The organism is Thalassomonas sp. RHCl1 (assembly GCF_947387555.1).
Lineage (GTDB): Bacteria > Pseudomonadota > Gammaproteobacteria > Enterobacterales > Alteromonadaceae > Thalassomonas.
Map to the genome: position 1 here is coordinate 687572 of NZ_CANDNZ010000001.1, position 115343 is coordinate 802914.

General features: G+C 48.2%; 95 protein-coding genes and 1 other annotated feature (2 of these 96 running past the window's edge). Of the genes, 55 read left to right on the forward strand and 40 right to left on the reverse strand.

The genetic code is table 11. From position 1 onward, the window contains the following. Window positions 1-545, forward strand: partial view of an efflux RND transporter permease subunit gene (locus QL234_RS03155; protein ID WP_281556395.1) — the 3' end only. The gene continues 2590 nt to the left of window position 1, outside the view; the window shows 545 of its 3135 coding nt (coding positions 2591-3135); the start codon falls outside the window, past its left edge; it ends in the stop codon at window positions 543-545. A gap of 130 nt (window positions 546-675) precedes the next feature. Here QL234_RS03155 and QL234_RS03160 read toward each other — a convergent pair whose 3' ends face one another. The 5 genes from QL234_RS03160 to QL234_RS03180 all read right to left on the reverse strand — a co-directional run bounded on the left by QL234_RS03160 (window position 676) and on the right by QL234_RS03180 (window position 3936). Next, entirely contained in the window at window positions 676-999 is a 324-nt protein-coding gene (locus QL234_RS03160; protein WP_281556396.1) for a SymE family type I addiction module toxin, read from the reverse strand. A gap of 460 nt (window positions 1000-1459) precedes the next feature. Then, window positions 1460-2389 carry a hypothetical protein gene (locus tag QL234_RS03165; protein ID WP_281556397.1) on the reverse strand — a complete coding sequence of 310 codons (930 nt, stop codon included), beginning with the start codon at window positions 2387-2389 and terminating at the stop codon, window positions 1460-1462. Window positions 2390-2491: 102 nt separating this feature from the next. Next, entirely contained in the window at window positions 2492-2977 is a 486-nt protein-coding gene (locus QL234_RS03170) for a hypothetical protein (protein ID WP_281556398.1), read from the reverse strand. Window positions 2978-3050: 73 nt separating this feature from the next. Then, complete coding sequence (locus tag QL234_RS03175; protein WP_281556399.1) at window positions 3051-3596, reverse strand: 2OG-Fe(II) oxygenase; 546 nt, start codon at window positions 3594-3596, stop codon at window positions 3051-3053. A gap of 82 nt (window positions 3597-3678) precedes the next feature. After that, entirely contained in the window at window positions 3679-3936 is a 258-nt protein-coding gene (locus QL234_RS03180) for a hypothetical protein (protein WP_281556400.1), read from the reverse strand. Window positions 3937-4182: 246 nt separating this feature from the next. Between QL234_RS03180 and QL234_RS03185 the strand changes: the two genes are divergently transcribed. The 4 genes from QL234_RS03185 to QL234_RS03200 all read left to right on the forward strand — a co-directional run bounded on the left by QL234_RS03185 (window position 4183) and on the right by QL234_RS03200 (window position 7383). Further along, a complete protein-coding gene (locus tag QL234_RS03185) occupies window positions 4183-4491 on the forward strand; it encodes a hypothetical protein (protein WP_281556401.1) in 309 nt (102 codons plus the stop codon). 241 nt (window positions 4492-4732) lie between these two features. Further along, complete coding sequence (locus tag QL234_RS03190) at window positions 4733-6166, forward strand: hypothetical protein (protein WP_281556402.1); 1434 nt, start codon at window positions 4733-4735, stop codon at window positions 6164-6166. A gap of 73 nt (window positions 6167-6239) precedes the next feature. Further along, a complete protein-coding gene (lpoB, locus tag QL234_RS03195) occupies window positions 6240-6842 on the forward strand; it encodes a penicillin-binding protein activator LpoB (protein WP_281556403.1) in 603 nt (200 codons plus the stop codon). 73 nt (window positions 6843-6915) lie between these two features. Continuing rightward, entirely contained in the window at window positions 6916-7383 is a 468-nt protein-coding gene (locus QL234_RS03200; protein ID WP_281556404.1) for a glycine zipper 2TM domain-containing protein, read from the forward strand. A 78-nt stretch (window positions 7384-7461) separates the two neighbouring features. Here QL234_RS03200 and QL234_RS03205 read toward each other — a convergent pair whose 3' ends face one another. Further along, window positions 7462-7980 (reverse strand): hypothetical protein, encoded by a 519-nt coding sequence (locus QL234_RS03205; protein ID WP_281556405.1) that lies wholly within the window; start codon window positions 7978-7980, stop codon window positions 7462-7464. A gap of 264 nt (window positions 7981-8244) precedes the next feature. Between QL234_RS03205 and QL234_RS03210 the strand changes: the two genes are divergently transcribed. Both QL234_RS03210 and QL234_RS03215 read left to right on the forward strand, forming a co-directional pair. After that, entirely contained in the window at window positions 8245-8487 is a 243-nt protein-coding gene (locus QL234_RS03210) for a hypothetical protein (RefSeq protein WP_281556406.1), read from the forward strand. 204 nt (window positions 8488-8691) lie between these two features. Next, a complete protein-coding gene (locus QL234_RS03215; RefSeq protein ID WP_152646821.1) occupies window positions 8692-8907 on the forward strand; it encodes a hypothetical protein in 216 nt (71 codons plus the stop codon). 170 nt (window positions 8908-9077) lie between these two features. On the opposite strand, the gene QL234_RS03220 is transcribed toward QL234_RS03215, so the two are convergent. Both QL234_RS03220 and QL234_RS03225 read right to left on the reverse strand, forming a co-directional pair. After that, window positions 9078-9848 (reverse strand): DUF417 family protein, encoded by a 771-nt coding sequence (locus QL234_RS03220; RefSeq protein ID WP_281556407.1) that lies wholly within the window; start codon window positions 9846-9848, stop codon window positions 9078-9080. A gap of 183 nt (window positions 9849-10031) precedes the next feature. Further along, window positions 10032-10721, reverse strand: coding sequence for a hypothetical protein (locus QL234_RS03225; protein WP_281556408.1), 690 nt, complete (start codon window positions 10719-10721; stop codon window positions 10032-10034). Window positions 10722-11173: 452 nt separating this feature from the next. Here QL234_RS03225 and QL234_RS03230 point away from each other — a divergent pair, with 452 nt between their 5' ends. Then, window positions 11174-12469 carry a hypothetical protein gene (locus QL234_RS03230; RefSeq protein ID WP_281556409.1) on the forward strand — a complete coding sequence of 432 codons (1296 nt, stop codon included), beginning with the start codon at window positions 11174-11176 and terminating at the stop codon, window positions 12467-12469. Window positions 12470-12596: 127 nt separating this feature from the next. Here the strand turns inward: QL234_RS03230 and pheA are convergent, their stop codons facing one another. Both pheA and QL234_RS03240 read right to left on the reverse strand, forming a co-directional pair. Then, window positions 12597-13781 carry a prephenate dehydratase gene (pheA, locus tag QL234_RS03235; protein WP_281556410.1) on the reverse strand — a complete coding sequence of 395 codons (1185 nt, stop codon included), beginning with the start codon at window positions 13779-13781 and terminating at the stop codon, window positions 12597-12599. Window positions 13782-13819: 38 nt separating this feature from the next. Then, window positions 13820-13937, reverse strand: a sequence feature (Phe leader region). 107 nt (window positions 13938-14044) lie between these two features. Further along, window positions 14045-16438, reverse strand: coding sequence for a penicillin acylase family protein (locus tag QL234_RS03240; protein ID WP_281556411.1), 2394 nt, complete (start codon window positions 16436-16438; stop codon window positions 14045-14047). A gap of 207 nt (window positions 16439-16645) precedes the next feature. On the opposite strand from QL234_RS03240, the gene QL234_RS03245 reads away from it, so the two are divergent. The 13 genes from QL234_RS03245 to QL234_RS03305 all read left to right on the forward strand — a co-directional run bounded on the left by QL234_RS03245 (window position 16646) and on the right by QL234_RS03305 (window position 31851). Next, window positions 16646-18703 carry an EAL domain-containing protein gene (locus QL234_RS03245; protein ID WP_281556412.1) on the forward strand — a complete coding sequence of 686 codons (2058 nt, stop codon included), beginning with the start codon at window positions 16646-16648 and terminating at the stop codon, window positions 18701-18703. Between the two features lie 115 nt (window positions 18704-18818). After that, window positions 18819-20036, forward strand: coding sequence for an aminotransferase class V-fold PLP-dependent enzyme (locus QL234_RS03250; protein WP_281556413.1), 1218 nt, complete (start codon window positions 18819-18821; stop codon window positions 20034-20036). 83 nt (window positions 20037-20119) lie between these two features. Beyond that, window positions 20120-20605 (forward strand): Fe-S cluster assembly sulfur transfer protein SufU, encoded by a 486-nt coding sequence (gene sufU / locus QL234_RS03255; protein ID WP_281556414.1) that lies wholly within the window; start codon window positions 20120-20122, stop codon window positions 20603-20605. Then, window positions 20605-21648 (forward strand): XdhC family protein, encoded by a 1044-nt coding sequence (locus tag QL234_RS03260; RefSeq protein WP_281556415.1) that lies wholly within the window; start codon window positions 20605-20607, stop codon window positions 21646-21648. The genes sufU and QL234_RS03260 overlap by 1 nt, the downstream gene beginning before the upstream one ends. A 6-nt stretch (window positions 21649-21654) precedes the next feature. Further along, on the forward strand, window positions 21655-22317 hold the full coding sequence (locus QL234_RS03265) for a nucleotidyltransferase family protein (protein WP_281556416.1): 663 nt from the start codon (window positions 21655-21657) through the stop codon (window positions 22315-22317). A gap of 131 nt (window positions 22318-22448) precedes the next feature. After that, on the forward strand, window positions 22449-23000 hold the full coding sequence (locus QL234_RS03270; protein ID WP_281556417.1) for a DUF2058 domain-containing protein: 552 nt from the start codon (window positions 22449-22451) through the stop codon (window positions 22998-23000). Window positions 23001-23190: 190 nt separating this feature from the next. Then, window positions 23191-25266 (forward strand): multiheme c-type cytochrome, encoded by a 2076-nt coding sequence (locus QL234_RS03275; RefSeq protein WP_281556418.1) that lies wholly within the window; start codon window positions 23191-23193, stop codon window positions 25264-25266. Between the two features lie 161 nt (window positions 25267-25427). Beyond that, complete coding sequence (locus QL234_RS03280; protein WP_281556419.1) at window positions 25428-25790, forward strand: glutaredoxin; 363 nt, start codon at window positions 25428-25430, stop codon at window positions 25788-25790. A gap of 293 nt (window positions 25791-26083) precedes the next feature. Continuing rightward, window positions 26084-27109, forward strand: coding sequence for a protein-methionine-sulfoxide reductase catalytic subunit MsrP (gene msrP / locus QL234_RS03285; RefSeq protein ID WP_281556420.1), 1026 nt, complete (start codon window positions 26084-26086; stop codon window positions 27107-27109). A gap of 62 nt (window positions 27110-27171) precedes the next feature. After that, window positions 27172-27771, forward strand: coding sequence for a protein-methionine-sulfoxide reductase heme-binding subunit MsrQ (gene msrQ / locus QL234_RS03290; protein ID WP_281556421.1), 600 nt, complete (start codon window positions 27172-27174; stop codon window positions 27769-27771). 207 nt (window positions 27772-27978) lie between these two features. Next, window positions 27979-29361, forward strand: a complete 1383-nt coding sequence (locus QL234_RS03295) for an amidohydrolase (protein WP_281556422.1) — start codon at window positions 27979-27981, stop codon at window positions 29359-29361. A gap of 11 nt (window positions 29362-29372) precedes the next feature. Then, entirely contained in the window at window positions 29373-30671 is a 1299-nt protein-coding gene (locus QL234_RS03300; protein ID WP_281556423.1) for an amidohydrolase family protein, read from the forward strand. A 310-nt stretch (window positions 30672-30981) separates the two neighbouring features. Continuing rightward, the gene (locus QL234_RS03305; RefSeq protein WP_281556424.1) at window positions 30982-31851 is read left to right on the forward strand and encodes a D-hexose-6-phosphate mutarotase; all 870 of its coding nucleotides are present in this window, start codon (window positions 30982-30984) and stop codon (window positions 31849-31851) included. Here the strand turns inward: QL234_RS03305 and QL234_RS03310 are convergent. Beyond that, a complete protein-coding gene (locus QL234_RS03310) occupies window positions 31848-33293 on the reverse strand; it encodes a sensor domain-containing diguanylate cyclase (protein WP_281556425.1) in 1446 nt (481 codons plus the stop codon). The genes QL234_RS03305 and QL234_RS03310 overlap by 4 nt on opposite strands. A 151-nt stretch (window positions 33294-33444) precedes the next feature. Further along, window positions 33445-34113 carry a DNA mismatch repair endonuclease MutH gene (mutH, locus tag QL234_RS03315; protein WP_348650700.1) on the reverse strand — a complete coding sequence of 223 codons (669 nt, stop codon included), beginning with the start codon at window positions 34111-34113 and terminating at the stop codon, window positions 33445-33447. Between the two features lie 150 nt (window positions 34114-34263). Between mutH and rppH the strand changes: the two genes are divergently transcribed. The 5 genes from rppH to QL234_RS03340 all read left to right on the forward strand — a co-directional run bounded on the left by rppH (window position 34264) and on the right by QL234_RS03340 (window position 40140). Then, entirely contained in the window at window positions 34264-34770 is a 507-nt protein-coding gene (gene rppH, locus QL234_RS03320; protein ID WP_044835821.1) for an RNA pyrophosphohydrolase, read from the forward strand. A 394-nt stretch (window positions 34771-35164) separates the two neighbouring features. Further along, window positions 35165-37438, forward strand: a complete 2274-nt coding sequence (ptsP, locus tag QL234_RS03325) for a phosphoenolpyruvate--protein phosphotransferase (protein ID WP_281556426.1) — start codon at window positions 35165-35167, stop codon at window positions 37436-37438. Between the two features lie 57 nt (window positions 37439-37495). Beyond that, window positions 37496-38290: a sulfite exporter TauE/SafE family protein gene (locus QL234_RS03330; RefSeq protein ID WP_281556427.1), complete on the forward strand. Its 795-nt coding sequence runs from the start codon at window positions 37496-37498 to the stop codon at window positions 38288-38290. Between the two features lie 180 nt (window positions 38291-38470). Next, window positions 38471-39292, forward strand: coding sequence for a prolipoprotein diacylglyceryl transferase (gene lgt / locus QL234_RS03335; protein WP_281556428.1), 822 nt, complete (start codon window positions 38471-38473; stop codon window positions 39290-39292). Continuing rightward, entirely contained in the window at window positions 39289-40140 is an 852-nt protein-coding gene (locus QL234_RS03340; RefSeq protein ID WP_281556429.1) for a thymidylate synthase, read from the forward strand. Before lgt ends, QL234_RS03340 begins: the two co-directional genes overlap by 4 nt. 81 nt (window positions 40141-40221) lie before the next feature. Here the strand turns inward: QL234_RS03340 and QL234_RS03345 are convergent, their stop codons facing one another. Together QL234_RS03345 and yegQ are read right to left on the reverse strand one after the other, a co-directional pair. Beyond that, window positions 40222-40473: a YfhL family 4Fe-4S dicluster ferredoxin gene (locus tag QL234_RS03345; RefSeq protein ID WP_281556430.1), complete on the reverse strand. Its 252-nt coding sequence runs from the start codon at window positions 40471-40473 to the stop codon at window positions 40222-40224. Window positions 40474-40562: 89 nt separating this feature from the next. Beyond that, entirely contained in the window at window positions 40563-41924 is a 1362-nt protein-coding gene (gene yegQ / locus QL234_RS03350) for a tRNA 5-hydroxyuridine modification protein YegQ (protein ID WP_044835843.1), read from the reverse strand. A gap of 236 nt (window positions 41925-42160) precedes the next feature. Between yegQ and QL234_RS03355 the strand changes: the two genes are divergently transcribed. After that, a complete protein-coding gene (locus QL234_RS03355; protein ID WP_281556431.1) occupies window positions 42161-43003 on the forward strand; it encodes an HDOD domain-containing protein in 843 nt (280 codons plus the stop codon). Between the two features lie 97 nt (window positions 43004-43100). Here the strand turns inward: QL234_RS03355 and rdgC are convergent, their stop codons facing one another. Both rdgC and QL234_RS03365 read right to left on the reverse strand, forming a co-directional pair. Next, complete coding sequence (rdgC, locus tag QL234_RS03360; protein WP_281556432.1) at window positions 43101-44030, reverse strand: recombination-associated protein RdgC; 930 nt, start codon at window positions 44028-44030, stop codon at window positions 43101-43103. A 143-nt stretch (window positions 44031-44173) separates the two neighbouring features. Next, the gene (locus QL234_RS03365) at window positions 44174-45919 is read right to left on the reverse strand and encodes a HAMP domain-containing sensor histidine kinase (RefSeq protein WP_281556433.1); all 1746 of its coding nucleotides are present in this window, start codon (window positions 45917-45919) and stop codon (window positions 44174-44176) included. A gap of 258 nt (window positions 45920-46177) precedes the next feature. On the opposite strand from QL234_RS03365, the gene QL234_RS03370 reads away from it, so the two are divergent. Beyond that, window positions 46178-47098, forward strand: a complete 921-nt coding sequence (locus QL234_RS03370; protein WP_281556434.1) for a porin — start codon at window positions 46178-46180, stop codon at window positions 47096-47098. A gap of 265 nt (window positions 47099-47363) precedes the next feature. After that, window positions 47364-51056, forward strand: coding sequence for a hypothetical protein (locus tag QL234_RS03375; protein ID WP_281556435.1), 3693 nt, complete (start codon window positions 47364-47366; stop codon window positions 51054-51056). Window positions 51057-51234: 178 nt separating this feature from the next. Here the strand turns inward: QL234_RS03375 and QL234_RS03380 are convergent, their stop codons facing one another. Both QL234_RS03380 and QL234_RS03385 read right to left on the reverse strand, forming a co-directional pair. Beyond that, window positions 51235-51447 carry a ribosome alternative rescue factor ArfA gene (locus QL234_RS03380; protein ID WP_281556436.1) on the reverse strand — a complete coding sequence of 71 codons (213 nt, stop codon included), beginning with the start codon at window positions 51445-51447 and terminating at the stop codon, window positions 51235-51237. Window positions 51448-51569: 122 nt separating this feature from the next. After that, window positions 51570-53096, reverse strand: coding sequence for a hypothetical protein (locus QL234_RS03385; protein ID WP_281556437.1), 1527 nt, complete (start codon window positions 53094-53096; stop codon window positions 51570-51572). A 355-nt stretch (window positions 53097-53451) separates the two neighbouring features. Here QL234_RS03385 and QL234_RS03390 point away from each other — a divergent pair, with 355 nt between their 5' ends. Continuing rightward, window positions 53452-54336 (forward strand): hypothetical protein, encoded by an 885-nt coding sequence (locus QL234_RS03390; RefSeq protein WP_281556438.1) that lies wholly within the window; start codon window positions 53452-53454, stop codon window positions 54334-54336. A gap of 104 nt (window positions 54337-54440) precedes the next feature. Here the strand turns inward: QL234_RS03390 and QL234_RS03395 are convergent, their stop codons facing one another. Beyond that, complete coding sequence (locus QL234_RS03395) at window positions 54441-54998, reverse strand: paraquat-inducible protein A (RefSeq protein WP_281556439.1); 558 nt, start codon at window positions 54996-54998, stop codon at window positions 54441-54443. A 206-nt stretch (window positions 54999-55204) separates the two neighbouring features. Between QL234_RS03395 and QL234_RS03400 the strand changes: the two genes are divergently transcribed. The 6 genes from QL234_RS03400 (at window position 55205) to QL234_RS03425 (ending at window position 61462) form a co-directional block, all read left to right on the forward strand. Further along, window positions 55205-55852 (forward strand): DUF2959 domain-containing protein, encoded by a 648-nt coding sequence (locus QL234_RS03400; protein ID WP_281556440.1) that lies wholly within the window; start codon window positions 55205-55207, stop codon window positions 55850-55852. Between the two features lie 246 nt (window positions 55853-56098). Further along, window positions 56099-56257: a hypothetical protein gene (locus QL234_RS03405; protein ID WP_281556441.1), complete on the forward strand. Its 159-nt coding sequence runs from the start codon at window positions 56099-56101 to the stop codon at window positions 56255-56257. A 379-nt stretch (window positions 56258-56636) separates the two neighbouring features. Beyond that, window positions 56637-57353, forward strand: a complete 717-nt coding sequence (locus QL234_RS03410; protein ID WP_281556442.1) for a hypothetical protein — start codon at window positions 56637-56639, stop codon at window positions 57351-57353. Window positions 57354-57452: 99 nt separating this feature from the next. Beyond that, complete coding sequence (locus QL234_RS03415; protein ID WP_281556443.1) at window positions 57453-58226, forward strand: hypothetical protein; 774 nt, start codon at window positions 57453-57455, stop codon at window positions 58224-58226. A gap of 3 nt (window positions 58227-58229) precedes the next feature. Next, entirely contained in the window at window positions 58230-58565 is a 336-nt protein-coding gene (locus QL234_RS03420) for a hypothetical protein (protein ID WP_281556444.1), read from the forward strand. A 161-nt stretch (window positions 58566-58726) separates the two neighbouring features. Continuing rightward, window positions 58727-61462, forward strand: coding sequence for a hypothetical protein (locus tag QL234_RS03425; protein WP_281556445.1), 2736 nt, complete (start codon window positions 58727-58729; stop codon window positions 61460-61462). On the opposite strand, the gene QL234_RS03430 is transcribed toward QL234_RS03425, so the two are convergent. The 4 genes from QL234_RS03430 to yjjX form a co-directional block, all read right to left on the reverse strand. Next, complete coding sequence (locus QL234_RS03430) at window positions 61459-61668, reverse strand: hypothetical protein (protein WP_281556446.1); 210 nt, start codon at window positions 61666-61668, stop codon at window positions 61459-61461. The genes QL234_RS03425 and QL234_RS03430 overlap by 4 nt on opposite strands. A gap of 91 nt (window positions 61669-61759) precedes the next feature. After that, a complete protein-coding gene (locus tag QL234_RS03435; RefSeq protein ID WP_348650701.1) occupies window positions 61760-62851 on the reverse strand; it encodes a TonB-dependent receptor in 1092 nt (363 codons plus the stop codon). 406 nt (window positions 62852-63257) lie between these two features. Beyond that, window positions 63258-63656 carry a Plug domain-containing protein gene (locus QL234_RS03440; protein ID WP_281556447.1) on the reverse strand — a complete coding sequence of 133 codons (399 nt, stop codon included), beginning with the start codon at window positions 63654-63656 and terminating at the stop codon, window positions 63258-63260. A gap of 216 nt (window positions 63657-63872) precedes the next feature. Beyond that, window positions 63873-64424 (reverse strand): inosine/xanthosine triphosphatase, encoded by a 552-nt coding sequence (yjjX, locus tag QL234_RS03445; RefSeq protein WP_281556448.1) that lies wholly within the window; start codon window positions 64422-64424, stop codon window positions 63873-63875. Between the two features lie 326 nt (window positions 64425-64750). Here yjjX and QL234_RS03450 point away from each other — a divergent pair, with 326 nt between their 5' ends. The 5 genes from QL234_RS03450 to QL234_RS03470 all read left to right on the forward strand — a co-directional run bounded on the left by QL234_RS03450 (window position 64751) and on the right by QL234_RS03470 (window position 71965). Beyond that, complete coding sequence (locus QL234_RS03450) at window positions 64751-65992, forward strand: HlyD family efflux transporter periplasmic adaptor subunit (RefSeq protein ID WP_281556449.1); 1242 nt, start codon at window positions 64751-64753, stop codon at window positions 65990-65992. Between the two features lie 53 nt (window positions 65993-66045). Further along, window positions 66046-66780: an ABC transporter ATP-binding protein gene (locus QL234_RS03455; RefSeq protein WP_281556450.1), complete on the forward strand. Its 735-nt coding sequence runs from the start codon at window positions 66046-66048 to the stop codon at window positions 66778-66780. Further along, on the forward strand, window positions 66777-69251 hold the full coding sequence (locus QL234_RS03460; protein WP_281556451.1) for an FtsX-like permease family protein: 2475 nt from the start codon (window positions 66777-66779) through the stop codon (window positions 69249-69251). Before QL234_RS03455 ends, QL234_RS03460 begins: the two co-directional genes overlap by 4 nt. An 88-nt stretch (window positions 69252-69339) precedes the next feature. Next, window positions 69340-70716 carry a sigma-54 dependent transcriptional regulator gene (locus tag QL234_RS03465; RefSeq protein ID WP_281556452.1) on the forward strand — a complete coding sequence of 459 codons (1377 nt, stop codon included), beginning with the start codon at window positions 69340-69342 and terminating at the stop codon, window positions 70714-70716. Then, on the forward strand, window positions 70706-71965 hold the full coding sequence (locus QL234_RS03470) for a HAMP domain-containing sensor histidine kinase (protein WP_281556453.1): 1260 nt from the start codon (window positions 70706-70708) through the stop codon (window positions 71963-71965). Before QL234_RS03465 ends, QL234_RS03470 begins: the two co-directional genes overlap by 11 nt. Before the next feature lie 9 nt (window positions 71966-71974). Here QL234_RS03470 and QL234_RS03475 read toward each other — a convergent pair whose 3' ends face one another. The 4 genes from QL234_RS03475 to QL234_RS03490 form a co-directional block, all read right to left on the reverse strand. Next, complete coding sequence (locus tag QL234_RS03475) at window positions 71975-72865, reverse strand: amidohydrolase family protein (RefSeq protein ID WP_281556454.1); 891 nt, start codon at window positions 72863-72865, stop codon at window positions 71975-71977. Window positions 72866-72915: 50 nt separating this feature from the next. After that, a complete protein-coding gene (locus QL234_RS03480) occupies window positions 72916-73641 on the reverse strand; it encodes an SDR family oxidoreductase (protein ID WP_281556455.1) in 726 nt (241 codons plus the stop codon). Between the two features lie 96 nt (window positions 73642-73737). Then, window positions 73738-75822 (reverse strand): response regulator, encoded by a 2085-nt coding sequence (locus tag QL234_RS03485; RefSeq protein WP_281556456.1) that lies wholly within the window; start codon window positions 75820-75822, stop codon window positions 73738-73740. Between the two features lie 277 nt (window positions 75823-76099). After that, window positions 76100-76720 (reverse strand): DUF952 domain-containing protein, encoded by a 621-nt coding sequence (locus QL234_RS03490; RefSeq protein ID WP_281556457.1) that lies wholly within the window; start codon window positions 76718-76720, stop codon window positions 76100-76102. A 313-nt stretch (window positions 76721-77033) separates the two neighbouring features. On the opposite strand from QL234_RS03490, the gene QL234_RS03495 reads away from it, so the two are divergent. From QL234_RS03495 to QL234_RS03505, 3 genes are all read left to right on the forward strand, one after another. Then, window positions 77034-78458: a sensor domain-containing diguanylate cyclase gene (locus tag QL234_RS03495; protein ID WP_281556458.1), complete on the forward strand. Its 1425-nt coding sequence runs from the start codon at window positions 77034-77036 to the stop codon at window positions 78456-78458. Window positions 78459-78832: 374 nt separating this feature from the next. After that, entirely contained in the window at window positions 78833-80497 is a 1665-nt protein-coding gene (locus QL234_RS03500; protein ID WP_281556459.1) for an ATP-binding protein, read from the forward strand. Window positions 80498-80512: 15 nt separating this feature from the next. Further along, window positions 80513-81184 (forward strand): response regulator, encoded by a 672-nt coding sequence (locus QL234_RS03505; protein WP_281556460.1) that lies wholly within the window; start codon window positions 80513-80515, stop codon window positions 81182-81184. 461 nt (window positions 81185-81645) lie between these two features. On the opposite strand, the gene QL234_RS03510 is transcribed toward QL234_RS03505, so the two are convergent. Further along, the gene (locus QL234_RS03510; RefSeq protein ID WP_281556461.1) at window positions 81646-81945 is read right to left on the reverse strand and encodes an EF-hand domain-containing protein; all 300 of its coding nucleotides are present in this window, start codon (window positions 81943-81945) and stop codon (window positions 81646-81648) included. 409 nt (window positions 81946-82354) lie between these two features. On the opposite strand from QL234_RS03510, the gene phoB reads away from it, so the two are divergent. Both phoB and phoR read left to right on the forward strand, forming a co-directional pair. Further along, on the forward strand, window positions 82355-83050 hold the full coding sequence (gene phoB, locus QL234_RS03515; protein WP_044835796.1) for a phosphate regulon transcriptional regulator PhoB: 696 nt from the start codon (window positions 82355-82357) through the stop codon (window positions 83048-83050). A gap of 4 nt (window positions 83051-83054) precedes the next feature. After that, window positions 83055-84398 carry a phosphate regulon sensor histidine kinase PhoR gene (gene phoR, locus QL234_RS03520; protein ID WP_281556462.1) on the forward strand — a complete coding sequence of 448 codons (1344 nt, stop codon included), beginning with the start codon at window positions 83055-83057 and terminating at the stop codon, window positions 84396-84398. Window positions 84399-84476: 78 nt separating this feature from the next. Here phoR and QL234_RS03525 read toward each other — a convergent pair whose 3' ends face one another. Then, a complete protein-coding gene (locus tag QL234_RS03525) occupies window positions 84477-86414 on the reverse strand; it encodes an alpha/beta fold hydrolase (protein ID WP_281556463.1) in 1938 nt (645 codons plus the stop codon). A gap of 315 nt (window positions 86415-86729) precedes the next feature. Here QL234_RS03525 and QL234_RS03530 point away from each other — a divergent pair, with 315 nt between their 5' ends. Then, window positions 86730-87692 carry a phosphate ABC transporter substrate-binding protein gene (locus QL234_RS03530; RefSeq protein ID WP_044835793.1) on the forward strand — a complete coding sequence of 321 codons (963 nt, stop codon included), beginning with the start codon at window positions 86730-86732 and terminating at the stop codon, window positions 87690-87692. Between the two features lie 130 nt (window positions 87693-87822). On the opposite strand, the gene QL234_RS03535 is transcribed toward QL234_RS03530, so the two are convergent. The 3 genes from QL234_RS03535 to ettA all read right to left on the reverse strand — a co-directional run bounded on the left by QL234_RS03535 (window position 87823) and on the right by ettA (window position 90623). After that, window positions 87823-88320: an ACT domain-containing protein gene (locus QL234_RS03535; protein ID WP_281556464.1), complete on the reverse strand. Its 498-nt coding sequence runs from the start codon at window positions 88318-88320 to the stop codon at window positions 87823-87825. A gap of 113 nt (window positions 88321-88433) precedes the next feature. Continuing rightward, the gene (locus tag QL234_RS03540; RefSeq protein WP_281556465.1) at window positions 88434-88808 is read right to left on the reverse strand and encodes a PilZ domain-containing protein; all 375 of its coding nucleotides are present in this window, start codon (window positions 88806-88808) and stop codon (window positions 88434-88436) included. Window positions 88809-88949: 141 nt separating this feature from the next. After that, window positions 88950-90623: an energy-dependent translational throttle protein EttA gene (gene ettA / locus QL234_RS03545; RefSeq protein ID WP_281556466.1), complete on the reverse strand. Its 1674-nt coding sequence runs from the start codon at window positions 90621-90623 to the stop codon at window positions 88950-88952. A gap of 321 nt (window positions 90624-90944) precedes the next feature. Here ettA and QL234_RS03550 point away from each other — a divergent pair, with 321 nt between their 5' ends. The 3 genes from QL234_RS03550 to QL234_RS03560 all read left to right on the forward strand — a co-directional run bounded on the left by QL234_RS03550 (window position 90945) and on the right by QL234_RS03560 (window position 94512). Further along, entirely contained in the window at window positions 90945-91610 is a 666-nt protein-coding gene (locus QL234_RS03550) for a hypothetical protein (RefSeq protein WP_281556467.1), read from the forward strand. 121 nt (window positions 91611-91731) lie between these two features. After that, window positions 91732-92445 (forward strand): hypothetical protein, encoded by a 714-nt coding sequence (locus tag QL234_RS03555; RefSeq protein ID WP_281556468.1) that lies wholly within the window; start codon window positions 91732-91734, stop codon window positions 92443-92445. Between the two features lie 213 nt (window positions 92446-92658). After that, complete coding sequence (locus tag QL234_RS03560; protein WP_281556469.1) at window positions 92659-94512, forward strand: PKD domain-containing protein; 1854 nt, start codon at window positions 92659-92661, stop codon at window positions 94510-94512. A gap of 216 nt (window positions 94513-94728) precedes the next feature. Here the strand turns inward: QL234_RS03560 and QL234_RS03565 are convergent, their stop codons facing one another. Further along, the gene (locus tag QL234_RS03565; protein ID WP_281556470.1) at window positions 94729-95151 is read right to left on the reverse strand and encodes a CBS domain-containing protein; all 423 of its coding nucleotides are present in this window, start codon (window positions 95149-95151) and stop codon (window positions 94729-94731) included. A gap of 271 nt (window positions 95152-95422) precedes the next feature. Between QL234_RS03565 and QL234_RS03570 the strand changes: the two genes are divergently transcribed. Together QL234_RS03570 and QL234_RS03575 are read left to right on the forward strand one after the other, a co-directional pair. Further along, window positions 95423-96868 carry a coniferyl aldehyde dehydrogenase gene (locus QL234_RS03570; protein ID WP_281556471.1) on the forward strand — a complete coding sequence of 482 codons (1446 nt, stop codon included), beginning with the start codon at window positions 95423-95425 and terminating at the stop codon, window positions 96866-96868. A 61-nt stretch (window positions 96869-96929) separates the two neighbouring features. Beyond that, the gene (locus QL234_RS03575; protein ID WP_281556472.1) at window positions 96930-98576 is read left to right on the forward strand and encodes an AMP-binding protein; all 1647 of its coding nucleotides are present in this window, start codon (window positions 96930-96932) and stop codon (window positions 98574-98576) included. Window positions 98577-98605: 29 nt separating this feature from the next. Here the strand turns inward: QL234_RS03575 and QL234_RS03580 are convergent, their stop codons facing one another. The 7 genes from QL234_RS03580 to QL234_RS03610 all read right to left on the reverse strand — a co-directional run bounded on the left by QL234_RS03580 (window position 98606) and on the right by QL234_RS03610 (window position 110781). Next, window positions 98606-99928 carry a TolC family protein gene (locus QL234_RS03580; protein ID WP_281556473.1) on the reverse strand — a complete coding sequence of 441 codons (1323 nt, stop codon included), beginning with the start codon at window positions 99926-99928 and terminating at the stop codon, window positions 98606-98608. Between the two features lie 14 nt (window positions 99929-99942). Then, window positions 99943-100743 carry an efflux RND transporter periplasmic adaptor subunit gene (locus QL234_RS03585; protein ID WP_281556474.1) on the reverse strand — a complete coding sequence of 267 codons (801 nt, stop codon included), beginning with the start codon at window positions 100741-100743 and terminating at the stop codon, window positions 99943-99945. Beyond that, window positions 100734-102815, reverse strand: coding sequence for an HlyD family efflux transporter periplasmic adaptor subunit (locus QL234_RS03590; RefSeq protein ID WP_281556475.1), 2082 nt, complete (start codon window positions 102813-102815; stop codon window positions 100734-100736). Before QL234_RS03590 ends, QL234_RS03585 begins: the two co-directional genes overlap by 10 nt. A 4-nt stretch (window positions 102816-102819) precedes the next feature. Then, window positions 102820-104790, reverse strand: coding sequence for a GAF domain-containing protein (locus QL234_RS03595; protein ID WP_281556476.1), 1971 nt, complete (start codon window positions 104788-104790; stop codon window positions 102820-102822). Window positions 104791-105078: 288 nt separating this feature from the next. Then, entirely contained in the window at window positions 105079-105222 is a 144-nt protein-coding gene (locus QL234_RS03600; protein WP_281556477.1) for a hypothetical protein, read from the reverse strand. A gap of 168 nt (window positions 105223-105390) precedes the next feature. Next, window positions 105391-109827 carry a T-complex 10 C-terminal domain-containing protein gene (locus tag QL234_RS03605; RefSeq protein WP_281556478.1) on the reverse strand — a complete coding sequence of 1479 codons (4437 nt, stop codon included), beginning with the start codon at window positions 109825-109827 and terminating at the stop codon, window positions 105391-105393. 456 nt (window positions 109828-110283) lie between these two features. Further along, entirely contained in the window at window positions 110284-110781 is a 498-nt protein-coding gene (locus QL234_RS03610) for a hypothetical protein (protein ID WP_281556479.1), read from the reverse strand. A gap of 265 nt (window positions 110782-111046) precedes the next feature. Here QL234_RS03610 and QL234_RS03615 point away from each other — a divergent pair, with 265 nt between their 5' ends. The 3 genes from QL234_RS03615 to pstB form a co-directional block, all read left to right on the forward strand. Continuing rightward, the gene (locus QL234_RS03615) at window positions 111047-113293 is read left to right on the forward strand and encodes an ABC transporter permease subunit (protein ID WP_281556480.1); all 2247 of its coding nucleotides are present in this window, start codon (window positions 111047-111049) and stop codon (window positions 113291-113293) included. Window positions 113294-113320: 27 nt separating this feature from the next. Further along, window positions 113321-114958, forward strand: coding sequence for a phosphate ABC transporter permease PstA (gene pstA, locus QL234_RS03620; protein ID WP_281556481.1), 1638 nt, complete (start codon window positions 113321-113323; stop codon window positions 114956-114958). Window positions 114959-115029: 71 nt separating this feature from the next. Beyond that, window positions 115030-115343: the beginning of a phosphate ABC transporter ATP-binding protein PstB gene (gene pstB, locus QL234_RS03625; protein WP_281556482.1), read on the forward strand. The gene runs 511 nt beyond the window's last position; only the first 314 of its 825 coding nucleotides appear in the window; the start codon lies at window positions 115030-115032; its stop codon lies beyond the right edge, outside the window.

Consider the following 115343-nt stretch of genomic DNA (forward strand, 5'->3'; position numbering starts at 1 on the left):
ACCTGGTGCTTTCGGCTCAGTTTGAAAGCTTTATCCATCCCTTTGTCATCCTGCTCACCGTGCCGCTGGCACTGGTTGGAGCCTTGGCGGGCTTACAGCTGATGAGCATGAGTTTAAACATCTACAGCCAGATAGGTATTGTGATGCTGATTGGCCTGGCGGCGAAAAACGGTATTTTGATTGTCGAGTTCGCCAACCAGTTAAGGGATCGCGGCGAAGCGTTTGAGCAGGCGCTGATCAAAGGGGCGCAGCAGCGCTTGCGCCCTATTATCATGACCACCTTTACGACAGTCACCAGTGCCATTCCTTTGGTATTGGCTTCGGGTCCCGGGGCTGAAAGCCGTATGGTGATAGGTGTGGTGATTTTTGCCGGTGTTTCCCTGGCCAGTATCTTTACCTTGTTTGTGGTGCCCGGCGCCTACTACTGGTTATGCCGCCATACCGGCTCGCCTCAGGCGATAACACAGCAAATCGAAAAGCTGCAGCTTGAGCAGGCAACTGTATCCGACGTGGAAAGTGCCCGAGTGAAAGAAAGTGCTTCTTAGTTTTTCAAATGATAAGGGAGTCGCCACGGCTCCTTTTATGTACCGAGAAAGCTACTGCATCTGTTGTAGAGGCAGTAGCTTAGTGCACTAGGCTTCAAAGCTATTAATCAAACATCTTCTGCTTTGAGGGCTAGCCTTTCGCTTGTCCCTCTTTGTGTCCTTCACTGTTTGGTGTTGAGTCAGTTTGTTTAGAGCTAACTTGCTTGGGGGTGATGAATACCTCCCCCGGATTGACCACTAGCTGTACCTTTTGTCCCACATGAAAACCTGCCCCCCGCAGCCACTTTCCCCGAAGCACAAGGCAGGGTTCAAGGTTTACAGGTTGGTAGTTAATACCGATGCCGCGCACTTTCACTGCCGTTTCGCAAACAGTTTCCAGTACGGTAAGTTGCCGATAAATGGGATATTTTACTTTTGCCAGGCAAAACTCTGACGTATGATGATATTCAGCCATGACGTACTCCGTATAAGTTCGTTGTGGTTAGCGACCTCTGGGTGTGACAGCACTCAGGGGTTGCGACTTAAATTACAACTGGTTTATAACCGTAAATAGATGAGAAATACTGAGATAGACGACCTCCTTTTGGGGTGGGTTGCACCTTTAATTAAAGCTTAAAAGGCTGGTTAAATCGACAGTGAAACAGACTTTTTGGGGAATTTATTTGCGGCAGCTGGAAGTTGGTTTGAAGAACGTTTGCTCTGAGGTTACGGCTGAGTTTCTGGCGCCTTTTAGTCCTAATGTCGGATAGAACCTAACTTACAAAATCAACTTTGGTCATATCTAAATGCTTTTAACGTTTGTCTCTAGAGGAGTTTGTTAGTAGTCCGTCAGGGTCAGGTCTTGAATTGTGCATAAAAGTATTTGCTAATGCAAAAACAAGACCTGACCCCTATGTTTCACTTGTCATGTTTTATCAAATATTTCTAAGGCATTCGGAAATTTGTTCATCAAACTTGTTAAAGCGATTTATATAGCTTGGGTTAGCGTTTTCTGGTGCTACGTTTTCCTTAACAATTTTTTTGTATCTAAAATCACGAATTAATTGGGTTACTTCTTCACGTTTAAAGTAAACTTGTCCATCGACTTCAAAACCTTTAGAGAAAACCTGATCAGAGCAAGTCTTCATTTCTTTAGGCGAACCAATTAACATTCTAGCTATCTGCATACTGTTTTCAGATATAGCTTCTTGAAAATATGATTTTAAGCTTAACTTAGTTTTTATAGTGTTCTTTTCAAATGGTTGTAGCCAAGGAAATGGACTTTCTTCTTCTTTTTTCAAGATAAAAGAGTTTGATACTTCTTTTTTGGTTTTCACATCAATTAACTGGAATTTAAGAAAAATAAAAGCTCCGATATCATCCTTAAATACGTGCTTCCTTAGGCCTATGCCATTTATTTTTACAGGAACTTCATCAAATTGAATAAAGTCTCGGCTTATAACTAAAATGTGAGATAAATCATTGCCTTTTGTTTTTTCAGTCATATTGTTCACAAAGCGCTTTAAATCAAAACCCGATAAGTTTTCGGGATTCCTATATGAACTAGCCAATAATGAACGTTCGACAGGGATGGGGACTATTTCAACCTTATTATTAGCCGATGGTAATTCAGTTTTCATTTCATTAATAATATGATTATCAATATCTAATTCTGGAAAATTAAAAAGTTTATTTTCATTATTAAATACAGTTACACCAACGTAACTATATGAAATATCACTACCAACAAGAGAAACAATTCCAAGTTTTTTAACGCTTTTTAGTTGTTCATCAGTAATTTGGACATTGTAAGTTGCACAACCTGCTAATCCCCATATTAATATCGCTATAATAACCTTATTCATTTTATACCTGAGTTGATTTGAAATTAAAAACATAACGCCTGTGTAATTTGCGTATTGAAGCGCAGCGTAAATGCGTCAAATTGACATTTGTTAGCTGCATTTCTACCAGATTTTCCACCAGGATTTTTTAACCCCCGGGTGGGAAATTACAAGGTATTGTGGCTCACTTTGCTCCCCTGAAGTTGAAATACCTGTAATTTTCACTTTAATCTTAAAAGCTTCTTGCTCTTCACTGCTGCCATCCAACCAGATAAAGGTAAATTCACGCTTATCTTGCACATATTCAGTTGGAGTTACAGGTGTATCAGTGAACAGTTTGTCCTCAAAATTACCTTCCACTATTTCGAAGGTATAGCCCTGAAGTTGCTCAGGTAAACTAGTCAATTTAAGAGTTACTATACCGGCATCTGAAGTCGAAGCGTAATTGCCATCATCAGTACCTCTTCTGATCGATTGAACTATAAAATCTGGCTTTACAGCACTTAATGATTTTTCGGAGGAAAGTTTGAAGTCTTTCAGCATTGGAGCAAAAGATCCCGCAAAGGATAAGCAAGGAATTAAGGTGAATAAGATAAATAGTTTTTTCATTCGGTATCTCAAGTTTTGTACGATTAATGCCGCTATCACCGGACAGCTGGCTGTAGTTGTAATTTATGTAAAGTCAACTCTGGAAGACTATATCAGTCCTAAGTAAATATTTACTACCGGACTCTAATTTGGTGCCTTGATGCCAAAGGTGATGCTCAAATAAGAGTGCTTGACCCGTTACAGCATGAATCTCTATATCATCCTGCCGGAATTTAGTACTCCCGCCCTCATAGCCTTCATTCAAATAAACCAAAAAAGTCATCATCGTAATGTTACCCGAAACTTCCTGTCTGCCATCTTTATGCATATTAAATTTCTGGCCGGGTGTATAACGATAAAATCGAAATCGAGGCGAAAGCCCAATGGCCTTTTTACCATTTATTTCTGGAAGAAGTTCATTAAGAAGTTTATTCCACCAAGTTTTGGCTAGGTCTTCCGAAACCCAGTCTACCCGATCATTATTTCTAATATGGGTGAGATGAGAGCGCCCTTTACCTGTGTTTACATCTGCCGAACGAAAACCTTCGCTTTCTGCGTGCTCAATAAACTTTTGGCATTGCTTTTCCGTAAGGAATGAATCAAGAGTAAATATATTTTTGCTGACAGAGTGTAGATTCATGATTAGGAGTTAACGTTTGGTACGCCAGAAAATCTGGCGCGCAGTGATTAATTTTTTTGAGTGATGTCGCTTATCAGCAGCTTTATTGTTTAGCATTTTTAAAGTTCTTATAAAGACCCGTAGCTCCTTGATAAAAAGAATAGGCACATAAAGGAAATGAAATAATTAATACAGTGGCAAAGACAACAAAACTGTCCTCTACATAAAGAAAACCATTTCTAGAAGGTATATATAGAACCCCATTAAATAGGGCTAATACCAATATGGGGAAAATAATAATTGATCCAATTAATTTCCACCATAACATATATAAAGGTTCAAGCTTTTGATTTGATTTCATATTAACTACTAACAGCTTACTGTCAGAAGCCTTCCGACTAAGTTATCATTGAATGTTTCAATTTTACCTTTCTATTATCCTGCCATCAATTAGTTATAAATTTGTGGTTTTTCAGCTATTGGTTGAAAGACTGTGTTTTCCCGCTTAGCGCACTATTCAGGCTTCGAGGTGATATTGAGACTTAGCTATAACACTGTTAGGCTTCGTTCGAAAGGTTTGACTTTAATAATTAAAAAAGGAAAAAGTATGAGTAGTACTGTTGCAAATGATGAGATAGAAAGCACTGCTAAAACTGAAAATAAACCGAAGCATAATATTATAAATAGAGCGCTTTTAAAAGTTTTAGGCTGGTTTGGTATTACATCAGGAATCGGCTTTATTTGGATCGGTTTGCTTTGGTTTTTCAGCTCGTTTATTGAGTATTTGTTCACCAGAGAAAATGATGTTATGCAACAGACCCTGTCAGCTATGTATTTTGCAGAAAGTCAAATGAGTCTATTAGTTATAGCTTTTGGGGTTTTGATAATGGAAGTGAAAAAATTTCGTTCAAAATAGTTAAGTTTGACAAGTGCAGCCAGCGGACTCGTTATGCTTGCCGCTGCTGCAATCATTAGAAGAAGTTTGCACTAAAACAGATTAATTTTCTAATCCCCATCTTACAATTAATTACATTTTGTAGACATGTCTTGACCCTTTCGCACCTTGTTATTTGGTAATATACGCACCCTGTCTTGCCGGTATTTTCCCTGTTTTAGACGTTTTTCCTTGTGTTGTTGATTTTATTGCCGAGAAGTTAATGGTTAAAAATAAAAAGCAGTTGCTGGTGTGTGTGTTTTTGTTTTTCAGCCTCAGTGCCTGTACCAGTGTCAGATTTAAAGACTTTTTTGTCGGTTATGCCGAGCAAATGAAGCCGGTGCGCCTGTCCCTGTCGCAGGGAGATGTGATGCAGGCAAATAAAGCCCTGGGGGGGCGAAATGCCGTCGATGATATTTTATATCAGTTAGAGCAGGGGCGGTTGAGTTATCTGGCCAATGACTGGCAAAACAGCAAGGCGGCTTTTGATGCCGTTTACCGTCAGGTGGAGTTGGATGCAGGCAAGGCCAAGTACCGGGCCAGCAGAGGTTTACAGCAGCTGGGGGCAGTTGTCGGTAATGACAATGTTATTGCCTATCAGCTGCCTGCTTATGAACAAACCATGATGCACAGCTACCAGGCGATGAATTACCTTTATCAGCATAACCTTGAAGGGGCGCTGGTGGAAATTCGCCGGGCAAACCAGGTGCAGGAAAAAGCCCTGAAACAGCACAGAAAAGAATTATTGGACGCCGAGCAGGCCTTGGCATCCGGCAGTGACGATGACGAAGTAAACCCTGACTGGCACAGGATCAATCAGGCTTATGCGGGCATGGATGCGGTTATCGGCGAAGTGAAAAACGGTTTTCAAAATGCCTATACCTTTTATTTGTCCGGCCTCTTATATGAAGCGGCGGGGCAGGAGAATGATGCCTATATCGATTATAAGCGCGCGCTGGAAATCTCCCCCGACAATGGCTTTCTCCAGCAGGACGTGTTGCGTCTGGCCAGTGCTTTGGGCATGCAGGACGATTTAGTGAGATTCGAGCAAAAATACGGCGCCTGGCAGCAAAAGCATAAAGCATCAGATGGGCAGGTTGTGGTGATATACGAGCAGGGACTGATTAATGAAAAGAAAGAGCTGGCACTGCATTTACCGGTATCGACTTCTGATAATGATCTGCGCTTTTATAACCTGGCCTTGCCGGTATATGAAAAAAGTCCCGGTATCTCCCATGGGCTGCAACTCAAAGTTGATAACCGCACCCTAAACAGTATGGAGCTGGTGCGTTTGCAGGGGCTTGCGGCGAAACAACTGCAGGAGCAGTTGCCCGGTTTAATTATCCGGCAACTGTCGCGATTAATCGCCAAGGAAAAATTCCGCTCTACCCTTGAGCGTAAAGGGGATGATGTCGGTAATATCCTGGCAAATCTTTATAATCTGGTATCGGAAAAAGCCGATACCCGCAGCTGGGTGACCCTGCCGAAAAACAGCCAGTTGGTAAAAGCCCAATTGCCGGCGGGGAAACAACAACTTGAATTGGTGGTTGACGGCAGAAAAACCCAGATAGAGCTTGAGGTCAAAGCCAACCGCACCACCTTAGTGAACCTGACGAAAATAGATAATTTTATGAATTATCAAACGGTGAATTTATAACGGCCAATTTTTGGCAAAACAGAAATATTCGTATTATTCAATTTATATTATGAGATTAAACAAGGTTAAACATATGAAGCATTTATTACCGATAGTATCTTTGTCCCTGGTGGCATTATTGGCCGGCGGCTGTTCTTCGAAAAGTGTTATCAGCTACGGCGATGCCCGGGCGGTTGAAACCACAGACATTAATTTTGGTTCTACCGACCTGCAAAAGGTGGCGGATGAAATGACAGATTCGTTGTTATTATCTCCCGTGGTCGGTACCCTGACCGCCAATAACCGCCCGGTGGTTTTTGTTGAGCGTATTAAAAATAAAACCAGCGAGCATATAGATACCGAGTCCATTACCGACTCTATCTCTACTAAGCTTTTGAGATCGGGTAAATTCCGTTTTGTCGATATGACCCGGGTGGAAGCGGTGCGTAAGCAAATCAATTTCCAGCAAAATGACGGTCTGGTAGATCCGGGTAAAGCCATTCAGTTCGGCCAGCACCTGGGAGCGCAATATATGCTTTACGGCAACCTGTCGAGCATAGTGAAAAATACCGAAGATGCGTCCGATGTGTATTACAAGTTCACTATCCGTTTGATGGACCTCAAAAGCGGCATAGTAGAATGGGCAGATGAAACCGAAATCCGTAAAACCCGTACTGTGGCGACCCTTGGCTGGTAACAGGCGGCTAATAACCGAATATCGGGGCTGAGGTGGTTTTATCCCGGCCCCGGCATATCATCAGGAGGTGACTATGAAAAAGTTTTTACTGTGTTTTACCTTGTTTTTCACCCTGGTTTCCGGCGCACAGGCGCAATACGAGCGCAATAAAGCGGTGCCGGTAGAGAAGGTATTGTTCGGCCAGGTATTGTCGGTCAGGGATATCAGCGAGCAGGAGCTGATAGAAGATAAAAACCACGGCTGGAAAGTGTTTGGCGGCGCCCTTATCGGCGGCGTGCTCGGTAACCAGTTTGGCAGCGGCAGCGGACGTACCGCCGCCACTATCCTGGGGGCCTTGCTTGGCGGCAGTGTTGCCGGTAACAATAACCCCGAATACCACAGCCGCACTTTAGAGCTGGTGGAGCTGATGATCCGTACCGAAGACAACAAGGAATATATGGTGGTGCAGGACTATGACAGCCGCATGGTGTTTTCAACGGGCAATGAAGTACGTATGGTTTACCTGGCCAATGGCCTGGTGCGCATCGATAAACAAATGTAGCTTTCCTCAAAGGCTGGCTGGGTTGTGTTTTCCCAGCTAGCCTGTCACCTTGTAATAACTAGCCGTAATAACCTTTCTTCAGGCGCTCAACCACTTTTTATGTACATCGGGGTTTGAGACTTGTTTTAGCCCCGGGTTTCTCATGTGCGCGGTAAGGATCTCGCTGGCATTGGAGGCCATAGGATCAAAAGGCTGAAACTGGTTGCGGGAGGTATGAATCACCTTGTTGCCAATTTTTTCTTCTAAAGCCCCGCCTTTACCTGTATTTGCTGCCGTATATAACGGGTGTTTTCCCGGTTTTTCCCTGCCGACATTTTCGGGAATTTTATGCTCCTGGGTAATGTGACCAAAGGTGCCGCTGTTGCTGCGGTAATACACGGTAGGTTTTTGCCCTATGGCCGAGGTGGTGCCGATAATATTGTGCGGTTGATATAAGCTGCTTGCCGCTTCCGCCTTTAAGATCGCGGCTTTGCGCTGTGCGGTCAGGTTGTTGGGATCTTTTGCTGCCTTTTTTCTTCCCCACCAGCCGAGTTCGCGTCCCATAATGGTATCGACATCGGCTTTATGAAGATCATAACGGGCTTTCCAGTTGCTCATGATGTGGTTCCTGATGAAGTGAGTCTCTATCAACAGCAACACCAATGCCAGGCTATACTTTCTATTCAATGTTATTGAAAAAAAAGATTATTTTCCTTGAATGTTTTTATTGCGGGTAAAAGTCGACCCGGTAGCTTGTCATTTACCGGTAAACTTTTCCCGGTGCGGGGCCTAAATATCCCGAAGCTTGACCCGGGCTGCCTTTGGTATAAGGCAACAAAGCGGATATACTTTTTTTATCAATAGTCTTGTGGAGGGAGTCGGATGAGCGGTACCAGCATGGTGGTGTTAATTGTATTGATTTCGGTGGGCTTTGGCGTACTTTACGACATGTATAAAAAACACCTGGAATTTAAAGAAAAAACCTTGAACCATAACCAGGATAGCGACAAACAGAATCAGTTGCTGAAGCAGCAGGTTTCAGCCCTGGAAGAGCGGGTGCAGGTGCTTGAAAAAATCGTGACCGATGAAGGTTATAACGTACAAAAAGAGATCAATAAGCTATGATCGCTTAGCATGCCCGGCCCGGATAATCTCTGCTCCTGCTCACCATCAATGAGGTGCCGGCAACAGGGGCGTGGTGCCTTTTCAAAAGATTACAAAACAATACAAAAATAGTATGTTCCCGAAAACAGCCAACTCTTATTATTATCACCAGATGTAAATAATTTTCGACAGTATTTGGGCTAAGTACAGCCCGGGGTGATAAGCGTGCCGAAGAAAGATGATAATTGTTACTGTATCAACCATCCGGATGAGGTCATGATCAAAAATGACGGCTTTTCGGCGATCACCTCCCTGAAAAAAGAAGCGGGAGAAGTTATTTTCGACCCGGGTTCAGGTGTGCCGATCATCACTTATATGTGTTTGAAATGCGGTTATATTGAAAATTATACCGCCCAGTTTGATGAAAGCTGGAACAGCTGAGTCTGTAAGTACGGCAGCGAATATAGCCGGAGCATCTGGCTAAGGGGCGGCTGATCAAGAAATACCTGTGTGCTTAGCATTTATTGGCCGAGTTTAGCAGGACAAGCACCACTTGCCCTGCCAAGTTTTTTTCCTGCATTGACAGGAACCATTCTCGGCTTCGCTTACTGTTAAGCCGTCTTTTTCTCCGGGCTTTGCTGTGTTAAAAGTAAGTAAAACAAGATCAGGTTGGCGATAAACCATAAATCCTTGATCAGGAAATGTCCCGTGCTGGTTAGCACAGTCTCTGCCGATATCGAGGCATCAAAGGAAATTAAAAAAGTTTGTGTCACCACAAAGACCATGCCGGACATAACAATAGCGGGTAAAAGCAGTTTGTAATAATAAATGGCGGCGATAAGTAAAACCACGGCAACCAGGTCATAGATACCTATGATATTGGAAGTGGTTTGCACATCCCACAGCTGATACATCCAGGACATCAAAGGTGAGCTCAGTACCAGGTCTTCTATGCCTTTGGCTTCGATGGCGGTGAATTTCATGCCGCCTATCCATAATAACACTAACATTACCGGCGCTATGCTGATCCATATTGCCTGTTTATGGGGTAATTGCGGCTTGATGAATAATATGGCAATCGAGAGCAGGGCAAAATATTTGATCACCCCCTGGCCCGAGCCTATTACCGGGAAGCCACCCATAGAGGCAATCCATCTGGTTTCAGCAAACAGGGAAACAAGCGGTACCAGGCTGATCGTTACCAACAGATAACCTAATAGCGGCTTTAAAGAGGGGGTCTGTATCGACAGCAATGCCAGGATAGCACTGGCAATAAAAGCTAAAGCCGCCATGGCATTGAAAACAGAGGCGGGCAACAGCTCACTGACTGAATAAAAATCGGTTGCCAGCGCAATGTGTTTATGGGGCCCCATCAGTAACATACTTAACCCCAGAAGGGCGGCAGAAAGGGCGACTAATATTAAGACTAAGTTGTTATATTTTGCTTGCACGGTTAACTCTTGAACACGGAATTTGTTTTGCTAAAAGACCTTGCAGCTGATTTTTTATTTCATTTTTTGTTATTTTTTTATTTTAGCTAAGCCTCAGGTTGTTTGTCCTGCAGGCTAAAGCCCTTTATTTATCCGGTTGGTGACTTGTGCGACCGGCGTGGTAATTTTTCTTCCCAGGTTCACTTTATTGCTTACCGTTCTGGCCAGTTTAGCGCCGGTAGCTAAATTGGGGTGGCCGCTAAGGGTTGCGCCGATTTGTAACGCGGTTGAGGCATGCTCGACCCGTTTTAATTGTCTTTCTCCCGTGGTTTCGTGCGGGTTATCGGGGCGGGTTAATCCCTTGTATAAAGACAGCCCGGCGTGTGCCACCACGGCGGTGGTGCCTAAAGTGCCGCCAATACCGGCAGTCATGCCTATTTGTCCTAATCCGCCGGCGGTTCTCAGCACCCCTTCACCCAAGCCGCCCCAACTGCCCTCTGGCTGCATATGGGTATGTATGCCTTTTACGCCCTGATAGACATCGTGTGCGCCTGAGGCCAGTCCGTAGAGGGGCAGGGCATTTTTGGCAAATTGATATCCTCCGCTGACCATGCTGGTTGCGCCGCTGACGGCGCCGCTGATATTGCCGGAAACCGAAGAGAAGGCGTTATAGGCTCCGCTCCCCGCGGTTGAAAAAGCGCTATAGGCACCACTCCCGGCACTTGAAAATGCGTTATATGCGCCGCTGCTGACACTGGAGAAGGTGCTGGATAAGCTTGTTGATGCTGCACTTGCCGTCGATGAAAATGCATTGTAAATGTTCATATCTGCTCGCCTGAAAAGAATAGATTGCATTGCCGGTTGCTAACCGCCGAGCTTGTTTTTTAGTTAGGGCAAACACGATGCCAGTTCAGCACGATAAAAGTTGAAAATATGAAGGAGCCGTTTTATAAGCTGTCAGTTTCAGCCCTGTCAGGCGGACAGGTTTATTTTTGTTTGTTTCATAGAGCATTTATTAACTTTGCTGCTCCCTTTACCGGCATCTTTTCTTGTTTTTTATTGCTATATCCGGGGAAGTATTTACCCGGTGGCGGGTAAATACTTCCCCGAGTAAGCGGGTTAAAGGTTTGTTGATTGATAGAGGATAATAAGGCTGCTACCGGCCTGTCCCTGAAGTTCATTTTGAGCCTTATATCAGTAACTATGCTTTTGGCATTAAATATGCCTGAACAAATTCGCAACTTAGCGCATAACCTGGGCTTATTTAGGGATATTTTATGTTGGGAAAACGAACGGCGCAGCAAGCCGGGTTATCAGATTTTACCTCAGTCAAAAAGATGCGCGGCCAGCACGGTCAGGCGATTATTACCCGGCCGATGTTTGAGCTGAAACCCACTTCATTTGCCGGTAGCGGATTTGTCACAGCATCGCCTGAGGTACTGGCCAAACGCCGGATTGTTAAAGCGCGGCGTACACAAAAGATGTCCCCGAGTCCCTTTACTCATGTAAGTCAGGGAGGCTCGCAGTCGTTCCCGCTTTTTCAAACACCTCAGCTTTCATTGCCGCAACAAACTCCGCCCGTCGACTACAGCGCTTTTAATTTACGGGACAGTGTGAATGAAACCGGGTTATGGCAAATGAATCAGTCCCGTAAAGAGCAATTGTCGAAACAATTACCGACCTTTCTTGGCACCAGCAGCCCGAAATCTTCAAATATCAGGATCACTGCGGAAACCGGCGACAGTGAAAACTGGGGGGTAAGTGCCGATGAGAATGTGCGCACACAAATTCAGCGGGATAAAAAGTCAAAAATGACGCCGATGGAGGCGGAAATGGCGTACAACCAGCGTAGCCATCAGGGCACGCTTATCTGGAAAACCGGCTCAAGTACCCTGTCCCAATACGGTGACAAAACCGATACCTCTGAAGCTTTGTCCGGCCATACCCCGGGTTATAAATCAAAAAATGTCAAAGGCACCACGGGGGCCAAGACCAAGGAGCATGGTACCCGGGATAAAAGGCGGGAACAAATTGTGACCACTACCTTGAGCGATCCCAAACGTGGCGAGGGAGATATCGCCATGATGGGAAAACTGGCCACGATACAGCTGTTTCAGTCACCCAAGGAAGAGCTTGAAACCGTCAAACCTGAACTGCAAAAGCTGAAGGAGCCGAGGTTTTCGGTGTTTTCTGATATCGGCGATGTTTCCGGCGCCAACAGTGCGAACTTTGACAAGTTGAGTCAGCGCCAGCAGGTGGTGCGGGAAACCGACAAAATGTATAGCGCAAAAAACCTGATGATTGCCGGTTATGGCAACCTGGTACCTGACTCCCATAAACGGCTGCTAAACCAGTCTCAGGGCAAGGTTGATAAGGCGATGGAGTTGCTGCACAAAGAAAGCAGCTTGGATAAAAGCGATATCTTTAACACTGCCACCAGTTCACAAACCACACTGCTTAACCAGGCAAGCCTTAGAGAGATGTCGGAGCAAAACCAGAAAACCCCTAAGCTGCACCGGCCCTTGAGCCCGGTGAGGAAGGTGAATGCGCCGAGTTTTACTTTTGGCGATTAATAACAGGGAGTTTGTCTTTCGGGATTAAATGGCGGCGTTTTACCATGAAACGACCTTAACCATTAGCAGTTATTTCAAGTGATGGACATGAAAAACAGGGGGAGTAGACCCCCCTTGATGCCTGGTTTTAGGCGTCTGAAAGGGCACTGCTTGGCACTTTAGTCGGGCTGATATGTTCAATGGGATAGCAGCCGAGCACCTTGATAAAGTTGGTGATCACGGTTAACTGACTGATGGTATCCTGCAATGCCAGGCTCTTTAAGTTGGCTTCTACATCCAGGTAAAACATTTCCTCCCACGGGCGTCCCTGGATTGGCCGGGATTCGAGCTTGCACATGTTAATGCCGTTATTTTTCAGTACCAGCAAACATTCTACCAGGGCGCCGGGATTTTGCCCCGTGGCTAAGATCAAAGTGGTTTTTGCCGGGATTTGCTCGGCGACATCCACCGGCTTTCGCGATACTAAAATAAAGCGGGTGTGGTTTTCAGCCTGGTTGGCAATGGCTCTTTCCAGGGCATGTAATTTATAGAGCTGGCCGCCTTCTTCGCTGCCGATCACGGCAACGGTTTCATCCTGCAACTCATAAACCCTGGCCATGGCATCAGCGGTGCTTTCACAGTATTCGATGCGGATCCCTTGCTGCTTATCCAGGAAATTGCTGCACTGGCTAAACGGCTGACCGTGGGCATAGATGGTTTTGATCTTATCCAAACTGGTATTGACCGAGGTTAGCAGGCAATGCTCAATCGGGCGGGTAATTTCCCCCACTATGGATAAATTGGTGTGCTGGAGGATATCGTAAACTTCATTGATACTGCCGGAGCTGGTATTTTCTATCGGCAGCATGCCGTAATCGACATGACCGGCTTCAACCAGCTGCATGATCTCACCAAAGCTCTGGCAGCCGGTTTCGATAATTTTCTCTGCCCGGCGGGAGAAATACTTGTGGCTGGCAAGGTAGCTGTATGAACCTTTGTCGCCGAGGAAGGCAACACTGACCGTCGGCACCTGGATATTGGGATTGGCCAGCTGCTGCAGGTAGGCCTGCTGGTTTAATACCGAGTCTTCGATGATGGTCTGGAAAATACTGGTGACATAATGGGCATCGAGGCCGAGGGCTTTGCCTTGGGTGATCAGGCGAACCAGCAACTCCTGCTCCCTTTGCTGATCCCTGACCGGGCGGATTTGCTGGGCTTTGCTCTTGGCAACGCTCAGGGTTAAGGCGCGGCGCTGGGCAAACAATTCGAGCAGCTTTTGATCCAGTACCGTTATTTTTTCTCTTATCTTGTTTAAGTCTAACTCTTCGCTCACACCCGTATCCTCTTTATCCAGTCAGTAAAATATTTTGGCAAAAAAAAACCTCCCGTAGAGGAGGTTTTCATCGTCTTTAGTTCTTCTTCGCGACGTTAACCCCTCCGACCAGGCAGAGTAAAAAAGAAGCTAAAGAGGATGTTGCTGTTGATAGTATTCATACCCTTACTCTATCGGGGCGAGGGCAAGAGTGTCAACAGTTTCCTTAGATCTATTTTTATTCATTTTTGGCCCCGGGCTGCTAACAGCCCCTTATGGTTCGGTTAATAGTTGGATAAGGTTAAAGTGTACTCGGTTTCACCGGGTAAAAACGGCGAGACCTTGCCTTTGACCCAGTCGTCGTGGCCTTTGCCATAATAAGGGCTCCAGGGATGTCCCGACTGGCTGGTGGGCATATGTAGAATCCCCTGATGTTCAAATCCCGGGGCGACCACCATGCGCTCGGAAGCGCCAAAGGTATTGTTTTGCACATGGGGCATGTATTTATCGCCCGCCAGTTCGGTGGCCGGCATATCAAGCAAGTAGCCGATAAAAGGCACGGCCCGGCTCAGGGGATGGCGTATTTGCGCAGTATTTTGTTGGCCCCAGGTGGCATCTTCCAATGCCTGATCTGCTGTCATGTCCTCGACGGTTTTCGCCAGGGCTTGTTCAAACAGGTCTTGCCAGCTTGATGTTGACGGCGGTAAATAGGCTAAAGGTTGCTTGGTGATCAACTGCCATAAAGGTATTTCCAGCTGGTGGCGGATAACATAAGTATCATAAGTGTTGCCGTTATCAACCGTAGCCAGCTGGTTATTAACCCCTTTAAACAGCTGGTTTTTGACATTGAGGCGGAAATTGCGCACCAGGCGGTAGGCGACTGAGTCTGTTGTCGCCTTTAATTCCTTATTATCCAGCAGGGTTTTCACTTGCTGCCATTGATCGTGTTTTGCCAGGGCCGTGGGGGTGAGTACCTTAGTGAGTAAAAAATCTTGCCAGCGCTCAAGGAATTTTGCCCGGTGATCTAAGGCGATATCCAGCAGGTCCTGTTCGTTAAAGCGGCTTTTTTCCCGTAAATTATCCCGTATCTGGCTGGCGCGGGCGCCGAGGGCATAACCGCCGTTGCCAATTTTATCCAGCATCTCTCCGCCGACGACGCGGGAGTTGGCGGTCCACAGGCGGTTGCTTTCAGGGTTTTTTATCTTAGGGTATAAATCCGGCGAGAGATAACCGGACCAGGAGTTTTCTCCTGTGGCCCAGCTGGCGGGTACATCGCCGATATCGCCGAGTTTGACCGGGATCGGCCCCATGATGGTCCAGCCGATATTGCCCGCTTTGTCTGCCACTACCATGTTTTGCGCCGGTATCCCGGAAGTTGCTGCGATGGCAAAGGCCTGGTCGGTATTTTTCGCCTGTTCCAGCTCGGTCAAGTTGAGGTTGACGGCATTGAGATCGTGGGCGACCCAGCGGTAGGCGATCATTTGACCCTGGTAGTTTTCACCGATCACCGGTCCCCAGATGGTATCCCTGACCGAGATTTCCACCGATTGTTGATCTTTTACCGCGATCACCTGCTTATAGGTGGTAAAAGGCAGATAACCGTCCGGCGTCAGGTACTGGCTGTTGTCTTCATTGGTTTCTAACAGAATAACGTCGCTCCAGTCGCCGTAGCTGTTGGTGAACCCCCAGGCAATATCGCCATTGCTGCCGGCGATAATGCTCGGCGCGCCGGGCAGGCTGACCCCGGTTACCTTGACCGCCTGGTTTTCGTGGTTGCGGTATTCGAGGGAGGCGCGATACCAGGTATTGGGCACCCTAAGGTTGAGGTGCATATCATTGGCAAGTATCGCGCTGCCGTTTTCACTGAGTTTGCCCGAAACCGCCCAGTTATTGGAGCCGGGCAGGGCCAGGTCCTGGTAATGTGACGGGCTTGCCTGAGTTTTGCCGCTGTGGCTTGCTGCGCTGTTTGCCTGCCAGCCTTGAACCGGTATTGGCGACTGTGGGTAACGGCTGTTATCTATGGCGGCATCCCAGCGGCTGCCTTTGGGGTTTAAAAACTGATACATGTCATCCCCGAGGGTGTTTTTTATCATGCCCAGGGTCAGCTCGCGCTCGCCGTATTCAAACTGCAAATCGATATACATGCTGAAGATGGTCAGTACTGTGTCTTCTTCCTGCCAAAAGACCGGCTCTTGCTGTAATAGCAGGTATTCGAACGGGGCAGCTTTGAGCAGTTCCAGACCCTGGTTGACACCCCGGGTGTATGCCTTTAGCAAGGCCAGCTGCTGCGGCGGCAGGTGCTTGATGATTTCCCTCGCCCTTTCCCTGAACCTGTGGCGGCGGATCTTTTTATCGTGTTTCAGGGCCGCGGGGCCGAATAAACTGGACAATTCACCGGCGGAATTACGCCGTAATAAATCCATCTGGAAAAAACGCTCCTGGGCATGGACAAAACCTAAGGCGACGGCAACATCATTGCGCTGTTCGCCTTTGATGGTGGCAATACCGTTCCCGTCCCGCTCTATCACTGTGGTACCGGATAAACCGAAGATATCGGCCTTGCCGTCGAGCATCGGCAGGGCACTGTTTATCTGGCTGTATAACCAGGTAAAGGTGGTGGCAAAAACAAAGAAGAGTACCAGGGTGCAGCCCAGCAGGATATTTTTATATTTTTTCATGTCTGGTATCGGCAAATACTTGATTTAGTGATTAAAGCCAGATTACCTTAAAACTTGCCACAGCTACAGGAAATTTTGCTGCGATACCCGGCAGTCAAACCTGGTTTTGGCATAAGATATGCGAGATATAAAATGGATTTACTGGCTGGTAACTGGCAAATCTGTTATCATCTTTCGCTTATTTTTTAGCCTTAGTATTTAATGATAATGTTGCTGTTTATCATCAAAAGTAAGTATTCTTTACTATTCAAATTATTAGCTGCGGTTTTTTTCGCCGGCGCTTTGATTTTTGCCTGGGTAACCTATGGCGAGATCTGGCCCTTGCTGATCCCCTTTTTATTAGTGGGCGGTTTGCTGTTTTCTGCACGCCGGGCAATCAATGTCGAAACCGACAGGTTAATAACAGCTCTGATTGAAAAACTATCATTAAAACCGGCAAAAGAAACGGCTTTTCACTTTTTCCCCCTGCAGCGTATTTATCTTGCCGTTAACAAGATTATTGCCGCCTTGTTGCTGAAAGTAGAGACCCATAACAATACCCTGAATGCCATCAGCGACATAGTGATCCGTACCGATAAAAATGGTTATATCTCAGATGCCAACCAGGCAGGGTTGAAGTTTTTTTCCTGTGATTTTGATGAGCTTAAAAAACATTGTTTTGCCGAGCTGATGTCCAAGAAAGCCGGGGAAGATACCCGGGACGGTTTTAAAGATATTCTGGAAAATATCAGCTCAGACAAGTCGCCGGATCGGGTCTATAAAAATACTTATACGGTGAAACCGGGCAAACAAAGCTTGAGCATAGAGCAGGATGTCAGCGGCATTTTTGACGATAACGGCGAATTAACCGGGACTGTTATCGTGTTAAGGGATGTGACCCGCGCCGAACAGCTGCGCGCCCGGTTACGTTATCAGGCCAATTATGACAGCGTCACTAAGCTGTTTAACCGCTATAAGTTCGAACAAAAACTGATGGATGCCTGGCATGATGCCCAGGAAAACAAACAGCAACATGCCTTGCTGCAGCTTGATATGGACAGGTTTAAGCTGATCAACGACAATGCCGGTCATGCCGCCGGTGATCAGTTACTGCGGGAAGTCGGCCAGTTGCTGAAATCCGCGGTACGCCAAAGTGATATTTGCGCCCGTATCGGCGGCGATGAATTCTCTATCCTGTTACTTGGCACCACTAAAGAAAGTACTTTGACGGTGATGGAAAAACTTAACGCTGCTTTTAAGCAGTTGCCTTTCAGTTACCATGGCCAGGTATTTGAAGTGGGGGCCAGTATCGGCGGCACCCTGATTAACCATACTTCGCCGCCTTTGGTGGAAATCAAACGCCAGGCGGATGCCGCCTGTTTTATGGCTAAAAACAAGGGGATTAACAGGTGCCAGCTCTTTGATGATAACGATGAAAGCCTGGTGATCCATCAGCAGGAGCCGCGCTGGGCGGCGCGCATCCATCAGGCGCTGGAAAATGACGAGTTTGAACTTTTCTTTCAGCCTATCAAGGCGTTAAATTCCCGGGCCAATAATAAGCAGCATCTGGAAATATTATTGCGCCTTAAAAGTGACAACCAATACTTGAGCCCGAGTGTGTTTTTACCTGCGGTAGAGCGTTTTCGCCTGACCGACAAGGTCGATGCCTGGGTGGTCAATAAAGCGTTTTCCTGGTTAAGCCAGCACCCTGAGTTATGGGGGGAAATCGTGATTTCCATTAACCTTTCCGGCGAGTCCGTTACCAATACCGCCTTGATCGATCATATTTTAACCCTGCATCAGGACTTGCCTTTTCCTTCCGGTGCGGTATGTTTTGAAATTACCGAAACCGCCGCCATTGCCAATATGTCCAAGGCGACCACTATGGTGGAGAAGTTACGTTTTGCCGGTTTTGCCATTGCCCTGGATGATTTTGGCAAAGGGTTTTCCACTTTCAGTTATTTAAAAAACCTGCCGGCAAAATATATCAAGATCGACGGCAGTTATGTCCAGGATGTCCTCAATAATCAGTCGGATTTGGCGATAGTCAAGGCGATCAACTCTTTGGCAAAAACCTTGGATATGTATACCATAGCCGAGTTTGTCCAGTGTGAGCAGGCAATGTCCCTGCTTGATGATATCGGGGTCGATTTTGTCCAGGGTTATGGCATCGCCAGGCCCAGGCCTTTGGCACAATATCACACCCTGTCAAACGTTTATGAAGCCGGTGACGGTTTGATCGGCGACAGTTTTAGTGGTGATGGCGCCTCTGCCACTTGCCGCTAAGTATCTTTGTCCGGGTTCGCGGGCCTTTTTTGTTGAGAATAGTTACAATTGTTCCTTTGCTAATGCCGTAATCGGCTGTTAGCGTAAGGTATTCTCTTGCTAAATTACGATATTGATGTACGACCAAAGCCCCTATAAATCTGACTTTGCTGTTTTTTCACACCCGGATAACGCCGAGCTTTGTTATCTGGACAGCGCCGCGACCTGTTTAACCCCCAAAGTGGTGGTCGAGGCCATGTATCAATATCAAAGCTTTTCCCATGCCAACAGTCATAAAGGCCTGTACCGGTTAAGTGCCAGTGCCACCGAACTGGTGGAACAGGCCAGGGCCTCAGTGGCTGAATTTATCGGTGCAGGCGTTGATGAGCTGGTTTTTACTCCCGGCACCACAGAGGCGATTAACCTGGTGGCAAACAGTTTTGTCCGCCCCAGGCTGTCAACGGATAAGAATATCGTTATCAGCTGCGCCGAGCATCACGCCAATTTATTGCCCTGGCAGCGTTTATGCCAGCAAAGCGGCGCAGAGTTGAGGGTGGTTTCACTGACCCCGCAAGGTCTGCTCGATGTTGCTGAGCTTAGCGATTTACTTGATGACAATACCTGTTTTCTCGCGATTTCCCATATCTCCAATGTGCTTGGCGGCCTTAACCCGGTAGAAGAGGTATGCCGCCTGGCCAGGCAAAAATCCATACCTGTGCTGATCGACGGTGCCCAGGCGGTAAGCCATGGTCCGGTGGATGTTAAAGACATAGATTGTGATTTTTACGCCTTTTCCGGCCATAAACTTTATGGTCCTGTCGGCTGTGGTGTCTTGTTTGCCCGGGCGGATTGTATTGAGGTGATGGAGCCGGATACTCTTGGCGGCGGCATAGTCGAGCAGGTCTCTTTGACCGGGACTAGGTTTATCAGCGGGCCGATGAAGTTTGAGCCCGGCTCCCATAATGTTGCCGCCATTTGCGGCCTGGTCGCGGCCATAGATTATATCCGGGGCATAGGCTGGTCAGATCTGGTCGCCTATATGAATGAGCTGAGTACTTACTTACATCGGCAGTTAGGGGACTTGCCCTTTATCAAGCCATTGACACCGGGGACTTCCGGGGCCTGGTTGTGCAGTTTTCAATGCCAGGGGGTACACAGCCATGATGTTGCCGGTATGTTAGACGGTGACGATATTGCCGTGCGCGCCGGTCATCATTGCGCCCAGCCCCTACATCATTATCTGGGGCTTAAGTCCAGCGTCCGGGTCTCACTCGGGCTTTATAACGGACGTGAAGATATAGACCGTTTGGTGGCAAGTTTAAAAAATACTTATCAGCTGCTGGCTGCCGATTAGTGTCGGGCGACAGAGAAACATGATTTTCACCAGTGAAATGTACTTAACAAGGCTATTTAATAAGACTTTTAATAAGGTAAAACGTGGTAACGGATAAAAAAAAGGCCATGCTCTATCAGCAGGCGTTATTACAACATCATAAAAATCCGGTGGGTTTTAATGAGGCCATCAGTTTCAGCCATCAGGCCCGGGGCAGCAATGCCGCCTGTGGCGATGAAATTACGCTGCAGCTTGCCTACGCCGATCATACCATTAAGGCGGTTGCCTTTAACGGCGAGAGCTGCGCCATTTGCCGGGCATCGGCTTCTATTTTATGCCAGCAGTTGCCCGGGGCTACCGCCAAGCAGGCAGGTGAGCACATTAGTGATATCCTGGCAGGGCTGGATGGACAGCAGGCTTTTCCCCAAGAAGCCGAGGCGTTAATGGCCGTCAGCCAGTACCCGGTGCGTAAACAATGCGCCTTATTGCCCTGGACGGCCTTAAAAGAAATCATCCCTCAGCTATTGGCAGATGCTAATGTCGAAAGTCATGCCGAAGAGAATAGCGAAAACCCCCAGGAGAAAAACTGATGCAGGAAAACTGGTTACAACTTGCCGAAACCTTTGATGCGCACAAGCAATATGTCTTAGCCACCATAGTTGCCACCCGGGGCTCTACCTACCGGAAAATGGGCACTATGATGCTGATAGACGGGGACGGGGTGTGTACTGGGCTGCTTAGCGGCGGTTGCCTGGAAGCCGATATCAGTTTACATGCCGGGGAAGTGCTGGCGGAGAAAAAGTCCCGTCTGCTTAATTATGATCTGTTGGCGGATGCCGAGTTATTGTGGGGCTTAGGCCTGGGTTGTGACGGTGAAATCGATATTTTACTCCAGCCGCTGCTGCAGGAAAATGATCACTTGGGTTTTGCCGACTTGCTTGATGATATCAGGCAGCAAAAAACCGGGCATTACTGGATCCGGGTGAATGATAACCTGGCGGCGCAGGGACAGTATATTTCCGGGGACTTGCAGCAGGAGCCGTCACAGGTGCCGGCATTTGTTAACCGGGCGGGCGACGATGAGGCAAAAACCATAGTGATCCCTGTACTTGCCCCGGTTTCGCTGCTGGTGTGCGGCGCCGGGCCCGATGCCGCCCCCGTGGTCAACATGGCGCTGGAGCTGGGCTGGCAGGTCACGGTATGGGATCACCGGGAAAACTACCTTAATCAGGACGCTTTTACCCGGGCGACTGCGACACGCCTGACCCGGCCGGTGAAAACGGCGACAGAAGATTACCTGGCATTTGACGCCGCGGTAGTGATGACCCATAACCTGACATCCGACGGTGAATACCTGGCCCATTTACTGGCGGCCAATACCCCTTATATTGGTTTGCTCGGTCCCGGCGGCAGACGGGATAAATTGCTAAAGCCGCTGGAGCTGACGCCGTCGGATGTCAAAGGTCAGGTCTTTGGTCCCGTGGGCTTAGATCTTGGCGGGCGAAGTCCCCAGGCCATTGCCTTGTCGATCACCGCGCAAATTCAGCAGCAAATGAGTTTACGTTATGCCGGTAAGCACTACCGGGCTTGGACTTATCTTCATAAAGAGCTTGATAAAGAGCAAGGTAAATAAGCAGGTATGGCTCAGGCGAATCATCAAACTGCTGAGAAGACTGGCAAACTGGCGGTTATCGTCTTGGCAGCCGGTGGCTCTACCCGTTTGGGCCAGCCTAAACAGCTGGTGGAGCTGGCGGGAGAATCCCTGATTGTCAGGCAGTGCCGCCGTGCGCTGGCACTGACCGAACAGGTCTTTTGCGTGCTTGGCTGTCAGGCCCCCTTGATGGCGAAACAGCTTAGTGGCTTGCCGGTTTGTCAGGTGAACAATGAAAACTGGCAGCAGGGCATGTCGTCCTCTATTGCCGCCGGGGTAGCGGCTTTGCCCGATGATATTGATGCGGTCATGATACTGCTGGTGGATCAATGGCAGCTGGCACCAATCGAGCTGCAACGGCTACAGCAAAGCTGGCAAAAACACCCTGAAACCATAGTCCTGGCGGGGGCAAGTGCCGGGTCTGATGCAAAAGACTGTGAAGTGAAAGGAAAAAAAGGGCCGCCGGTTATTTTTCCTAAGTGTTACTTTCCGGAATTATTGGCATTAACCGGGGAGCAGGGAGCCAAGCCGCTACTGCAGAAATATCACCAACAGCTTAATGTGTTGGAATTACCCCGGGCCTTTATCGACCTGGATACGCCGCAGCAACTGCAACAGCTGATGGCAAGCCAGGAAAATAACCAGCGTTAAAGGGTTAACCCGGCTGATTGTGGTTTGCTTTATTTCCTGAAAATCCCTTTAAGCAGGTGCTTGAGCCGGTTTACTCCGGCAGTTTTAAACTGCTAAAATATGGCATAATTTATTTATGGACGGGCAGGATTATGGCGTCATTACAAGATCAATTACTCAAAGCAGGACTGACGACTAAGCAGAAAGCGCGTCAGGCAAATACAGACAAACGTAAGAAAAATAAACAAAAACGCAGCGGCGTAAATCATGATGCGAGCTTGCAGGAGCAAGTGCGTCAGGATTTGGAAAAAAGCAAAGCAGAAAAGCTTGCCAAAGATAATGCTTTAAACGAGCAAAAGAAACAGGCGTTGGCGGAAAAAGAGCAGCAGCAACGCATTCTACAGGTATTGGAGCATCACCAGCTTAAAGGTATCGACGGTGAGCATGTTTATAACTATACCTTCGGTACAAAAATCAAAAAACTACCTCTTGATGAAACGACCTATAACGCCCTGGTAAATGGCCGTTTGGCCTTGTGCGGTTTAAATGAAGTCACCTATCTGGTGACCAGTGAAACAGCTGATAAAGTGGCGGCTTTAGATGCTACTGTGGTATTGGTGAAAAATGATCAGGTCGAAGAGGATACCCCACAAGAAGATGATCCTTATGCCGATTACCAGATCCCCGATGATCTTATGTGGTAATTTGGCTAAACTCATCGGCTGTTGCTATTTGCCGGCGCAGCCGAATACAGCTAATACCTGCCGGTGATAACCGTACTTTTAGCGAGCTAAGCTGCTGAAATTGTTGGTTAAGTCATTATTCATTCATTCCTTTGGGGTAATCTTTTCCGGATAAAATTTAAGCAGTAACATCCTTGATTATGCTAGAGGCATGTTATATCTTGATTTAATGAGCGTTGATATTGATGGAAAGCAACAACAGCTGGAAGCTAAACGCCTTCATTGGTTTAGTGGCCTGTTTGTGGTGTTGTCGATTACAGGCTTTGTCAATTGGCTATTTTTCCCCTTACCTCCCTTTCTTGAACAGCTGCTTTCCCTAATCCATACCCTGGCGGGTTTTCTTTTTTCTTTGCTCTTTTGCTTTTATATCCTGAGTCATTTTCGCCGGACAGTAGGTTATCGCCGCCCGGTGATCCTGGCGATAGGACTGCTCTTATCCCTGGTCATATTTTATCTAGTGGTAAGCGGTTACCTACTTGTTTTTTTCGGCGTATTGGAGCGCCTTATCTGGCTGAAAGATTCCCATTTGTGGTTGTCGCTGGTAACGGTATTTTTGCTGTTTGCTCATGTATTGTCTCATTACGTCACTTTCCCCGAGCGAAGAAAGCTGGTGGTGCCGTCGAGGTTTGTCACCCTTAGCCCGGCCATTAACAGTACTATTTTTAAAACTCTTACCCTGACAACGGTAACGGCCCTATTGGTGTTGATGTTGGATAATATTGCTAAACCGCCGGTAGAAGGTGTCTATATCGAAGACTATCAATATAATTACGGCGCCAGCCCTTTTGCCCCCAGCCTGGCGCAAACGAAAAATAATGAATTTATTCGCAAACGGGATATTGCCGGATCTATGGCATGTATCAGCTGTCACCAGGCTTCGGGTGAGCAGTGGCTGGCATCCGCGCACCGCCATGCTGCCGATGATCCTGCCTATGTCAGAAACATTAATCTGCTGCAAAAATCCAGGGGCACCAGCGCCACCCGTTATTGTGAAGGGTGTCATGCCCCGGTGGCGTTATTAACAGGCCAGCTCACCGCAGGTGGCCAGCATGCCGGCATGCCGGGTACCGCCGCCAATTTTGAAGGGGTGGGGTGTATGTCCTGTCATGGCATTCGCTCAATCACCGGCGCCGAAGGGGTTGGCAGCTATTATTTCAGCCCGCGCAGCGATTATTTGTTTGAGCATAGCAGCAATCCTGTGTTGTCCTTTGTTAACGAGCAGTTGATCAAACTCAGGCCGGCGCTGCATAAACAAGAGCTGTTGCCGGGTGTGCAAAAAACCTCCCAATATTGCGGCTCCTGCCATAGCCAGTTTATGGATAAATCCATGAATAATTGGGGCTGGGTCAAAATGCAGGATGAATATCAGGCCTGGGCCGCCAGTAAGTTTAATCGGGGCAAAGAGGCGCGCCTTACCCATCCGGAAAATAAGCAATGCCAGGACTGCCATATGCCGAAGGTTACCGGGCAGGATATGGCCGCTGACAGTGAAGGTAAAATTAATTCCCATTATTTTGTCGGCGCCAATGTTATGCTGGCGCGCCAGTTTGGTAATGAAGAGCTTTATCAGCTGACGGTAGATTTTCTCCAGCAGGATAAGGTTAACCTGACGATAGCGCCGCCTAAAGACAAGCTTTCCCGGCAAAGTTTTTTTTATGCCGGCTCGGAGCAAAGCACAGGAGCAAATTATCCCGTGGCTTTCTACCGGGGGGAGCAGGCTCAAATTACCCTCTTGGTGAGCAACCATGGGGTCGGGCATAATTTCCCCGGCGGAGCGATTGCTTTAAAGGAGGCCTGGATAGACCTTGATATTTATGATGGCGCAGGGCTGCTGGTTTACAGCCGGGGAGATTTGCTCGCCAACGGTGAAATTGAACCTTTGGCCACTGTCTATAAGGAAGTAGCCATAGACAGGTTTGGCAAAGAGGTATGGCGACACGATTTATTTGATATAGTCGGGCGCAGTTACCTCAATGTGATCCCGTCCGGCAGTACCGATATCGTTAAGTTTGAATTTGATATACCGGACTGGGCAACCTCGCCGCTGAGCATTTCGGCAACGTTAAAATTAAGGAAACTCAATCAGAAATATCATGACTGGGTCAATGAGCAGGAAGAAGTTAAAGGCAACCCCATTGTTGATATCGCCCGGGATGCCATCAAGGTGCCGCTGTCTCAGGCGCCAGTGGTGATAGCAAAAGAGAAGCGGCATTTACCAATGCAATAAAAGTGAATGCACCCGGCTTTTTTCTTAGCGCTGTAAATTTGACCTGCCATGTTTGTCATATGGCGTATCAAAATTTCCCAGGTTAACATTTAAACGTTTTTTGCCGCCGTGGAAAAATATGTTAAACTCGCGCCGTTTTTAAGTCGTTAAAAGTGAGTGCTATGTTTATTATTCGTTGGCTTCTGGGCCGGATAATCCTGTTTTTTGATTTTATTTTTACACCCCGCGGTCCGAAAAGAGCTGCCGCCGAGCAGCAGGAAATCAATCAGCGTATTGCCAACATGAGTTTGTACCAATTGCCGGCATGTCCGTTTTGCGTCAAAGTTCGCCGCGCCATGAAGCGTAACGGCCTGCCGGTTGAGCTGCGTAATATTAACCGCAATGAAGACTATAAGCAGGAATTGATCGCCGAAGGCGGTAAGCGTACTGTGCCTTGTCTGCGTATCGTCAATAAGGATGACTCCGTAGATTGGTTATATGAGTCCAAAGAAATTGTCACTTACCTGGAAAAAATTGCCAGCTAGCACCCCAAGTATTGCGAAAAGCTAACAGCGACTTTCACTGGCCTGTTAGCTTTTTCTTTATTTCCCCGTTAGGTTTCCTCTTTTTTAGATTTATCTTTGTTTTCTCCTGTTTTTGTCAGTCAAGGCTATCTTTTGCCCGGGTAATGACGCTATTTGCGGTCATTTGTGATTAATGACGAGTAAAGTTAACAAAAGTATCACAGATGAAATATTATCAATATCAGGCCTATCTATAGCTTTATCAGGACAAGATAAGCAGCGTTAGTGCAGAATTATTTTAGCGGGACGAGAATATGTTGATAAAAATACCGAAAAAGTCAGAGTTATCAGAGAACCAGGTAACACAGGAAAGTGTTTATCTGCAAAGAAGGCAGTTGCTTAAAGGCATGGGCTTTATCGGCGCCGGTACTCTGCTTTCTTCTGCATTGTCATCAAAAGCCCATGGCGGGGTGTTTGATCTTTTTAAGGAAAAAGAAAAGCCGGTATTTACCCGCAAAGACTTAAGTTATTCGGGCCAGGCGGGCGCTGAAAACTTTCCCGAGAAGTTGACTCCCGAAGGCAAGGTGATCAGCCATAATAATTTTTATGAATTTGGCGCACAAAAACATCAGCCGGCAGAGCTTGCCCAGGGCTTTAAGGTTAACCCCTGGCAGTTAAAGATATCGGGGGAAGTTGATAAACCCATCACCCTGGATTATGACCAGTTATTTTCCACTTTTTCCCTGGAAGAGCGTATCTACAGGTTACGCTGTGTAGAAGCCTGGTCCATGGTGATCCCCTGGGTCGGCTTTCCCTTAGCGAAATTGCTGAAAATGGCGCAGCCTAATTCCCGGGCCAAATATGTTGCCTTTGAAACCCTGCATGATCCGGAGCAGATGCCGGGGCAAAGCAGCCGACGTTTGGGGGGCGGCATAGCCTATCCATATGTGGAAGGTTTACGTATAGATGAGGCGATGAATCCGCTTACCCTGATGAGTGTCGGTCTTTACGGCAAAACCCTGCCGCCGCAAAACGGTGCGCCGATTCGTTTGGTGGTGCCCTGGAAATATGGTTTTAAAAGTATTAAATCTATCGTTGGCATCAAATTGCTGGAAAAAGAGCCGCCGACCACCTGGAATTTGCTGGCGCCGCATGAATATGGCTTTTACGCCAATGTGAATCCCGGGGTTGCCCACCCCAGGTGGAGCCAGGCCAGTGAAAGGCGCATCACCACAGGAGGCCTGCTGGCCAGAAATCGTATCGAAACCCTGATGTTTAACGGTTATGGTGAGGAAGTGGCCGACTTGTATAAGGGCATGGACTTGAGGAAGTTTTATTAATGGTAAGCAAGGTAAAAGCCGGGACGGCATTTGATAGCCCTTTTAAGTTAAGGTTAAATAAGGTGTTAACAACAAAAGTCTTTTGGCTCAAGGTGCTGATCCATCTGGGGGCGCTGCTGCCATTGGTGAACCTGTATTATCTGGCGCTGAGCGATCAATTGACGGCGGATCCGGTAGAAGCCGTGATCCACTTTACCGGCATCGGGGCATTAAATTTATTTTTGCTCACCTTGCTGGTTTCCCCGTTGTCGAAATACAGCCGCCAGGCATTTTTAATGAAAACCAGGCGCTTATTGGGCTTGTATACCTTTGCCTATGCCTTGCTGCACCTGCTTAATTTTCTGTTTTTCGAGGTACAGTTTGATCTCGCCCTGTTTGTCGGTGAAATCGTTAAACGTCCCTATATGACCGTAGGTATGGCTGCTTTTGTTATTTTGCTGTTACTGGCATTGACCTCTTTTGACAAGGTTAAACGCCGTATGGGCAAAAGCTGGCAGAAGCTGCACAACTATAGCTATCTTGCGGTTGTGCTGGCGGGGGTACATTTTTACTGGTCGGTGAAATCTGAAATTATTGAACCCGGGGTTTATCTGGCTTTAATACTGGCGCTGTTATTTTTACGTCGTGATAAATTTCGCCGCTGGTTTAAGGGCAAACGCTAGTTCCCTGCTTGAGCGGGAAGTCGCCGGCCTGGTTATTAATCGTGTTTATCTGTGTGCTGAACGCATTCCCGGTGAAGTTTTGTCCTATAGGCTTGTTGTTAATGCTTATTCATAATAATGTATCAGCAGCGCCGCTTTGTCTGGCCTTTTTTAGCAAAACTTTTTAATACTTAAAATAAAGCAAAATAAATTAAAATGGGAAATAACATGCGCAAAATAACCCTGCCTTTGCTGGCGGCTGGTGTGTCTGTGACCTTAACCGCTTGTCTGGATACCCAGCAGCAGGATGCCAGGGTCACCATTAACAAAAATCCATACCCAAGCTCTTACCAACCTTTGGCACAACAGCAAATCTTAATTAAAAATGCCACGGTTTTAACCGGTACCGGTGAGAAACTCGATAATACCGATGTTTTACTGCAAGACGGTAAAATTGCCCAGCTGGGCAAAAGCATCAGTGCATCGGGTGCGATGGAAATTGACGGCGCCGGCAAGTGGCTGACGCCGGGCATTATCGATGTGCATTCACATCTGGGGGTTTATCCCAGTCCTTCGGTAGGTTCGCACCAGGACGGCAATGAAATGACCTCGCCAAATACCTCCGAGGTATGGGCCGAACACAGTGTCTGGCCACAGGATCCGGGTTTTGAAGCGGCGCGTGCCGGCGGTGTGACTACCTTGCAAATTTTGCCCGGCTCCGCCAATTTATTCGGCGGCCGGGGCGTGACCCTGCGCAATGTGCCGAGCGTGACCATGCAGGGCATGAAATTTCCCGATGCCCCTTATGGTTTGAAAATGGCCTGTGGTGAAAATCCGAAACGGGTTTATGGCGAACGTAAAGAGTTGCCTTCTACCCGTATGGGGAACATGGCGGGCTATAGGGCTGCCTGGGCAAAAGCCACCGAATATAAGCGCGCCTGGGATAAATATGAGCGCGACTATGCCGCGGGCAAAAATCCTGTGGCGCCGGAGCGTGATTTAACCCTGGATACCCTGAAAGGGGTGCTTGATGGTGAAATTCTTATTCACAACCATTGTTATAAAGCCGAAGAAATGGCGATGATGATAGACTTGGGTAAAGAATTTAATTACCACTCAGGTACTTTCCACCACGCTATTGAAGCCTATAAAATTGCCCAGCCGCTGGCTGAAAACGGCAACTGTGCCGCCATGTGGCCGGACTGGTGGGGCTTTAAAATGGAAGCCTATGATATGGTTCAGGAAAATGTTGCCATTGTTGATGCAGCCAAAAATTCCTGTGCGATAGTGCATTCCGACTCCGACAGTACCATCCAAAGATTAAACCAGGAAGCCGGTAAAATCTTATACCGGGCCAAAGAAAGCGGTTTTGCCTTAACCGAAGCGGATGCCGTTGGCTGGATCACCTTAAATCCGGCGAAATCTCTGGGCATTAGCGATAAAACAGGCTCGGTAGAAATTGGCAAAAATGCCGATGTGGTGTTGTGGAACGGCAATCCTTTCAGTGTTTATGCCCAGGCAGAGCAGGTTTTTGTTGATGGCGCAAAAGTTTATGATCGTGTTGATGAAAAATATCAGGCGAAAAGCGACTTTTTACTGGGACAGAAATAAGGAAAGCAAACATGAGATTATTAAAAACACCATTAAGCCGTGTCGCCTTATTTCTTAGTGCCGGTATCGGCGCCGCGACTTTGGCGATCGGCTCAGTATCGGCCGCGCCACTGGCGATCACCCATGCCAAGGTACATACCGTGACCGGGCAGGGAGTATTAACAGATGCCACCGTGATCATCGAAGACGGAAAAATTCTTGCTATCAATCCGCAGGCACTGCCGGCAGACCTTGCTGCCGACAGCATCATAGATGCCCGGGGGAAAACACTGACTCCTGGCTTTATCAACAGTTTTAACCAACTGGGCTTGGTAGAAGTTTCTGCCGTCGGGGAAAGCCAGGATAGCCGGGAGAAAAAAGCCGATATCATCTTTGATCCCAGCCTGGCCTTTAATCCCAGATCCAGCCTGATCCCTTATAGCCGTAAAGGCGGCATTACCCGCAACCTGGTGGCTCCTGGCGGCGGTGAGAGTATTTTTAAAGGGCAGGCATTTGCCGTTGATTTGTCGGGGGAATTTGACAGCGTGCTCAAAAGCGGCCTCGGGGTTTATGTTGTCTTAGGGGGGAAATCCAAGGGCTCAAGAGCATTTGATTTGCAAACCTTATGGCACAAGCTTGAAGACAGGCAAAAAGCCCTTGCAAAGCAAGAAGCTAAGAAAGATGATAAATCGAAAAAAGATGATAATGGCGATAAAGAGCCAAAACGTGATGAACTCATCCTTGACGCCTTATTATCTGGTGAGCAACCCCTGTTCGTTAAGGCTGACCGCGCCAGTGATCTGCTGCAGTTAATCAAGTTAAAGCAGGCCTTTAAGCTTGATCTGGTACTGGTCGGCGCCGCCGATGCGGCGCTGGTGGCCAAGCAGTTGGCGGATGCTAAAGTGCCCGTGGTGATTAATGCCTTGCGTAATTTGCCGGAAAGTTTTGATGCCATGCATACTTCCCTGACCAGCCCGGCAAGGTTAGTGGCGGCAGGCGTTAAAGTGGTGTTAAATACTGGCGGCGATACCCATAACCTTTACCAGCTAAGGTTTACCGCCGGTAATGCCGTGGCGAATGGTTTATCACCGGAGCAGGCACTGGCCAGTATTACTGCCAATGCTGCCGATGTTTTCCACCTTGATGCCGGGCGTATTGCCGTAGGGCAGGCGGCAGATCTCGTGCTTTGGAGCGGAGACCCGTTAGAGCTTAGCACCCGGGTAGAAAAAATGTGGATAGCGGGTGAGGAAGTTGACACCAACAGCCGTCAGGATGCGCTAAGAGAGCGTTATCTGAGTAAAAGTACAGCGCCAAAGGCTTATGTGAAATAAGTTTTTGTTCAAGGAGGATTGCGGCGGGTAAAGGCATTTTCCGCCTCAGCTCCTCTTTAGCCTTTTCGTTAGTTCTTTGTTAGCTCTTTGTTGGTAAGGGCAATAATAAGCCACGGATAAACGTGGCTTTTTTTTACTAATTAAGTGCATAATGCCAGAACAGGAATATAATTTGATGTTGTTAGGCATAGCCGTCACGTTAATGCCTGACAACCCCGCTTGCATATTAATGTAGAACTTAGAAAATCATCTTATTTATACTAGCTGTATTGCTTGTTGTAATAGCATTATTTGAAATACGGAGTACAAAATGTCCAGCTCTATCCTGTTTGCCAACCAATTTGGCCAGGTTGATAAAACCACTTTCGGTGAGGCGATACGTGGTTTGTTGATAAAACATCAGTATTGTCATGCCCGGATCAGCCTGTATGGCGGACAGGTATTGACCTGGAAACCCGAGGAGCATCAGGCGGTTTTATGGTTAAGCGAAGAGAGTGCGTTTTCTCCCGGCAAGGCGATCCGCGGCGGCATTCCTTTGTGCTGGCCCTGGTTTGGCCCTTATAAAGATGGCGGTAATCATGGCTTTGCCAGGCAGCAGATATGGCAGCTGGACAGTATCGATGTCAATAAAGATGCGGTGACGGTTGTTCTCAGCTGGCATGGTGAAAAGGTACATCCCCTATGGCCGGCGGCATGTGAACTTCGCCAGGAGCTGGTATTAGGCAAAGAGTTTAAGCAAACCTTATATATGAAAAATGCCGGGGATGCCGAGCTTGAATATAGCGGCGCCCTGCATAGCTACTTTTGTGTCAGCGCTCCGGAAAATGTCGATATCAAAGCATTAAACTCGGCTAAGTTCGATGATAAGTTAACCGGGGAAAAGGGACAAACGGCAATACTGGCGCATTGTCGGGGACCGCTGGACAGGGTGTATCATTATGACAAAGCGGTGCAGCTTGTTGATCATCACTGGCAACGCACCATAGAGATCTTGCCGGAAAATACCCGGCAATGGGTCGTCTGGAATCCGGGCACCGCCACGGCGGAAAAAATGCCGGATGTTCATCAAGGCGGTGAACATGAGTTTGTTTGCCTTGAAGCGGCCAACAGCCAATGGCAAAAGCTGCCGCCGGGACGTTGGGTGACTATGGGGCAAACCATCAGGGTTACCGGGCACTAAGCCTGATTGGGCTCAGTGTATACCTGTACCTGGTTTCTGCCATTGAGTTTAGCCTGGTACAGGGCTTTATCGGCTTTGTCTATTTGCGCCTGTAAATTACTTTTTGTTAACGGGCCTTGAACCAGGCCAAAACTGACACTGGTAAAAAAGCCGCTTGTTTCTCCCGGCGGATGAAATTCGTGCTTGGCGATATCCTCCCGGATGCGCTCGATGATCCTTTTGGCCAGGTCGGCGTCGGCCTCCGGCAGGATAATAATAAATTCTTCACCGCCCCAGCGACCGCTTAAATCGATTTTACGCAGGCTGGAGGTCAATTTTTTGCCGATAATCTTCAATACCTCGTCACCGGCATTGTGGCCGTATTTATCGTTAACTTCTTTGAAAAGGTCAACATCTGCGATTATGATGCTGGCATTATCGTGTGCCCTGGCAAGTTGCTGGTACTGCCTGTGGATATAGCTGCGGTTGGGGAGCTGGGTTAAAAAATCGATTTGTGAGTCTTTCACTAAACTGGATTTGAAATAACTGATGGCGGCAGTAAAGGCAAAATAGAGCACACCGGATACCAGCACAAAGACGATCAACTTGCTGAAAAAGAGTTGCCAGTATTCCGTTTGTTTCGATGCCGGCGGTGCGACAATAAACAAACGCCAGTTAAGCTCCCTGATCGGCATTTGTGAAACGATCAGTTCATTGTTGCCCGTGGTCACAACCGGCGTGTTTTTTCCTTGTGCCCTGTTGTCGATAAAGCTTTGGTACCAGGGGAAAGCATTGATATTAACCAGTTCATTTTTTCTGTGGTGGCTTTCTGTTTTCATGATGCGGTTAGAGGACAGGGTAATAATATCCTGGGCATCGACAAAAAATAATTCAAAACCAAACCTTTGCTGAAATTGACGAAACTTTTTGGCAAAGTAATTCAGATCGATGGCCACGCCGATAAAGCCGAGAAATTCTTGTTTATTATTGAATATTTTAACGTCGAAGTATAAATGGGGATCGGCGGCATTGCCGATATCGGTATATTGATCCTGATCGAGTTTTTTCAGGCGATGGAACCATTCGGCTTTCTCGCTGTTAAGCTCGGTACGTTTATTGTTAGAGTCTATCATCAGGTTGTGTTTTTCGATGGCAATAAAACTGACCATTTGATATTGCTTAGCCACTTCCTGCAAATATGTGAGTATGGTTTGCGGGTTGATCTTTTCCTGTTCAATGTAATTGATGACAAAGGGGTCTTTGGCCATATATTGCGAGATAGACAGCGGGCTGATCACTTCACTGGTGATCAGGGAAAACAAGGGGATAATGGCTTCTTGCTGGCGTTTATTGTGGATGGCAAAGAATTCTTTGAAGGTAAAATATGAGGTGGCCACGACCGTGATGATGATAAAAAAGAACAGTGCGGTAATAACATGATCAAACTTATGGATTAGATTCATCGCAGTAATATACTTCTTACAACATCTTAACTTTAATCTGCTTTATGAGCGTCCTTTTTCAATAGCGGCCAATAACTCTCTGTTCGTTCAGTGTACAACATTTTTGCCGTTAACATTAAAAGTCATCAGGAAAAGCCCTGTTGCAGGCTTTTTAACCGACACGCAAATGTTTGTGTAATAACATTTGGGTAAAGGCAATTTTCAGGTAGAAACCCCGGGGCAAGGTTTTAAAAGGTTTGCCATTTTTGTCAAATGCCTGGGTTCTGGCCCTGCTGTTGGCGGCTTTGGGCCTAAGCTGTAATACCTGCCCGTGTTTGCCGCTGATTTGCTCGACCCGGCCCAGCACTATCATGTCGGTCAGCTCCTGCCAGTCCATGGCCATTAAGTTTTCTTCTTCAGGAGAAGGGGACCAGATAAAGGGAGTGCCGACGATGCGATCGACAATGGCGATGCTTCTTTCGGAGACCACAGGCACCCATAATACCCGGGACATTTTTTTTCTGACATGGCTGTTTTCCCAGGTCGCCCCCACCAGGCCGGTTAACGGTGCGACACAAACAAAGGTGGTTTCCAGCGGTTTGCCGTTTCTGTCAATCGGCAGGGATTTTAATTCTATGCCCAGCCCGGGAAAGTCTGGCTCAGGGCGGGAGCCGGCACTGGCGCCTAAGACATGTTCGAGCAACAGACCTATCCAGCCTTTTTCTTTATTAAGACTCGTGGGTACGGCAATATTGGCCTGGCGGGCGATTTCGGCTAAACTAAGACCTGCCAACATTTGTGCCCGTTGCAGTAATTCAGTTTCTGATGAGGGAATGTTAATATTGATAATGAAAAATTATATCGGAATTTTGTAATATTATTGCCATCAGAGAGTTAACAGGCAAGAGAAATAATAAAAGTATTTATTTGCTAGCTAAGCAAGATTATGGAAGAATCAGTTCATCTAAATAAAAAGTTGTCAGGAGTTCCTGTGATAGATGCCGAAGGCTATCGCGCCAATGTCGGCATAGTAATAATAAATGACAGGGGACAGGTATTTTGGGCAAGACGTTTTGGACAACATTCATGGCAATTTCCGCAGGGCGGGGTTGATGAAGGTGAAACCGCAGAACAAACACTTTTTCGTGAGTTACATGAAGAAGTCGGGTTAAAACCGGAACATGTCAAGATAGTTGCATCAAGCAAGCATTGGCTAAGATATAAATTACCGAAACGTTTCATCAGACATGATAGTAAACCTGTTTGTATCGGACAAAAGCAGAAGTGGTTTTTACTCAAGCTAACCAGTGAAGAATCCGCTGTTGATCTGTTGCACTCGGCCCATCCCGAATTTGACGACTGGCGATGGGTGAGTTACTGGTATCCGGTACGCCAGGTGGTGTCATTTAAGCGAGATGTTTACCGGAAAGTGATGAAAGAGTTTGCACCCGTAGGTCTACCGTTTAACCGCCAGGAGCGGCGCAAACGCAGGGCCTGATTGTTACTATGCAGTTTATGTTAATGAATTAATAAGATAAGCATTAGCAGCTCTGCCATAGAGGTCTACCGTTTAGCCGCCAGGAGCGGCGCAAACGCAGGGCCTGATTGTTACTATGCAGTTTATGCTAATGAGCTAATAAGATAAGCATTAGCAGCTCTGCCATAGAGGTCTGCCGTTTAACCGCCTGAAGAGGCGAAAGCGTAGGGCCTGATTATTACTATGCTTCTTTAGTTGATTTATCCGTATTATGGCTTGCTTTCGGGCAAGCTGTTTATTAAGGCATCAGGGAGAGATGTTACTCGAATTTTAGCTTTGACTATTAAAATAATTCATCTTTGATAGTTCCTGTTTATCAATATTTTTTATAGTTAGTTTTGTAATAGGAAATTGCATGTTAACAACACTACGTCGTATTGTGCTGGAATTTAGTCAGGATCCTAAGCTGCAAAGTGCGCTCTTGCGTATGGTAAGCCAGGTTAAAAAAGCCATGAACACGGATTGTTGTTCGGTTTATCTGGCCGACTATGAAAAACAAAACTTTATTCTGATGGCGTCTGACGGTCTGGCCGAAGACTCTTTAGGCCACACCACCATAGGGTTTTCCGAAGGCCTGGTCGGCCTGGTCGGTCAGCGGGAAGAGCCGCTTAATATCGCCAACGCCAAATATCACCCCCACTTTAAACATATCCCGGAAGTGCGCGAAGAGGAATTAAATGCCTTTCTCGGTACGCCGATCATTCACCGCCGCAAGGTGCTGGGGATTTTGATCATCCAGCAAAAAGAGTCGCGTAACTTTACCGAGAATGAAGAAGCCTTTTTAGTGACGCTATCCGCCCAGCTTGCCATGGTGCTGGTGAATGCCGAAGCCCGGGGTATCCTGGGCCAGAATCAGGATAACGGCAAATGGCTCAAGCAGCTCACCGGGGTACCGGGAGCGCCCGGGGTTGCCATGGGCAATATTATCGTCAGTCAGCCTAAGGCGGATCTCGATTCGGTGTCGCTGCAGAAAGTTTATGCCAGCGCCGAGCAGTTAAAACGTTATAACGAGGCGGTTGCCAGAACCCGTATTGATTTTGCCGATATGAGTGTCAAACTCGGTGATGTGATCACCGATGCCAGTTTAGATATTTTTGAGGTTTATAAGCAATTACTCGATACCGCCAACTTAGGTAAAGATGTTACCTCTAAAATCAACAGTGGCTGGAGTGCTGAAAGTGCCCTCAAGTTGGTGATTGACAGCTACATCGTCAAATTTGAAAGTATTGAAGATGCCTATCTGAGGGAGCGGGCCAGCGATATCCGTGATTTAGGCAACCGGGTGTTGTTTAATTTACAACAGCAGACCGGGGTGGATGAATCTCTGCCGGATGAGTTTATCCTGGCCGCCCAGGATGTCACCGCTTCTATGCTGGCGGAATACCAGCACCTGGGTCTTAAGGGCATTATTTCCCTGTCCGGCTCCAATAACTCTCATGCCGCGATACTTTCCCGGGCGCTGGGACTGCCGGCGATTATGGGGGTTGAGTCGGTCCCGTTAGCGCAATTGCATCAGCAACTGGCAATTGTTGATGGCTACAGCGGTGATTTATTTATCGCCCCGGATGAGACCTTAAAGCGGGAATACCAGCACCTGATCGCCGAAGAAGATGCGTTAACGGTGAAGGTGCAGCAAGTGGTCGATTTGCCGGCCATCACCCAAGACGGCAAGGCGATTGAATTATTGCTTAATGCCGGGCTGAGCACGGGATTTGAGCACTCCCTGCATTCGGGGGCGGTGGGCATAGGGTTATACCGCACCGAAATTCCTTTTATGAACCGCAGTTGTTTTCCTTCGGAGCAGGAACAAACCTTGTGGTACAAGCATGTGTTGTCGGCTTTTCCCAAGCAAACCGTGACCATGAGAACGTTGGATGTCGGCGGCGATAAATCTTTACCTTATTTCCCGATTGTTGAAGAAAACCCGTTTTTAGGCTGGCGCGGCATACGTATCACCCTGGATCACCCGGAAATCTTTTTGCTGCAGGTGCGGGCGATGATTAAGGCGAATCACGGGCAAAATAACCTGGAAATTATGCTGCCGATGATTTCCAGCGTTTCTGAGGTTGATGATGCCATTCGTTTGATTAACCAGGCCTATTATGAGTTATCGTCTGAACTGCCTGAGCATGAGGGCAAATTGCCGCGTCCGAGGATCGGCATTATGCTGGAAGTTCCCGGGGTGCTTTTCCAGCTCAAAGAGCTGGCCCGCAGGGTGGACTTCTTTTCCGTCGGCAGTAATGATCTGACCCAGTATTTACTGGCGGTAGACAGGAACAATGCCCGAGTGGCCAGTTTATATGACGGCTATCATCCTGCGGTGCTGCGGGCATTAAAAACCATTGCCGATGAATCCGGCAAATACATGGTTCCCCTGAGTTTATGTGGTGAATTAGCCAGTGATCCGGCGGGGGCTATCTTGTTGCTGGCCATGGGTTATGACAAGTTAAGTATGAACCCCCATAATGTTGCCCGCATTAAATGGGTGATCCGCCATATCGATTTTCAGCGGGCCAAGGTGATACTGGCCCATGCCCTGTCTTTAGAGACGGCGAAACAAGTCCACGGCTATTTAAATGAACAGCTGGAGCAAGTCGGGCTTGGCGGCTTTGTCCGGGCCGGTATGTGATTGCTGGTTTTACCTGTTTTTATTTTCTTTTTTCCTAATTAAGTTAAGTGCTTACTGATGTTTGTGACGGTTTTTTTAAGCTGCTTGTGTATCGGCGCCTTTGTCGGCTTTTTATCCGGTTTATTGGGCATAGGCGGCGGCCTGATCATAGTGCCTGCCCTGGTGTATTTGTTGCCTCAATTGGGGATTTCACCGGCTGTGGTGATGCCGGTAGCCCTGGCGACGTCACTGGCATCGATAGTTGTGACTTCCTCCATGGCGATGCTGGTCCATCATAAAAATCACAATATTCCCTGGCCCCTGACCCGGCCCTTAATGGTGATGATGGCGCTGGGGGCGTTATCCGGGGCTTTTATTGCCGATATTTTGTCGGCGAAAACTTTGACGCAAATATTCGCCCTGGCGGTGATTTCTCTGGCCTGTTATATGCTGTTTTCCCTCAAGTCCCCTAAAGTGACTTCAATGCCGGATATTAAGCTGGTGCAGTTGATAGGTTTAGCTACCGGTATACTGTCCAGTTTAATGGGCATTGCCGGTGGGGCTATTTTAGTGCCGGTACTCAGCTATTTTGGCGTACACTTGCGCCATAGTATCGGCATAGCGACTGCTTGCGGTGTTATGGTGGCGGTATTTGGCTCATTCGGTTATGTGGTTACCGGGCTGGACCGGCTTGATTTGCCCCCCTGGAGTTTAGGTTATATTTACCTGCCTGCACTGTTAGGCTTAGTGGCCACCTCATCTGTTTTTGCCCCTATGGGAGTCAAATATGCCGCTGGCTTGCCGCTGGCGACCCTGAAAAAATCTTTTGCCTTGTTTCTTATGTTGGTGGCGGTAAAAATGCTCTGGCCCTAGCTTAGTGTTGGCTTGATATTACCCCGGCATGAGCCCTTGATATTCAATTAGTAATTTAACTGGAAATTAGGCATAATTTGCCGGCAATTATGTTTTGCTGTTTGCACCTGAATGAAGGTTAGGTTGACAGGCAAAATAATTTTAAAAAGGCCTGATGGCTAACACCTCTATGGAAAAGACATGACCGAGAACTTTCTACAATTTCCCCAGATAGATCCCATTATTTTCAGTATCGGGCCCATAGCGCTACGCTGGTACGGAATGATGTATCTGATCGGCTTTCTTGCCGCTATTTTTATTGCCAATAAAGCCGCTGACAAGAGCAACGGTTTATGGACCCGGGAGCAGGTCAGCGATTTGCTGTTTTACGGCTTTCTGGGGGTGATTTTAGGAGGGCGCTTAGGTTATGTACTCTTTTACCAGTTCGACTATTTCCTGGCAGACCCTTTATACCTGGTAAAAATATGGCAGGGGGGCATGTCATTCCACGGCGGCTTGCTTGGGGTGATCGCAGCCATTTATCTTTTTGCCCGTAAAACCAATAAATCCTTTTTATCCGTCGGCGATTTTGTCGCTCCCCTGGTGCCGATTGGCTTAGGTATGGGGCGCATAGGCAACTTTATCAATGCTGAGTTATGGGGACGGCAAACGGATGTTCCCTGGGCCATGGTATTTCCCACCGATGATTTGAAATTACCCCGTCATCCTTCCCAGCTTTATGAGTTTGCCCTTGAAGGGGTTGTGCTGTTCATTATTTTATATGTTATCACCCGCAAGCCCAGAACTGCGGGCCTTGCCTCGGGCGCTTTCCTGATAGGGTACGGGGTGTTTAGAATGATAGTGGAATTATTCCGTGAGCCGGATGCCCATTTAGGTTTTTACTTCTCGTTTATTTCCATGGGACAAATATTAAGTTTACCTATGGTGATCGCCGGTATTGCCCTGATTTACTGGGGCTGGGTTCAACAGGCGAAATTAGCCATTAAGGGGCAAAAATCATGAAAGCTTATTTAGACTTATGCCAGCGTCTTGTTGATCAAGGTACCTGGGTTGAGAATGAAAGAACGGGCAAGCGTTGTTTAACCGTTATTAACGCCGATTTGGAATACGATGTCGGCGGCAATGCTTTTCCCTTGATCACCACCAGAAAAAGTTACTGGAAAGCGGCGATTGCCGAGTTGTTGGGATATTTGCGCGGTTACAGCAGTGCCGCCGAGTTCCGCGCTATCGGCTGCAACACCTGGAACGCCAATGCCAATGACAATCAGGCCTGGCTGGCTAATCCCGCCCGTAAAGGGGAAGATGATATGGGACGTGTTTACGGGGTACAAGGCCGTGCATGGCAAAGTCCCGACGGCACCAGTTTGGACCAGCTGCGTAAGATTGTTGATAACCTCAGCCGGGGGCTTGATGACCGCGGTGAGATCATGACTTTTTATAATCCGGGTGAATTTCATCTGGGCTGCCTGCGCCCCTGTATGCACACCCATACTTTTTCCCTGTTGGGGGATAGCTTGCACCTGACTTCATATCAGCGCTCGTGCGATGTGCCTTTGGGGTTGAACTTTAATCAAATCCAGGTATTTACCCTGTTGGCGTTAGTTGCCCAGGTGACAGGGCACAAAGCCGGTAAAGCTTATCATAAGATAGTAAATGCTCACATCTATGAGGATCAGCTGGAGTTGATGAAGGAAGTGCAACTTAAACGCGAGCCTTATCCGTCACCTAAGCTGATCATTAATCCGGATATTAAAAGCCTGGAAGATCTGGAAACCTGGGTGACTCTGGATGACTTTAAAGTAGAGGGCTATCGTCACCACGAAGCCATTGCCTATCCTTTCTCTGTGTAATAGTTAGGGCTGATTAAAAGCCTTTCATTAAAAAAGGAGCCGTCAGCGGCTCCTTTTTTAATGGCTAAGTTCAAATAACACTCAGCTCAGCTGGTATATGCGGTTGAACTTCTCCTGTAGCGTCTGCTTATCTTCGACCAACTCGGGATCCGGCTCTATGCAGTCAATCGGGCAAACCAGAGTGCATTGCGGCTCGTCATAATGGCCGACACATTCGGTACATTTATCCGATGCGATTTCATAGATTTCAGCACCGAAAGTGATGGCTTCATTCGGGCATTCCGGCTCACACATATCGCAATTGATACAGGTTTCATCGATTTTCAGCGCCATAATAGTACTAAGCTCCCTGATTTTGGCTAAATGAGTTAGTGCCGAAAGTGGCGGTTTTAGCGATTTTGAGCGGCATGATCATATAATTATCAAGCTCCCTGGTTTTGGCTAAACGGCTGACGCGTGGTTTCATCCTGCTCCAGGATACGCATGATGATGCCAAAAGATAAATCAAGTTCGGTTTCCAGGGAAATAGCGACTTTATGGCCTGATCCTTTGGCATCGAGGATCACCTCACCGTTGAGGCTTTCCATATGCATCAGGGTAAATTTCTGGTTACCCGACGGCGTCATCAGTTCAAAATCATCCCCCACCAGGAATTTATTTTTCACGTCAATTTCAATCAGGCCGTTGGTGTCGTTGCGGCCGATCACTTCACCGACAAACTGCTGGGTATCGCTTTTCGAATAGCCGTAATCGTAATTCTGGGTATCCCCGGGTTTATGGCGCTGCAGGAAGCCTGAGGTATAACCCCTGTGGGCCAGATGCTCAAGATCTGTGTTCAGCTTAGGGTTAAAGGGCTGATGATTGACCGCATCCAGGATCGCCTGATGATAGATCTGCGCGGTGCGGGCACAATAATAATAGGACTTGGTACGTCCTTCTATTTTTAACGAATGTACGCCCATTTTTACCAGGCGCTCGATATGCTCAACCGCGCGCAAATCTTTGGAGTTCATGATATAGGTACCATGTTCATCCTCAAAAGCCGGCATGTATTCGCCGGGACGCCCCTGCTCCTGCAACAAGAAGATCTCGTCGGTGGGTTTTTGCTCCGGTGTGATAATATTGACCGGATTGCTGGCGATAACATCACCGCTTTCGGTTTCCTCTGCCGGATGGGCGTCATATTTCCAGCGGCAGGAGTTGGTGCAGGTGCCCTGGTTCGGGTCCCTTTTATTGATATAACCGGATAACAGGCAGCGACCGGAATAGGCCATGCACAGTGCCCCGTGAACAAAAACTTCCAGTTCGATATCCGGACAATGGAAGCGGATGTCTTCGATCTCATCCAGGGACAGTTCCCGCGATAAAATGACCCGGGAAATCCCCTGTTTTTGCCAGAACTGGACACTGGCCCAGTTGACGGCATTGGCCTGTACCGAGAGGTGGATGGGCATATCGGGGAAGTTTTCCCTGACCATCATGATCAGTCCGGGATCGGACATGATCAGGGCATCCGGTTTCATGGCGATCACCGGGGCAATATCCCTGAGGAAAGTTTTTAATTTACCGTTATGGGGGGCAATATTATTGACCAGATAGAATTTCTTCCCCAGGTGATGAGCTTCCGTGATGCCTTGTTGTATGGTCTCGAGAGAGAATTCGTTATTGCGTACCCTTAAGGAATATCTGGGTTGTCCCGCATAAACGGCATCGGCGCCGTAGGCAAAGGCATAACGCATATTTTTTAGGCTACCTGCCGGAGATAGCAGCTCAGGTTTAAACATTTTAGGGGGAGTACTCATTTTGAAAAATTACTACTATTGTAAAAACGCCCGTAGGGGCAGGCAATATATACAGTTTCAGGGGGCGGCTTTTCTCCGGTTTTGTTGATGTACGTCAATAAACTTGAGTGGTTATCGGGAGGGAAGCAGCTTTTTTGCGCTATAGAGGGAATTGTTCCTTTAAAAGTAAAATAATGTGCTAATTTTTAAAGAGAGTTTAATAATATTTAAGGGTTCAAATGGCAACAGAAAATGCGTTATACACCATTTTGTTGGAAAAAATAAAGCATGAGGAGTTGGTATTACCGACTTTGCCGGAAATTGCTTTAAGGGTACGCAAGGCTGCGGATGATCCGGATGTTAATTTAGCACAAATGAGTGAAATCATCAGCCATGACCCTGCCTTGGCCTTAGGTATTGTAAAAGTGGCCAACAGCGCCATACTCGGGCGTAAAGTCAAGGTGGAAACCGTTTCCCAGGCGGTAACGCGTATCGGCTTAAGGCAAATAAAAAGCATAGCCACGGCGATGGCAATAGAGCAGATTTTTATTTCAGATAACGATATTGTTGCCATGTATATGAAAAAATCCTGGCAATCTACCGTCGGGGTCGCATCCGTTGCCATCTCCTTGATGACGTTTTATATCCAGCAGCATAAACATAGCCCGCTAACCTTAGACACTATTACCCTGGCGGCCCTGGTTCATAATTTGGGGGTATTGCCGATATTAACGGAAGCCGAGCATCATCCGGATATCTTCGCTAATCCGACCTTTTTACAGCAGGCCATCAGCAAGCTTTCCAGCCGTATCGGCGCTGAGATCACCCGGGCCTGGGGCTTGTCTGAGGAATTTACTTTACTGGTTGAACGTTGGAGTGATTTAACCCTGTTGCCGGATGATCCCCATTATCTTGATTTTATCCGGGCGGGGGCGGTATACCATAACCTTTTTAAAGTGGAGTCAACCAAGGAAGCTTTGTTGAGCAGCTATGTCCGTAAAGGAGTGCTTCCGGATATTGATTTTATGATAACGGAGGAGTTTAAGGAAATGTACGACAACGTTAAGGCCATGTTTAGCTAATCGTGCCGGCTAATTGCAGGAGCCTGCCAGGAGCACATTGAGGTCTCCCGGGGCTCCCGGCTGGATTAGCTAAAGCATATACTGAATAAGCTTTAGCTTAATCCTGATTCTCTTCTAACGGATCTGTGGTTTTCATTGAAAACTCGGCTAATAAGTCGCTGATAAAGCGGTTGATTTCTCCTGCCATCAGGGCGAAATCGGCATCCAGCCGGGCAATAACATCATCACTGTCAATATCGTCATTTTGCTCCTGCAGCACATCAAAGAACTTCAGGCGTTTGATCGCCAGGTCATCACATAAGATAAATGACAGCGATTCATCCCATTCCAGGGCGATTTTAACGGCATATTTTTCCGCATCGAGGTGCATTTTAATTTCTTCGCTGGTCAGATCCTGGTTTTTTACCCGAACCACAGCTCCGTCGTCACCCAGGGCGTGCAACTCAGCTTCCATGCCGAGGTTAAACTGGCTGCCAAGATTATGTTCGGTGAGCCAGTCAGTCATGATCTCATCCGGGGCGGTTTCCGGCGAGAAACCGGTCACAGGCAAGGTACCCAGGACTTTACGCAGCAGGGCGAGGAAGTCTTCTGCTTTGCCGCGGCTGCTGGTATTGATCACTATCAGGTTGCTGGCCGGGCTGATATAGGCATGGGTATCCGTGACCCGGGAAAATGCCCTGGGCAATAATTCAAAAATGATATCTTCTTTAAATTGCTCTTTTTCTTTTTTGGTTGCCTTGCGGCTTTGCTCGTTTTCCAGTTGGGCGATTTTTTCTTCGAGCATGTCTTTAACTACAGGCGCCGGCAATATCTTTTCTTCTTTACGGGCGCATAGCAAATGGTTGCCGTTAGCCGTGTGTACTACGGAGTTGCCATGTTTGCCAAGGGCATTTACCCAGCCAAAATGCGAGACTTCTGTGGAGGCACAGGGAGTAAATAAATGTTCCGATAAGTGTTTTTCCAGATCCTCTTCTGACCATTGAAAAGGGCGGGTGAAGGCAAAAAAGTAAAGGTTTTTAAACCACATTGGCATGATTCCTGGGCCCGAATAGTAAGGGGCGGTTTACTGAAAATACGAATAGCGCATGATAGCGCAAATCAGCGGACTAAGCATCTGCTTCTTGTAATTGCTTTGCCGGAGGCTTATTAGCGCTCTTGTTGTTAAACAGGCTAGCGCATGTCGGCAAATTCGATATCAAAGTGTAAGCCCCGGCTTTGCCCGTTATGGGCATTGATGGTGCCGTTTAAGGTATCTGTGACCAGGTTGTAGATAATATGGGTGCCCAGGCCGGATCCTCCCTGGGTAGCTTTGGTGGTATAAAACATGTTAAAGAGTTTCGGCAGGTCTTCTTCTTCTATGCCTTTACCGTTATCGGCGTAATGTATACGCAGTACCTGCTCATGCTTGCTGATATCTATAATGATGTTTCCCTGCTGGATATCTTCAAAGCCATGGACGATGGAATTCATGATCAAATTGGTAAATATTTGGGCGATAGCACCGGCATGGCTGTAAATATTAATGTCTTCGGAACAATTAATTTCGATATTGTGACGGGTTTTTTTCAGTTTGGGATCCAGGGACTGAATGATCTCGTGCAGATATTTGGCCATATTGATGGAGCGGATTTTATCGCTGATCTGATCGACTGCTACCTGCTTATAACTGGTATTGAGTTCAGAAGCCCGGGTCAGGTTATTCATCAGCAATTCAATGCTTTGTTTGGCATTGCGGATAAAGTCATCCAGGGTGCGCTTGGTCAGTTTTTGATTTTGGATATCTTCGTCTATCTGGGCGATCAAATCCGATAAATAACTGGTGGAGGTAATACTCACCCCTATCGGGGTATTGATTTCATGAGAGACTTCTGCCGAGAGGTTGCCCAGCGTCGCCATTTTTTCCGCTTCAAGCAAGCGCTCCTGGGCTTTTTTTAATTCAATGATTGAACTTTTCAAATCATTGTTGGTGTTGGTGAGGGTCAGTTCGGTTTTTCTGCGGCGGTTATTTTCTTCCTGCAATTGTGTTTGTTGCTGTAACATTTCCCTTTGCTGAATTTCCATTTTCAGCATAGTGGTACTTAAAGAAGAAGTTTTACGCGCCACTTCCTGCTCCAGCTGCAGGTTTTGTTCGTCGAGCTTGTGGTTGGCGGAGATCAGTTCGTTTTGCACTTCTGCCAGGCGCTCCTTAAAGAGTACCAGTTCATCAATCAGGTTGTTATAGGCGTCTTCGAGGATATTGAGTTCATTATGCTCATAACTCATGGAATGCAGTTTTGATGCTTCGGGGTCGTCCAAATCCAGTTGTTTGATCTGCTCGGTTAGCTCATTGAGGGGGTTGGTCAGTAACTGGGAGAAAGCCAGGGAAAACAGAAACACCAGGGCGGCGGTTTTGACTATGGCGTTGCCGATCAAAAAATAAATGCCGACCTCTATGCGGTTGAAAATGACTTCGTTGCTTGATAACAGGGTGACGGTACCGACCCGGGTGGTGCGCCCGGAAAATTCAAAGATTAACGGGAAGGTATGGCCAAACAGACCCTCCGACAAGGAATTGAGGTTGCGGTATTCGCTTTGTCCGTCTTCTGCTGAGTCGAAATTAAAACTGGCATTATGGGCGGTTTCCCCGAGCTGGGCAATGATCTGGTTATTTTCATCGGTGACTGTGATCCCCTTGATCATGGGAATGGCCACCAGGCCGTCGGAAATATCTATCGCTTGCTGGGTATTAAGCTCCCATACCGCCCTGGTCAAACTGCCGCTGAAGGTTTTTTCCAGGGTCAGCAGTTCGCTGTTGATATGGCTTTTGGTATTGAAATATTCTGCGACGATTTGACCACAGGTAACAATAAAGGTTAATACAAAATAAAATGATAAAACCCGTGCAAGCAACTTGCGTGAAATACTGGTTACTTTCATCTACTCACTCTATTGTTATCTTAATAGTAAATTCTAGCTATTTTACTCACCGATAACAGTTTTTAATTCGCTAATGTTTAGTGTTTTAACATAATCTTGGACTATTGTTAATTTTACTCAGTTGTTTTTTTTAATTTGGCAGTTTTATGACGCAAGTCACAAATATTTAAAATAAAAGTCATATTGTCACAAAAGTGTCATAACTTGGTGGCACTATGTGCGCAATTTAATTTAGCTACTAACTGATTAAGGGTTACCATGAAACTTTCAAACCGTGTTCTCACTCTGGCTATTTGTTCTGCATTCACTTTACCGGCTGTGGCAGCCAATGTAGATATTTATGGTAAGGCGAACCTGTCTTTACAATCTTCTGATGAAGGTGATGGTCAGTTTACTGAAATTAAAAGTAATGCTTCGCGTATCGGTTTAAAAGGTACTCATGCCTTAAGCGATGGCCTATCCGTAGTATATAAAGCTGAATTTCAGGTGGATATGGATGGCGACAGCGATGATAACATCACGGATCGTAACCAGTATGTCGGCTTAAAAGGCAACTTTGGTGAAGTATTGCTGGGTAAAAACGATACTATCTTGAAGCAATCCCAGGGTAAAATCGATCAGTTCAATGATTTAAACGCCGATATTAAAAACTTATTCAAAGGGGAGAACCGTATGAGTGATACCCTTACCTATAAATCACCGAAAGTAAACGGCTTTCAGTTTGCCGCTACCTATATTGCCGAAGATGAAGCCGATGCCGAGGACGGCTATTCTGTCGGGCTTTTCTATGGTGATAAAGGCCTGAAAAAATCTAAAGTTTTTGCCTCTATTGCTGTAGACACAGATGTCAAAGGGTATGACATTACCCGGGCCACGGTACAGGGTAAGGTTGCCGGTTTTGTCTTAGGCGCCATGTACCAGAATCAGGAAAGCGATGACGGCAGTGCCGAAATGGACGGTTTTGTACTGTCGGCTAAATACGCCCTTGATAAAGTTGTCCTTAAAGCTCAATACCAGGATGCGGATCACGACGGCAATGACGATAAAACCGCTGCCAGTGTAGGATTGGATTACCGTTTGGCGAAGAGCACTAAATTATATGCTTTTTACAGCGCATTCGACATCGACAAAGGTGAAGACGAAGATTATTTAGGCGTAGGTATCGAGTACAAGTTCTAAGCCATATATAAGCAAAAACAGAACTTTCACTGATATCTGCTTCATAGGGGCATGTTGTCTGAATAGCATGCCCTGTAAATCTTTTCACTGTGATATTTTTCCGTTTTAGTATTCCTTCCCCTAAGCGGGAAATTATTATTTAGTAGTTTCTTTGATTATTTTTTGATAGCGTATTAGCAGGATTACCGCTTTTTTTAACTTAAAAATGTAACCGGTAACCTTTTTGATGGATCTTAAGCTTAATTAAAACTACAAGAGGCTAAAAATGTTTTCATCTGATACAAAAAACAAAAAAAAGGACAGGCCGGTACTGCCGGCAGCGTTAAATAGACTATCTGCCCGGTTAGGGCGCTTTGCCCGGGTTATGGGGATAATGTTCGCCGGGTTCAGTCTGACTGCCTGTGATCTCGATAATCTGCTCGACATTACCGCCATCAGTGACGATTCGGGGGTTGAAGGCGACTTCATCACCAATGATACCCGTTTAATCATTGAAGGTACCTGGTTGGGCATGGGATATCTTAGTGTTGAATTCCAGGGTAAAATTTATGATATCGACAATTCGCCGCAACTAACTACCCAGGGCTACCGCTGGCAGCTGGATTTGCGGGATTCGGTGCAGCAGGACGGGCGGTACCTGGTCACGGCTAAGCTGGCGGTTAAGAAAGGCAGCAAGCGCTTTATCACCTCAGCGCAGGGGATTGAAATCAATACCCGTATGCCGGATTCGGGCCTCAGTATCGATAGTATATCTGAGGATACTGATATTAACGGTGATTTCACCACAAGCGATAATACCTTATTGATCCAGGGCAGCTGGAAGGCGGGCAGTGGTGACCTGTCGGTGACTTTCAATGGCCGGGAATACCTTGGCGGGCAGTCAGATGCTCTAAGCACGGGAGAAAATTTTTGGACTTTAGATGTAACCGGTTACCCTCTGGTTTTTGGGGAATACCTGGTCGAGGCGAGTGTTGCTAATCTTGCCGGTAATATTGAAACTACCAGTCAACTGATCAAGGTGGCGCCGGCGCCTGTGAAGGTTGATTTTGTCGATGAACTTATCGACTTCGGACAAACCTTTCAGGCTTCCTATGGCATGGCCAGGGAAAGCGGCGATAGCTACGGGCGCTTTAACGGCGACATTAACCGCTTAAAACGGGTGGAAAACACCCGGGAATATGTGGAATATTTATTTGCCGGGGATGTCAAATCCATCAGTGTCAATACATTTTACTGGACCGGGGAAGCTGCTACCGCCCCGTTTGAGGTGCTGGTTTCAACCACGGGCAATGATTATAAACCCCTGACACTGACGGCTGAAAACCTGGCAACATCAGATGGCTGGGAGCAGGTAACTTATTCGGTGACGGGGCTGGAAGACGGCTATGACTTTGTTACCGTGGTTTTTCCGAAAAATACCAGCGATGCCAACCCCTGGCACCCCCAGCTGGGAAGGGTAGCTGTCAGCTACCATGAAAACCCTGGGGCCAATGACAATAACGAAAGGGGGCAAAGCCAGCCCCACAGCCCGGTAGCCGGCGGACAGGCGCCGTTAGCGGTACCGGAAGCTATTAAGGAAAGAACCTATGGCCGCTTTGACTATTATATCACCCGGGGAGAAGGGGATAAGGGCAATAAACTCTATAACGGTGAGCAGGAATTCCGCTTTATTTCTTATAACGTGCCCGAGTTGCATATGCAGGAAAGCCCCTATTGGGATGCTATCGATGCCTTTGAAAGTGAGGATGCGCTAAAAACCATAGCGGCGATGGGAGGCCAGGTGACCCGAAGTTATGTGTTATCTGTGTATAACTGGAAAATTCCTTCACGCAAGCTGGTGCATATTGATATCGAAAAAGATGCCGGCGGCGAGCCGGTCAGGGACGGTGCCCTGGTGTTCAATGAGGATCTCCTGGTGAGCCTGGATAAGGTACTCGATTATGCCAATAAGCACGGGGTGAGGATTATTTTCCCTTTTATCGACCGCAATTCCTGGTGGGGGGGCATAGAAAGCCTGGCAGCGTTACGTGATTTATCCGCCGATGATTATTATACCCATGCCACTTTAATCAATGATTATAAAACCATAGTGAAAACCATTCTTGAGCGCACCAATACCATTTCCGGTGTCCGCTACCTGGAGGATCCGGCTATTTTTGCCTGGGAAACCGGTAATGAATTAAGGCGGGCGCCGGATGAGTGGACCGCAGAAATGGCGGCTTATATCAAGAGCCTGGATCCTAACCACCTGGTTATCGACGGCAAGGAAGTGGATCTCTCGGAAGCAGCCATGGACAACCCGGATGTGGATATCATAAGCAACCATTATTATGGCGGCGACTACAAACTCAGGTTCTTACGCGACTGGCAAAGGGTGGATAACCGCAAGCCGTTTATTGTCGGGGAAACCGGGGTCGAAAGTTTCAGTGAAATTCACGATATTGTCACTGCGGTGGCGGATGAAACCCAGGCTTCCGGGTTATTGCTCTGGAGCCTGCGCAGCCAGGATGCCAATGGCGGCTTTATGGATCACAAAGAAGACGGCACCGGGATTCATGCCTACCACTGGCCGGGCTTTAGTGAAAATGAAGGCCGCTACCAGGAGCAAAGTGTGATCGATCTGTTGTGGGAGAAAGCCTATAGCATCCGGGGGCTGCAAAAGCCTGCGTTGCCGGCTCCCGATGGCGTACCTGTGATGTTACCGATAGAAGACGCATTAGATATTCGCTGGCAGGGGGTGACCAATGCCCAATATTATGATGTCGAGCGCAGCCAGACCCCGGAAGATGAAAACAGCTGGCAGGTCATCGGCAATAATCTTGTTGTCGGAGGCACTTCTGCCGGGCAATATCAGACCCGTTATCTGCAAAACTCTCTGGGGCAAGTGCAGGCGGCCAAGGTCCAGCATTTGTTCAGTGATACCACAGCACAAACCAAGCAGCGTTATTATTACCGGGTAAAAGCGTTTAACAGCAGCGGTGAAAGTGCTTATTCGAATGTGGTCCGTTATGATGCCCTCTTTAATGATCCCCTGGAAAGCTTACCTTCAGGACTTTCTGATGCCGGAAAATTCAAGCTTGATAGCAGTAATAGCACTAACTTTGCCTCTGACAGCAGTCGTTTGATGCGCACCGTTAATGAAGCGCAATATGTTAAATATAGCTTTGGCGAAACGATCAGTGCTTTTGAGCTGGAAAGCTATTTATGGCGCGGAGGGCTTGAAGGCGATACCGACAGCTTTAAGGTGCAGTTAAGCAGCGACGGCAGCAACTGGTTTGATTATCAGGTGATTGCGCAAGATAAAGGTACCATAAATGACTGGCAGCACCTGAAACTTTCCGGACTCAATATTTCCGGGGGCTACTATCACCTGCGTATTGTTTTCCCGCTGGCCAGGGAGCAGGATAAGGTCTGGGCAAGCCAGTTGGGGGCGGTTAAAATTGCCACCGGTGATCAGACATTGGCAGCCACAGGCAACTGGTTACAGGATGAGCTGGTCGATCTGTCACTGGCAAGTAGTTATTCTGCCGGCATGGTGATAGACAGTGGCAATGCCGCAAGTTTTGGCTGGGACAGCAACCGGGTAAAACGCAGCAGTAATGCCTATGATGCCATTATTTATTCCTTTGACAGCGATATTCGCGGCTATTATATCGATAGCTTTTTGTGGCAGGGTCTGAGTACGCACTGGGGAAATTTTAAAGTCCAGTTATCCAAGGATGGCCAGATCTGGCAAGATGCTGTCAGAGCCGGTGCTCATACAGGTGAAAGTGGGGAAGCCGCCGCGACCTATAAACGGGGAGACTGGCAGCAATACAGTTTGGCAGACTTTGATGTGGCAACAGGTTACCGGCATTTAAAAGTGCTTTATCCTAATGCCAAAGATGCTAATAACAGCTGGGCAGCCCAGGTGGCCCAGGTCAGCATCGCGGTCGCGGGGACCGCCATCAGCCAATAATTGGGGGAAGCAGTAAAAGCTGGCGATGCCTGAAGTAACCGCCAACAGTTGGACTATCCAATTGTTGGCGGTCTTGTTATGTATCGGAGATCGGGGATAACGGAGTTATGGATGAAGATGAGCGTCGGTATAGCTTAGTGCTTAGGAGTAAGGGGAAAGTGCTATTTAATAACGGCTATTAAGCGGCCATTAAATAGGACTCTCGTCCTTTATGTTTTTCTCTGCGCTGGTAGGCCCCTTTGCCTTTTTTAGCTTTTACTACCTGCTGGCGATAAACTTTGGAAGTTACCAGGGCGGCAAGAAAATTATCCCGGATCACGCCTCTGCCGGTCTCAACGGCCACTGCTTGCACCTTGTTGGGCTGTTTTATCGTTTTTTGCTTTGTTTTCATTCGTTAGCTCTTTTTTAAATGACAGGATTAAAATCATCAGCCAAAGCCAAGATTATGCTTTGGCTGATTGGATAACGGTGGCAGTGTAATCCTCCTTAAGCCGTCAATCAAGGGGGGCAGGGTTAGCGGTTTTTTTCCTGTACCCGCACCATCCCCATAAAGGTCGCTGTGACGATATCGCTGTCTTCCCCTACCTGGGTTGCGGCATAGGTGCTGTTAAATCGGGTGCCTTGCCCCAGTAGCTGATGAAATACCGGTTTCCCCGTGTGCCAATCCATGGCTTCGAGTGTCCAGGTATTGTCCCGGGAGCCGATACAGTAGGCCAGGTTGCTGGCACTGCTCATGGTGGGAATGCCGTTGGGACAGCTGATGTCGTTAGACCAGGTGCTTTTGAGCGACCTGCTTGTACTGTCCCACTGGAATTTTTCGACGCCAAACGGCTGGTTGTAGTGTTGCCCCGATAATAATATGGTCCAGAAATCCCCGAGCAGCGGCCATTTTTGTGTGTTCAGCTTATAATCGTTGTTGACCACCATAGCGTCATAACCGCGCACTAACACCGACTGCTCGGAAATACTGCGGCTGGCATTGGTATTGCCGAAAGTTACCGGGAGCTCGGCGGCGATGCGGATGTCCTTTCCCGGGGCGAGGGGCGTCCAGTTGGCGGGAATTTCATCCCGCCACATCAATACTAAATGAGTCAGCTCCTGGCCGTCGGTAAAGACCACAAACTTGTCTTTATCTTTGCCCGTGCCCATCAGGGTCGGGGTGGAACCTGAGCCTGTGCCTAACCGTCCGGGCCAGGGTGTTTCCGGGCCGTGCTGATAGTCGGCGCGCCATACCGAAGCAATATTGTTGCCGTCAAAGGCCAATCTGTGCATGTATTTACTGGTAACAATATAGATACCGCCTTCTTCGTCAACGGCGAGTGAGTTTGATATGGTTTCCTCTTCACCCAGGCGGTAGGAATACAGGCGGGTAAAATCCCGGGAAAGCAGGGTGACAAGTCCTAAGTTGGTTGCCATGACCAGATAGCCATCATAGGTGAGGTTAATGCCTATGATGTATTCGTCCGGGCTTTTCAGGATATTTTCCGGCAGGGTAAATTCACCGGCTTTTTCCAGGGCACCGTGTTGTGGCGCTGCGCCAGCTGTGTCTTTATCCCGGTATTTCTCCAAGGTGCGGCCTTTAGGCACATAAAGATAATTATCAAGATCGGCAACCACATAAGCGCCGGTTTCACCATTGGCGGTGACATCTGATTTTCTTAGTTGGTGCACGCTTTTTATACCGGGTTCATTCAGGTCCAGTTTATACATAGTGGTCGCGGTTGAGCCGTATACCGCGCGTTGGCCATTGGCATAGCTGTTACCGTAGGCCAGGGTGATGGAAGGAAACTCTTGCTCCTGAAAAGCAACCTCAAGTGTTTGACCCGGCTCAGGCCCCGGCAGCGGGGAGGAGGCCTGGTTGTAGGAGTTGCGGTGAGACATGGGCCAGGGAGAGTCGGCGAGATAAGGATTTATCGGTGGTTCAAATCCGTCTGCTTCCGTTTCTGTGGCCAAAGTAGCGGTTGTTAATAGCAATAGAGTGAGCACAGAGCAGGTTAGCATGCTTATACGCCATACAGATGTTATCGGGGTTGTGTTCATAGTTACATTCCTTGTATTCATTTATTGAAGTACAGTGCCATATTCAGACGCTGTACAGGGGGCGATACACAGGAAAAGCCAGGTTAATTCATAAATCAAGTCATCAGTGGCGGGGTTTTCAATAGATTACATTTTTCTTTAGTTCTGGTCACCCGGATTACAAATCATTACGGTTTGGCGGGTAAAGAGGAAAATTTTCTAGGGCGGCTTTTGCTTATCGGCAAGAGCTTGCCGGTAAGCTTCACCAGGGAGGTGGCAACGGCTAATATGTAACTTGCAGGTGATATCCTAGTGTGTTTGTGGTTAACTGAGCATATAGTGTTAGGATGATGCGAATTCTTAAAGGTCTATGATATTGCCATTTAGGTTGTTGTTGCTTTTTTGCTGTTTGTTTAATACCCGCTTACCGGCTGCCGAACTTTTGGTGCTGCGTCATATTGCCCCCGAAAGCCGGCAAGATACCCGCAATTATTATTTTATCGATTTACTTAACCTGGCATTAAAGAAAACTGAAGCAAGCGCAGGCCCCTTTGAGCTGCTCAGTTATGCTGCCCCCATGAATCAAAGCCGTGCCTTGAGTTCGTTAAATCAAGACTATGGGGTGGACATTGTCTGGACCATGACTTCAAATGAACGGGAGTTAAATTATTTACCGATACGCGTTCCTTTGTTAAAGGGTCTGCTGGGACACAGGGTTTTTTTGATCCATAAAAAAAATCGGCAAAAGTTTGCCAATATTTCCACTCTGGAACAATTGCAGGCATTATCTGCCGGGCAGGAGAACGGCTGGCCGGATACTGAGATTTTAAAAAGCAACGGCTTTAACGTGGTTACCGGTTACCAATATGCCGGCTTGTTTAAAATGTTGGCGGATCACAGGTTTGATTATTTTCCCCGGGGTATGAATGAGATCTGGCAGGAAGCGCCGATTTATACCGGTTTAGATCTGATGGTGGAGCCCGGTATTGTGGTGTATTACCCGGCGCCTATCTACTTCTTTGTGGCGAAAAATAATCCGGCGCTGGCCAAACGCATCGAAACCGGGTTAATGCTGGCTATCCGTGACGGCTCTTTTGAGCAGTTATTTCTTAGTCATCCATCGAACCAGGAAATGTTTACTAAAACCCGGCTGGAGCAAAGAAAGATTTTTCGTCTGGAAAACCCCTTGTTACCTGAAAAGACCCCGCTGGAAAATCCCGAGCTCTGGTATCAGATCCCCCGGGAGCCAAGTAAAGATTGAGCTGGTGAATCCTCTTTGTGGTGGTTCTTCCTGGAGCCATTTATCGCTTAGTCCAGGGCATAGTGCTCCCGTAAATCGCCTGGTATCAACGAGCTTAGCTTGCCTTATTTAAGGCTACTGTGGCTAAAGTGGGTGCCGAGTAAGGATAACAGGCAATAACCGGTAAAATAATAAAAGCCCAGACCGGCGGCGGAGAGAGTTTCGCTGCTGATCAATAAATCGACTTTAAAGCCCAGGATGGAAAATTGCTGGTTATTGGCGGTTTCTGCATGGTTAGTGGATAAAATCGCTAAAAACACCGCGACAACAAAGACATCTGCCATCGACCATTTTCCGATACTGGCAACAAAATTTAAAATTTTTGCCTCTATATCGGTATTTTTTTTGAAGTAGGCCAGGCTGACCAGGGCGGTTTTTAACAGCGGGATACAAATGGAAAACAAAAAGATCAACGCCGCGACCAGTAAACGCTGGTCTTGCCATAACTCTTCTATGGTCGCCAGTAAAGACAGTTCTTTGTTCAATAAATCTGAGGACAGGGTTGAGGCGCTTACCTGGGCGGTCATCTCCATCGACATGGAAAACATCGGCAAAATGATACCGGGAATAAAGAGGGCAAGGGCAGCAATATTAAGGACAAAACCTAAGTGTTTTTTTATCATGGGGGACGATTTAGCATCAGCGGTTCAGAATGTGGGCAATTATGTTACATCTTCCGGCGTGAGTTCAAGTTTAAGCGCTAGCTGCGCCGGGTTTTATTGTTACCGTTTTTTTCTGTTTGCCCGGCGGGGAAACAGAAAATTTATTGGCGTATTGTTTCAGAATAAGAGATCATAAAGAAAACCCCTTATAAAACGAAAGCTTGACCATGAAAGAACTCAAGAATTATTTTGCCTTACTGATTTTATTTGCCTTTTTATCCGGTTGCTCCAGCGCCTACTATTCGGCGATGGAAAAAGTCGGTATCCATAAGCGGGATATTATGGTGGATCGGGTGGAAGAAGCGAAAGATTCGCAGCAGGAGGCCCAACAGCAGTTTGCCAGCGCCCTGGAGCAGCTGTCGGCGTTGATCGCCTTTGATGGTGGTGACCTGCAAACCCAGTATGAATTGACCAGCGAGCAATATGAAAACAGCAAAAGTGCTGCCGAGGAAGTGGGGGCGCGTATTGCCGCGGTGGAAAATGTCGCCGATGCCTTGTTTGACGAATGGCATGAAGAGTTAAGCCTGTACTCCAGCGTTAAATTAAGACAGCAAAGCGAGCAAAAATACAAGGAAACCCAAAGACGTTATAACAGCCTGATCAAGGCGATGCATAAGGCTGAAGACCGCATGCAGCCGGTTTTGGTGGCCTTGAAAGATAATACCTTGTATTTAAAACATAACCTTAATGCCAAAGCCATCGGCGCACTGCAGGGGGAATATCAGAGTATTAAGGAAGATGTTGAAGTGCTGATCAAGGAAATGAACCAGGCGATACAGCAGTCGCAACAGTTTATTGATTTACTCAAGAGTTAAGATCCATTTATCCTGTTTTTTATCTTAAATTGGCTATACCAATAAGGAGCTTTAGCCCGATGTAGAGATAAGCATGAATAAATTAAGTTCACTCTTGCGGTCTTTCGTTGCGCCGGTTACTGCTATTTCACTGTTGACCGGCTCTGTATGCTCACAAACTAGTGACGGGAGCAAACCAAAATTTTCTACTAAAATGGCTGCTTATCCACCGCGGACTTGGCCGGTGGCGGCAAGCAGCAAACTACAGTGATCACCTTGCAACACGGCAGCGGCTGGGCATATGGCGACAATTTTTTCTTTATCGGCCATTTGAATGGTATTGATGAAGACAGTTTTAACTATAATGCGCTTTATGGTGAGCTTTATTTAAATTTCAGCTTGGAGAAAATGGGGCTTCATGTTTAAAGTAAAGCCAAACAGGGAGCAAAGCCTGAATTTAGTAAAGTGTGCAATCGCTAAAAGGTGGCGAGTTTACCCGGAAATAAATCTCAGGAAAAAGTTAATTTTTTATTTATTCCCGGTTACAAATTGTTTATCATTTTGCGCGGCTGAAAATTGACTTGGTTTTGTTTAGTTAATCAGCAGTGTTAGTAGGCAAGGAGGCTTAAACCATGTGGAATGTTTGCACTTGCCTTTGAACCGTTAAGTTAAGCCGTTTATTTAATTTTATTGCGCTTTTTTTATTTTAGTTTCTCTCGTCATCTTATTTTGACCTGGCACTTTTCTCCTAATGTAAACCTTTCATTGAAATTATTTTTAAATTAATTAAATGGGTGAAGTTTAAGTGAAATTTTTTACCGCCGGGCTGTTCTTGTTAGCCCTTAGCCAAAGTTTTAATGCCGCTGCTGCCGCTAAGGTTAATTATCTTAATGTTGACGGCGATAGTGTCCATTTTTCCACAGCTGAAGCCAAAAGCGCTGTCAGTCCTTCATGCGTGGTTGCTGATACCGATGACCGTTTTGCGGTATCCCTTAGAACCGAAGCTGGCCGGGCCATGTATTCGCTGTTAATTACTGCTATGAGCAGCGATGTGCCCGTTACTGTCACCAGTGCTGCGGATTGCGGTGATGTTTTTGGTTTGGAGCGAGCGCAAAGCGTGAGTATTGCTCCTCCACAGACGGGACAGTGTAATGCTTTTTTAACCAGGAAGTCCGAGCCGAAAACAGTTACTTTTAATGCGTTAAGCGAAAATAATGTTTGGTATACCGTGGTAGATGTCCAATCTGAACTATTAGCTTACGAAATAAATTTTGTTGCAGGTCAATTTTCTAAGGGAGGTAAACAATTACGGGTGACGGTTGATGGCGAAGTTTTACCTGTAATGTCAAAAAATTATTCTACTAGTACTGTTTATATGCGCTATGCCAGTGAAGTCAATGGTATCCCTGCTATTCATGCAAAAAAATCGTTAAAGGTTGAAATCCTGCGTTCGGATGTTTCCGATGGTAACAGGGTCACGACCACGGTTGGTTATGCCTTGGTGGACTCTGGGTGTAGTTAATTGATTTTATAAAACCAATAAAAGTTAAATAAGGTGCTCTTGTGTCATTACTTGTTAAGAGAACCCCGTTAAAATCTATCAATTGAAGTAAATAATTTTATGAAGATACAAAGCATAATTATCTCATTTCTAGCGTTAATCAGTCAGTTATTTTCTGCTAATGCCATGGCTGCCGCTAAGGTCAGCTATCTTAATGTTGACGGCGATAATGTCCATTTTTCCACAGCTGAGGCAAAAAGCGCTGCCAGCCCTGCCTGTGTTGTGGCTGAGACCAATGAGCGTTTTGCGGTATCGCTTAGGACCGAAGCGGGACGGGCCATGTATTCGCTGCTTATTACCGCCATGTCCAGCGATCAACCCGTAACCGTTGTCAGCGGCTCAGACTGCGGTGATGTGTTCGGGCTGGAGCGGGCGCAAAGTGTTAGTATTTCGCCGGATGTTACCAACGAAGCAGGTGGTGCTAAATCTCTGTACTTATATAAAGGGGATGGTGTGACTAAATTAGGGCGCATTATCAATATGGGAACAACTGAAAATAAGTTTTATTATCAACCGGTCGACAGTGAGGTTGAAGTAAGGCAATACACTAATTCACAACTGATTTCCAATATCGGTAGTATTTATTATCAAACCAATGACTGTACCGGTACTGCCTATATCGCCGACAACAAATATATAGGTTCACATGGTACCTATAATGATGGCAAGTTATTGACGAGAATCGGTGGCAGATTATCAGTTATTACTTCATCATATTTAACGAATAGCGGTCAATGCGGGACTATTACCCCAAAATATATGAATTTATATGGAGTTAGTCCATATATAGATTCATTATGTGGTGACGCTGCCTGTATTATCAGGGAAGAGTAACTTATGAATAAATATCTGTTATTTGTTTCAAGCTTTCTTGTAACGCTTATTTCTATCAGTCCTGCACGGGCAGCTGCTCAGGTCAGTTATCTCAATGTTGATGGCACAACTTTAGTCTTCTCCACCGATGAAATTAAAACCTTTGTCAGTCCAGGCTGCGTTTTAAGTGATTATGCCGAAAATTGGGCTCTGGATTTAACCACCCAGGCAGGGATCAGCAGCTACAACATTTTGTTAACTGCTGTGGCCAATAACTTGAAGGTTGCTGTGGAAACAGCCGGTGATTGCGGTGCCAGCGATGGGATAGAAAGGCCAAAGTCTGTGGCACTGTCATCGTAATTAGTGAAACTGTTTCCGCGAGGGCTTTGCTATCTCAGCCTAAAGCGTTTTAGTTGTATTTAAGTAAAAAATAATAATGCAGTTTTGTTGCTATCCCGGTTAACTCGCTGATCTTGATTTGCTCGTTAGTTGTTACCGACAAAACTGATATTGAGGAAAAGATGTTCCGATTGATACACAAGCTAAAATTACCTTTAGCTTTGTTGTTTACTTTATTAACGTCATTGCCCGTCGCCTCCGCTGGTTGGGTGCCAAATGTTATTCATTTTATTAACCATTCTCCGGCGATAGAGCCGCGTGAGCCCGTGATTCAAGTGCCGGAGTCTGTGGTTGACTCCAGTTTTACTATTAACTGGGCCATGTATGACGGCCAGCAATATGACTTCCTGCTGGAATACCAGTTAGCGGGTGAAAGCGACTGGCATATTTTATACCAGGGCACGGACACCAGTTTTAATACCTCATCGGTTGCACTTGCTGGCGGCGATTATCAGATCCGCTTAAGTTGCAGTGAAGCTAGTTGTCCTGTTAGTGGTTATATATCGGATAATATTACCCTGATTGCTAAGCCTGCGATGCCCGTGGTAACCTTATCGACAGCGGTTGTAACAATTAATACCAGTTTTTCCCTTAACTTTAACCAAGTGCCCCAGGCAGAATATTACCAGTTGTTTGAAAATGAACTGTTAATTGACACTATTACCGGTGATTCGCTTCCTGCGGATGGTTCATCTGTGACCTTGGATAAACAGCTACTAGTTGCAGGTGATTATCAATATAGCCTAAAAGGGTGTAACCAAGCCGGTTGCGGTGATTTATCCATCAGCGCAGCTATTTTGGCTTATGTACCGGCAACGACACCTGAGGCACCTTTAACAACAGAAAAAGCCTATCCAATTAATAGCCCTCTTGAAATATCCTGGCCGCAAGTGGCTGAGGGCTTAACACTGCAGTATTTTTATTCTGATGGTTTAAGCCCGGATGCGACCATGGTAGATATCCACCAAGTGGGTAAGGAAATAACGGCAGAAACCGTATTGAGCTTTGCACAAACCGGTTATGCCTGGCTGTTTGTTAAAGTCTGTGATGTGTTAAATCAGTGCAGTGATTACAGTGAGGCTACCCGGGTGCAGATTTTTACCACTCCTGTATCAGCACCGGAAAACTTCTCGGTTTCCCTTTATGGCCAGCCGGTGAATAATGAGTCCAAAGTACTCAGTGTGCCCCTTGCCGGCAGCAGTTCGCCGCTGGAGGAGAAGTTTGTTTTGCACTGGCAACCGTCTGCCGAAGTGGCACCGTCAACCATAGGTTACTATAAGCTTGAGCTTGACGGGGTCTCGGCAGCTACTATCTTTGGTACCTCCGGTTATTTAAAAACGATTTATCCCGATGGCTGGTTCCACCGGGAAATGTATCTGGATAGCCAGGGCAGTTATACCTATACCGTTCAGGCATGTAACCGCAACGATACTGCCGAGGATTGTGGTCCTAAAGCCAGCGTAAAAATTTATGCTGATTTGCCTGTCCCGTTAACGCCACCCCCTGAGCAGGCGCTGACGAATGTCTCGGTCTCTTTGTATCAGGCGCCGGTAGATGCTGCTGCCGATACCATTTCGGTGGAAATTGGTGAACAGTTTGTTTTACATTGGGGGCAATCTGATGAAGTAGAACCTTCCCCGACAGGTTCATACCGTATCAGTAGAAACGGCGAGTCTTTTGGCACTATTTGGGGGGTATCGGGCTATTTAAGAAATTTCTATCCGGATGAGTTATTCCACCGGGAGTTGAGCCTTGATACTCCGGGTATCTATGAATTTACCATCGCCGGCTGTAATAACACCGGATACGGTATCGACTGTGGACCTCAAAGCAAAAAGATAACCGTAGCGGTTAACAATACTGTGGTACCGACACAGGCGGTGGAAAGCTTTTCTGCTTCTTTATATGGTGAGGTAGTTAATATTGATAGCCAGTCTATCCTGGTAGCAAAAGATGCTAAATATGTCTTGCACTTTCAGCCATCTGAGCAGGTCTCTCCGCCGAATGTGGGTTCATATCAACTAAACCAAAATGATAGCAGTGGTGTATTATTTTCCGTGGCTCCATATTTGCAGCTTCTCTATCCGGACGGCTGGTTTCACTATGATTCCAGTAAAAGTGTTGTTGGTAACTATCGTTATAGTATCCAGGGCTGTAATCTTATCGGTACCGAGCGGGAGTGCGGCCCGGTTAGTCGTGAGGTTATTGTGGGAGTCTATGATGACTTGAGTGTTTTTAGCGATACCGCTGGCAACCTGTACTTGTTTTCTCCGCAAAGTCAGGGGCAGAAGCTGTTAAAGTTAAGTTTGCTTGATGGTGTTTGGTCGCTAACTGAGTTGGCGGCGACTCAGTGGGACTCATTAGTATCCGGTTTTAGCTTAAGTGATTACCGTCTTGAAATCGGCTTGTTTTCAGGCGATGCCGTAGAAGATATTAAACTTGATCACAGCGACAGTACTAAGATTTTATTCCTGGTGAAAAACGGTGACGGTTATGAGCTCAAGTTGAATTTGGCCCCAGAGGCTCCGGCGATCTTTGAAGCGGATAGAAGTGAAATTCGGGTAGGTGAAACCGTTAAACTGAGTTGGCAAATGCCTGCCGACGATCAGCAAGCCGTCAGTTATAATTTATTCGTAGAAAAGCCGGACGGTTCAGCCCGGTATCTTTTTGCCGAGAATATCAGTGAGCAGAGTCATGACTACCTGACTACTATGGCAGGGGAGCATAGTTTCTTTGTCCAGGCTTGTGATCAGGATAATGTCTGCGGTGAAACTAACTCGTTTAAGGTGACGGTTATCCAAGGGGTAGTGATTAAGACCGAATTACTGGGTTTTCCGGTTGTAAACCAGACGAACTAATCCTGGCTTTTGTTATTGATAACCATTCCCGGAGGTTCATTACCTCCGGGAATTATTTGCAGGGGCCATTTAAGAGAAAGAAACCAGGCCCTGCCGGATCCCCAGGGAATGGAGGATACCCGAAAAGGCACGCCGTTTTGGCCGCCGGTACTATGGTCCGGGTGGTAAATGTCTTCATCAAAGATATTGGTTACTGAAAGGGTCATTAAAGCACTGTCAACCCGGTGCTGGTAGCTGATATTGGTGATGGCTTGTGCAGACAGGGTGAAGTTTTCAGGGGCGGTGCCGCTGCCGACGTTATTTCTTCAATAAGCTGCGGCAGTTATCTCCCCCCCGCTCGCTCCAGTAACGCAGTGATAACCCCACGCTGCCTTGCTCGTTCAATTGCCAGTTCAGCCCCAGGTTCAAGGTATATCTGGGCACGCCGTTGGCCAGTAAGTCGTTTTTATCCGTGGTGTTGCCTTCGCGGTTATAGGCCATGTTGGCGAGCAGGGTCAGAGGATCCCACACTTGTTGATAGTCAATTTCCAGTCCGGTCCGGGAAAAGCTGTCGGTATTGGATGATTGAATATCCGGGCCGTCCTTTAATCCTGGTACCAGATTTTTAAAAAACCGGGCAATAAAATTATTGGTATGGATATGATAGGCATTGACCGTGATGATTTGCCTGGGATTTGCCCGGGTATAGGCGATATCCAGGGTTTCCAAGGTTTCTGCCTTGAGGTTTATATTGCCAAAAATAAAATTGTTGATGTTAAGGTTAACCTGCGACAATGTCGGGGAGTTGTAGCCTTCGGAATACAAAACTTTGACTGAATTTTGCTGGCCCAGGTTATAGATGGCGGACAGTCTCGGGGAAATGGCGCTGCCGGTGAGTTCATTATCGACAAAGCGCCCACCGAGCACCAGGCGGTAATTGCCAAAGGTCCAGTCGAGCTGGGCAAAGGCGGACTTTTCCGTTATTTTCGTGGCCTGAACCTGTAGTGCGTCAAAGTTGCCTTTGATATCGGTTCGCTGGTATTCTCCGACACTGCGGCTTTCATATTCGGCCCCGGCAAATAATAACATATCGCCGGTGAGCTGATAGGAAACATTACCGCTCCAGGTACTGCGGTAATTGTTTTGATAGGGGTCCTGATAGCTCTGCTTGCCGGTGGCCATTTCCTGGAGGATAAAAGGGCTGCCCTGCTCGCTGATGCGCAGGTTTTGATCAATAAAGACCTGGCGTTGCTGTATGTCCAGAAAATTAGTGATGGTAAAGTCCAGAAACATGATATTATGGCGCCAGTAGGCTTCATTGCTGAAATTGTCGTTGGTCGGCTCTGTCAGTTTTAATTCCAGTAAATAACCTTCTTTATCGTATTGGTTTTTTTCCCAGACGGTTACCAGCCCCCCAGTCCCTGCTCCAGGCTCTGAAAAAAGTGCAGCGCGGCGCTAAAGCGATTATACCTGGCGGCAGTGATAACATTGACATATTCTTCCTTGTGATGCTGAGAGCCTGCTAAAGGCCAGTAACTGACGGTTTCAACTCCGGTTTATTTATCACGTGTGCTGATAAAGCCGTCGGCATTGTTTCTTTCCCCCAGTAATAAATTGTCCTGCCAGTGCATGGGGTAACCACTGTTCATTTCTTGCAAAGAGCCGTCGAGGCTGATATAGCCGTTATCGAAGGTTTTAATCCTAAAGCCCCCAGGCCTGCGGTGGCAAAACTCCCGGCAAAAGCGGTGATCCCACTTTCATCAGTTTTTTTTAAGGATGACATTGATAACCCCGGCGGAGGCGTTGGTACCGTATATCACGGCCCCCGGATCACTTCCACCGTTTCTATCATAGATAAAGGCATGCCCAACAAGGGAATGTCCGCATGTGATGACATCCAATAAGGGGCGCCGTTGAGTAAAAACAAGACTTTTTGGTTAAAGGTTTCCGACAAGTCCCGGATCATTGCCTGGTTTTGGCCGGGGTGGCTTTTGTTGATCAATACCTCGGGTAACATAGATAAAACGTCTTTTAAGGTATGTATGCCCATGCTGTGCATCAAAGGCATATTAATCGATGAGATGATACCGGGGGAGTTGCTGATGTTTCCTGATTTTTTTGAAATGGTGGTGACTTCGAGATTCAGCAGGGCTTCAAGTGAAATATCCTGCCACTCCTCATCAGCGGTAACGGCCTGATAAGAGAATATACTCAAAGCTAATATTTTGGAAAATAAATAAAGAATAAAACACTTTCTTTCATCAATTATTTTCGCTGCTGCTATCATGTCAGCTCATGATGTGGTCTGTATTGTTTAAGGGTAGTTCAGTTAAAAAGATACTCAAGCAGCGGGGAAGTAAGTATTCTGTGAGCCCTTGACTTTGCACAAAGGGCGAAGCCTTGGCCCCGCCAGGTGACTGTTGCTAAAGGTTTATTGATAGAGATCCGGGTGAAGAAACGGCGCCATGGCCAGGATCAATGCCTGGTGGTATACGCTTTGCCGGGTTTGCTGGTGATTGGTGAGCAAGCCGATGGCGCCGCCCTGTTGCTTGATGTTCTGGGTATTAAACAGGTTATCCATCACATCCCCTAACTCTTCCCCTTGCTCCAGGGCCTGGTAAACACTTTTGGGCAGGGGTAATATCGAGGTCCTGCCAACGCTTTGTCTTTCGCCGTTATCGATAACAACATAAGCAAAAGTGGACGGGCCGTATTCAAAGTTATCTACACCGCCTTCGATAGCGATATAGAAATCCGCCGCCTCGTGGGATTCTGTTTGTTGCTGGCAGTAGAGCACCCGGTTAATGGCCCCTTCCCGGGTTTCATCAGCGCTCATGGGTTGATCCGCCACCAGGGAGGGGGCATCTTGTCCGTGGCACTGGACCTGGTGCTCGGGAAATAAGCTGCTTAATGCCGTTTGCACCGCATTAATTTTTACCGGGTTAAGCGAGCCGACCACGACATTAAGAATTTCTTGCTTCATTGCTTAAAGCTCCTGTTTCTTTTTTATATTTGTTATTTTAATCATAAAAGGCACTAAGGCGGTCAGTTTATCGTAAATTTATTTGTGAATGCGCAATCATCAGCGGTTCGCTTTTTTGTTCGCTTTATTGTTCGGTAATGGGTATGGCGGTACCAAAGGCGAACAGCCAGACTTGGCTGTAGTGAAAGGGTTTCTTGTAAGTTATTGTTTTTAAGGTGATGTTCTTGTTGGCACGATACTTCCAATATCGAGATTCTCAGCAGCGATTTACCCATGACTTTATCGGGAAAATCACTCGGGACAGATAAAGAGATATGGAGTTTGCCATGAAAATAGAACTGACGACAAACCGTTATAAAAGACGAAAATGGTTAATTGCCGCGGCATTGGCTACCGGGGTTGCCTGTGCCGCCTATGGTCTAACCGGTAGCGCTATTCCCGATATCGATATTGATAACTTAACTTTTGCCAAGGTGCAGCAGGGAGAGTTAAACCTTTATGCTGAAGCTTACGGTGAGTTTTATTCTGCCAAAGAGCGGTTATTAACGGCGCCGGCACAAGGCAAGGTCGCCGAGGTGTTGATTCGCCCGGGAGCCAAAGTGACACAGGATACGGTTATTTTACGCCTGTCGAACCCTAAGCTTGAGCAGGAATTAAATCAGGCGAAAGGCCTGCTGGCACAGCAGCAAGCGCAAAAAGCGGCTTTTGAGTTTGAACAACAAAACCAGCGCCTGAATTACCGGGGCAGCATTGCCGATATTGAAGCGGCCATTGAAGAGGCTGAGCTGGAGCTGAGTGTCAATCAGGATTTAATGTCGCGGGGCGTGGCCGCTAAAATTGAGTTGCAACGGGCAAAATTAGCGGTTAAGCAACAAAAGAAGCGTTTAGTGTTTGAGCAGGAAAAATATCAACAGTTGCAGGAGATGCAGCTATTCCAGCTTAAGCAGCGGGATATTGAAATAGCCCAGCAGCAGGCGAATATTGAAGTGCTGACAGCGCAATATGAGAACATGCAGGTCAGGGCTGGGATTAGCGGTAGTGTACAGGCTTTGGAAGTTGAATTGGGACAAAGTGTACAGCTGGGGCAGTCGCTGGCCAAAGTGGGCAGCGATCAGGAGTTGATTGCCCGTTTGCGTATCCCGCAGCGGCTGGCGGATCAAATCGATCTCAATGCACCTGTCAGCATAGACACGCAAAAAGGCCTGGTTAGCGGCCATATTACCCGCATTGAAACTTTAGTCTCTAATGGTGTGGTGCTGGCGGAGGCGGTACTTGACTCGGCGCTGACCAGTAATGCCCGTCCGGCGCTGCCGGTTACCGCCAGCATTTTTATGAAAACCGCCCCGGATGCCCTTTATATCAAGCAGTTTTCAGGAATGCGCCCCCACAGTACGCAGCAAGTTTTCGTACGGGATGAGGCCGGACTGGCCAGGCAAAAAGAAGTCACATTCGGTGAACTCTCCCAGGGCAAACTCATGGTGAAAAGCGGCCTTGAAAACAAGGATGAAATTATTACCAGTAACCTGGAAGGGTTTACCCAATACGCACAGATTTCACTTGTGCATTAATGAATAACAAGCAGATAACAAGATATCGATAGTAAAGAATTAAAGGAAAAAGCATGAAAGCAGCCAATACAGCAAGTAATTTATCAGAACAACAAAAAGCCGTTGTGACCATGAACAATATCCATAAGTCTTATACCGGCCAGCAAATTCAAACCCATGCCTTACAGGGTATTTCCCTGGATATTTACCAGGGGGAGTTTGTTGCCATTACCGGCCCTTCTGGTTGCGGCAAGTCTACCCTGTTGTCCATTATGGGCTTGATGGACAGTGCCAGTGAAGGGGATTACCAGCTTAGCGATATCCAGACCTCGGGTTTAACCGTAGATCAGCGCAGCCAGATACGTAACCGCCATATCGGTTATGTGTTCCAGTCGTTTAACCTGATCGATACCTTGTCTGTGTTTGAGAATGTCGCCTTAGTATTAGAACACAGGAATTGCCGTAAAGATGAAGTTAAAACCCGGGTGGAAGCCAGCCTGGAGCAAGTGGGCATGAGCCATAGAAAACACTACAAGCCTAACCAGTTATCCGGGGGGCAACAGCAACGTATCGCCATCGCCCGGGCTTTGGTGGGGGAGCCGGATTTATTATTGGTGGATGAGCCTACAGGCAACCTGGATACCAAAAACGGCGATCAGGTGATGAATCTATTGGCCGAGCTCAATAAGCAGGGGGCAACCATAGTCATGGTAACCCATGACAGCCGCTATACCCGCTGCGCCAACCGGCAAATTCAGCTGCTTGACGGTCAGATAGTTACCGAGCAAAAGGTTAAGGGGGCGGCATGAGTATTTATAAACGTTCATTTTTACATGGTATCGGCCGGGTTTTTTCGCTGCCGCGCTTGAGCCTGCCACTGATTGTGACCTTAGGGCTGACCCTGGCGGCGGTGCTTAGTGTTATCGCGATTGTTTCGGTTTTGCTGTTTAAGCCGCTGCCGGGGATTAAGGATGAAGAAAACCTCCACAGCTTTTCGATGCGCCTGCAAATATCCGATAGCCTGCAAGTCTCTTTTTTCAACTGGCGCCGTATGGCGGATTTCCAGCAAAAACTTGCCGGCTATGGTCAGTGGGGGGCAATCCGGGCCGATGAGGGACAGGCGGTGATTAATGATGTCACTTACCCTGTGAGTTATTATGACGCCTCAAGCAATATCCTGGATGTCTTGGGCACTTCCTTGTTAATAGGGCAAGGCACAGATAAAACCGCGCCACAAGAGAGTATCTGGATCTCAAATTCGTTATGGCAACAGGCCTTTTCCGGGCGGGAATCGGCCCTGGGAGAAACCATTATCCTTGGTGATAAGTCTTATATTCTGGCGGGGGTGATCGAGGACATCAGCGCCGTGGGATCAGAACAGGCCATCTTAGCGCAACAAATCTGGTTGATCACTGAGCCAGAAAAGCTGCTGGCGCAAGAAGATACCGGCAGTATCGATAACTCGGTGACCCAGCTGCTGTTAAGGGCCAATACCCAGGAATTACCGACAGAGCAGATGTTAACTAACTGGTTCGATAACTACCTGACAGCAAATTTTGATACGCCCCAGTTTATTGAGTTTGTGAAATCGAAACCTTTGTTGATTGAACAAAACCGCTATCGCGATAGCCTGGTGCAAGAGAGTGAAACCTTAGTGCTTATTCTTTTGGCCGCGGTGATCGGTTTACTGATCATGGCCAGTTTGAATTTATTAAACCTGTTTATCGCCCACTACCAGGGACGCAGTAAAGAATTTGCGATTCAGCTTAGCCTGGGAGCGAGCCTGGCGCGATTACGCACTATGCTGATCCTGGAAAACCTGCCCAGTTTTATTCTGGCTGCCGTGTTAGGCCTGCTGGTTTCCGGCTGGGCATTGCGGGGCTTGCCTGTGATTGCCGGTGAAACCCTGCCGCTGCTGGATATGCTCGCCCTGGATATGATGACCATTACCATGGCTTTTATTATGGTAATTTTTCTGACGGTTATTTTTTCTCTGGTGGCGTTAGTTGATGTCAACAAACAGGCCCTCAATGATACCCTCAACAGCAGCGGTAAAGGTATTGCCGCCCAGAGCAAACAGGGACTGAGCCGGCTGTTGATGGTATTACAGTTATCCCTGGCCACGGTGTTGTTAACCGGCTCTGTGATGCTGGCCAAGCAAAGTTATGATGTGGTCTACCAGGACCTGGGTTATCAGTTTAATAACAGTTATGAATTAACTTGGGAATATGGCGATGATAACTGGGCCGCTTCCTTGGGGGAGTTTGAACAATATGCCGGCAGTGAATATCAGCAGTTACATCAAGAGCTGACGGCTTCAATCAGCGCCTTATTGCCCGGCAGTGAGGTGGTTACCACCAGCACCAGTCCGTTAAGCCGTCAGATAGATATTAATGTGATGATGGATGAGCAGCGCTCTGAGCAGGTCTTGTTTTTAAGCCGGGAGTTTAGCGTTAACTACTTTTCTGCCTTTAGTATTGAGTTTGTTGCCGGCAAGGGGCCAAGCCGGCAGCAAATAGCGGCAAACGAGCGGGTGATCGTGATTGATGAACGTATGGCGAATAAACTGTTTCCCGGCGTCCCTTATCAGCAGGTGATAGGTAAAACCCTGACGCCGGGTTTAGGCGAAAATGTACAGCCGAGTGTGATCATCGGCATCGTAGTCAATACCCTAGCCCGCACAGGTTCGCTGGATGAACTGGCTTTTCCTACCATTTATGCCAGCCCGGGAAATATCAGCTCGCGTTTACGGTTAACGGTATTAATGCCGCAAGGGGAAAGCCTTGAGCAGGTGGCAATCGAGCAGACGCTGAAGCAGCAATTCCCCCGCTTGATCGATTTAAGAGTCCAGTCGCTGGCGGATCGCTGGGACGAGCAAACCCTGGAACAAAGGATCAGTTTAGCGGTGATCTTAACCATGACCGGGTTAACCCTGTTCTTGGCGGTGATCGGTGTTGCCGGTTTGACCCAGCTGACCACCAACCAGAAGCGTTATGAGCTGGCGGTACGTATGGCCACAGGCGCCAAACAGAGCGGTTTATTGAAAATTATTTTCAAAGAAGCCTTATGGATGTTGGTTGCCGGTCTGAGTTTAGGTTTTATCCTGTCGGTCTTTGGCTATACACAGGTAAAAGAACAGGTTAGCATGATGCCAAGTTTTGACTGGAATACCATGTTATTGCTGGATATCGGCTTGATTGTCATCGTGCTGGTGGCGGTTGCCCTGCCGGCCTGGCGTATTATCAAGGCAGATCCGATGCAGGCGCTGCGGGAACTGTAAATAATGAGCGCCGGCGCCTAAAGTAAAACCCTGCGGGGTTTTGCTTGTTTGTTATTGTTGATTTATTAGAGATAAAAGAGCATAGAAAATGGAAAAACCTGCAAGTGCTGCTGCCAGAATACTGATCGCCGATGATGACGAGGATATTCGCCTGTCTCTGGCGTTATTGCTGAATGCCCACGGTTATCAGACAATAGAGGCGGCATCGCCCAAGGAAATCGCCGTCAGGGTCAATCAGGATAACCCGGATCTGGTGCTGCTGGACATGAACTTCAGCCGGGATACCACCAGCGGCGCCGAAGGGCTGGAACAGCTGGCTTTTTTACAGCAACAGCAATTGCCGGTGATCCTGATGACCGCCTGGGGCAGTATCGAGCTGGCGGTAGCGGGATTAAAGCAGGGAGCGGGGGACTTTATCGAAAAGCCTTGGGATAAACACCGCTTGCTGCAAAGCATCGAGCAGCAATTACAGCTGCAAAAATTAAAACAAAAAAACAGCGGCTTTGAGCAATTGCTCAGCGGCGACGGCGCCGAAAAGCAAGTGTGGATCAGTCAGTCCGAGCCGATGAAGGCCCTGGATGCCCTGGTGGAGCAGGTGGCAAAAACCGATGCCAATATCCTGATTTTAGGGGAAAACGGCACCGGGAAATCCCAGCTGGCGCAGCGGATACATAAGCTGTCACAGCGCAGCGGCCATGCTTTTATTGCCGTGAATATGGCGGCGATCCCGGATAACCTGTTTGAAAGCGAATTATTTGGCCATCAAAAAGGCGCCTTTACCGATGCCAAACAAAGCCGGGTCGGGCGTTTTGAATTAGCCGGACAGGGCACCTTGTTTCTCGATGAGATCGGCACCTTGCCGCTGACCCTGCAGCCGAAATTATTAAGGGTACTGGAAAGCGGCCACTATGAAGTGTTGGGGTCGAGTAAAACCCAAACCGCCGATGTTCGCCTGATCAGCGCCACCAATGCCGATTTAGAGCAGCAAGTGGCGGATAAAGCCTTTCGCCAGGATTTATTGTTTCGTTTAAATACCCTGGTACTGACCTTGCCGCCGTTAAGGGAGCGTATTGCTGATATTGCCCCCCTGGCTGAACACTTTATTGGTCATTTCAGTGGCCGCTATCAGAAAAAGGGCCTGGTGCTGAGTGCATGCGCCCTGGAAACATTAAAGCAGCATACCTGGTCCGGTAATGTCCGTGAATTAAGTCATGTGATGGAGCGGGCGGTATTGCTGGCCCCGGATAATAGCGAAATCACCTCATCCCGGTTAAGCCTGTCCGGCAGTAAAAGCACGGATTTTGATGTACCGCTGCAGCCACTGGAAGCGCTGGAGCAGCAACTGATCCGCAAAGCCCTGGCCGCCACTAACGGCCATGTCGCCAAAGCGGCGCCGCTGCTTGGACTTTCCCGCAATGCCATGTACCGCCGGCTGGAAAAATTTGGCATTGTCTATGACGCGTGAGTCCAAAGTTATTTCCGCCCTGGTGCTGGTTTGTGCTGTTATTCTCTCCCTGTTAACGGCGCTGCTTTACAGTCTTAACTGGAGCCACCTCGGTGTCTTTACCCTGCTGTTTGTCGTGCTCTATCCCTTGATCTGGTTTAGCTGGCGGGTATGGCGCTTCTGGAGTTTGCCGCTGATGCAGCTAACCAGTTATACCCAGATGCTCAAAGAGGGTGAACATCGCCAGCAATTGCTGGCGGCGGGAAAAAACGAGCTTTTTAGCGAATTACTTGCCGAAATTGAAAGTTTAGCCGAGGTGAAAAGCCGCGAGCAACAGCAGCTGGTCACGGTTGAACAGCTGGTGAGCCAGATCATGGATAGCTGGCATTTACCTGTTTGCCTGTTTAATGATAACAAAACCTTGCTTTATAGTAATAATGCCGCCAATGTCTTGATCCAGCAGCCGGTGCTCCAGGGAAAACCGGGGCAGGAAATGGGATTTTGCTGGCAGCAAGACGGTATCTGTCATCCCGCCTTCGCCGCCGGTTGGCAAGTCAATACCATAGAATATCACCAGCAGGGGCAAAGCTACTGGTTGTTTTCTGCACTTAATATCAGTGACAGCCTGAACCAGGCGGAGATCACCAGTCAGAAAAATATTGTCCGGGTACTGAGCCATGAACTGAGGAACTCCCTGACCCCTATGGCCTCGATGGCGGATACCTTGTTAAGCAGCGAACAGTTTTCGCCTCCCCAGGTGCGTATGGTGCTCGAGCGTATCTTACAGCGCAGCCAGCGTTTACTTGGTTTTATCCAGCAATATGCCAGGTTAAACCAGTTGCCGTCGGTCAACTGCAGCTGGTTTGAGTTTAACACTATATTGGATGAAGCCCGGGGCATGCTGCCGGATGCGGTTAGGGTCAATTATCGCGGTGAAGCCTTATGTTATGGTGATGCCGGGCAATTGAGCCAGCTGTTGATCAATCTGTTGAAAAATGCCGTTGAAGCCAAAAGCCAGCAAAGTGATGAAACGCCGGAGATAGATATCAGCCTCTATCATGAAAATAACCAGCAGTTTTTGACGGTTAAAGATAACGGCCCGGGCTTTGCCAACCTGGATAATGTGCTGACGCCTTTTTATACCACGAAATCCGGCGGCTCAGGCATAGGCCTGGCGTTGTGCGCGCAAATTATCCGCCTGCATGGCGGCGAGCTGATCCCACAAAACGGTGAAAACGGCGCTGTGGTTAAGATCAGCTTGCCTTTTTAGCTGCGAGCCTCAGGTAAAACCGTACCAGGTGGCGGCATTATCATAAAGCAGTTGTGTAAGCTGCTGTTCGTTATAGGCAAGTTTAAGGTAATCTTGCCACAAGCCGCTATAAGTGGTGCTAAATAAACATAAGGGGAAATTACTGGCGAGCATCACCCGCTGTTCGCCAAAGATCCGGATACACTCGGCTATTACAGCGCCTGCCCACGACAGCTGATATTGGCGCTCGGCCATTTCCCAGCCGGAGCATTTTATTGCCACCGAGTCAAAAGCGCTTAAGCGTTTCAGGCCCGATAACCAGGCTTGCCAGTTACCGGTTTGCTTATCTGCTGCCGCCGTTAACGTCTCAAGGTAGGGAGGCCAGCCGGCATGGTTGATGATGACGTTTAACCCCGGTATTTGTTCGAGTATTTTGGCCAGTACAGTGACGGCTTTATCGTCTGCCAGTGGCATCTGCAGGTCAAAGCTTAATCCGGCATCGGCTAAGCGCCCTAAATTAGCTTGCACCTTGGGCTGTTCGAGTAATTCAATGGCTTGCTGATCGAGAATGTGGCGACAGCCCGTTACCGAGGGGTAAGTGAGCAGTTGCATCAGCTGCTGCTCAAATACCATAGGCTCAAGCTCAAGATCGATAAAAGCGACGCTTTTAAAGGGCAAACGGCAGCTTTGCTCCAGGTAGGCTATTTCCCGCCAGGGACGGGCATTGTCAAATCCCGCTTCGATATGGACAAAACCCGCCAGGCTCAGAGGAGCCGGAGTTAAATCGGACTCGGTGAAGTTTTGGTTGATCTTGCCCTTATCTTGCCAGAAAGGGGGGTTATCGAGTGCCAACCAGGCATACTCCCCCTGGGTTAAATCGAACAGGTGCAGGTGGGGATCTATGATGTTTTCAATGGACATAGGCGAAGAGATCTTTGTTTTATGGTTTAATTTCTTTATTTATGACCGTTTTATTGCGCGGTATAGCCGCCGTCGATCACCTGCAAACTGCCGGTGATAAAGCCGGCTTTGTCTGAGGCAAGAAATGAGACCAGTTCAGCCACCTCTTCCGGCTGACCAAGTCGTCCCAAAGGTTGCAGGTCCGCTTCTTCTTTGTGCACCTGGTTTTTATCGGCACCGGATTTTTGGCAGTAGTTATCTATTGCCTTATGGTACAAGGGGGTTTCTATGGTGCCGGGGCAAACGGCATTGGCGCGGATATTATATCGGGCATAATCCAGGGCGGTGGTTTTGGCGATCGAGGCCAGGGAAGCCTTGCTCAGGTTATAGGCAAAAGAATTTTGTTTGGCGATCAGCGCCTGATCGGAAGAGATCAGGATAATGGCACCGCCCTTGTTGGCTTTCATATTGGGCAGCACGGCTTTGATCGCGGCATAGGCGCCTTTGACATTGATATTAAAAACCTTGTCCAAATCTTCTTCCGGGGTATCTTCGATGGTGGCGGAGTAATGGATACCGGCATTGGACACTAACACATCGATGACATGTTCCCGGGCAATCTCTGTTATGATGCGGTTAACTTCCTGCACTTGGGTAATATCACACTGGCAAAATTCGCCTTCGCCTGAAGGGGTTAAATCCAGGTTAAAGACCCGGTAACCCTGGGTTAAAAATTTCTGTACTATGCTCAGGCCAATACCTGAACTGCCGCCGGTGACGATACATACCCTTTTCATTGCTTTGTTTTATTCCAGTAAGTGATTGGCAAAATGCTTTGTTAAAAGGTTTAGGATAATAAAGCTTAGCGGCTTTTTCTGCCAGCATTAATACTGTTACTTTACCTGCTGTCCCGGCCTTTCCCTGGCCAGGGGGCGTTCAGGTAAATGGTCGAGCAAGGTCTGGTATAAAACTTCCGGGGTAATGGGTTTGGTCAGATGGGCGGTCATACCGGCTTCGCGGCTACGGATAATATCCGCTTCCATGGCATGTGCGGTCATGGCTATTACAGGTAAGTGTTCAAGCCTTAATATCTTACGTATATGGCTGGTGGCGCTCAGGCCATCCATTTGCGGCATCTGGATATCCATTAAGATCAGGTCGTAGTGGTGTTGCTGTATTTTTTCAATGGCAACCAGGCCATTTTCGGCCAGGTCGATATTGATGCGGCTATCTTTTAGAAAACCCTGGGCGACCCGGCAATTTAACTCGTTATCATCGACAATTAAGATATCAAAGCCGGAGAAATCGGGCGCCGTTGCTTTTTTTCTCCCGGCTACCGTGTTGCTTTGAGGGGGCAGCCCGGGGATTTCTGTTTTTATGCCGCGACTTATCAGGTCCTTGGCCAGCGCTTGTGGGGTCGGGGTGGTTAAAATCGTAGAAATAGCATCTACCAGGGTCGACTGGCTCACGGGTTTTTCGATAAATTGATGGATGCAGGTGCCGCTTTTTAAGGCATTGTTTTTTGCTTCATCTTTGTCAAAGGCCGATACCATTAAAATCGGCGGTGCTGCCGAGTCATGCAAGCGGTAAATTTCCCGGGAAGCCTCTAGGCCGTCCATGTCCGGCATACGCCAGTCCATCAGGATCAGGTCGTAAGGGCTTTTTTCAGCTCGCGCCTGTTTGATTTTCGCTATCGCATCCATGGCATTATCAACCTGATCCGCGCTGATCCCTAAGGAGCTGAGCATGGCCAGCAGTACCATTCTCGCGACCCTGGTATCGTCGACCACCAAAACTTTGAGGTTTGCTACCTGTTGTTTCTCGATCGGTTGCAGGTTGACCTGCTCTTTCGTTAGCCCGAGCCGGGCGGTAAAATGGAATTGGGACCCCTGACCCGGCTTGCTGCTTAGCCAGATATTGCCTGACATTAGTTCGGTCAGTTGTTTTGATATTGCCAGGCCAAGGCCGGTGCCGCCATGTTTGCGGGTCATGGAGTCGTCTGCCTGGGTAAAGCAGTCGAATAAGTTTTGTTGTTGTCCCTGGCTGATACCGATACCGGTATCTATCACTGTGCAATGCAGTACCAGGTGTTGCTCGGTTTTTGCTTTAATGCGCACTTTCAGGCAGACGGTGCCGATATCGGTAAATTTTACCGCATTGTTGAGCAGGTTAACCAGGATTTGCTGTAAGCGTAAAGGGTCTCCGATTAATTTCTCGGGAATATCACTGGCAATATCCGTGATCAGCTCTATGCCTTTAAGGTGGGCATTGATGGCGGTTAAATTGATGCTCTGGCGGATCAGCTCTTCCAGACTAAAAGTGGTATGTTCCAGGGTCAGTTTGCCGGCTTCAATCTTGGAAAAATCAAGAATATCATCAATGAGATTAAGCAGGCCTTCCCCCGAGCTTAACAGCTTTTCCATATAATCGAGTTGTTCAGGGTTAAGCTCAGTATTCATGGTGAGCCGGGTTAATCCCAGTACTGCGTTCATCGGGGTACGAATTTCGTGACTCATACGGGCGAGAAATTCAGACTTGGCGGCGGTTGCCTGCTCGGCTTTTTCTTTTTCGGCCTGGAGAGATTGCTGGGCTTTTTTATGGTCGGTAATATTGCGGCAGATCCCCAGCAAGCCGATAACTTTCCCCTGGTCGTTATAAATAGGGGATTTGAGGATATCGAGCAATATCGTTTCATTTCCCTGTTTCACCCATTGCTCACGCCTGACGGGGTTAAGGGTTTGTAATACCTGATGGTCGCTGCCGCCGAGCCATGCCGGTCTATCAGCCTCTGAAAAAAGTTCTTCATCTTTAAAGCCGAGGATTTGTGCGCAGGGAAGCTTGATGAACCGGGCAAAGGCATCGTTGACAGCCTGGTAGTGTAAGCGGATATCTTTGGCAAAAATAAGATCCGGGCTGGCGTTAAGTGCGCTCTTTAAGAAAGAAATCAACTGTTTATCTTCAGGCTCGATTTCAGCCATAACCGGATCCTTTTGTGAAAATAAATCGTGGCGTTAATGAGGTTCACTTAGCGTAAGTATTGATCATCATTAACAAAATTGCATGGCAATATGGCGTTAGGGTCATCATTTACTTAACAAATACGCACAGGCTTGCCGGTGATAAGGCTGCAAGCGGGACCTTGATTAAGGGGGAAGTTTAGGAGCTGGAGCCTGGCGTTTAAGCAAGATTAAAGAGGCGGATAAACGGGGATAACATTTACGCCTCTGTTGTTGTCAAAGGGTTGTGAAAGGGCAATTAAATGTTTTTGATCTCAAAGTTGCCGCTGGCGTTTAAGGCTATAGGCACAGTTCGAATGACCGCATCCATATTTAACGGGCCATAGATATGGGGGTACAAGCCGCCGGTGGCGGGTTCCCATTTTACTTCATTGGTGATCCTGAACTTATCCACCACCATGACCAGCGGCTCTATGGTTTTGGTGTAATATTTATTGGCAATTCGGGTTAACTGATGTTTTGGGGATGCATGGATAAAACCTTCTTCAGTTAATGAATCCCGCACCAGCTCTCCGCTTTGCTGGGCTTGCTGGTATTCTGCCTTAGATGATAACAGGTAAATATAATCTTCACTGATGCCGGCGAACATCCGGATAAACAGGGCGCTAACCGCTGCCTGTTCGCTGTCCTGATAAATATAATCGACACGGAATTTACCGGTTAAGTTATTACCGGCCCGGGTTTGGCAGACTATGCTGATTTCCGCCTGTGCGGTCCAGTCATTGCGGGCTAACCATAGCGGCGTATTGGCAAAAAAAGTATCACAGTCTGTTTTTTCAAAGTGATATTCCTGGCCAATCTTAAGTGATGAATAGTGATCGGCTCTGAGTACCGAGTTGATTGCGAGTGATAAAGCCACTTTTACCTCCTTGGTTGCTTTGTCTAGATGTTAAGTCACTATAACCTTACTAGGCAAGCACTTATGCACAAAAGCTTTTATAGGTGGGAGAATATGATTTTTTATTGAACATTTTTCGTATAAGTCTATCAATTTACTTTAGAATATATAAACTGAACCCGGATGCGAACAGGGGCACTCCATTGGCGCCGAACGCATGCACTTATTAACCAACGGGGGCGAATTGAATACATGAAGGCACAAGCAAACGCTTTTTGCTGTTACGGCGCCATAGGACCGAAAGCATACCGACAGAACTTGCAGTGGAGTTGTGATGCGTCTTATTAAGTCCTTTCAGCGTAGTATGTTTTTGTTATTCACCCTGGTTGTGATCGCCCTCAGTTATGGTTTTTATCTTGCTATCAGCCATATTGTGGTGGAGCAGAGCCGTATCCATCATCAGTCGGTTGCTCCGGTTTTCTCTTTGATCAACGACGAGTTGATGTATCCCCTGCACGTTTCCCAAACCCTGGCCCATTCCAGGACCCTTAAAAAATTGATGAATGCCAAGGACATAGATCAAGAAGCCATGACAGATTTTCTCGGCGGGCTTGAGAACAATTTAGGCCTGTCTTTTTTTGTCGCCAGCGAAAATACCTTGCAGCAATATAACTCTGACGGCAGTGCTTTTGAGCTAACCCAGGGTAAGGTGGAATGGTATTTTAAGTTAAGAACAGCTCAGGGAAACTTCTTTGCCGAATTAGGGCAAAAAGAAGATGTCCACTTATACCTGGACTTAAAAGTGTTTAATGACAGCGGGGAGTTTCTCGGTTTTGTTGGTATAGGCAAAAGTCTGCGTCAGTTTTGGCAAAAGTTTACCGAGCATAAGCAGGTTTTTGGTTATGATCTGATGTTTGTTAATAACAAAAAACAGATTTTATTATCCTCCGATGAAAATTTACTGGCTGACGGTAACCGCCTGGTGTATTTGCAGGATCTGCCCTGGTATCCACAGGTTGAAGACCGGGCTGTACGCGGAGAAAGCCTCAACAGCAGTGTGATTCATATTGAAAAAGAAGAGTTTCTGCTTTCTGAAATTTATATCGATTTACTGGACTGGCAACTGTATTTACTGTCGCCGTTAAAATCGAGAAAAGCAGATATCACCCGCACTTTTGTTATTAATGTTGCGGTTATTTTCGCCCTGATTATTTTACTGTTTATTTTCGGTCACTTGCTGATCCGTTATTTTGCCCATCACTTTCAACGAACCTTACACCGGGATGCCCTGACCGGACTGGCAAACCGTACCCTGATAGAGCAAAGCTATGAAAAAATTATTGATGCCGGTGATGCGTTAAGTGTGATCATGATAGATATAGATCATTTTAAAAACATCAATGATAGCTTTGGCCATAATGCCGGCGATCAGGTTATCAAGCAGGTGTCTGACTTGTTAAAGCATAGCGTGCGTGAGCTTGATATCGTCGGGCGCTGGGGCGGTGAAGAGTTTATTTTACTCTTGCCGGGGGCAAAACTATCCCTGGCCCTGGCGGTAGCAGAAAGGGTACGGGTATTGCTGTCGGCCCAGAAAATAGATCACGGTGACCAGCAGATATCGGTGACCGCCAGTTTTGGCGTGACCTACAGCGAGCAGGATATCGAGCTGAAGAAAGTGGTTGCCGTGGCAGACAAAGCCCTCTATCAGGCGAAGAAGCAAGGGCGTAATAAGGTGTGCTCTTTGCTTAATTTCAATTGACGATAAAAGTGCGTGGGTTAAATTACTGCCCGGCTTGTTGTTACCTCTTAGCGGAAATACTTGCTCGCCTGCCATCCACCTATCACCAGGCACCGTGAGGCGCTGTCTTTTCATCGGCGGCTAAATGTGCAAGAAATAAGGAAGTTTTGTTGTCGGCTTTATTGTACCTGGCCACTGCTTTATATTACTAACAGGCTGTCATCATTGAAAAAATAGCCTGAGTGTTTTATTCAAACCGGCGTTTATCGACGCTTTCATCGCTGAAAATGACTAAGCCTTAAGAAAATGCTGTTAAAAGCTATCAAAAAATCACCGGGTGCTTTATCTTGGGCCCTATAAGAAAATTGACCACGGTGTCGACACTTAGTGTAAATATGAGAATTCACAATAAACTTTTTTTAACGCTTTTTATCTTTAGCCTGGTACTGGTAACCACTTTGGTAAGTCTGGTGCAATGGAGCATAGGTAAGGGCATGGTGGATTATGTCAATACCCGGGAAATCGAAACATTACAACCGCTAGTGGTTGAATTAGCTCAGATATACAGGAGCCAGGGCAGCTGGCAAACCATGGTGGACCAGCATGTCAGGTTGCAAAATATGCTCAGCACCCACCTGGCCGGCAGTGACTTTGCGCCGCCGGGAAACAGAAGAAGCCGTTCGGCCAGGGCTGAAAACCGTATCAGTAATGATGCCCTGACCGGCAGCAGGCCAGGTATCAATCAGGCGCCTTCGTTTCGCAGACCACCGCAAGCGGGAGAGCCCAGAGACAGGTTTATGCCGCCGCCGCGGCGCGATGGCCGCCCCCCGAGACCGGGTGAGGCAAGGCCGGGAGAAAACAGGCCAAGGCCAAGGCGGGGAGAGTTTCCTCCCCAGGGGGATGACTTCAGGCCCCGACCGCCTGAGCAGCAAGGTTTTCGCCCTTCACCCCAAGATAAAAAACTCCCGCCGGGGCCGCCTGAATACCGGGTAAGTTATGCGGTGCTGGATCGGGATAAAAAGTATGTGGTGGGCGATTATCCGCAAAACCGGGAATATGTGTATACTGAGATCCCGCTGGCGGGAGAAATTGTCGGTTTTTTGGCGGTATCAAAACGTAATGAACTGACCCGGGGTTATGAACTGGACTTTCTTGAGCAGCAGCAGGATTATTTGTGGTTCATTGCCTTACTGGTAATGTTGCTGGTGATCCTGGTGACTTTGCCGCTGGCAAGACATCTGGTGTTACCCATCAGGCAATTAACCTCGGGCATGCATAAGTTGACCCAGGGGGATTACCGGCAAAGTCTGGATTTGAAGCGCCGGGATGAATTCGGCCTGCTCAGCCGTGACTTTAATGAACTGGCCACCACCTTAGAGCAAAATGAAAGCGCCAGAAAACGCTGGTTAGCCAATATTTCCCATGAATTGCGCACCCCGGTAGCAATCCTGAGGGGAGAATTGGAAGCTATGATAGACGGCATCAGGGCGCTGAGTCCGGAAGGCATAGCATCCGCCAATCAGGAAGTGATGCACCTGCAGCGGCTTATTGAAGACTTACATCAGCTGACCAGCGCCGATATCGGCGGTATGACCTACCGCAAACAAAAGCTGGATTTGGGCGAGTTGCTCTCTAATGAGCAGGTGAAGTATCAGGGCTACCTGGCGGACGTCGGCCTGGCCTTTAAGCTTATTGTGCCGGAGCAGGCGGTATGGATACATGCCGATCAAACCCGGTTGTGCCAGCTGCTGGATAACCTGGTGAATAACTGCATCAAATATGCCTCCAGCGGCAGTCAGGTACGTATTAGCTTGGAACAAAAACAAAAAGCAGCCTGGTTATCTATCGAAGATGACGGCCCCGGGGTGGATGAAAAACACCTGGCGCATTTATTTGAACATTTATACCGTACCGATGATTCCCGCAACAGCCAAACCGGGGGCACAGGCCTGGGCTTATCTATCTGCTCCCATATCGTTGCTGCCCATCAAGGGGAAATTTGTGCGAATCATTCGACCTTGGGGGGACTTAACGTTACTATTAGCTTGCCGATTATTTAAATTTTTCTGAAAAATATGCAACTAAATAGTATTTTAATTGTTGAAGACCAGATCAAACTGGCCCAGTTATTGGCGGATTACTTTAGCCAGTCACAATTCCAGCCCCATTGCCTGCATGACGGTAATGAGGTGATCCCCTGGGTTAAAGCACATCAAGTCGATGCCATAGTGTTAGATGTTATGCTGCCCGGAAAAGACGGCATGCAAATCTGTAAAGAAATTCGCCAGTTTTCCAATGTGCCTATCTTGATGGTTACGGCAAGGGTGGAAGAAATCGATCGTCTGCTCGGGCTGGAGCTCGGGGCTGACGATTATATCTGTAAACCTTTTAGTCCCAGGGAAGTGGTGGCCAGGGTTAAAGCCGTGCTGCGCAGGACCCAGACGGTTGAAGCCCCGGGTAAGCAACTTGAACTTGATGATGAGCGTTATCAGGCCAGCTATAACGGTCAGACCTTAGCGCTAACCGCGGTTGAATTTCAGTTGTTGAAACCGCTAAGCCGTGAGCCGGGACGGATATTTTCCCGGGAACAGCTGATGCGCAGCATGTATAATGATGACCGTATTGTCAGCGATCGTACCATTGACAGCCATATCAAAAAATTACGTAAAAAACTCACCGATATCAGTCCGGATCAGGAGTTGATCCAGTCGGTTTATGGTGTGGGTTATCGTTTGATCAGCGAATAAAGATAGTGCCGGGAGCCGTTATATAAACTCCCGGCCATTAAGCTTGCCTGACTTGATGGCCCAATTGATGTGTTCTGGCGGTTGTTATATCTTAATATTGCTCCGTAACTCTCCCCCCGGGGGAAAATTAAAGGTTTCTATCACGCCGCTATACTATGCCTGTTTTTGGTCACAGGATAAAAGTTGGCCGCTTTATCGGCGAATGCTGTTGCTATATAATTGAGTATTGAGCTGATTTCAAGCTGTGCCGGTTGCTCAGGCCGGTTGTTCAGGCCGTTGTATCCCCGGGGCTCATCAGCTTTCAACTCGCCACTTCCCGGACAAACCGACGCCACTCATCAGCCGTACCAGTTTTTTCCCGGGACTGCCGTTGAAAAATTCAGCTTGTTATTGATGCTAAAACTTATGTTTGTCCCTGGTTTAAAGGGGTTAGTCTCCTGTTGAAAGTGCAATGCAGCGGGTTAGTTTCTGGGTCTTCTTGGCGGCTTATGATTGGTTAATTCGGTTTCTGTGATAATACCGTCGCCGTTGCTGTCGATATGATTAAAGATGGTTTCATGATCGCCGCGCGGCACCGGATGTTGGCTGAATTCATCTAAAGTTACGCTGCTATCGCCATCTAAGTCAAGTTGGCTGAACTGTGGTGGTCCACGTCTTTCGTTGCGGTCATTTTGTCCGTAATCGCCATCTGCGCCGTAACTCACCTGGGAGCATAATATCAGGCTAAGCAAGGGGATTAGTTTCGTGCTGTGAGTTTTCATCTTACTGTTCCTTCTTGTGTTAAAGGTGTGGTTATTTTGATCGGGGAAATCTCCCGGTAACGAAATTAGTGTATGGGACAAATGTTTAAGAAATGTGCAAAAAAAGAGAAAGCTGTGTAAAGTTGATTAAAGATGCTTATTTTGTCTGATGGGGAAATTTTATCCGTTACAGGGCTTTAGTTGTGAGCATGGGGCAAAGTGGCACGATAAAATGCCGCTTACAGGGTAAAGACTCCCGTTTTTGCTTGCGTAACGCCCGCTATTAGTTAATTATTACGCTAATTTATTCCTTGTCATAAAAGTGTCATCTAATTTAAGCACAATGGCTTTGAGGAGTGTGGTTGTAGCTTATTGCTGCCAAGCACTTGCCTATTACTTGCTTAAAATAAAAATTTATCAGGAAATTTGTATGAACCGACAAATTTTGGTTGTTGAAGACGAAGCACCAATCAGGGAAATGATCACCTTTGTATTAGAGCAAAATGGCTTCAATACCATAGAAGCCCAGGATTATGAGCAGGCGATGTCTAAAATTGGCGAGCCTTATCCTGATCTGATTTTGCTGGACTGGATGTTGCCCGGCGGCACCGGGGTTAAGCTGGCAAAAAGCTTAAAGTTGAATGAATATACCCGTAATATTCCCATTATCATGCTCACGGCGCGCACCGATGAAGATGATAAGGTTAAAGGGTTTGATGCCGGCGTTGACGATTATGTCACTAAACCTTTTTCACCCAAAGAGCTGATTGCCCGCATTAAAGCGGTGATCCGCCGGGTTTCCCCCACGGCACTGGAAGAAGCGATTGAATTTCACGGCATGAAACTTGACCCTGTGGCACACCGTGTTTCGATCAATAATGCCAATTTAGACTTAGGTCCGACCGAATTCCGCTTGTTGCACTTTTTTATGACCCATACCGAGCGTGTCTATAGCCGCGAACAGCTGCTGGACAATGTCTGGGGCACCAATGTTTATGTCGAAGACCGTACCGTCGATGTGCATATCAGGCGTTTGCGTAAGGCGATCACCGGGCACGGGCATGAAAACTTTATTCAAACGGTACGCGGTTCAGGCTACCGATTTTCCGGGAAATTAACTAGTTAGGCTTATGCATTTTCGTTTATCTGCGCGTTCTGTTTTTATCCGGTTACTGCTTGTTTTACTGCTAAGTGCGGCCCTGGGTTTTATTTTTGGGGTTGCGCTACCGGCGCTATTGATCGCCACGCTGGCGTTATTGATCTGGCATTATCATCATTTATTTAAGTTAATCGACTGGTTATGGAAAAGTAAGGCGATTTCTCCGCCCCAGTCGGAAGGAATTTGGGGGCGAATTTATGATGGTTTGTACCGTCAGATCAAACAACAGCGAAACAAGCAGAAAGCATTAAATGAGCGTATCCGCCGCTTTCGTGACGGCGCCGAAGCCTTGCCTGATGCCGCCCTGGTACTGGCGGATGATCTCACCATACAATGGGGCAATAAAAAAGCCCACCGTTTACTCGGCATCCGCTGGCCCGGCGATCTCGGACAAAGAATCGATAACCTGCTGCGGGCGCCGGAATTTGCCAAATATCTGGAAACCGGGGTTTATGATGCCCCCTGCCTGTTAGTTTCACCGGTCAATAATGAGGTGCAGCTTGAGCTCAGGCTGATGGCTTACGGCAGCGATCAAATTTTATTACTCGCCAGGGATATCAGCCGCATTCACCGCCTGGAAGAAATGCGACGGGATTTCGTCGCCAATGTTTCCCATGAGCTAAAAACGCCGTTAACTGTGGTGCGCGGTTATGTTGAGATGATCCAAACCACTGAACATGCCCTCGACCCTCACTGGTTGCAGGCCTTTAATACCATAGAATCCCAGGTGACCCGTATGGACCGCCTGGTGGAGCAACTGCTTATTTTATCCCGGGTGGAAATACAGGCGGATATCGAAACCAATACCCCGATAGCCATGCCTAGGTTAATCAGCCAGCTGGTTGATGACGCCCAGTGGCTTAACCAGGAAAAACAGCACAAGATAACGCTTGAGCTGGATGAAGACTTAGGGATCACCGGCATAGATACCGAAATTAAAAGTGCCTGTGCCAACCTGATCTCCAATGCCATTTCCTATACCCAGGCTAACGGCAATATCCAGGTACGCTGGTGTCAGGACGGTAATAAGGGCATTTTCTCCGTTAAAGACGACGGTCCGGGCATTCGCCCGGAAGATATCAATCGCCTGACCGAGCGTTTTTACCGGGTCGATAAGTCCCGCTCCCGTGATACCGGCGGTTCAGGGCTGGGACTGGCAATCGTGAAACATGTGTTGCACCATCATAATGCCGAGCTGGGGATTCACTCTCAGGTGGGCAAAGGCAGCGAGTTTGTTATTTATTTTGAGCAAAGCCGCTTGATTGACTTAAGCGAAACGCAAGTCCAGGAGGGAGCGGCGTTGACTGACGCCTGATTGTCTCTGGGAGTTAAGGCGGTGAAAAACGACTAAAGTGAATAACCTTTAGTCGTTTTTAGTTGGCTGAAATTGCCGTTACATCAGGTGACTGTCTAAAAACTTCACCACTTTGTTCATATAGGCCTTTTGGTTTTCAGGATTAAAAAAGCCATGGCTTTCGTCGTCTACGACAAACCATTCATAACCTTTGTTTGCCTTGTCCAGGGCTGTTCTCAGGCGTTTGGCATGTTCAAACGGCGCCCGTTTATCTTTTTCTCCGTGTGCCAGCAGCAGGGGAATTTTAATATTTGCAACATGATTTACCGGCGACATGCTTTTAAGCTGGGCCTTGTCTGTGCCTAAAACCCGTTTTAAGTAACTTCGGCCGAATGCTTTCTCTCGAATATCGCCATCTTCAAACATCAGCTCCAGGTCATAGATGCCGGCGTTGGCGATGGCACATTGATAGGTATCCGGGAATTTAACTGCACTTTGGATGGCAGAATAAGCGCCAAAACTTGCCCCCATGATACAGGCATGACCGGCTTTGGCTTTATTTTGCTTAATTAACCATTGGTAAGCATCGTTAATATCTTGCTGGATCCTGGTTCCCCAGGCCCTGTGACCGGCAACGGCAAAGTCACGGCCATAGCCGTCTGAGCCACGGTAATTGACCTGTAATACTGAATAGCCGTTGAGGGCTAAATATTGTACTTGTTGTGAAAAGCTCCAGTAATTTCTTACTCCGTGCGGGCCGCCGTGTACTAGCACCACCAGTGGGGCAATGTCATTTTTATCCGTTGATTTGGCTGCGGTAAAGTAACCGTGGATCAGTTGGCCATCGGAGGCTTCTAATTGAATAGGTTCAACCTGTGCTAATTCTGCGCTGTTGAGCTCAGGTTTAAACTTGAATAAAGCGCTGATTTGGTTTTGTTTTTTATCGAATAAATAGAGGGTGCCGGGATCGATATCTGAACTTACCAGGACGACATAGATATTGCCGTCTTCGGTTTTACTGGTAATATTGACTTTACTATAGGGAAAGGTTGCCAACAGATCTTTAAATGTTTGTGCTTCCTCGGCTTTTTTATTCAATATCAGGTAAGTGGGGTAGTCTTCATCTACCCTCAGAGCATAGGCGGTACGGCCGTCCGTGGTCATTTCCACGTCGGTGATATCAACGACTTTATCGGTATAGACACTTTTATAGGAATAATCTTCCAGGTTGAGTTTGAAGATCCCGGTCAGGTCTTGCCCTTTGTTATCTAAGGTATATAAATATTTGCCTGAGGCATCAACGGATAACAGGGAAACGGATTTACCGACCAGGTCTTGTGGTGCCTGGACCCAGTCGCCGTCTTGACGTAAATATAACTGGCGATGATCGTTCTTATCAGTACCGGTCAGGGCGCGCAGCTCACCCGAAGTATCTGTGATGAAGCGGGCGAACGGAATCGGGGAAGTGCCTAATTTTCTTGTGACCTTACCGTTGTAGACATTAAGTTTCAAAACCGTCGGCAGTCGCTCGCCGGTATTACTCATCGGGGTTGAACTGATCAAGATATGTTTTTTATCTTCCTTTAAGCGATCGATGATTTCTGCCCAGCCGCGGATGGCTTTTTTCTTTTTGATATGGCTGCCGGTTTGCATTTCCCCTGCCTGGTAGCCATAGATTAACTCACCTTTTGTACCGTCATAATTGACGGCATAGAGCTCACCGTATGTGATTGGTTCTTCAAGCCAGGGATCCCGTTGGTTGATGGTGATGACAACACGCTCGTTATTTACCCAGTAATAGCGACCGATCTCTTTACGTCCCTGAAATTTGGCAGAACCGACTGGTTTCATGGTTTTACTGTCGAAAAATACCAGGGCCCTTTTTCCCTGTGAAAGTACGGCAACCGCTAAGTATTTGCCGTCGGGTGAAATTTTCGCATTTTGATATTGGGCATGGTCGAATAAGTTTTGCCAGTCTTTTGCCTGTGCGTTTAGGGCAAAGCATAAAGTTAAGCAAAGGAGTATCTTGTTGAGCACTTTTTATTAAATCCTTGTGATTGAAGTCTAATGCATTATGTTAACAAGAAATAAACATTAAGGGCAGCACAGCGCAGGGGTTTTTGCTGAAGGTTTGTAGATACCGTGATTGTTGGCTTGTTTTGAGCGTAATCCCCACGGCTTTGAGCATGATATTAACCTGTGTCGTGGCGGGGCCGGGCTTTTTACGCGAAAGGAAGAGTCAGGAGAATAAAGTTTGCTGCTGTAATATAAGTGTCATATTGCGTCAATATAATTGTCATATTAGCTTCATATAGTAAGCAAAAAATTAATTGAGCTCTTTTGGAGAAAAAAATGGCTTTTAAACGTGTATTAGGTGTTCTTGGTCTGGCGGGTATGATGAGTTTTTCAACGTTAGCGGTTGATGATAGCTTGCCTCAGTATCAAAAAGTAAGCGGAGTTTCCGGTAACTTGTCTTCTGTTGGCTCAGATACCCTGGCCAATATGATGACCTTTTGGGCGGAAGAGTTTAAGCGCACTTACCCTAACGTTAACGTGCAAATCCAGGCGGCAGGTTCTTCTACTGCGCCACCGGCTTTAACGGAAGCAACCTCGAATATCGGTCCTATGAGCCGTAAGATGAAATCCCGTGAAATTGAAGCTTTTGAAAAACGTTATGGCTACAAGCCTACCGCGGTACGGGTAGCGATTGATGCCTTAGCGGTATTTGTTCACAAAGATAACCCAATCAAAGGTTTACGTATTGATCAGGTGGATGCGATTTTTTCCAGCAACCGCAAATGTGGTGCCAATGAAAATGTGGACCGTTGGGGTGACTTAGGCTTAAACGGTGCCTGGACAGGTAAAGATGTGCAGTTATACGGCCGTAATTCAGTATCCGGTACTTACGGTTACTTTAAAAAGAAAGCCCTGTGTAAAGGTGATTTTAAAAACACGGTAAATGAACAGCCAGGCTCTGCTTCTGTAGTACAGTCGGTATCTGCTTCATTAAACGGTATCGGCTATTCAGGTATCGGTTATAAAACCTCAGGCGTACGTGCCCTGCCGTTATCGAAAAAAGATGACAACTATGTAGAAGCCAGCATGGACAATGCCGTATCGGGTAAATATCCGTTATCCCGTTACTTGTATGTTTATGTTAACAAGCACCCTAACAAGCCGCTATCTCCGATGGAAGCTGAGTTCTTGAAAATGATCCTGTCAAAATCCGGTCAGAAAATTGTAGAGAAAGACGGTTATATTCCGCTGCCGGGTAAAGTGGTACAAAAAGAATTTAAAAAGCTGGGTCTGATTTAATCCGGTGAAAGCCTGACTCAGATAAGTGAAATAAAAAAGCCTGGTAAGCCAGGCTTTTTTATAGACAGGATGTATGCCAGGTCATGGTCACATGGATGTGAAAGAATGACGTACCTGCCTTTATTCGTTATCAGCGGGAAATATCCACCATCAAGTCATCGGCAATATTTTCCAGTGCGTTGATCAGTTCATCAATCGAATCTTCATTGACGCTGATCCGGGTTTTGGCCTTAAACATGGTTTGACCCGTATGGGCGGCGGGGCTCTGGCTGCTGACCAGTTTTAATAAATTGCCCCCCTGGCGATGAACCACAGAGGTAATTTCCTGAATAATACCTTCCCTGTCATTGGCCGTCAGCTCTAACACTATATCTGCTTGCTCTGGTGAAGCTGCGGCATTACCGGTTTCAATCTGGGTCTTAAGCTCCGGAATATCGTTCAGGGCATTGATCAGTGCCTGGCTATTTTCTTCAGCGACGGCGACTTCGAGGACGCCGGCAAAAAAGCCGGATAAGTGGTGCATGCTACTGGTTTGCCAGTTGCCCTGGTGGCGGTTAATGATGTTTGATAACTTGTCCACTAATCCCGGGCGGTCCGGGCCAATAAATGAAATGACTATGTAGTTCATGCTACATTCCTTTTGTTTTTTCGGTTATGAAAATGTTGTCTTTAAATACCTGAAGGCAATGGCAGCTTAGGTTTATGAGCGTTTGCCGGAAATGCCGGGTTATCCAAGTGTTGTTACTCGCTTTCTTCTTTGTAACGGCTGAGCTGGGAAAGCTCCTTATTCAGTTGATCTTCATCTCCCAGATTTAATTCCACCAGACGGCGCAAATGGGTAATGCTGTCAATATCTATGGCATTACATTGCAGTCCGGTTTCTTCATCATGCTGATGGACAACGGCAATATGCATAGTGACTTCGGATTCTCCGTCTCCCAGGGTAAAACTTAAGGTACCTAACTTATTGACCAGAGAGTGCTCACACTCAGGGGTGGTGACCAGGGCCCCGTTAAGTGAGATGTCATGGATTGAAACGGGAAAGCTGTGATTCTCAACCGCTAATTCTGCCTTAATTGAAAATAATATCCGGGTAAACTGGCGTCGGTTTTCCATTGAAACTCGTTAAATTAATACTAGGTGTCTTTAGCATAGCTCTAGTTTAAAAAAAAGGCACCTAAATCTTTTCGATTCAGTGCCTTTGTTATTAATTTATTGTGATAAAACAAGCTATTCGCCGTTTACCCGCAAGGGAGGTTAGCTGATTTTTTTATACTTGATCCTGTGGGGTTCAACCGCCGCCGGACCTAAGGTTTTCTTCAGCCATTCGTCATATTCGGTAAAGTTACCTTCAAAGAAGTTTACCTGGCCTTCATCGCGGTAATCCAGGATATGGGTGGCGATACGGTCGAGGAACCAACGGTCATGGGAAATAACCATGGCGCAGCCGGCAAAGTCCAGTAGGGCTTCTTCCAGTGCCCTGAGGGTTTCCACGTCCAGGTCATTGGTGGGTTCATCCAACAGTAATAAGTTACCGCCGGTTTTCACCAGTTTGGCCAGGTGTACCCGGTTGCGTTCACCGCCGGATAAGTCCTTGATGAATTTTTGCTGGTCATTGCCTTTAAAGTTAAAGCGGCTGACGTAGGCGCGGCTCGGGATCTGGTAGTTGCCGATTTCGATAATATCATGGCCTTCGGAAATTTCCTGATAAACGGTTTTTGCGCCGTCCATATCGTCACGGAACTGGTCGACACTGGCCAGCTTAACGGTTTCACCGAGGTCAACTTGACCCGAATCCGCCTGTTCAGCGCCGGAGAGCATTTTAAACAGGGTAGACTTACCGGCGCCGTTTGCCCCGATAATGCCGACAATGGCGCCTTTAGGGATACTAAAGCTTAAGTCATCAATTAATACCCGGTCGCCGAACGACTTGGTTAAGTTAGTGACATCCAATACTTTATCTCCCAGACGTGGCCCGGGTGGAATATAAAGTTCATTGGTTTCGTTACGTTTTTGCACTTCCTGGCTGTTAAGCTCTTCAAAACGCGCCATACGCGCCTTGCTTTTTGCCTGGCGTGCTTTGGGATTGGAGCGTACCCATTCCAGCTCATGCTTGATGGTTTTTTGCAGGGCGCTTTCTGCTTTGCTTTCCTGCTGCAGACGCTGGTCTTTTTGTTCAAGCCAGGAAGAATAGTTGCCTTCCCATGGAATACCATGGCCGCGGTCGAGTTCGAGGATCCAACCGGCGACATTGTCGAGGAAATATCTGTCATGGGTAATGGCGACCACAGTACCTGAATAGTCATGTAAAAAGCGCTCTAACCAGGCAACCGATTCGGCATCCAGGTGGTTGGTGGGCTCGTCCAGGAGCAGCATGTCCGGCTTTTGCAGCAATAAGCGGCACAGGGCGACCCGGCGGCGTTCACCCCCGCTGAGGTTGGCAACTTTTTGCTCCCAGGCTGGTAAACGTAAGGCGTCGGCAGCCCGCTCGAGGGCATTGTCGATATTATGGCCGTCCTGGCTGTTGATGATGTCTTCAAGTTCTCCCTGCTCTTTGGCCAGGGCATCGAAGTCGGCATCTTCTTCGGCATAAGCGGCATAGACTTCATCCAGGCGCTTAATGGCATTTTTCACTTCTGAGACTGCTTCTTCTACCACTTCGCGGACACTTTTTTCTTCATCCAGCTGTGGTTCCTGCGGCAGGTAGCCGATATTGGTACCGGCAAGGGCTTTGGCTTCGCCGTCAAATTCGGTATCTACCCCGGCCATAATGCGCAACAGGGTCGATTTACCTGCACCATTAAGGCCTAATACGCCAATTTTAGCGCCGGGGAAAAAGGATAAGGAAATGTCTTTTAAGATGGTGCGTTTAGGAGGAACCACCTTGCTGACGCGATGCATCGAATAGATAAATTTGTCAGGCAATGCCATGAATAAACCTTTTTATTTTAAGGGAAATTGTGTTGTCGATATTTTAAGTTAAAGGGGCTGGGCAAGCAAATGTGTTTACGATAACTTCACTTTTTTTGCTTAAGCTCGGTTAACTAAGTTTCTGGCTGTGGTTATTTTCATTTTGGCTGTGCAAATTAGGACAACTTTCTCATATTGAAAAAATAACGGTTTGTGTAAACCCTAGGTTTTTAGTTAAGTCTATGTTTTTGTTTGCTTTGTCTTTTTGGCCTGTTTTTTGTCTCTCTCATCATCATGAAGTGTTGGCTGGCTGGTGTGTTATTGGCTTAACGGGAGTAGCAGATGAAAAACGAAATTTTAAAATCAATGATTAAAGCCTTTGCTTTATCTATATCTTGTTTTATCGCCAGTGTAAATGCCGGGCTGTTTACCTTGGATCATTCCAATCCTATTAATCCTTTAACCTTATCTGAAAGTTTTACCGCTTTTTATGATTACGGCTCACCCAATCGCAGTTCAGCCAATACCGGATATGAACAAGAGGCTACGGCAGTGATGTTTTTGGCCGAATATGACGAACAATTGGCATTATTTACTTTGTTGGATGCAAAAGGGGGGGAGCGGGTAACTCGCACAGCTGATATGACGATAAGTGATTTTAATTTGTCAGATGTGCTTCTGGTAGACGATAGTGGCGAAAGTCATGATTCCGGCTTTCAATGGCGGTGGTTCAAGTGTTGTACCGATGGCATGATCTACAGGATCCGCAATCAAGACAAGTTTGCCCTTGATATCTCTTTTACGGATATTGTCGGATTAAACAGCTTTAAATTCTTGTCTTTTCCCGATGATGTTAGCTCACCTGAAGAGCTGCCTGTCGGCACTTCATTTTCTATTCAAGGCAGAGTTCCTGGTCAGCCTTCCTCTGTACCTGAGCCATCTGCTTTGCTGATTTTTGCATGTGGGGTGATAGCCGTTGCCCTTATTCGATTAAAGATGCAAGCATAAGCGTAGTGTTTCCGGGCATTCATTAACAATAAATATCGACAAGGTTATAAATTTTGGTTCGTTACTTGCTGATTAACTATATGTTTTTATTATTCGTCAATAATTTGTAACACGGACCGCTATGTTAACCAGTATTAATACCTACACTGCCACTGCACAAACAGCCAATAATCGCCTGGAAACTGTCAGCAGCGCAGAGGAAAATACAGCTTCTGCCAGTATCGCCCGGGAAGAAACGAGCACAGCTGCAGGTAATAACCTGTTTTTATCCTCCAAAGCTGAAAAAATTAATGCCATCAGCGCGGAGTTTTTTAAAAAAGGTCCTTTGACCTCGGTAGATGTTGATAAGCTGGTGGAGCGGGCTTACGAGTATGGGCTGATTTCAAAAGCCGAGTATGGCCACCTCGCCAAGACGGCACAAGGGGAACAATCCCAGGAGGCTGAAACTCAAACCATAACGGCTTCTTTAGCCGGGTTTATTGAGGATTTTCAGCAGCGTTTCAACAGTGTCGACGCCGATGAGCAAAGCGGAGAAAGTTCTCAGGCAGAGCCAACGGAAACCGAAATAGAGATGAATAAGGCGCTTAGTTCTGCTCAGGCAATTCTCAGCGATGTTGAGCAGGCAAAAAAAGCGGACAATTTTCAACAATCCCTTAGCCATGCCATCGCCACTTTGACAGAAGTGGTCCAGTCAGACTCTTTCAGCCAATTACCTTTAGATGACAGGGTGGGCTTGAGTAAGAGTGTCCAGGCGCTGGAAGTGGTGGATAAACTCACGCCGCAAAAACAAAATAATAAGTTTATTAATCGTTATCTCGATATCTCAGCTAAATAGGTTTTGCTATCGGTAACACAGGTCGTAATGCTGTGTAATCTAAAAGTACATCAACTGTTGCTAGAATGTAAAATCTGGCTTTGTTACAATCGGTGTGACTTTCACCCGATGTGACTTCCTGAGAAATGTCGGGCTATTTTATTTGGTGATTTACCAGGTAATGCGGTTTGGTCGGAATGAATTAACCTACTTTTAGCACTTAAAAGGATTTTTATGAATAAAATAGTTTTTGCTTTCACCTCGGCTGTACTTTTGTTAAGTGGTTGTGGCGGTGGAGGCGGCGGCTCTGATAAGCCGGTGATCAGCAATCATACCCCGGTAGCCCAAATCAGTCATAACATGACTGATGTTAATGCTGTGCCATTAGGAGCTGCTCTTAATTTCAGCGGTTCACAAAGCAGTGACAGTGACGGCGATAGCCTGAGTTATAGCTGGAGTTTAAGCGATGAAAATGGCGAATCCCTGGTTTTGGCAAATGCCGACCAGATAGAGGTTAATTTTGTCGCGGTACAAGCAGGAGAATTTCGCTTATCTCTGGTGGTGAATGACGGGCAAAAAGACAGTGCCACAAAAAACATCCAATTTACTGTGCTTGACGGCACCGCGACACCGGTTCAGGCGCCTGTGGCCGACGCCGGGCGGGATCAAAATGTGCTGGTTAATGTGAGCGTGCAGCTTGATGGCAGCCAAAGTCTGGATCCCGACGGCGGCGCCATCAGTTATTTCTGGCAGTTTATCGAAAAACCCCAGGGCAGCGATGCTGCTCTTGATGATGAAACCTTGGCGCAACCCAGGTTCAGTGCAGATGTTGTCGGTGATTACCGTCTCTCCCTGGTAGTCAATGACGGTACTTTAACCAGTGAAGCGGATGAGGTGGTTATTAGCGTGGCCGCCAGTGAGGAAAACAGCAGGCCGGTTGCCAATGCAGGTGACAACCAGCATGTCCTGGTTACCGGCATTGTGATACTCGACGGCAGTTTAAGTTCAGATGCCAATAATGATCAACTCACTTATCGCTGGGAAATGCTCACTAAGCCGGAAGGGAGTTCAGCGACCCTGGTTTCCGAAACCGGCGTGCAAACAAGATTTACTGCCGATGTTGAAGGCACCTTTACATTTAGCCTGGAAGTGTTTGATGGCGCTCTTACCAGTGAAGCGGATCAGGTGGTGATCACTGTCAGTACCGACAATATGGCGCCTGTAGCGGATGCTGGAGATGACCAGCAGGTCGGGGTACATGAAAGTGTCAATCTAGATGCCGGCGGCAGTAGTGATCCCGAAGGCGGGCAGTTGCAATATAGCTGGGAATTTATCAGCAAACCACAAGGCAGTAGCAGCTATCTCGATAGTGACAATCAGGTTAATGTCAGCTTTATTCCGGACTTGGCCGGTGAATATGTGTTGTCCCTGAAGGTTTTTGACGGCTATACATTTTCTGAAGCCGATAATGTAGTGATCACGGCATCTGAACAAAGCAGTTTATTAAATGGTATGGTTTATGGAAAACTGGTCAATTCTCAAAATGTTTCTTTGATTGGCCTTAGCGTCAAGGTCAATGATATTGAGCTGACCACCAGTAGCCAGGGAGAGTTTTCCACCGAAATACAAGTGGCGGAGAATGAGACCATTACCGTCACCGTCAGTGGTGAGACTATTCCTAGTGCTGTCTATACCAGTGACGGTATCGTTAAAAGCAACGTTCCGGGCAATTATGACTTTGCCTTGTTATTACCGGTACAGAAGCTACCTGTGATGCAAACGGTGACCGGGTTATTTTTTGACTGTAACGATTATCAGGGGCAGGGTCCTGACAGCCTGGATGTTAACTTTACTCTGACAGGAGATGAATCGACCCTGTTTGAAATTGATTATGAACAGCAATACAGCCTGGAGGTGGGTGAAAACTTCAGTATTTCACTGCCGGCATACGGTGAATTTGCCGTCAGCACCGAGGGCTTTTGGCTGTCGACTATCAATGAGCCTGAGTACAGTGCGGTGACCAGTTTAACTAATTTGTATACCGGTGATATCGGTATAACTTCAATAAATGTCTGTCTGGCAGAGTAAGCTGTTTATTTAAGTGGTAAGTCGTTAAACAGGGCTCCGTTTTCGGGGCCCTTTTTATTACAGGGATGTATGTATCCGGCGAGCTCAGGATGAGCAGAAGCCGGGTGTTACAGGGATGTATGTCCGCCTGTTTCCGGTAAAGAGTGCTCCAGGCATAAGCTAAGTACTTACATCCTGTAAGCAATCCGGCGTGCCGAGGGCGAGCAGGAGCCGGAATTATTCACTTCTTTTTTTGTGCTGCAAGGCCAGAATTTTGATGATATCCCGCCAGGTGATAATGCCGACCGGCCGGTAATGGCTGTCCACCACCGGCAGGCAAGAGATATGATTATCGTAAAAGAGCACAACCGCTTCATTTAACGGCAGGTTGGCGGCGCAGGTGATCAGGTCCCGGGTCATGATCAGGTGAATTTTCTTCTGTAAATATGCCGTGTCTTTATGGGTTTCTTTATAGGTGCCTATGGCCGGACTCAAGTGCTTATAAAGATCCCTGTCGGTAAAGATGCCCACCAGTTCTTTGTTATCCGTGACCAATATATGATGAATTTGGTGTTGATCAAAAATAGCCTTGGCTTTGCCCAGATCATCGTCCATGGACAAGGTGATTAGTTTGGTTGACATATAATCGGCAATGCTCATATTTGCTCCGTGATTTTTAAAATGTAAACACCTGTTTAAAAACTGTCGTCAACTTATTGATAATGTGCTTATATATACCCAAGCCAGTTTAGGCGCAATATTCCCGGGGCTGAATTTATATCGGCACCTGTACTTTGAGCTAGTTGGCAATAACCAATAATAAATTAACATATACAAAGATGGTGCGGATGACAATGGAATTCTCCTGGTACAGGAACAGATATTTGTCATAAAAGCCATTTTCTAACAAGAAGTTAAGCAGGAAGTTTTTATGGCAAGTAATTCGTATACCCAAGCGGACGACAGGGGACAAATCACCCTGGTGGATGACGTTTTTCAATTACAACAAGCGGCATTTAAACAACAGCCTTATTTAGAGGCCAATGACCGTATTCATGATTTACAGCAGCTGAAAAAAGCCCTGCTTGGCCATCAGCAAGAGCTGGTACAGGCTTTATCTGAAGATTTTGGCTGCCGCAGCTTAGACGACAGTAAAATGGCGGATCTGATGCCAACCGTGATGGGTATCAACTATGCGATAAAACGTCTGAAAAAATGGATGAAGCCGTCCAAACGCCATGTCGGCGTGTTGTTCCAGCCGGCAAGTGGTTACGTGATGTACCAGCCGTTGGGAGTGATCGGTATTATTACCCCGTGGAATTATCCGCTGTTCTTATCTTTAGGGCCGTTAACCACGGCATTGGCCGCCGGCAACCGGGCCCTGATCAAAATGTCTGAATTTACCCCGAAAACCAATGCCGTATTGTCGAAAATGTTGGGCAGTATTTTTTCACAGGACAAGGTGGCGATTATCGCCGGCGGCCCGGATGTGGCGGCGCACTTTTCCCGCCAGCCGTTTGATCACTTGCTGTTTACCGGTTCAACCCGGGTCGGCAAAATGGTGATGGCGGCGGCGGCACAGAATTTAACTCCGGTAACCTTAGAGCTGGGGGGGAAATCCCCCACCATTATCGATGACACCATAGCGATAAAAGACGCGGTTTCGCGGCTGATTTTAGGGAAAACCCTTAATGCCGGGCAAACCTGTGTTGCCCCGGATTATATTTTATGTCCTAAGGGACGTATTGAAGAGCTTAAGCAGGCCTTTGCCGACTGGTTCAGCAAGATGTACCCGGATATTGCCAATAATAAGGACTACACCAGTATTATCAATGAGGCGCAGTTTGAGCGGTTAACGGCCTGGCTCGAAGATGCCAGAGAAAAAGGTGCGGAAATTATCGAGCTCGGCGACGATAGCGGCGCTGCCTGCAAGGAGCAAAGGAAAATTCCCCTGACCTTGGTTTCCGGGGTCAGTGATGATATGACCCTGATGCAGGAAGAAATTTTTGGTCCGCTGTTGCCCATTGTTGAATATGATTCACTCGATGACGCCATCACTTATGTCAATGACAGGCCCAGACCGCTGGCGTTATACCTGTGCAGTTTTGATGAACAGGTCCAGCAAAAAGTGCTGCAGCAAACCCATGCCGGCGGTGTCTGCCTGAATGAATCGGCAATGCAGGTGGCGCAGGATGATATGCCCTTTGGCGGCGTAGGGCCTTCCGGTATGGGGCATTATCATGGCCATGAAGGCTTTTTGACCTTATCGAAGGCAAAATCTGTGCTGAAAAAAGGCAAGCGCAATAGCTCCAGTCTGGCCTTTCCCCCTTATGACAAACTGGTACATAAACTGATTTATAAACTCTTTTTACGCTAGTGGTGTAGAGCATATTAGCAACGGATATAACAATAACGACAAGGACTTGAAAGGATTTGATATGAGTAATAACAGCAGTACAGGGGTAGATTTAAACGGCCTTAACAGCGTATTTGATTTGGTGCAACAGGCCATGACCAAGTTCGCCGACAAACCGGCGTTTAGCTGTTTGGGGCAAACCCTGAGTTTTAAGGAAGTCGAGCAGCAATCACGGGCACTGGCCAGTTACCTGCAAAATCATACTAAGCTGGTGCCGGGGGATCGTATTGCCATACAGTTACCCAATATTATCCAGTTTCCGATTGCCGCTTATGCCGCCATGTCTGCGGGTTTAGTGATCGTTAATACCAATCCTTTATACACCACCCGGGAGATGGCGCACCAGTTCAGCGACGCCGGGGTTAAAGGCATTATTGCCTATGGGGATGTGGTGCCAAAGCTCGCGGAAATAATCGCTGATACTGAGCTTGAAACCTTGATCGTTACCAAAACCGATGATTTACTGACCGGTGAGCAGGATATTGCTAACTTGCTCAGCAAGGAGCTGTTGGACAACTTGCCGGCTCCTGTCTCGCTTTGCAGTTTTAACGGCGCTCTTGCTTTGGGTAAAGCGCAGGCGCCCCGGGCAGTTCAGCCGGAAAGCCTGGAAGCACTCGCTTTATTACAATACACAGGCGGTACCACAGGATTGTCAAAAGGGGCCATGCTCAGTCACGCTAATCTGGCGGCGAATGTCCAGCAGACCCATGAAAGGTTTGCGCCGGTATTGCAGCCGGGAGAAGATATCTATATTTGCCCCTTACCCCTGTATCATATTTACGCCTTTATGGTGAACCTGTTACTGGCGGCGTCTCAGGGGGCCCATAACGTGCTGATCGCCAATCCCAGGGATCTCGATGCTTTTGTCAATGAAATCAAGCCCTATGCTTTTACCAGCTTTACCGGTATCAATACCTTGTTTGTCGGCTTATGTCACCATGACGGCTTTAAGCAACTGGACTTTTCCCGGTTAAAACTGACGATATCCGGCGGCAGCGCCCTGACGCAAAATGCCGCCAACTTATGGCACCAGCTTACCGGCTGTACCATCTCCGAAGGTTACGGCTTATCGGAAACTTCGCCTGTGCTGTGCTTTAATACCCCGGGTAAAGAAAAACTCGGCACCATAGGCTGGCCGTTAATTGATACCGAGATAGAAATCTGGGATGAAGACAACCGGGTTTTAGCCAGAGGTGAAACCGGGGAAATTGTCGCCCGGGGGCCGCAGGTAATGTCCGGCTACTGGCAGCAAGCCCGCGCCAGTGAACAGGCCTTGGTAAAAGGTTTCTTTAAAACCGGCGATATTGGCTTTATCCATGAGGATGGCCGGGTACAAATTGTTGACCGCAAAAAAGACATGATCCTGGTGTCCGGCTTTAATGTCTATCCCAATGAAATTGAGGAAGTGCTGGCGCTGCACCCGAAAATTTTGGAGTCGGCGGTGGTGGGACATGCCGATGAACATTCGGGGGAAAAAGTTTGTGCTTATATTGTGCTGGAAGAAAATGATCCGCAATCCCCGGATTTTGCCGAATACCTGATCGCCGAGCAGATCACCGCCTATTGCCGCAGTCAGCTCAGTGCCTATAAGGTGCCAAAAGAATATCATTTTGTTGAGGAACTGCCAAAATCCACGGTAGGCAAGGTCTTGCGCCGGGAATTGCGTTAAAACATCAGGTCAGTTGCCAGGCCGGCTTTTTAAGGTTGCAGCTGGCCCTGGGCATTGACCGGCACCCCGATAACATAATCGAGCTCGGCCTTGGCGGTTAAAAATTGCCCCAGGGCCTGGATATGATTACTCCGGGTCTGGGTGAGCAGGTCCTGGGCATCGAGCACGTCATTGGAGCTGCCCAATTGCTCCTTGTAGCGTATCTGGCTGACGCGGAAATTTTCTTTGGCCAGCGCCAGCGATTGTTGCAATACCTTAAGGTTATTGTCTGCCTCCTGTAATTTTAGCCACACGGCGTGGACATCTGCCTGGAATTGGTTTTTTTGTTGCCGCAGATCTAAAGCTAACCGGCGAAGATTGTAGTCAACGGCGGCAACCTGCTGTGAAGTTTTCCCCCATTGCCAGAAATTCCACTGCAGCGACAAAGTCACCTGGGTTTCGGTAATGGAGTTATCAAAACTTGAGTTAAAGGCGCTGGAGCCACGCTGCAGGTTGAGATCCAGGCTGGGTTTCATATCGGCTTTGGCGATATTACGATCTTCTCGGGCAATATCAATGTCGAGCTGTGTCTGTTTCAGCTCGGCCCTGTGGGCCAAAGTATAATTGACGGCATCCTGATAACGCCACTTTACCGGGCTGTAGTCAAGCTGCCCCCGGGTATTAAAGGCAAAGGTGATTTCACGATCCATCAAAATATTCAACTGGCGTTTGGCATCGAGCACGTTATTTTTACTGACCAGCAACTCCTGGAGGCCGCTGGAGACCCTGACCTTGGCCTGCAATACATCATTACTCCAGATCAGGGCATTGGCGTACATATGCTCGGCATTGGCCTGGTGTTGTTTGAGGCGTTCCAGGGATTCTTGTGACTCGGCCACCAGCAGCTGGGCGGTTAATAACTGGTACCAGGCGCTTTTGAGATCAAATAACAGCTGCTCCCGGGTGCGCGCCAGATTGAGCCGGGCGTCTAACTGGTCCAGGGCGGATTTTTTATAGTTAGCTAACAGGGCGGGACGATACAGGGGTTGTGACAAGGTTAATCGCGCGGAGTACAAGGTATCATCCGGGGTATCGGCGGCATTTCCCTGGAGCACTTTTTCCCCGCTGCTGCTTGCTGAAAAGTTGGGCAAGAGTTGGCGAAAGGCTGCTTTTTCGCTGGCATCTTTTGCATAGCTATTTTCCTGCTGCCCCAGCAATATCGGGTTTTGCTTAAAGGCCAGTTCGGTAATTTGCTCAAAGCTGAGTTTGGCGCTGTCCTGGGCTATGGCGCTGAGGCCGGTGCTGAACAGCAGTGCCAGCTTAATGAGAAGCTTAATCGGCTTAAGTAAATTGATGGAACCGGCTATGGTCATATCCTGTTTCCCCGTTATTGCTGCGGCAACCAGTTTTCTAATTCGACATAGCGACCCGATAAGATCTGGTTATTGTCTGCCTGCACAGACCAGATGATGCGCCGTAAACCGCTGGCGGGGTCGATATGGGGAAAGATCTGTTTTAAGTGTACCTTGCCCACCACCTGCTTGTTGATGGTAATAGCGGTTTCCTGTCCCGGACTCAGGTATTGAATAAAGTCAGGGGGAACATCGATGGACAGTACCAGCTGGTTTAATGTCGCATATTCCATAATAGGGGTGCCTGATTTGACCCATTCGTTGATGCTGGCATCCTGTGTGACTATGGTGCCGTCGAAAGGGGCGTGAATGACGCAGTTGGCCAGGGCGATTTTTGACAACGCCAGCTGCGCCCGGGCGGCCTCTTCTTTGGATTTGGCCATCTCAATCTCAAAGTCGGCTTCAACCAGGGCAATATCCGAGAGAATGTTTTCCTTGACCAGGCGCGCGGTTTTATTGCGTTTATGCTCAGCCGCTTTCAGGGCAGACGCTGCCGACTGCATCAGGGCCTGGTTCTTGTGCATATCCGCCCTGGCCTTGTTATCATCAATGCGTGCCAGTATCTCCCCCTTGGCCGCTGACTTGCCGTTGCCCAGCATTTCCAGTAGTAGCCCCCCCTGGGAAAAGGCGATTTTGACTTGTTCGCCGGGCAGTACCACGCCGCGTAAATGTATGCTGGGGTCGATTTTTCCGGCGGCATACGCCGGTATTGCCGTCAGTAGATAGGTCAAGCCGACTACCAGGAAATAAGCCGGAATAAGTCTTTTTATAACCATAAGTCTGCCCGCAGTATTTTTCTGATTTCATGGAAAATATGCCGCCAAAGCGGCTGGTGCTCGCCAAAGATCAGGGCATCACCCGATAGCCCCAGCGGCGCCGGGGGAGCATTTTCTGCCGGTAACAGCTGCATCCTGACCTTGAAACTTTGTTCGACATCTTCCAGGGTGGCCACCGGCGAGATGGTGGTAATTTTCCCCCGGTAGATCTCGGCCGGGCTGCCGGTCAGTTTTATCCGCCCCAAATTGCCGGTTTGCAGCAGGTAAACATCGCGCTGGTCAACAATGACATCGATATAGCGCTCTGTAGCATCCACCATGGTTAATATTTCGCCGTTTTGCTCGAAGAAACGTCCCTGCAGTGCCTGCGGCGGCATGCCTTCCACCCGCCAGTGGCCGGGAGGAGGGTAGATATCCAGCTGCCTGAGCTGATTGTCCACCTGGTTGAGTTTGTCCCGGATCAGCGCCAGCTGTATCAGCAGCTGGCGGTTTTTGGCCTGCTCTTTTTCCGACAGGGCTATGGTTTGTTGTAACCTCAGTGCCGCCTGCTCCGCCAGATAGGCTTTTCGGGTCAGGTTGAGCTCGGGCGAAGACAGGGATAAAAGCAAGGGCTTCTGCATTGTCGCCAGCTGTCTTTGCTGATCATAACCGACATAGGTCACAAAAGCGTTTTGCGGGGCATAAAGGGTCACCCGGGTGCTTTCTATGATACCCTCTGAGCGGATACGCATCTGGGGCTGCCAGAAAATCAGTACCAGCAATACCAGCAACAGGCCGCCAAGGGTGCGTTTTTGCCGCTTGCTGGAACTCCAGAAAAAGGTTTTATGCCAGTGCACTAAAGTTTCCCCCCAAGTGCCGGTAAGTTTTTTCATCAACAGGTAAAACAGATAGAGAAAGCCGAGGTTGGCAAAAAAGCCGAACTCCCTGGAAACCAAACCATAACCTATGATGCCGATAGCACTGAGAATAATGGCCATATACAGGGCGACCAGGCCGCCATAGATCAGATAAATGCGTTTTTCCCGCGGCGAAGGACTGAGCGGCGGCTCGGTATCAAGCCGCAGTATATGGCGCTTAATGGACCAGGAAAACCAGGCGGTGGAGTTTTGCCGCAGGTTTTCCATTTCCAGCATATCGGTGAGGATATAGTAGCCGTCAAACTTGAGCAGCGGATTGAGGTTAATAAAAAGCGAACTGGCGGTGCTGATGGTCATCAGGACAAAAGCGACAAAACCCAAAGGATTGGAGACATCGATTAACAGCCATAGCAGGGCAGCCAGTGCCGCCAGTAACAGCTCGACCCAGACACCGGCCAGGGCGACATAAATTTTATGGCGTTTATGCTCAAACAGCCAGGCATCATTGACATTGCAGTACAGGCAGGGCTGGAATGCCAAAAATAAAAAGCCCATATCGTGCACGTCGCCGCCGAAATGCTTGCAGGTGAGGCCATGGCCGCATTCGTGCAGGGCGATGGCCCCCAGGGCAATAAACCAGATGGCGAGCAGGCCGCCGAGGTTCCCCTGGTTACTGAGGTAAATACGGTTGAAGTCCTGTAAAAATCGCTCCCCCTGAAACAGGACCAAAACAAAGGCGATGACCACTAAGCTGATTTGCCAGCGTACCGCGGTCGGTGTCCATAAAAAGCGGATGCGGTCGATAATGCGGTCAAAAAAAGCATTGGGGTTAACCAGATGAAAACGCAGGAACAGCAAACTGCCTTTGGCCTGCAAGATCTTTTTTCGCCGCTCTTCCCGGTTTCTTTCCAGCAAAGCGGCGGTTTCTTCCTGGCGGCTGCGTTTGAGCAAATGTAAGTCTTTGCAGGAGTCGTAAATATCCTGCAGGGCTTCGAGGTCAAATTCATATTGCTGTGACTGCCGGTTAAAGGTTTCCACCAGCTGCTCCAGGGTTTGCTTATTATCAAACAGGGTCAGCATCTGGTACTGGGCCTGATCAAAATGATAATACTCCTGTTTATCAGGCTCTTTGATGACATAAGTGGTTTTCCCCCGCTGCACCAGTTCACGGATTTTTAAATCGAGCCTCAGCGGTGGCGGAATAATGGCTTCCATGGCGTTACCAGCCGAAATTAAAAGCAAAGAAGTTGCTGATGCGGCGCCATATTTTGACCAGGGCTGAGGTTTTCGGCGTGGTGATTATGGCCTGTCCGGTCATGCCGGGACGCAGCTGGTAGGGGGCATGGGCAATTTCTACTTCGGCAATAAAGCCGGTGTTGGTTTCCTCGCTTTCGAGCTCGGAAGTAGACTCGAGCACGGTATTGGGGGTTTCATAGGCCTGGCCGATATGGCGGACAATACCGGTAAAGTATTCACCCGGCTGGGAGCGCATAACGCCTTTGACCCTTTGGCCGACTTCGATGTCGGTTAAATCGGTTTCCGGGATATGGACGATCACCAGCAGGTTTTCTGGGTTGACGAAACGCATGATTTCTTCCCCTAAGGCAAAATAGCGTCCGGTTAATTCCTGCGGTCTCGGGGTTAAAACGATGCCGTCTATGGGGGCGCGGATATTGACCTGCTCCAAATCGTATCTGGCTTTGACCACCTGGGCGTTTACCGCGGCCCGTTCGATTGCGGACTTGCTCATTAAGGCGGCATCAGACTCCGCCCGGGCTTCGATTATTTGCCGGTCTAAAATGGCCAGTTTTGCCTCGGCTTCTACCAGGGTGAGCCTGGGCAGGGCGGGGTCGAGTTTGGCGATAATATCCCCAGACTTCACTGTTTGCCCTTCTTTGACCAGGATGTTTTCCACCCGCCCGGCTACGGGCAAAAAAGCGCCGACGCCGAGCCTGGCTTCGACTATGGTCTGGCCGGAAACAAAGCGGAAAAAAGGTGCGTAATGCAGTACTTCGAGTAGTAATATCGAGGCCAAGATCAGGGTCAGGGATTTTTTCTTGCCGGTAGCGAGCATTTTTTGCCCTTTTTGCCCGATATTGCTTAAGGTAGCGCTAAAAGGGATACTTTTAAATAAACTGGCATTGCGCAGGGCAACCGTGGCCTGGGTGGCGAGAATATGCAATAAGTCGGTTTTGCCCTGGCCGGCAAAATGGGATTTATCGCTTTCAAACCAGAGCACCCCCAGGATACCTTCATCGTCTTCGAGCGGCACCGCCCAAAAGGCATTTAATTCATGTTTTTCCAGGTAGTTGATCCAGGCGTTAGCGCCGCCTTTGAGGGTTTTTTTATAGCTGAGGCGATCGGCAACATAAGAGCTGCGCCCTAAGGTTCTGATTTGCTCCATCAGGGCCAGTTGCTCTTGCTGTTTTTCCTGTTTGATGTCTATGGCCTCGCCGCCGGATAATACCCTGAGTTTGAGTACCTTGCGGTTTTCATCCCATAAGGCAATGGCGCCGCCGGTGATTTCCACCAGTTCATTGGTTTTATTGACGACATAATCGAGTACCTGTTCAATATCCAAAGTGGCGACCACTTCCTTGGAAATGGTCATCAGGATATTCATTTCCTTGACCAGGCTTTCTACTTCCAGCAGACGGGCATTTCTCATCGACAGGGAAGCGGCAACCGCCAGCTCTTTTACCAGCTCGCAGTCTTCTTCATCAAACCTGTGGTTAACGCCGCTTTTTTTGTTGATCACCTGGATGGCGCCGTAGGACTCGTTACTGACGGTCAGGGGCACACAAATCATCGAATGGGTGATAAAGCCGGTATTTTTATCGACTTCGGCATTAAAGCGGGGATCTTTGCCGCAATCCATGATCAGCTCAGGTTGCTGGTTTTCGACCACGGCGCCGACCACGCCGACACCAAAAGGTAAACGCAGGCCGATCACCCGGTTTTTCGCGGTGCCTTTGGCCAGGTGGCAGACATTCTGGTTTTTTGCTTTATCCACTAACCACAAAGAGCCGGACTCTGCATCCAGGGCTTCCAATACCCGGTCAAAAACGATCGCCACCAGCTGTTTCACCCCTTTTACATTACTGATAAATTCCTGTAAAAGCTGGCGTGAAATCGTCAAGCGCTTGATGGTTTTTTCCAGTTGACGTATTTGTTGTTGTTGAGCGTCCAAAGTTGCTTTGCCCTGCCGCTTAAGGCATTAAAAGTGAAGACTAATTCGTTCCGATGTCTTTAAGAATAGATGATATTTACCATTAAAATTAACTAATGACTCACTTGATAACAAAACTCATAAAAAGCTGAGAATAAGACTGGTAATAAAGCTGTTAGTAAGACTAGTTATAAGACCTGTAGCTCAATCAATAGTCAAATGAAAGAAAGACTTACCAGAACAAGTACTGTTCCGGTAAGTCTGAAGTTTATCGGGGCGGCGGCTATTTATCCGCCACCCGGTTGGCGGTTAAGGCCGGGGGCGGTTAGTGACCTGTTTGGCCTTGATCTGATGTACATTGGCGGTAATCTGTGCCTGTCTTGCTTTAGAGCGTGCCATGGCTGCGCTTGCCGCTGTTTTTACTTCATTCAGTTTGTTTTGTGGAATAGTCATATCCATTCTCCTTGGGTATTTAAGTAAAGCTTGTGGTAAACAACATTTCATTTATCTTCTGCATAAAAAACGTTGCATAAAACATTAAGTTTATCGTGTAAAGCTTGGTTAAAATTTTGCCCCTGCGCTAAATCCTGTGTTCAATATTAAAGCGCAGGGACCTCGTTATTACGTCCACTGCTCTGTTGTACCGTCGGCATAGGTCACGCTGCCGCTGCCGTCAGGGTTATACTGCCAGGTGGTACCGTCTGCTTCGGTATGGCTGGAACTACCGTCGCTTGACCAGGAACCGCTGCTGCCATCGGCGTTGGTATAACTGCCGGAGCCATCGGCATTCCAGGTGCTGGTATTACCCATACCGTCGTCCCAGCTGCCGTTGCCCTGGCCGTCCCAGGTTTCTACCGAGCCATCGGCAAAAGTGACAGAGCCGGAGCCATCGGCATTCCAGCTCTCCACTGTGCCGTCAGGATGGGTGGCGGTGCCTGAACCATCTTCGTTATAGCTATACTGGGTACCGTCATCCCCGGTGGCATCACCTGTGCCGCCATCGCCGAGATCGTTACCCGCGGCATCGGTATAGGTAATATTGCCCTGAGCATCCCAGGTTTCCGTGGTGCCGTCGGCCGAGGTATAGCTGCCGGAGCCGTCGCTGTTGTAGGTACCGCTGCTGCCGTCGCTATTGGTCCAGCTGCTGGAGCCGTCTGCGTTGTAGGTACCGCTGCTGCCGTCACTGCTGGTCCAGCTACCGCTGCCATCGGCATTCCAGGTACTGGTATTGCCCATGCCGTCATCCCAGCTGCCGCTGCCGTCACTGCCCCAGCTGCTGGAGGAGCCGTCGGCATAGGTTTCGCTGCCGGAGCCATCGGAATTGTAGGTGCCGCTGCTGCCGTCGCTGCTGGTCCAGCTGCTGGAGCCGTCGCTATTATAGGTATTACTGCTGCCATCGGCCCCGGTATAGGTGGAACTGCCGTCGGCGGACCAGCTGCCGCTGCTGCCGTCGCTACTGGTCCAGCTGCCTGAGCCGTCGCTGCTCCAGGAATTAGTATTGCCCATACCGTCATCCCAACTGCCGCCGCCCTGGCCATCCCAGGTTTCCACTGAGCCGTCGGCATAAGCGACAGAGCCTGAACCGTCGGCATTCCAGCTTTCCACCGTGCCGTCAGGGTGGGTGGCGGTGCCTGAGCCGTCTTCGTTATAGGTATACTGGGTACCGTCATCGCCGATCACATCCCCGCTGCCGCCGTCGCCGAGATCGTTACCCGCGGCGTCGGTATAGGTGATATTGCCCTGGGCATCCCAGGTTTCCGTGATGCCGTCGGCTGAGGTATAGCTGCCGGAGCCGTCGCTGTTATAGGTGCCGCTGCTGCCGTCTGCATTGGTCCAGCTGCTGGAGCCGTCTGCGTTGTAGGTACCGCTGCTGCCGTCGCTACTGGTCCAGCTGCCGCTGCCGTCACTGTTCCAGGTGCTGGTATTGCCCATACCATCATCCCAGCTGCCGGAGCCATCGGGTGCCCAGCTGCTGGAGGAGCCGTCGGCATAGGTTTCGCTGCCGGAGCCATCGGCATTGTAGGTGCCGCTGCTGCCGTCACTGCTGGTCCAGCTGCTGGAGCCGTCGCTATTATAGGTACTGCTGCTGCCATCGGCGCCGGTGTAGGTGGAACTGCCGTCGGCGGACCAGCTGCCGCTGCTGCCGTCGCTGCCGGTCCAGCTGCCGGAGCCGTCGCTGCTCCAGGTATTGCTGTTACCCATGCCATCGTCCCAGCTGCCGCCGCCCTGGCCATCCCAGGTTTCTACCGAGCCGTCGCTAAAGGCAATCGAACCTGAGCCGTCCGCATTCCAGGTTTCCACCGTGCCGTCAGGATGTACGGCGCTGCCGGAGCCGTCCTCGTTATAGGTATAGGTGGTGCCGTCATCGGTGGTGACCGTGCCGGTGCCGCCATCACCTAACTCGTTACCTGCGGCATCAGTGTAGGTGACATTACCTTGAGCATCCCAGGTTTCTGTAGTGCCGTCGGCTGAGGTATAGCTGCCGGAGCCATCGGCGTTATAGGTGCCGCTGCTGCCATCAGCATTGGTCCAGCTGCTGGAGCCATCGCTGTTATAGCTGCCGCTTGAGCCGTCACTGCTGGTCCAGCTGCCGGAGCCGTCGCTATTCCAGGTGCTGGAATTGCCCATGCCATCATCCCAGCTGCCGCTGCCATCGGGGGCCCAGCTGCTGGAAGAGCCGTCGGCATAGGTTTCACTGCCGGAGCCATCGGCATTCCAGGTACCTGAGTTGCCCTGGCCGTCCCCCCAACTGCCGCTGCCATCGGCATTGTAGGTGCTGTAGGAACCATCGGCCCCGGTGTAGGTGGAGCTGCCGTCTGAGCTCCAGGAACCGCTGCTGCCGTCTGAGCCGGTAAAGCTGCCGCTGCCGTCGGCATGCCAGGTACTGGAGTTGCCCATACCGTCATCCCAGCTGCCGCCACCCTGGCCATCCCAGGTTTCCATCGAGCCATCGGCAAAGGCAATCGAACCTGAGCCGTCCGCGTTCCAGGTTTCCACCGTGCCGTCAGGGTGAACGGCACTGCCGGAGCCGTCTTCGTTATAGGTATAGGTGGTGCCGTCATCGCCGGTTACCACCCCGGCGGTTTCATCATAAGTACTGGTATCGCCGTTTACGTCATAATAAGTGACATTGCCCTGGGCATCCCATACTTCACTGCTGCCGTCGGCTGCGGTATAGCTGCCGGAGCCGTCGGCGTTATAGGTGCCGCTGCTGCCATCGCTATTGGTCCAGCTGCTGGAGCCGTCACTGTTATAGGTGCCGCTTGAGCCGTCGCTGCTGGTCCAGCTGCCGGAGCCGTCGCTATTCCAGGTACTGGAATTGCCCATGCCGTCATCCCAATGGCCGCTGCCGTCGCTGTTCCAGCTGCTGGAAGAGCCGTCGGCATAGGTTTCACTGCCGGAGCCATCGGCGGCCCAGGTGCCTGAGTTGCCCTGGCCGTCACCCCAGCTGCCGGAGCCATCGCTATTGTAGGTATTGTAGGAGCCGTCGGCGGCATAATAACTGGAACTGCCGTCGGCTGACCAGGTGCCGCTTGAGCCGTCGCTACCGGTATAGCTGCCGGAGCCATCGGCATTCCAGGTACTGGAATTGCCCTGGCCGTCATCCCAGCTGCCGCCGCCCTGGCCATCCCAGGTTTCCACCGAGCCATCGCTGAAGGCGATTGAACCTGAGCCGTCGCTGTTCCAGGTTTCTACCGTACCGTCGGGATGGGTGGCGGTGCCGGAGCCGTCTTCGTTATAGGTATAGGTAGTGCCGTCATCGGCGGTGACCGTGCCGGTGCCGCCATCGCCTAACTCGTTGCCTGCAGCATCGGTGTAGGTGACATTGCCCATGGCATCCCAGCTTTCCGTGGTGCCGTCGGCTGAGGTGTAGCTGCCGCTGCCATCGCTGTTATAGCTGCCGCTGCTGCCGTCACTATTGGTCCAGCTGCTGGAGCCGTCACTGTTATAGGTGCCGCTTGAACCGTCACTGCTGGTCCAGCTGCCGGAGCCGTCACTGTGCCAGGTACTGGTATTGCCCTGGCCGTCATCCCAGCTGCCGCTGCCGTCGGGGGCCCAGCTGCTGGAGGAGCCGTCGGCATAGGTTTCGCTGCCTGAGCCGTCACTGTTCCAGGTACCTGAGTTGCCCTGGCCGTCGCCCCAGCTGCCGGAGCCGTCAGGGTTGGAAGTGCTATAGGAGCCGTCGGCTCCCTGATAAGTGGAACTGCCGTCGCTACTGTAGCTGCCGCTTGAGCCGTCGCTGCTGGTCCAGCTACTGGAGCCGTCGCTGCTCCAGGTACTGGAGTTGCCCTGGCCATCATCCCAGCTGCCGCCACCCTGGCCATCCCAGGTTTCCATGGAGCCATCGGCATACGCGATAGAGCCGGAGCCGTCACTGTTCCAGGTTTCGACCGTGCCGTCCGGGGAGACCGCAGAGCCGGAGCCGTCGCTGTCGTAATTATATTCGGTGCCGTCATCGCCGGTGACCACACCCGTGCCGCCGTCGCCCATGTCATTGCCTGCGGCATCGGTATAGGTGATATTGCCCTGGGCATCCCAGGTTTCGGTCACGCCGTCGGCGGAAGTATAACTGCCGGAGCCGTCGGGGTTATAGCTGCCGCTGCTGCCGTCAGAATTGGTCCAGGTGCTGGAACCGTCGCTGTTATAGCTGCCGCTGCTGCCATCGCTGCTTTGCCAGGTGCCTGAGCCGTCGGCATTCCAGCTGCTGGAATTGCCCATGCCGTCGTCCCAGCTGCCGCTGCCGTCGGCCTCCCAGGTTTCGACACTGCCGTCGGGATAAACGGCTGAGCCGCTGCCGTCTCCGTTGTCGGTATATACCGTTTCCTGCTCGCCGGTCATGTCACCCGGGGGAGGCGTATCATCTGCGGGAGGGGCATCTGAGGTGGTGTCTGCCGCCGGCGGCTGGTCTGTTGTCGTGCCGGTATCGTCGGTAGTGGTATCTGCGCCTAAATCTCCTACCAGACCGCCTATGCCACCCGGGGCGATGCGGTCTTCGAGTTTAGATACCTGAGACTCGACCTTGGTTTTCAGTTTTTTAGAGGGTTGTTTCTTTGCCATGTTTCCATTTCCTATGAAAAATTGTAGCCCCGGCCGGGTAAAACATGTGCTGAACCTACCTGTTATTCATATCGGCCAAAGCGTTAAAATTAAACAAGTTTTCAGTTAGTTTACGACTTGAACAGGGTACTGAGGGGAACCCTCTGTTCAAAAACGACAATCTTTTAAGGTCATTAATAAGGCTTAAGGTTTATTCATTCTGAAACACTCAGTTGCGTGCTTCATTATACAGAGCAGTGCATCCCTTGATTCGAATAAACGTCATATAGAATCTGATTACGACTTGTACACCAGTTCTTCAAATTTAGCCCAAAACAATCGCCTTGCCAGTGTTTTGGCCAATAAAATCGAAGAAATTTATATTTGCCTGAAAAGCCGGGGGAATAGTCGGTTTAAGCCGCTGCTGTCAGTGGCTTGGCAAAGCAGAAAGAAACAGGGAAGATAACAAAAGTGTGGCTAGCTGGCTTCAATCAGATCTAAAAAATCAAAAGGGATCTCATTGCGAAAATAGGCATATAAATTAATGTAAAATGAAAATAATTCCTGCATGCAGGTAAATATTTCTTCCCGGCTGACATCCGCCAGGTTGAGCTGATTGACTTTTGCCAGGCACAGGTCGAATAAATCCCTGAGTTTTTGTCCCTGCTCGCTGGTATCGCGATAGTCAAAGCTGGTTTCGAATAAATACTCACCGCACAGGCAATGAAACTTTTGCTCAAAGACGGAGCCGGTTTTTGTGGAAGTTACCAGCTCACTTTTTTTCACTTTGATCACTTTATAATAGGCAAAAATATCCTGATATGTCTGCCCGCAAGCGGGGCAGGTGAGCGGAAAAGGCTGGCTGTAAACCGTTAATGCCCGGGTTTGAAAGGAATCCATGGAAGAGAGCAGGTCTTTGATTTCATTCTGCTCTTTTGCCAGATAGGTATCTGCCAGGTAATTATAGTTCATCATGTTCGTGTGCTTTGTATCCCTTAAGCGGCGCCCGCTTTTAGCTGAACTTTGCATTGAGAGCCGGCGTTAATCAGAGAAGAAAACGGCACTCTTGTTATGTTCGTTTTTAAGCATAGTTGAACAACAGATGAATATTTATTACCCGGCGGATAATTTATTTCCAAGTGGCTGGTTTTTAACTTTTATCACCTGTCACAAAACTGTCATATAACTGTCTTATAATCCCCGCCGTAATTTAAACTTCCCTTGTCTGAAGGTAATATTCGTGGTGACAGCGTTAAAATCGGCCGGCTCACGCCAGCTAAAAAATTCATTTGCCCGTTGGCTTATCACCTTAGGTGGTATCAGCGTCTTGCTGACCTTAGTATTGATTTTTCTTTATCTGCTTTATGTGATCAAGCCGGTATTTGACAGCACAGAAATAACGCCGTCAACGGGTGTGGAAATATCATCCGGTACGCAAGTACTCTCAACCGGGGTGGATGAGCTCAAAGAGCTGGCTTTTACTATTAACCGCTCAGGCAGCATAGACTTTTACCAGTTGGTACCAAGTGCCACACGCCCGCTGGGGACTCAGGTGTTGTCAAAGCAAGTGACAGAGCCCGGGGTCACGCTGACACAGGTGGTCGACAGCAGTCATAACAACAAGTTATTGCTTGATAGCCTGGGGCAGGTACAACTGCTGACGCCAAGCTTTACCGCCAGTTATGATGATAACAGCCGCGAGATCAATCCTGCTGTTCGCTATCCCTTAGGCGAAGAAGTTATTGTTGTTGATGAAATGCAGGCGTCCCTGGAAAAACTTGCCTTTGCCATGGATGATGAGCGTGCGGTTTTTGTTGCCTTAACCCAAGACCAGCGGCTGATCAAAACCACTTTAGTGGCGGAAGATGATTTTAATTATGATCCCGCTCATGAAAGTGTCTACCAGGTAATTGAAGAGCCGGTTAGCGCCGTGGATGATATTTTGATCACCCCGGATCTGATGATGGCTTTTGTGCGTGACGGTAACCGCGTGCTGGTGTTCTCCCTCGATGATGATTATGAAGTACCGCTAAAAGCCGTTATTACCGACACAGATAATATTGATGCCAGCTTGACCACTATGGCGCTGTTATCCGGCGGCAGTTCTTTGCTGCTTGGTAACAATCTCGGGGAAATCAGCCAGTGGTTTGAAGTTGCTACCGATAACGGCCGTCAATTTAAAAAAATCCGCAGCTTTAGCCTGAGCGAGGGGGAGAGTATTGCTGCTATTTATACCGAGCAATACCGCAAGAGTTTTTACGCCATGGGCCGGTCCGGTAAACTTGGCGCCTTTTATACCACCAGTGACGCCGATTTATGGCAGGGCAAGTTAACCGATGCCGCCCCGGGCGCGTTCGCCATTTCCCCGCGTGCCGATGCCCTGGTGATGACAACTGCCACCGGGGCAGACAGCCAGCAGCTGAGCCTGTTTTCGGTAGAAAATGAACACCCTGAGGTGACCTGGCAGGCGTTATGGCAGGAAGTCTGGTATGAAGGTTATCCCGAGCCGGACTATATCTGGCAGTCAACCTCAGGTTCGGACGACTTTGAAGCGAAGTTCTCCCTGGTGCCTATTTCTTTCGGCACCATCAAGGCAGCGCTTTATGCCATGCTATTTGCCGTACCTATTGCTTTAGCGGCGGCTATTTATACCGCCTACTTTATGACCCCGGTATTAAGAACTAAGGTTAAGCCGACCATAGAAATGATGGAAGCGTTGCCGACGGTTATTTTAGGTTTCCTGGCGGGTTTATGGCTGGCGCCCATTATTGAAAACTATCTGCCGGCGATGGCTCTGCTGCTGGTGATGTTGCCGCTGGCAACCCTGCTGACGGCTTTAGGCTGGTCTGCTTTACCTAAAGAGTGGAAGAGCCGTATTCCTGAAACCTGGGCACCGATGATTTTGATCCCCGTGTTGTGTTTTACCGGTTATCTGGCCTTTGCCTTATCGCCTGTGATGGAAGCGGCGTTTTTTGGCGGCGATATGCGCCAGTTTGTGACCAACGACTTAGGCATTGACTTTGACCAGCGTAATGCCCTGGTGGTGGGGATTGCCATGGGCTTTGCCGTGATCCCGACCATTTTTTCCATGGCGGAAGATGCTATTTTCAGTGTGCCGCGTCATTTAACCAGCGGTTCACTGGCCCTGGGGGCAACCCAGTGGCAGACCCTGGTGAAGGTGGTCCTGTTAACGGCCAGCCCGGGCATCTTCTCTGCCATCATGATGGGCCTTGGCCGTGCGGTGGGAGAAACCATGATAGTGCTGATGGCCACAGGTAATACCCCGATCCTTGACTGGAGTATTTTCCAGGGCATGCGAACCCTGGCCGCCAATATTGCGGTGGAAATGCCGGAGTCTGAGGTGGGCAGCTCACATTACCGTATCCTGTTCTTGGCAGCCTTTGTCCTGTTTGTGTTTACGTTTGTATTAAATACCCTGGCGGAATTTATTCGTCAGCGTCTCAGAGAAAAATACAGCTCTTTATAAGTAGTGCTGTTGTAAGGAATCGAATAAATGAAAACTTGGTTTAAATCGGGTTCCCCCTGGGTTTGGTTATCTGCCGGCGGGGTCAGTATCAGTCTTATCTCGGTACTGGGGTTATTATGGCTGATTGCCTCCCGCGGCTTATCTTATTTTTGGCCGTCGGACATTTATCAGTTTGATATGCAGGATCAAGCCGGCAACAAGAGTACGGTGATCGGTGAAATTTATGATCGCGAATTTATCCCGGCAGAACAATTGGCCCATGCCGATATAACACTGGCGCCGGGCACGACCACGGTTGAACGTTTGTTGGTGAAAACCGGTAACCGTGAACTGGTTAGCCTTGATTTTCGCTGGTTGCTGGTACCGCAAATTACCGAGACCACGACACCAGAAGAGCTGGTGGTGATTGAAAGACGTACCAATGGTAACTTCTACGGTTTTATTGAAGAGCTGATTTTAGACGGTCAGCTTGTGCCGCAAAGCAAGCTCCCTGAGCTGGTCAGCCGGGTTGAGCATTTTCAGGAGCAAATCGATGCCTTGCAAAAAGTGGATATCGGCGCGATTAACTATCAGCTGGAACGTTTGCGTTTAAAAGAGCGTAAACATAACCTGGATAAAACCTTAACTGCAGAAGTTAAAGCAGATATCCACGGACAAATGGCTACGCTGAAAAGCGAGTATCAGCAGTTAGAAAGCAAGTTACTTGCCCTGAGGGAAGAAATTGCCCGCGACCAGCTTAAAGTCAGGGCGATGGACGGTCAGGTCGTGACCATTAATTTTGAAGATATACTTAAGGTAACCTTTAATAACCAGTTGGGCCTTTGGGATAAAACCGGCGTTTTCTTCAGCCAGGTCGCCGCTTTTGTGGTTGACGAACCCAGGGAAGCCAATACCGAAGGCGGGGTATTCCCGGCGATTTTCGGTACTGTGCTTATGGTGTTGCTGATGACGGTCATTGTTTCTCCCTTTGGTGTTGTTGCGGCGATTTACCTGCACGAATATGCCGGTAACAATGCCCTGACCAAAATCTTACGTATTGCGGTGATTAACCTGGCGGGGGTGCCTTCGATTGTTTACGGCGTGTTTGGTTTAGGCTTTTTTGTTTATATGGTGGGCGGCAGTCTGGATCAGCTGTTTTATCCGGAAAACCTGCCCAGCCCGACCTTTGGTACGCCCGGGGTTTTATGGTCGGCTATCACCCTGGCGATTTTAACTTTACCTGTGGTGATCGTCTCCACCGAAGAAGGTTTGTCGAGAATACCGGCGGCGATGCGCCACGGCAGCCTGGCGCTGGGAGCGACTAAAGTTGAGACTTTATGGCGGATTATCTTACCCATTGCCAGCCCGGCGATCATGACAGGCATCATCCTGGCTATCGCCCGTGCGGCGGGGGAAGTGGCGCCGCTGATGTTGGTGGGGGTGGTAAAAATGGCACCGAACCTGCCGCTGGACGGCAACTTCCCGTTCCTGCATTTAGACCGTAAATTTATGCATTTAGGTTTCCACATTTATGATGTTGGTTTCCAGAGCCCGAATGTTGAAGCGGCGCGTCCGCTGGTGTATGCCACAGCCTTGCTACTGGTGACCATTATTGTCGCCCTGAATATGACGGCGGTATCGATTCGCAACCGCTTACGTGAAAAATACCGCATGTTAGAGCATTAAGCCCGGCAGCATAACCTTTATTGCTTGGCCGGCGACAGCCGGCCAAAAGAGATGAATAGAAAGAGCATAATATGATTTCTGTAACACCTAAAGTTTTAGCATCGGATCCTGAGCAGCTTGATCTGAACAACTTATCCCCGGAGCAGGTTGCCCTGGGCATTAATAACCTTAACCTGTATTACGGCGACAAGCAGGCACTGAAAAACATTACCATGTCTATCCCTAAGGGGCAGGTGACGGCTTTTATCGGACCAAGCGGTTGCGGTAAGTCGACTTTGCTGCGCTGTATCAACCGTATGAATGACCTGGTGGATAGCTGCCGCATTGAAGGGGAAATTAACCTGCACGGGGAAAATATCTATAATAAGCACGTTGACGTGGCGGC

Excerpts from the sequence above, each read along its gene's own strand:
- QL234_RS03160 (WP_281556396.1), bottom strand. The coding sequence starts at position 999 with ATGGCTGAATATCATCATACGTCAGAGTTTTGCCTGGCAAAAGTAAAA.
- QL234_RS03165 (WP_281556397.1), bottom strand. The coding sequence starts at position 2,389 with ATGAATAAGGTTATTATAGCGATATTAATATGGGGATTAGCAGGTTGT.
- QL234_RS03170 (WP_281556398.1), bottom strand. The coding sequence starts at position 2,977 with ATGAAAAAACTATTTATCTTATTCACCTTAATTCCTTGCTTATCCTTT.
- QL234_RS03175 (WP_281556399.1), bottom strand. The coding sequence starts at position 3,596 with ATGAATCTACACTCTGTCAGCAAAAATATATTTACTCTTGATTCATTC.
- QL234_RS03180 (WP_281556400.1), bottom strand. The coding sequence starts at position 3,936 with ATGAAATCAAATCAAAAGCTTGAACCTTTATATATGTTATGGTGGAAA.
- QL234_RS03185 (WP_281556401.1), top strand. The coding sequence starts at position 4,183 with ATGAGTAGTACTGTTGCAAATGATGAGATAGAAAGCACTGCTAAAACT.
- QL234_RS03190 (WP_281556402.1), top strand. The coding sequence starts at position 4,733 with ATGGTTAAAAATAAAAAGCAGTTGCTGGTGTGTGTGTTTTTGTTTTTC.
- lpoB (WP_281556403.1), top strand. The coding sequence starts at position 6,240 with ATGAAGCATTTATTACCGATAGTATCTTTGTCCCTGGTGGCATTATTG.
- QL234_RS03200 (WP_281556404.1), top strand. The coding sequence starts at position 6,916 with ATGAAAAAGTTTTTACTGTGTTTTACCTTGTTTTTCACCCTGGTTTCC.
- QL234_RS03205 (WP_281556405.1), bottom strand. The coding sequence starts at position 7,980 with ATGAGCAACTGGAAAGCCCGTTATGATCTTCATAAAGCCGATGTCGAT.
- QL234_RS03210 (WP_281556406.1), top strand. The coding sequence starts at position 8,245 with ATGAGCGGTACCAGCATGGTGGTGTTAATTGTATTGATTTCGGTGGGC.
- QL234_RS03220 (WP_281556407.1), bottom strand. The coding sequence starts at position 9,848 with ATGTTACTGATGGGGCCCCATAAACACATTGCGCTGGCAACCGATTTT.
- QL234_RS03225 (WP_281556408.1), bottom strand. The coding sequence starts at position 10,721 with ATGAACATTTACAATGCATTTTCATCGACGGCAAGTGCAGCATCAACA.
- QL234_RS03230 (WP_281556409.1), top strand. The coding sequence starts at position 11,174 with ATGTTGGGAAAACGAACGGCGCAGCAAGCCGGGTTATCAGATTTTACC.
- QL234_RS03240 (WP_281556411.1), bottom strand. The coding sequence starts at position 16,438 with ATGAAAAAATATAAAAATATCCTGCTGGGCTGCACCCTGGTACTCTTC.
- QL234_RS03245 (WP_281556412.1), top strand. The coding sequence starts at position 16,646 with ATGTTGCTGTTTATCATCAAAAGTAAGTATTCTTTACTATTCAAATTA.
- QL234_RS03250 (WP_281556413.1), top strand. The coding sequence starts at position 18,819 with ATGTACGACCAAAGCCCCTATAAATCTGACTTTGCTGTTTTTTCACAC.
- QL234_RS03260 (WP_281556415.1), top strand. The coding sequence starts at position 20,605 with ATGCAGGAAAACTGGTTACAACTTGCCGAAACCTTTGATGCGCACAAG.
- QL234_RS03265 (WP_281556416.1), top strand. The coding sequence starts at position 21,655 with ATGGCTCAGGCGAATCATCAAACTGCTGAGAAGACTGGCAAACTGGCG.
- QL234_RS03270 (WP_281556417.1), top strand. The coding sequence starts at position 22,449 with ATGGCGTCATTACAAGATCAATTACTCAAAGCAGGACTGACGACTAAG.
- QL234_RS03275 (WP_281556418.1), top strand. The coding sequence starts at position 23,191 with ATGTTATATCTTGATTTAATGAGCGTTGATATTGATGGAAAGCAACAA.
- QL234_RS03280 (WP_281556419.1), top strand. The coding sequence starts at position 25,428 with ATGTTTATTATTCGTTGGCTTCTGGGCCGGATAATCCTGTTTTTTGAT.
- msrP (WP_281556420.1), top strand. The coding sequence starts at position 26,084 with ATGTTGATAAAAATACCGAAAAAGTCAGAGTTATCAGAGAACCAGGTA.
- QL234_RS03295 (WP_281556422.1), top strand. The coding sequence starts at position 27,979 with ATGCGCAAAATAACCCTGCCTTTGCTGGCGGCTGGTGTGTCTGTGACC.
- QL234_RS03300 (WP_281556423.1), top strand. The coding sequence starts at position 29,373 with ATGAGATTATTAAAAACACCATTAAGCCGTGTCGCCTTATTTCTTAGT.
- QL234_RS03305 (WP_281556424.1), top strand. The coding sequence starts at position 30,982 with ATGTCCAGCTCTATCCTGTTTGCCAACCAATTTGGCCAGGTTGATAAA.
- QL234_RS03310 (WP_281556425.1), bottom strand. The coding sequence starts at position 33,293 with ATGAATCTAATCCATAAGTTTGATCATGTTATTACCGCACTGTTCTTT.
- ptsP (WP_281556426.1), top strand. The coding sequence starts at position 35,165 with ATGTTAACAACACTACGTCGTATTGTGCTGGAATTTAGTCAGGATCCT.
- QL234_RS03330 (WP_281556427.1), top strand. The coding sequence starts at position 37,496 with ATGTTTGTGACGGTTTTTTTAAGCTGCTTGTGTATCGGCGCCTTTGTC.
- lgt (WP_281556428.1), top strand. The coding sequence starts at position 38,471 with ATGACCGAGAACTTTCTACAATTTCCCCAGATAGATCCCATTATTTTC.
- QL234_RS03340 (WP_281556429.1), top strand. The coding sequence starts at position 39,289 with ATGAAAGCTTATTTAGACTTATGCCAGCGTCTTGTTGATCAAGGTACC.
- QL234_RS03345 (WP_281556430.1), bottom strand. The coding sequence starts at position 40,473 with ATGGCGCTGAAAATCGATGAAACCTGTATCAATTGCGATATGTGTGAG.
- yegQ (WP_044835843.1), bottom strand. The coding sequence starts at position 41,924 with ATGTTTAAACCTGAGCTGCTATCTCCGGCAGGTAGCCTAAAAAATATG.
- QL234_RS03355 (WP_281556431.1), top strand. The coding sequence starts at position 42,161 with ATGGCAACAGAAAATGCGTTATACACCATTTTGTTGGAAAAAATAAAG.
- rdgC (WP_281556432.1), bottom strand. The coding sequence starts at position 44,030 with ATGTGGTTTAAAAACCTTTACTTTTTTGCCTTCACCCGCCCTTTTCAA.
- QL234_RS03365 (WP_281556433.1), bottom strand. The coding sequence starts at position 45,919 with ATGAAAGTAACCAGTATTTCACGCAAGTTGCTTGCACGGGTTTTATCA.
- QL234_RS03370 (WP_281556434.1), top strand. The coding sequence starts at position 46,178 with ATGAAACTTTCAAACCGTGTTCTCACTCTGGCTATTTGTTCTGCATTC.
- QL234_RS03375 (WP_281556435.1), top strand. The coding sequence starts at position 47,364 with ATGTTTTCATCTGATACAAAAAACAAAAAAAAGGACAGGCCGGTACTG.
- QL234_RS03380 (WP_281556436.1), bottom strand. The coding sequence starts at position 51,447 with ATGAAAACAAAGCAAAAAACGATAAAACAGCCCAACAAGGTGCAAGCA.
- QL234_RS03385 (WP_281556437.1), bottom strand. The coding sequence starts at position 53,096 with ATGAACACAACCCCGATAACATCTGTATGGCGTATAAGCATGCTAACC.
- QL234_RS03395 (WP_281556439.1), bottom strand. The coding sequence starts at position 54,998 with ATGATAAAAAAACACTTAGGTTTTGTCCTTAATATTGCTGCCCTTGCC.
- QL234_RS03400 (WP_281556440.1), top strand. The coding sequence starts at position 55,205 with ATGAAAGAACTCAAGAATTATTTTGCCTTACTGATTTTATTTGCCTTT.
- QL234_RS03415 (WP_281556443.1), top strand. The coding sequence starts at position 57,453 with ATGAAGATACAAAGCATAATTATCTCATTTCTAGCGTTAATCAGTCAG.
- QL234_RS03420 (WP_281556444.1), top strand. The coding sequence starts at position 58,230 with ATGAATAAATATCTGTTATTTGTTTCAAGCTTTCTTGTAACGCTTATT.
- QL234_RS03425 (WP_281556445.1), top strand. The coding sequence starts at position 58,727 with ATGTTCCGATTGATACACAAGCTAAAATTACCTTTAGCTTTGTTGTTT.
- QL234_RS03430 (WP_281556446.1), bottom strand. The coding sequence starts at position 61,668 with ATGACCCTTTCAGTAACCAATATCTTTGATGAAGACATTTACCACCCG.
- yjjX (WP_281556448.1), bottom strand. The coding sequence starts at position 64,424 with ATGAAGCAAGAAATTCTTAATGTCGTGGTCGGCTCGCTTAACCCGGTA.
- QL234_RS03450 (WP_281556449.1), top strand. The coding sequence starts at position 64,751 with ATGAAAATAGAACTGACGACAAACCGTTATAAAAGACGAAAATGGTTA.
- QL234_RS03455 (WP_281556450.1), top strand. The coding sequence starts at position 66,046 with ATGAAAGCAGCCAATACAGCAAGTAATTTATCAGAACAACAAAAAGCC.
- QL234_RS03460 (WP_281556451.1), top strand. The coding sequence starts at position 66,777 with ATGAGTATTTATAAACGTTCATTTTTACATGGTATCGGCCGGGTTTTT.
- QL234_RS03465 (WP_281556452.1), top strand. The coding sequence starts at position 69,340 with ATGGAAAAACCTGCAAGTGCTGCTGCCAGAATACTGATCGCCGATGAT.
- QL234_RS03470 (WP_281556453.1), top strand. The coding sequence starts at position 70,706 with ATGACGCGTGAGTCCAAAGTTATTTCCGCCCTGGTGCTGGTTTGTGCT.
- QL234_RS03475 (WP_281556454.1), bottom strand. The coding sequence starts at position 72,865 with ATGTCCATTGAAAACATCATAGATCCCCACCTGCACCTGTTCGATTTA.
- QL234_RS03480 (WP_281556455.1), bottom strand. The coding sequence starts at position 73,641 with ATGAAAAGGGTATGTATCGTCACCGGCGGCAGTTCAGGTATTGGCCTG.
- QL234_RS03485 (WP_281556456.1), bottom strand. The coding sequence starts at position 75,822 with ATGGCTGAAATCGAGCCTGAAGATAAACAGTTGATTTCTTTCTTAAAG.
- QL234_RS03495 (WP_281556458.1), top strand. The coding sequence starts at position 77,034 with ATGCGTCTTATTAAGTCCTTTCAGCGTAGTATGTTTTTGTTATTCACC.
- QL234_RS03500 (WP_281556459.1), top strand. The coding sequence starts at position 78,833 with ATGAGAATTCACAATAAACTTTTTTTAACGCTTTTTATCTTTAGCCTG.
- QL234_RS03505 (WP_281556460.1), top strand. The coding sequence starts at position 80,513 with ATGCAACTAAATAGTATTTTAATTGTTGAAGACCAGATCAAACTGGCC.
- QL234_RS03510 (WP_281556461.1), bottom strand. The coding sequence starts at position 81,945 with ATGAAAACTCACAGCACGAAACTAATCCCCTTGCTTAGCCTGATATTA.
- phoB (WP_044835796.1), top strand. The coding sequence starts at position 82,355 with ATGAACCGACAAATTTTGGTTGTTGAAGACGAAGCACCAATCAGGGAA.
- phoR (WP_281556462.1), top strand. The coding sequence starts at position 83,055 with ATGCATTTTCGTTTATCTGCGCGTTCTGTTTTTATCCGGTTACTGCTT.
- QL234_RS03530 (WP_044835793.1), top strand. The coding sequence starts at position 86,730 with ATGGCTTTTAAACGTGTATTAGGTGTTCTTGGTCTGGCGGGTATGATG.
- QL234_RS03535 (WP_281556464.1), bottom strand. The coding sequence starts at position 88,320 with ATGAACTACATAGTCATTTCATTTATTGGCCCGGACCGCCCGGGATTA.
- QL234_RS03540 (WP_281556465.1), bottom strand. The coding sequence starts at position 88,808 with ATGGAAAACCGACGCCAGTTTACCCGGATATTATTTTCAATTAAGGCA.
- ettA (WP_281556466.1), bottom strand. The coding sequence starts at position 90,623 with ATGGCATTGCCTGACAAATTTATCTATTCGATGCATCGCGTCAGCAAG.
- QL234_RS03550 (WP_281556467.1), top strand. The coding sequence starts at position 90,945 with ATGAAAAACGAAATTTTAAAATCAATGATTAAAGCCTTTGCTTTATCT.
- QL234_RS03555 (WP_281556468.1), top strand. The coding sequence starts at position 91,732 with ATGTTAACCAGTATTAATACCTACACTGCCACTGCACAAACAGCCAAT.
- QL234_RS03560 (WP_281556469.1), top strand. The coding sequence starts at position 92,659 with ATGAATAAAATAGTTTTTGCTTTCACCTCGGCTGTACTTTTGTTAAGT.
- QL234_RS03565 (WP_281556470.1), bottom strand. The coding sequence starts at position 95,151 with ATGAGCATTGCCGATTATATGTCAACCAAACTAATCACCTTGTCCATG.
- QL234_RS03570 (WP_281556471.1), top strand. The coding sequence starts at position 95,423 with ATGGCAAGTAATTCGTATACCCAAGCGGACGACAGGGGACAAATCACC.
- QL234_RS03575 (WP_281556472.1), top strand. The coding sequence starts at position 96,930 with ATGAGTAATAACAGCAGTACAGGGGTAGATTTAAACGGCCTTAACAGC.
- QL234_RS03580 (WP_281556473.1), bottom strand. The coding sequence starts at position 99,928 with ATGACCATAGCCGGTTCCATCAATTTACTTAAGCCGATTAAGCTTCTC.
- QL234_RS03585 (WP_281556474.1), bottom strand. The coding sequence starts at position 100,743 with ATGGTTATAAAAAGACTTATTCCGGCTTATTTCCTGGTAGTCGGCTTG.
- QL234_RS03590 (WP_281556475.1), bottom strand. The coding sequence starts at position 102,815 with ATGGAAGCCATTATTCCGCCACCGCTGAGGCTCGATTTAAAAATCCGT.
- QL234_RS03600 (WP_281556477.1), bottom strand. The coding sequence starts at position 105,222 with ATGACTATTCCACAAAACAAACTGAATGAAGTAAAAACAGCGGCAAGC.
- QL234_RS03605 (WP_281556478.1), bottom strand. The coding sequence starts at position 109,827 with ATGGCAAAGAAACAACCCTCTAAAAAACTGAAAACCAAGGTCGAGTCT.
- QL234_RS03610 (WP_281556479.1), bottom strand. The coding sequence starts at position 110,781 with ATGATGAACTATAATTACCTGGCAGATACCTATCTGGCAAAAGAGCAG.
- pstA (WP_281556481.1), top strand. The coding sequence starts at position 113,321 with ATGAAAACTTGGTTTAAATCGGGTTCCCCCTGGGTTTGGTTATCTGCC.